Genomic DNA, 88314 nt, shown 5'->3' with positions numbered 1-88314 from the left:
ATAGTCCTCGTGTGGTTAAAATTGTATTAATGTTAAGGTAGTGTGCCGGGGAGGGCACACTAAATTTATACATTTTCTCCAGCGATCATGCCAAATACTATACAATCAGTGATCGCAACGGTACCTAAGCGGCTAGCTCCGTGCGTACCACCAGTGATCTCGCCAGCTGCGTAAAGACCTGGTATTGGCTTGCCAGTCTTGCTTGATATGACTTGGGCTTTTTCGTTGATCTTTAGACCGCCCATTGTGTGGTGAGGCTTTGGAGATAGGCGGATGACGTAAAATGGACCAGCTTCGTTGATCTCAAAAAGTGCGCTCTCTTGCTTGCCAAATTCGTCTTTTTTGGCTTTTACGCCTTCGTTATATTTTTTGACTGTCTCTTTTAGCGCATCAGCTGGCACACCGTATTTTTTAGCAATATCATCTAGGCTAGCACACTCTCCGACTACCTTACCGCTACTCATTCCTTTATTGATCACATCTTCGCTAAGCTCTTTAAATGCCATTTTCGTATCAGCAAATGTGATAGGGAATTTATCAGGTGCTGATCTTAAAATTTTAAACTCAGCGTCCGCTCTTGTTTTGCGGTCAGCTAGCTCATTCATGAAGCGCTTGCCAGTTCTTACGTCTACTGCGATGCCGTATTTAAATGTGCCTTGTTGAGTTAGGATCGGAGCTGTACCAAAGCCTTTCTCATCAGGGCTCGCCCATGGACCAAACTGGATCCAGTCTATTTGCACAGGATATGCGCCAAGCTCAAATGCCTTTAAAAGCACGCCAGCTGTCGCGCCTGCGTGGTTTGTACTATCGACGTTATCTGGGATACGTGGGTCTTGAAGCTTTCTAAACGCCTTATCCCTGCAAAAGCCGCCAGCTGCAAGGATGACGCCCTTGTTTGCTTTTATGGTCTTTTTGGTGCCGCTTGTGTTTTCTAGGTCATCGCTGTAAAGTTTGTCATCAAATTTATACTCTTCTCTTACGGCAACACCTACTACTTTACCACTCTCATCGACAACAAAGTCGTCAAATTTAGTTCTTCTTACTAGCTTGCAGCCATCTGTTTTTTCAAATTTCTCAAGCATAGGCTGGATGTAGCCTGAACCGCTATCATTTGTCGTAAGCATCGATCTAGCCACGCTGTGACCGCCAAAGTGAGCGCAGTGATCCATCTTAAACTGCACGCCGCAGTCTACTAAGAAGTTAAATGACTCCATCGCGCGGTTAGCTAGGGTTTCAAGTAGCTCTGGGTGATTTAGTCCAAGGCCTGCTTTTAGGCAGTCTTCTATAAATAGTTCCTTGCTATCTTTTATGCCGGTTTTTGCCTGCACCGGGTTTACTGGAACAGCCATACCGCCGCCATTTATGACAGAGTTACCACCGATCCTACCCATTTTTTCTACGATCAAGACTTTGTTTCCCTTTTTGGCTGCGCTAAGGCCGGCCGCAAGCCCAGCAAATCCAGAGCCAATGATGACAACGTCGTATTCTTCGTCAAATTTGACATCTTTTGCGTCTATGGCAGAAGCTTGTGTATTTACTGTACCCAAAGCTAAAGCACCAGCGCCCATCATACTCATTTTGAGCATTTCACGTCTTTTCATTATTCACTCCTTATTGAGATATATCTTAAATCATAAAATTAATATTGGTATTTTATATTAATGGCACTATTAAGTCAAATATTATTTTGTATATGATTTAATAGCTAAAAGCTATAATAAATTAGATTTTGAGGTGAAAAATGAGCCTTAGACAAATGGAATTTGCAGTGAAAATAGCCGAGCTAAAAAGCTTCACAAAAGCAGCTCAGGAGCTAGATATTGCACAACCATCTTTATCAAAAAGCATAATGACTTTGGAAAAAGAGATAGGAGTTGAAATTTTTGATAGAAAAAACGGACTAAAACTTACATATGCTGGTGAAATTTATATAAATAAAGTAAAAAATTTACTTAGGCTAAATAGCGAACTAAATAACCAAATGCACGATCTTTCCACGATGAAGCGAGGCAAACTCACTATAGGCGCAACCTCTATAAGCTTTAAATTTATAGAAGATACCATAACTGCTTTTTGTAATAGATTTTCAAAGGCTGAGATCAAAATAGTTCATGTGCATTCTGAGTCAGAGCTTATGGAACTACTAAGAAATGGTAATCTTGATCTCATTTATACAGCACATTTTGGCGAGTTAAATGTAGATGATTTTACGCACGAGTTTATAAAAAAGCGAAGGCTTTTTCTGAGTGTTCCATCGTCTCATCCTATTTTGCCTAAAGTGATGGTAAATTCTACTGATAAATATCCAAAAGTATCGCTTAGTGAGTTTTGTGAAGATAAATTCGCCCTAAGTTACAAGGCATTAAAGAGCAATATAAATTTCCAAAAAATTTTCAAAAAGCAGGTTTTGAGCCAAAGTTATTTTGTGATACATCTTATATGTATGTTTCAAATGCTATGGTGGCTGCAGGACTTTGCGTGGGTTTTAGCTATGTGCAGTATGTGTTTGAGAAGCAAAAGGATTATATAAATTTGCTTGATATAGCAGATGAGCCGATGCTTGATGTATCTTTTTCAGTGGTCTATAAGCAGCAAAGCAAGCTTGCAAAAGAGTTTATCAAGATGTTAAAGGCAAGTAAAAACATAGAGTAGTGAAAATTTAGAGGCAGTAAAGCTCTAAATTTCTTCTTTTATTTTTTTATAAAGCTCTAAAATCTCATCTTTTTTAATGATAAAACTATTTTTATTTGCTATTAGATAAGCTGAGCTTTGCATGATATCACCAGCGATTTTTAGTCCGTTTTGTTTCATGGTTGAGCCAGTCTCTACTACATCAACTATTGCATCGCTTAACCCAACTAATGGTGCAAGTTCGATCGAGCCATAAAGCTTGATAATCTTTACAGCTACAGCTTGATTTGTAAAATAATTCCTTGTTATATTTGGCATTTTTGTAGCTATTTTTAGCTCTGGTTGGTTTAGGTCTAGATCAGAGTCGTTTTTTATGCCGATGCAAACTTTGCATTGTCCGATTTTTAAATCTAGTAGTCTCACAACATTTGGCTTATGCTCTTCAAGTACGTCAAGTCCCACTACGCCAATATCTGCTGCGCCTTCAGTGACGTAAGTTGGGATATCTTGGTTACGAACCATTAAAAACCTAAAATTTCCCTCTTCAAGGATTAGTTTTCTATCTTCAAATAAAAAACTTGAACCAAAAATTTTTCTAAAAATTTCTAGCGTTGCTTCGGCTATTCTTCCTTTTGGTAGTGCTACTGTTATCATATTATTATGTCTTTCTTTTCATTTATTAGCTTTTGCATGGCACGAAAAACTAGCATCTTGTCACAAATAGCATTTTTAAAAAATTTGGACAAAAAGTCGCCATCTCCACCAGTAAAATAGACTTTTTTATCACCGGCTAGTTTATCTAGTAGAGTTATTATCGGTTTAATAATGCCATAACTTACAGCATCGGCTGTTTTTTGTGGTAGGGCATCTATGTCAATTTGTGAATTTATAGTGATATCAAGTCGTGGCGAGATACTTTTATAGGCATTTAGCATACTTGAAATGCCTGGCACGATATATCCTCCAAGATGGATAGAGTTTGCCATAATGTCAACCGTTATCGCACTTCCAGCATCAACGATTACGCCATTATTTATAGAATAGCATGCAGCCACTCTATCTACGCCCAATCCCTGATATATCGTATCTATAGTAAAAAATGGTTCTAAATTTACAAACATCTTGTTATCTTTTAAAAGATTTAAAATTTCATCATTTACAGATATAAAGTATACTTTTTTCTCTGGTTTAAAATTTTTAAACTCAGAAATTTTCATACGTGAAATTTTTCCATCTTCTAAAAAAGTAGCGTTCGTGTTGCCTATATTACACAAAATCATAACATCGCCAATTATTATCTTGTAGCTCTTTTAGTGCTTTAGAGCAAATTTCAGAGCTGTAAAATATAGTTTTTTTTCTTAAATTTATTTGGAATTTTGCCTCTATCTTTTTAGAAATTTCTTCAAGTTCTAAAGCCTCTTTACGTAGCAATCTACTTTTTGCTTTTCTTAAAAAGACGAGATTGTAAAATTTCTTATTATCAACACCCCAAAAGATATCAAGCGTCTTTTTTGTGCTAAAGTCACTTGTATTAAGAGCTTTGATATCTTTTAAAAGGATATTTTTGGCTTCAAAAAGCTCCCAAATTTTTTGGTTCATTGTCCTAGATTAACAAGCTCGTTGTCATAGTAAAAGACATTATTTCCCATAAAGCTCTTGTCGTTTATTTCGTCACTAAACTCGTAAATTTCAGCTCCACCTAGGTCTAAATTTGTCTTTATAACATAGCCTGTTTTTTCGATTACATAAAGCTTATTATTGATAATAGTAGCCGCTGAGAAGATGGCAAATTTGAAATTCACTTTATTTTGCTCTTTTAGCATAAGATTTGTTCTTACGATCGTACCGTCTTTTTTAAATATATAAATTTCATCGTTATGAACTAATACGTCTTTGATCTCTCCGTCATAATAAACAGTTTGACTTGGGTTAATGACGATAAGCTTTTTAGCTGTTGCTGCGATTAGGTTATCACCCTCTACGCCTAAAAATATGATGTTATTAAAGAAATTTTCAGAGCTTACGACCACGTCACGTAAAATTCTACCAGTTTCTTTTTGGACTATATAAATTTTACCATCGAGCGCCGGATATACTATAAGCGAACTCATAAAATAAGGCGCTACAACTCTTGAATCAACTGCTGCAATGTCAGATGAGCTATATTCCATTATTGTTGTAGCTGTGTTGATATCTATTAGATAGATGTGGTTTGATGCGCTAATAGCTGCTAACTGATTTTGATCAAGAGAGGCTGCTACGATTGCAGTTGGAAATTTTCCGTTATAAATGCTATTGCCACTAGGATCCATTACTTTTAGATCTCCGCTTATGCTAGCTGAGATGATAAACCCATTGTTTTCATTTAAGAAGTTAAAATTTTCAGGCAATTTAATGCTCGTGTTTAAGCCATTTTTGGTGATGATGTTGCCGTTATTTAACGTCGCACCATTTGCATTTGCTGATTTTATATAAGAAGGAAGATCTTTTGACAAAGATACCTCACCTGAAGTTTGAGTAGGCTCGAAATATTGTCTTTTTGTGCCACATCCACTTAAAACTAAGGCCAAGGCAAAAGCCAAGAAAAGAGTAAGTTTTTTCATTATTTTATTCCCTGATAATGTTTTAAATTTTTAACTAAAGTTTGAAGTTGAGAGTCAAGTGAAATTTTATTAAATTCCTCATTTGCCTCTTTAATTTTATTTTGTTTCAATAACTCAAAGCCTTTCAATAAGGCATTATATTCGCCTAAAATTTCATTGTTTGTATCGATACTTTGAGAAAGGATAATCTCCTTTACAATAGGATTTATTTTTAAATTTGCAAGCTCGCTAATACCTTTTGTTTCGTTTTTATCAAGCATTTGCTGAAGCGAGAAAAGTGCGTATAAGCTTGGCTCTTTTTCTTTTAAAACGTTTAAGGCATTTGCATCATTTGGATCCAAGATAAGCTTTGAATAAGCCAAATTTGCCTCTTCAATCCTGTTTTCGTTTAAAATTTTATTTGAATAAAATCCAACGATCGCAATGACAGCAGCAAGGCAGATTATGATCAGTAGGTTTTTGTATTTTTTTAAAAAACGCTCGCCTTTTATCATATTTTCTAAAAATTGCTCTTGAGCATCAATCTCTTTTTTTATCTGGGTTAGATCTTCTTTTATAGCCAACTTTTTTCCTTGTTTTTAAAAAATTTTAATTCGCAGATTTTAGCATAATTAAATTAAAACTAGCCCAAAATTAAAGCTTTAATGTGATATAATGTCTCAAAATTGATCAAAAGGTTGTTGAATAATGCAAATAGACGACGCTCTTTTAAATAAATTAGAAAAACTCTCTGCATTGCAAATCAGCGATGAGAAAAGAGAGGAAATAAAAAAACAACTAAGCGAGATTGTATCTTTCGTAGATGTTTTAAGTGAGCTTGATTTGAGCGGTGAAGAAGCTGTAGTTAGCTCGATAAAAGGCGGTACTCCTTTAAGAGAAGATGAGCCAAGATTGAGCGATGTAGTTGATACGATCTTAAAACATGCTCCTTTGCGAGAGGGACATTTTTTTGCCGTACCAAAAATAATAGAATAATGGTAAAAGCATGGATCTAATCGAGCAGCTTCAAGCAAAGAATTTGCATATTCAAGCCCCAGAAAACAATCCTTCTTTTGACATAAAAACACTTCTAAGGACCGTTGTTTCTAGTAAAGCAAGTGATCTTCATTTGGTTTCAAGATCTGAGCCACAGATAAGAGTAGATGGTGCTTTAAAGCCGCTTGATTTTGGTGTGCTAAATGGTAAAGATATAGAAAATTTATGCTACACCTTAATCTCAGATGCCCAAAAACATGAGCTTGAAAATAGTAAAGAGCTTGACTTTGCAATTGAGCTTGAAGATATCGGTCGTTTTCGTGGAAACTACTACTATACAATGAATGGTGATTTAGCAGCTGCTTTTCGTATAATTCCAATAGAAATTCCCTCACTTGATGAGTTAAATGCTCCACAAATTTTTAAATATATCATTAGACGTGAAAAGGGGCTTATTTTAGTTACTGGTCCGACAGGAAGCGGTAAATCAACAACTCTTGCAGCGATGCTTAATGAGATAAATTTAAATTATAGAAAGCATATTATTACAATCGAAGATCCAGTCGAGTTTGTACACAACAACAAAAAAGCTCTATTTTCGCATAGAAATATTGGTACTGATGCGAGTTCTTATTCAAGAGCCTTGAAATCTGCGGTTCGTGAAGATCCAGATATCATACTTGTTGGCGAGATGAGAGATAGAGAGACGATATCTACAGCTATAACTGCTGCTGAGACTGGTCACTTAGTCTTTGGTACGCTACACACAAACTCAGCCATACAAACGATAAATAGGATTGTCGATAGCTTTGATGGAAGTGAGCAGCTTCAAGTAAGAAATATGCTCAGCGTGTCATTAACTGCTGTTGTTTCACAAAGCCTTATCCCAAAAATAGGTGGCGGAAGATGTGCCGTACATGAAATTTTAATAAATAATATGGCTATCTCAAACCTGATACGCGAGAATAAAATACATCAAATTTATTCACAAATGCAGCTTAATCAGCAACAAACAGGTATGTGCACGCAAACACAGTCTTTGATGAAAGTACTAAAAGAAGGCAAGATCACAAAAGAACACGCACTAGCTTATTCAACTAGTCAGCAAGAACTTCAGAATTTAATAGGAACTGTATAATGGATTTAGTAACATGGTTTGACATTATCATTGTTGTCCTTGTTTTAATGCTTGGTATAAAAGGCATATTAAATGGACTTATAAAAGAGACTTTTGGGCTTATTGGACTTATTGGTGGTTTGATCGTGGCTACTAGATTTTCAGATGTAGCTGAGGAATTTATAACTAAAAATATATATAAATTTGAAAATCCTTCATTTTTACAATTTGTCGCATTTATCTCTCTTTGGCTGGTTTTTTGGATAGTTTGTCTGCTAGTTGGTAAATTTTTATCAAAGATAGTTTCAGTAAGTGGACTTAGCTTTTTGGATAGACTTGGTGGATTTGTTATGGGAAGTGGTAAAATTTTCTTAACATTTTCGGCCGTAGTAGCTGTAATATCCGGTACATCGCTAAATAATGTAATCGCACCTTACTTTACAAACAGCAAGGTCTATCCGGTTTTAATAGAAACTGGCAAATGGATAACAAATCTTGACGTGAAAAATATTAAAAACGAGCTAGATGAGATGATGGTAAGACCAAAAGATGTAAACAAGACTGATGTGTTTATCTCAATGGATACAAATACCAGTGTAAATACCGACTATAATGCCACAAAAAAAGGGGAATAAGATGATAGAAAATTTAGAATATGATGCTCTGCTTGAGAAATTTAAAAGAGTACTCCGTGATAATGGGCTAAAGTACACAAAACAACGCGAGATTTTGCTAAAAACGCTTTACAACAACGACGAGCACTTTACGCCAGAGAGGCTATATCTTTTCATAAAAGAGACATATCCTGAGCTAAATATCGGTATCGCAACTGTTTATAGAACGCTAAATTTACTTGAAGAGTCAGAGATGGTAACATCTATCAGTTTTGGCTCACAAGGTAAAAAATTTGAGCTTGCAACAAAGCCGCATCATGATCATATGATATGCAGGAAATGCGGTCTTATAGTAGAATTTGAAGATCAAATAATAGAAAAAAGACAAATCAGCATAGCAAAAGAGCATGGTTTTAAACTAACTGGTCATATGATGCAGCTTTACGGAATTTGCGAGAAATGCTCAAAAAATAATATAAAGGGAAAGTAAGGTGATATTTGACAATCAACATGAAATTCAACGACTAGAAAGTATAGACGAGCTAAGAAATTTAGGAATAAATCCATATCCGCATTTTCTTAGAAGGGATATGAACATCTCTAAATTTAGACTAAAATTTAACTATATTAAAGATACAGAAGAGAAAAAGGCTGAAGGTCAGTTAGTAGGTCTTGCAGGTAGGATAAAGCTGATCCGTGATGCCGGAAAAGCTGTTTTTGCAAATATTGAAGACGAAAATGGAAATTTACAAATTTACTTTAGCAACAAAACGCTTGATCCAGAGTGGTTTAAAGTAGTTAAAAAATACGTAGAGATCGGCGACATAGTCTATGTTAGAGGCTATGCATTTATAACAAAAACTGGCGAATTTTCAATGCATGTAAATGAGCTTAGCCTTGCTTCAAAGTCGATAAGTCCGCTACCTGAAAAGTATCACGGTTTAGTTGATGTTGAAACAAGATATCGCCAAAGATACCTTGATATGATAATGAACCCAGAAGTTAGAGCCGATTTTAAAAGACGCTCAGTGATTATTAGCACGATTAGAAGATTTTTTGAAGAAAAAGGCTTTTTAGAAGTTGAAACACCGATGCTACACCCAATAGCAGGTGGCGCAAATGCTAAGCCATTCATTACTTTCCACAATGCCCTTGGAGTCGAGAGATATCTAAGGATCGCACCTGAGTTATACCTCAAACGCCTTATAGTAGGCGGCTTTGAGGCTGTTTATGAGATGAATAGAAATTTTAGAAACGAAGGTATGGATCTTACTCACAACCCTGAGTTTACAAGTATAGAGTTTTATTGGGCATATCATAACTATCATGATCTGATGGGTATCACAGAGGATCTCTTTAATGTCATTTTAGATAAGCTAGATATGGAAAAGGTTGTAAATTTTGACGGCATGGAGATCGATTTTAGTAAGCCGTTTAAGCGAATAAGCTACAAAAAAGCTCTCGTTGAGATCGGCGGACTAGATGAGGACATCATAAATGACAAAGATAAAATTTTAGTAAAACTAATGGCTGATGGTTTTGAAGCAAATGAGAAACTTGATCTTGGTCACTTACAAGCCGAACTATTTGATAACTATGTAGAGAGCAAGCTTATACACCCAACTTTTGTTATCGATTATCCGATTTCGATCAGTCCACTCTCAAGAAGAAGTGACGCAAACCCTGATGTGGCAGAGAGATTTGAGCTATTTATCGCTGGTCGTGAGCTAGCAAATGGTTTTAATGAGCTAAACGATCCAATCGATCAATACAACCGCTTCAAAGCTCAAATAGACGTTAAAAATGCAGGCGATGATGAGGCACATGAGATGGATGAAGATTATGTAAAAGCCCTAGGCTATGGCATGCCGCCAGTTGCAGGTGAGGGTATAGGTATCGACAGACTTGTCATGCTTTTGACAGATAAAAAATCAATACGCGACGTTGTGCTCTTCCCAGCGATGAGGCCACTAAAAACTGAGACAAAGGAGAACGAAAAATGAGTTTGCAAAGCTATGATAAAGACATTTACGATCTAGTAAATTTAGAGCTAAAACGCCAATGTGATCACCTTGAAATGATCGCCAGCGAGAATTTTACATATCCAGAAGTTATGGAAGTAATGGGCTCAATTCTAACAAACAAATACGCTGAAGGCTATCCTGGCAAGAGATATTATGGTGGCTGCGAATTTGTAGATGAGATTGAGCAAATAGCGATCGATAGATGTAAAGAACTTTTTGGATGTGAATTTGCAAACGTTCAACCAAACTCAGGCTCACAGGCAAATCAAGGCGTTTACGGGGCTTTGCTTAACCCAGGTGATAAAATTTTAGGCATGGATCTAAGCCACGGCGGACACCTAACTCACGGCGCAAAGGTAAGCAGCTCTGGCAAAATGTATGAGAGCTTCTTTTATGGCGTTGAGCTTGATGGTCGCATAAACTATGATAGAGTTATGGATATCGCAAAGATAGTAAAACCAAAAATGATCGTTTGTGGTGCAAGCGCTTATACAAGAGAGATCGAGTTTAAGAAATTTAGAGAGATAGCTGACGCTGTCGGCGCGATACTCTTTGCAGATGTTGCTCACATTGCTGGCCTTGTTGTGGCTGGCGAGCATCAAAATCCTTTCCCACACTGCGATGTCGTAAGCTCAACTACACATAAAACTCTAAGAGGCCCAAGAGGCGGCATCATCATGACTAACAACGAAGAGTACGCTAAAAAGATAAACTCTTCTATCTTCCCAGGCATCCAGGGCGGTCCACTAGTTCATGTCATCGCTGCAAAGGCAGTTGGTTTTAAGCACAACCTTAGTTCTGAGTGGAAAATTTATGCTAAACAAGTGAAAGCAAATGCTAAAAAACTTGGCGAGGTGCTAATAAGTAGAGGCTTTGAACTAGTAAGTGGCGGCACTGATAATCACCTGATATTAATGAGCTTTTTAAACCGCGAATTTAGCGGTAAAGATGCTGATATTGCTCTTGGCAATGCTGGTATAACAGTAAATAAAAACACAGTTCCAGGTGAGACAAGAAGTCCATTTATTACAAGTGGCATACGCGTTGGAAGTCCTGCTCTTACAGCCCGTGGCATGAAAGAGGCAGAATTTGAGCTAATAGCAAATAAAATAGCTGATGTGCTAAGTGATATAAATAACGCATCTTTACAAGAGAAGATCAAAGGCGAACTAAAAGAGTTAGCTCATAAATTTATAATCTATGATAAAGCGACATTTTGATGCAAAGTATTGATACGGCACTTATAAAAATTATTACAACTCATTATTACATCAAGCGTGATACGATAGTGAACAAGATAGAATATAGGGGTAAAATTTTCTTTGATAAATTTGAAAAGATAAATGAGCCACTAACATATAATGTGATCAAAAGTCACGAAGAGGGCAAGGCTATCATTGCCCACTCTTTGATAAACGCATATGATAAAGTTGAAAATATAGTTTTTGACTATAATGGTAGAACCCCAGATAGATTTTGGCATAAAGCCCAGCTTCTTTTAAGAGAAGAAGGGTTTATAAATTTTACGGCTTACGAGAGTAAGACGCCAGGACATCTGCATCTTTATGTACATAAAGGTCATACCACACTAAATGAGGCTTGTCAGCTAGCAAATGTGCTCAATGTAAAGCTTTCACAGAAGTTGCCTAAAGAGTGGAGAATGTTTCCAAATATCGATATGCCAAAAGAGTTTAACATACTAACTCTGCCTTATAAACTCTATCAAAAAGAGCGTGGGGCTAGTTGGTCAAAATATATGTAATAAAGATAAGGATAAAAAGTGGAAAACGATGAGTTAAAAGATATTCTTTTAGAAAGAGATGATGAAGCAAAGGGCTTAAAACTAAAAAAACTTTTGATGTTTATAGCGGCCCTTGTTATACTTTTTTTGATTATTGTGGTGGCCATGAAGCTAGTAAATTCGGGCGATTCTACACAAGCTCAAAATGAAGCTGACTCAAGACTAGTACTTCCTCCAGTACCTGTAGAACAGCCAGTAGATACACAAGCTCCATTAGCTAATACAAATACGGATAATAAAAAAAGTGATACTCAGCTTTTTGAGCAAGTGCCTATAGTGCCTGAAAATAAACAGCAAGATGAATTTGAAGATATGATCAAGAAGCTAAAAGATAAAGAAAACAATAAGGCTGTTTCTAAAACTGAAGAGCCAAAAGAAACAGCAAATTCTACTGAAAAGCCAGTTGAAGCACCAGTAAAAAAGACCGAGGTAAAAGCAGAAACCCCAGCTAAAAAGGCTGAAAAGATAGCAGCTCCTGAGAAAAAGACTGAGGTAAAGCCAGCTAAGACTGAAACCAAGGTTGAGAAGAAAGCTGAAAAGAAGAGCGAAGCCAAAGAAAAGGTAGAAAAAAAGACTGAATCAGCTAAGGCCGAGAGTATTGCAAAAGGCTCTTATGTTCAAGTATTTGCAACTAGCAAATTTAATCCAAATGCTGAATACATGAAGAAGATCGCAGCCAAGGGATATAATTATAAGACTATAAAAGTTGGCGAGCTAACTAAAATTTTAGTTGGTCCGTTTGATGAAAAAGCACTTCAAAAAGCAGTCAATGAAATAAGAAAAGACGTTAATAAAGACGCTTTTATCTTTAGAGCAAAATGAAAACATTCGCAGTTTTTGGAGATCCGATAGCTCATTCGGTATCTCCAAGACTACACAACAAAGCCATTGCTGATCTGGGACTGAACGCTCTTTACACAAGAGTCTTACTAGAAGATGGCAGTAGGCTAATCAATAAATTTAAATCCTTAAAATTAAACGGTGCAAACATTACACTTCCGCATAAGGAATGGGCTTTAAAGCTGGCTGACAAAGCCTCGGATAGTGCTTGTAAAATAGGCTCTGCAAACACACTTGTGTTTAAGGATGGCAAAATTTATGCTCACAATACAGATTCGCCTGGATTTTTAAAGGCAATAAAAAATTTTAAAGATGCAAAGAGTGCCATTGTGCTTGGAGCAGGTGGGACTGCAAATGCCATAACTTATGCATTAAAAGAGCAAGGTATTGATGTTTGCATACTAAATAGAAGCAAGGATAGGCTTGAAAAATTTAAAGATGAGTACAAATGCTTTAGCTGGGATAACTACGAAGATCAAAAATTTGATCTAGTCGTTAACTCGACCTCGGCTGGATTAAAAAATGATCTTTTGCCAGCACCCAAAGAAATTCTAAGAAGTATTTTTAAAGATGCCAAATTTGCATTTGATGTGATTTATGGTAAGCAGACACCATTTTTAGAAATGGCAAAACAAAATAATCTTAGTGCAAAAGATGGAACCGATATGCTTTTATATCAAGCGGTTTTGGCACTAAATTTATTTTTTGATAATACGCTTGATGAGGCAAAAATCGAGCATTCAATGAGAGAAATTTTCTATCTATAATAGCTACCAGTATTTATTTTTATAAAAATTTATGCAAGTATAATTTTGCGCTAAATTAAAAAATTATGGCTTTTGTAAAACATTTTGATTAAAAATTTTTGTTGAAAGTAATTGGTAGAAAATATAAAAGCAGGGAAAGCCCCTGCTAAATTTTACTCTTCGTTTGTTTTGATATAAGCGTAGTCTGAAATTTTAGTCCACTCTCTTGCTTTTTTTAGGAAAGCTCTTTGAGACTCAACGATCTCTTTAAATAGTGGATCTTTCGCGCTCTCTTCATCAAGTAGCTCATTTGTAGCCTTTTTAAGAGCTGCGATTACTTCTGATGGGAATGATTTTACTTGGATGTCAGGATACTCGCTCTTCATTTTGTCCCAATACTCTACGTTTGAGTAAAATACCTTTGTATTCGCATCTCTTGCCACCTCTGCAGCAGCTGCCTCAAAGATCGCTTTTAGGTCATCTGGAAGTTTTTCATATGATTTTTTATTAAAGAAAAACTGAGTTTCGCCGTTTGGCTCTTGCCAGCCTGTGTAGTAGTATTTTGCTACTTTGTGGAAGCCAAGTGCCATGTCATAAGCTGGACTTACCCACTCAACTGAGTCGATCGTTCCCATCTCAAGAGCCATGTAAAGCTCACCAGTTGGAATAGTGTTGATATTTGCTCCGAGTTTAGAGTAAATTTCGCCACCAAAGCCAGGAATTCTTATCTTTAAGCCTTTGATGTCATCGACTGATTTGATCTCTTTTTTAAACCAACCACCCATTTGCATGCCGGTATTTCCAGCTCTAAAAATTTTAATGTTATATGGATCGAAAACTTTTGCTTCAAGCTCTTTACCGCCACCAAATTCATACCATGCTGTTTGTTCGTCAGCATTCATCATAAATGGAGTTGCTGTAAAGAATATAGTCTTAGCATCTTTGCCTTTGTAATAGTAGCTTGCGGTGTAAGTTATGTCGTATTGACCACTTTTTGCAAAGTCAAGCATTGCAAAAGGCGACTTGTGTTTTGATGGATAGTCGATTCTTAGCTCAATTCTGCCGTTGCTCATCTTTTCGACTTTATCTTTTAGCTCTTTTGGTACTTCACCAAGAACTGGCATGGTGCTTTCCCATGAGCTAGCAAGCTTTAGCTTGTATACTTTATCATCTCCCATTGCAGCACAAGCAAGAGCCGCTAAACCAAGAGATGCTAGTAAAAATTTATTCATACCTTCTCCTTTAAAATTTTGCATATTATACAAAAAATTACGTTATTAAAATGTGTTATAATCGCAAAAATTAAATTTGCGGGACATAAAAATGATAAAAAAGACAAAAATTGTAGCGACTTTGGGACCAGCAAGTGACAATGAAGAGACTATGGAGGCGATGGTTAGGGCAGGTGTTAATGTCTTTCGTTTAAATTTTAGTCATGGAACACACGAATACCATAAATCAAATATTGATAAAATAAGAAATATAGAAAAAAAGCTAAATAAAAGAATAGGCATCCTACAAGACATTTGTGGACCAAAGATAAGAGTAGGCAAGCTTAGTGAACCATTTTATCTGCAAGCTGGCGACGAGTTAAGCATACATGCGGAGGATATTATTGGTGAAAAAGTTGCAAAAGGCGTTTACAAAGTAAGTCTTAATCAGCCTCAAATTTTACCTATGCTAAAAGTTGGCGAGTATGTCTACCTTTATGATGGCTCGATCAGAGCGAGGGTAACAGGCGAGGGAAAAGAAATTGTAAAAACTATCATCGAGAATGATGGAGTTCTTAACTCAAACAAGGGCGTAAATTTCCCAAATACTGCTCTTGGTATCGAGATCATCACACAAAAAGATAAAGAAGATATGGAGTTTGGCGCAAATCACGGTGTAAATTTCGTTGCTATTAGCTTTGTTCAAGACGCAAATGACGTGATAAAAGCAAGAAATATTTTAAAAGAATTTGGCTCACGTGCTGCCATTTTATCTAAGATTGAGAAATTTGATGCAGTTGAAAATATAGACGACATTATCGCGAAAAGCGATGGTATCATGGTAGCAAGAGGCGATCTTGGCATAGAAGTGCCATTTTATAAGGTCCCAACTATCCAAAAGCTCATCATTAAAAAAGCAAATGCAGCTAGCAAACCAGTCATCACCGCTACTCAGATGATGCTAAGCATGGCAGAGCACGAGACTGCCACAAGAGCGGAGATCAGCGACGTAGCAAACGCTGTATTAGACGGTACTGATGCGGTTATGTTAAGTGAAGAGAGCGCGATCGGTAAAAACCCAGTCGCAGTCGTAGAGGCGATGAGCCAGACGATCATCCAGACTCAAAGCATCTATCCTTATAATAAATTTGATGAGTTTGACTTTTTTGATGAGACTGATATGGTAGCGAGCAGTGCAGCCTCTCTAGCCGTTCGTATAAAAGCAGACGCGATCCTTTCTATCACAGGTTCAGGCAAATCGGCCATAAAATTAGCTAGAAACCGTACGAATATAGATATTATTGCAGTTGCTCACGATGAACAGACGGCTCACATGCTTACTCTTGCTTGGGGTGTAACACCAGCGCTAGTGCTTGAAAAGACAAAGCTAAATGTACTTCTTGCAAATGTCGTGAAAAAGGCATATGATGCTGGATATGTAGAGCATGAAAAGACCTATCTTGTCACGGCCGGTCACCCAACAGGTGTGGAGGGTAGCACAAACCTCATACGCATCATTAGACGTGATCAGCTTGATTATTATCTAGAACTTGCAACTGAGTAAGTTTAGAAGAATTTGGTGTTTGGATATATCTGGGCATCAAAGTTTGTTTTAATTTTTTTAGATTTCTCTTGTAAATTTTAAAAATTTGCATTTGTTTTAATTGATTATAAAAGATTTAAAAGTTTATTTTTTGGTAGAAATTTGTGACGCTAACTTTCGCGTCACAAATCAATTTTATTTTTTCTTTTTCTTCTTTGGCTCTTCGCCTTTAAACCAGCCTTTTATCTTGTCAAAAACGCTTTCATCGCTATTTGACTTGCCTGATTCTATACCAAAGCTCGCCTGAAGTTTATTTAAAAGCTCTTCTTGCTCATCGTTTAGTTTATCAGGTGTTTGGATAGAAATTTGAGCTACAAGCCTACCTTTTTTACGCGAATTTACGCCTTTAATGCCCTCGTTTTCAAATATAAATTGCTGCTTATCCTTTGCACCAACTGGAAGTTTTAGCTCAGCTTCTCCTCGAAGTGTTGGTATTTTTATGCTCTCGCCAAGTACTGCTTGAGTGAAAAAGACAGGAATTTCTATGTAAACGTCGTCGTTGTGACGTATAAAATGTTTATCCTCTTTGACGTTGATACTTACATATAAATCGCCTTGAACGCCGTTTGTGCCGATATTTCCTTTGCCGGCAACTCTCATTCTCGTGCCGTTATCGACACCTTCTGGAATGGTGATCTTTACGGTTTGCTTCTCTATTTTGTAGGCTTTTGCATTACAATCAGGACAAGGATCACTTATAACTTCACCGCTTCCTTGGCAGTATGGGCACTCTTGGACGATATTCATAAAGCCATTTCCGCGTGTTATCCTACCGCTTCCACCACAGTGATGACAAGTTTTATTTTTGCCATCTTTGCTGCCAGTTGCATTGCAGGTTTTGCAAGGCACTTTTTGATCAAATTTTATCTCTTTTTCGCAGCCAAAAACAGCTTCATTAAACTCTAAATTTATAGGAATTTCAAGATCAGCTGAGTATTTTTCGGAGTATCTTTTCTTTTGAGACCGGCCAGAAAATCCACCGCCAAAAAATGAATCAAAAATGTCTGAAAGGTCAAAATCAGCACTAAAACCGCCACCGCTACCAAATCTTCCGTCAAGCCCATCTTTGCCGTATTTATCATAAATCGCACGCTTTTGCTCATCGCTTAAAACTTGATAAGCTTCATTTATTTGCTTAAATTTAAGCTCTGCTTCCTTGTCGCCAGCATTTCTATCTGGATGGTATTTTAAGGCAAGTTTTCTAAAGGCTTTTTTTATCTCATCGCCATTTGCATTTCTTGAAATTTCAAGGATTTCGTAATAATCAAACTCCACATCTTTCCTTGTTTATTAAGCTTATTTTAAATATGGGATTTTACCCAAAAAAGTTTAAATTTAAAAAAGAATTTACATTTTTGCCGTATAATCTCTACTACTTTTAATGAAAAGGAATATGTATGATAAATGTTTTAATGATAGAAGACGATCCAGAATTTGCTCAAATTTTATCTGAATATCTTGATAGTTTTAATATAAAAGTTACGAATTTTGAAGACCCATATTTGGGACTTAGTGCAGGGATTAAAAACTACGACCTACTTATACTTGACCTTACTTTGCCAGGCATAGACGGTCTTGAGGTTTGTAAAGAAATTCGCCAAAAATACGACATTCCTATTATTATAAGCTCAGCTCGCAGTGACATTAGCGACAAGGTCGTTGGCCTTCAGCTTGGTGCGGACGACTATCTGCCAAAACCATATGATCCAAAAGAGATGTATGCTCGTATCACAAGTCTTATAAGAAGATATAAAAAGACAAATGAAGTACAAGAAGAGGTTGTTGATAGCGCATTTAGGATCGATGATAAACGTCACGAAATTTATTTTAACAATGAGCCATTAGCTCTTACGCCAGCTGAGTATGAAATTTTGACATATCTTATCAAACAACACAGTTTTTCAGTCTCTCGTGAACAGTTAGTTTATAACTGCAAAAGCCTAAAAGATAAAGACTCAAAGAGTTTAGATGTCATTATCGGACGCCTTAGAACAAAGATCGGAGATAGTTCAAAAGCACCAAAGCATATATTTTCAGTAAGAGGTATAGGATATAAGCTTATCGGATGAAATACTCCATAACGACTAAAACAACCATTATCTTTGCCATCGCTTTCTCGCTGATGTGTTTGCTCTTTGTAACTTTTGCAAACATTCAGCAAGAAAGTGCTTTAGAAAAGCTAAAGGATAGGCAAATAAGCGCAATGAACTACCTTGTTGCACTCTATGAACGTGGAAATCCACCAAGGGATTTAGAGCACTATTTTAAAAATTTTTACCTAGAATATGTCGGAAATAAAAATTTGGCTACATCTGTTGCTACAAATGGAACCGTTATTTTTACGCAACACACACCTCTTGGTATAGTCCAGTCGGTTAATTATAAAGGCGATTTGTATCTGCTTATTAAAAATCCATCTTTTCAGCTACTTCTTGAAAGTAACGACGCAAGACACGTAAATGATCCACTTTGGGTCGCATTTTTGATAGTTTCGGCCCTTCTCATCTCACTTTATGTTTCTGTTCTTAGAAGTCTTTCGCCGCTTAGAAGGCTTAGTAAAGACATTAGGAAATTTGCCAGTGGAAATATGGAAATGGCGATGACGGCTAAACTAAATGAAAACGAGCAAGATGAGATCGGTCAGGTCGCAGTGGAGTTTGATAATGCCGTTTGTAAGATAAGAGAACTCATCCGCTCAAGGCAGCTATTTTTGCGTGCGATTATGCATGAGCTAAAGACGCCTATTGGCAAGGGCAGGATCGTTTCTGAGATGGTCGTAAACGAGACTCAAAAGATGAGACTTATCAATGTATTTGAGCGACTTGAGATGCTGATAAATGAATTTAGTAAAGTTGAGCAGCTCCTTTCTAAAAGCTACGCACTAAACTACCAAGAGTGCCATTTTTCACTTATATTAGAGCAAGTACAAGATATGCTTATGCTTGATAAATTTGAAGAGCGAGTGAGCTGCGACATCAGGGACGATGTCATATTAAGAGTGGATTTTCAGCTTTTTAGCTTGGCGATTAAAAATTTGATAGATAATGCCCTAAAATACGCAGAGGATAAAAAGGCTATTTTAATCTGCGATAGCGAATTTATAGCGGTTAAAAATTTAGGCAAAAAGCTAAATCATCCGATTGATTACTACAAACAAGCTTTTGTGCGTGGCGATAAAGTAAGCGCAGGAAGTGGCATGGGGCTTGGACTTTATATCATTGAGCAAATTTGTCAGATGCAAAAATTTGAACTTGTGTATGACTATGAAGAAGGCTATCACGTATTTAAAATTTTACTTAGATCAAAGGCAAAACGAGCATGAAAAGAGGCTTAGAAAAATTTAACGAGCTAACTGAATCTTTTGCGAAGTTGCCAGGTGTTGGTAAAAAATCAGCCGCAAGGTTTGCCTATTTTGTCTGCATGCAAGATAGCTTTGCAGGGCTAAGACTTGCTCAAAATATCGAAGATGCGGTGAGATTTATTAAGCGTTGTGAGCGTTGTGGTGGGCTAAGTGAAAATGAAATTTGTGATATTTGCAGCGATGAGAGCAGGGATAGTGAGGTTATATTACTGGTTGAGAGCCCAAAAGATATCCTAGTCTTTGAGCAAAATGGTATCTACAACGGCCTTTATTTCGTGCTTGACGAGATAGATGAGGATGCCATAGAGAGGCTGCGAAGTGCGATCAAACAAAATGGCTCAAAAGAGGTCGTTTTTGCCTTTACGCCGGGATTAAATTCTGACGCGCTTATGCTTTACGTCGAGGACAAGCTTGGCATGAGTGAAATTTCATTTAGCAAGATTGCTCAAGGCGTACCAACTGGTGTAAATTTAGAAAACGTCGACATGCTTTCACTTTTAAAAGCCTACGAAAGCCGCACAAAAGCCTAATTAAACTTTCTTTTAGTTATAATTTTACCTAAATTTATAGAAATTTAGGCAAGGCTCAACCGCTGCTAAATTTAAAGGATATAGGTTGATTTTACTCATAGATAATTACGATAGTTTTGTTTTTAATGTTGAGCAATATGTAAAAGAGCTTACAGATGAAGAGGTTAGATGTGTTAGAAATGACAAGATCACGCTTGATGAGATCAAAAAACTAAACCCAAGTAAGATAATCTTAAGTCCAGGGCCAAAGCATCCACAAGACAGCGGAGTTTGTTTAGAAATTCTAAAAGCCGACCTTGGTGTGCCGGTGCTTGGAATTTGCCTTGGACACCAAGCTATCGGTCTAAGCTATGGTGCAAAGATAAAAAGACTAGGTGACCCACTTCATGGCAAAACATCTTTTATTGATGTAAAAAATAAAGAGCCACTTTTTTCAGGTCTGCCTGAGCGCTTTGAGGTTATGCGCTACCACTCACTTTATGTTGATGAGCTCCCAGAGTGTCTAAGTGCTGACGCTATAAGTGATGATGGCGTGGTGATGGCACTTAGCGTAAAAGATAAGCCGATCTTTGGCATCCAGTTTCACCCTGAGAGTTACTTCACGCAATACGGTAAAAAGATCGTTGAAAATTTTGTAAATTATCAAGCAAAAGATGAGGTTAAAGAGCCTAAAATCCGCTCACTTAAGCCATATCTTATCAAGCTTCAAGAGAGCATACCACTTGATGATAGCGACTTTGAGCAAATTTGCGAGATAATAGCCAGTAAAGAGTACGAGATCGTGCAGCTTTCAGCCCTTTTGGTGCTGATTAGCGAAAAGAGCCTCTATCCAAAAAGCCTCGCTGCGCTTGCGAAAAATATCCTAAAATACTCACAAACTTACCGCGACGATACGCCTATGATCGATCTTTGCGGCACAGGCGGAGATGGCTTTAAGACGATAAATATCTCAACCACGGTCGCCTTTATCCTAGCAAGCCTTGGTATAAAGGTCGCAAAGCACGGCAACAAGGCCGTCTCAAGCAAATCAGGCAGCTCTGATGTGCTTGAAATTTTAGGCGTAAAAAGTGAAAAATCACTGGCAAAACAGCGTAAAAATTTAGCAAATAAAAATTTAGCCTTTTTTCACGCGCCATTTTTCCATCCACTAGTTGGCGAGGTAAGAGAGGTGCGCCAAAGACTTGGCATAAGAACCGTGTTTAACGTGCTTGGACCGCTTTTAAATCCAAATTTAAACCTTACAAATCAGCTAGTTGGCGTCTATCACAAGCCAGTTTTAAAACTCTACGCCCAGACGCTTAAGATCCTTGGCAGAAAGCACGCTCTAGTCGTTCGCGGTGATGACGGACTAGACGAGATCACTCTTTGCAGTGAAACAAGCGTTGTTGAGCTAAAAAATGGCGAAATTTTTGAATACAGCATCACACCAGAGCAGTTTGGCTTTAAAAGAGCGCTTCACAGCGACATAGAGGGCGGCACACCAGAAGAAAATGCCAAAACTTTGATCCGCACGCTAAAGGGCGAGGAGCAGGGGGCGAAATTTGACATCGTGGTCTTTAACGCGATGTTTGCGCTTTATGCAGCTGATGGCGCAAAGAGCCTAGATGAAGCCAAAAATATGGTGCTTGAAGTGATAAAAAGCGGCAGAGCGTATAAATTTTATGAAGAGTTTATAAAGGCGCAAGCGTAATGGCGCTAGTTAAAATTTGTGGTATCAAAACACTAGATGAAGCAAGCGCGGTTTGCGCTTTAGATGTTGATTTTATCGGGCTAATATTTGCCAAAAGCAAAAGAAGGGTCGAGCTAAATTTAGCTAGGCAGATAGCGAAATTTGCTCACAGCAAGAGCAAAAAAGTAGTTGGTGTTTTTGCTGAGCAAAGCGACTGTGAGATAATGGAAATTTGCCAGTTTGCAGAGCTTGACTTAGCTCAGGTGCATGGAGCAATCAGTGAAAATTTGTATGCAAATTTAAAAGATATGGGCCAAGAAATTTGGCAGGTTTTTAGCGTGAAAGATAGCTTGCCAGAGGTTGATTTTAAACATTTTGACATGGCGCTTTTTGACTGCAAGGGCGAAAATGCAGGCGGAAACGGCACTAGCTTTGAGTGGGAAATTTTAAAAGAGGTTAAATTTAAATTTGGCATGGCTGGGGGCATAGGCGAGCACAACATAAAAGAGGCGCTCAAATTTAAGCCATATCTAGTCGATATCAACTCAAAAGTCGAGGACGAAAACGGCATAAAAGACGCACAAAAGATAGAGAGAATTTTAAAGATCATAGGTGAGGTAGAAGATGAATAGTAAAGCATATTTTGGAAAATTTGGCGGGCAGTTCGTGCCTGAGACGGTGATGTTTGCCCTTGATGAGCTAGAAAGCGCCTATGCTAGCATTGCAAAGACAAAAGAGTTTAAAGACGAGCTTGATGATCTGCTTAAAAACTACGTTGGCAGGCCTAGTCCGCTCTTTTTTGCAAAGCGCCTGAGCGAGCACTACGGACATGAAATTTACCTAAAAAGAGAGGATCTAAACCACACCGGCGCGCATAAGATAAATAACGCCCTAGCTCAAGCGCTACTTGCTAAAAAAATGGGCAAAAAGAAAATTTTAGCTGAGACTGGAGCTGGTCAGCACGGCGTGGCAACAGCGACTGCGGCGGCACTTTTGGGCTTAGAGTGTGACGTGTATATGGGTGCTACAGATGTTGCTAGACAGCAGCTAAATGCCTTTCGCATGCAGCTTCTTGGAGCAAAAGTAGTGAGCGTAGAAGACGGTCTAAAAACGCTAAAAGAGGCGACTACGGCGGCTATTCAGGCGTGGGTAAATGAGATAGAGAGTGCATTTTACGTCATCGGTTCAGCCGTTGGTCCGCACCCATATCCAAAGATCGTGCGTGACTTTCAAAGTATCATCGGCACCGAGGCCAAGGCTCAGCTTGCAGAGTATGGCAAAAAGGCCGACTACGTCATCGCCTGCGTTGGCGGCGGCAGTAATGCTATTGGAATTTTTAGTGCATTTTTGGACGATGAGAGCGTAAATTTAGTAGGTATCGAAGCTGGCGGACTTGGCATAGAGACGCCTTATCACGCAGCTACGCTTAGCAAAGGCAAAACTGGCATCATCCACGGCATGAAAACTACGGTCTTGCAAGACGAGTATGGTATGATCTCGCCAGTGCATAGCATCTCAGCAGGCTTAGACTACCCAGGCATCGGACCAGAGCATGCTCACCTAAACGACATTAAAAGGGTAAGATACGAAGCAGTAATGGACGATGAGTGCATAAACGCTCTTTATTTCTTAAGTAAGATGGAGGGTATCATCCCAGCCATCGAAAGCGCGCACGCACTGGCATATCTAGAAAAGCTTTGCCCAAAACTAGATAAAAAAAGCGTCATAGTCGTAAACGTCTCAGGCAGGGGCGATAAGGACATAAACACAGTTATCGGCTACGAAAAAGGAAAAATTTATGGATAAGATAAAAAGCGCATTTAGCGGCAAAAAGGCAAACATCGGCTACATCGTGGCTGGATATCCAAGCCTAGAAAAAACGAAGGATTTTTTAGAAAATTTAGATGAGAGCACGCTTGATCTAGTAGAGATCGGCATCCCTTACTCTGATCCGCTGGCTGACGGTAAACTCATTGCACAAGCTAGCTTTGAGACGGTGCAAAACGGCGTAAATACTGACGTTGTCTTTGACATGCTTGAGAGTTGCAAGGCAAAAGTGACAAAGCCACTTGTTTTTCTGGTCTATTTTAATATCATCTTTGCTTACGGCGTTGATAAATTTCTCAAAAGATCGGTTGAAGCTGGAGTAAGCGGCTTTATCGTGCCCGATCTGCCTTGTGAGGAGTGTGAAGAGTTTGCTCTAAAATGCAAGGAGCTAAATCTAAGCCTGATACCACTTATTAGCGTCACCTCTGGGGGCAGAGCGGATGGAATTTTAAAATTTGGCTCAGGATTTATTTACGCTCTTGGCGCGATTGGCGTTAGCGGCTCAAAGAGGGCTGATGAAGATAGGATAAAAAAATTAGTTCTAGATCTTCAGCTAAAGAGCGATCTACCAGTGGCTGTAGGCTTTGGTATCAAAAACAAAGATGACGTTAATGAAGTAAAAAAGTATGCTGATGGAGCGATAATCGGCACGCAAATAGTCAGGCTTTTTGCGGAATATAGTGGTAAAGATCTGATAAAAGAGATAGATAAACTCTTTTAAAATGCTTAATAAATTTATAGCTAATTTAGTAAAGCCAAAGTATAATTGAGAACCAATTTCGAGTCTTAAGGAAGAGATATGAAAAAATTTATAGACGAAGCTACAAGTTATCTTTGTAAAGATACTTTGGGGCTAGATTTAGAAGCTGGCAAAAGCCTTGGCAAGGGATTTTATGGGGCTAGCATACCTGTTTATAAAGACAAAAGCGAGTATCATTTTTATCTATTTTTTAAAAAAGATACTTTAAAAATTTTCATGAATGCCTTTTTTGGTCACGAAGATTTTGATGGTGGCGATTTAGACGATCTTTGCAAAGAGATAGCCAATCAGATCATTGGTAAAGCTAAAAATTTATTAAACGAAAAAGAGCCAAATGCGTACAAACTAGGAACGCCTGAATTTTTGGGTGAAGTTGAAAATTTTGGCATAAAGCTAAAAGAGAAATTTATATATAAAATAAAAAATAGAACATTTCAAATAGGCTACGATATATAATGAGCGAAGAAAGTGCGATAGAGACACTAGAGCAGTTAGGGCTTTTTAAGAGCTATGACGAGCTTTTAGATATCAGTGTTGACTTTATAGCTGAGCTAGGAACCACTACGGTTAGTATAAACGATCTTTTAAAGTTCGAAGCCGGATCGGTTATAGACCTTGAAAAACCAGCTGGCGAGAGCGTAGAGTTGTATATAAATAATAGAATTTTTGGAAAAGGCGAAGTAATGGTTTATGAGAAAAATTTAGCCATCAGGATAAATGAAATTTTGGACTCAAAGTCAGTTATTCAATACTTCAAAAAAGAGCTTTTATGAAATTTATATTAGCTTTGCTTCTTTTTGCAACACAAATTTTAGCTTCAAACTTACTAGCTTATAATATCTATGAACGTAACGATAGGGTTGATATTATGCTTAGTTTTGATGCGCCTTATGAGGGAAATATCTTTCAAAAACGTGAAAAAAATACGACATCTTTGATATTAAATTCGCTAAGTTATGATCAAAGTACTAGCAAGGATATAAACTCAAAAATCATTCAAGAGCTAGAGATAGAGCCAAAGCAAAACTCGCTAGTTTTAAATTTGCGCTCAAACGATGCTATTATTGTAAACGCCTCAAAGACAACTGATAGCTTTGGACTGCGTATTCGTGTAACGCTAAAAAATACAAAACCTCAAATACAAAATATGCCTCAAGCTAGTGCAAAAATAGAGGCAGCTACTATGCCAAAAACTGAAGAAGAACCTATGTTAAGCATAGATTCAAGGTATTTTATAGTCTTAAGCATACTTATAGCGCTTCTTGTGTTTTTATATATATTTAAAAAATATATTACTTCAAAAAGCAATGACTTTAGCGGATTTAAAACGCTACAAAGACAACCTCAAAATGAGACCAAGTCGATGAATTGGCTGCTTAAAAATCAAAATAGTGGCGTAAATATCATCTATGAAAAATATCTTGATCGCACAAATAAACTAATGCTTTTAAGCTATGAAAATAGGCGCTATTTAGTGATAGTTGGTAGCTCAAATGTGATGCTTGATAGCTTTGGTGAGGACAAGATCCAAAACGAGCAAGATTTTGCTGTATTTTTTGAAGAAAACAAGAAAAAGTTGAGCTCATTTCTGGAAGAGCGAAAAAATAGCTTAAATAACTACAAAGATAAGATGAGCGGAGAATTTTAGGGGTTAAAGATTAAAATAAATTTTTGATTACATTAAGACCTATAAAATTTCAAAATTTCATTTATTGTATATTGGCAACTAGTTTTGGGATACGCTAATACTTGTTGCTAGTTTTCGAATTTTATTTTATTTGAAATCTACACAAACGAGATGGCAAAAATTTCAGGTTTTGCGATCTTTTTTATCTCTTCTTTTGCCATGGCAAATTCTTTTGCGCCTTCTATTTTTAGGGTATGACCACTAAATTCAAAGCTTAAATTTAATCTCTCGCACGTTAGATCAAGTGCTTTTGCAAGTGAGAGTATGAAGCTCAGCCATCTCACACACTCAGCTTTTGGAAGCAAATTTTTATATCTCTCAAACTCATATATATTTTTTTTACCATTTGTGCCAATTATCGTTGCAATTAGCGTTTTTTGCTCATGAGAATAGCCATAGTTTAAGGCATTTAAGACGATAAATGCCGAATTTTTATGATCTCCATAAAAGCCAATTTCTTGACCGACATTGCATAGCTTTGTAGCTACTAAGAGTGGCTCGAGATAGTTATCATTTAGTCCATGAAGCTTTTTAAGTGCTACAAATATATCTTTTGCATATCTTGACACAGTCTTGTTGCAGGAAAGTATGAAGCGATCTTGCAAGCTTTTAATGCTTGGGTTAAAATTTTGTGGAAATTTAAGGCTTGGACGTAAAAAATCTTTTAAAAACACACCCTCTCTTACACCAACGCCGCTTGTGATGATATTTTTGGCATTTAGCGCCTTGGCAAGCGCCAAAAAGATATGCGCACCTTCTCTAATGGTGTCGTATCTATCTTTTTTTATAGGAAATTTATTTAGCTCAAGCACACTCACATTTGCGATGTTATCGATGTATGCCTCTTCATCGCTAAGTTTGTACGAAAATCCATGGAGCGATGAAAGTGGATATGAGTTTTTGCTCATTATGGCTGTTGAGATCGCTCTTAGTGAACCGCCGATAGCGATTAGATTTTGGCATTTAAAACGTTCATCTATCTTTGCTGTAATCTCTGATAAAAATTTTGGCAGTTTGTTTAAATTTTTCTTATCAAAAAAAAGCTCTTTTAGCCTAACGGTACCGATGTCAAGTGAAAGAACATCGACTATTTTGCCTTTGCTTATCCTAGCAAGTTCAGTTGAGCCACCGCCGATGTCGATAGTGACGCATTCGTCGATCCTATGGAGTAAATTTGTTGCCGCGATTGCTCCAAAAGTAGCCTCTTCTTTACCGTCTATTACTTTTAAATTTATACCCAGTTTTTTTCTTAAAAGCGAGATCAAAACACCAGAATTTGGAGCGTCCCTAAGCGCTGAGGTGCCTACACATAGTACTTTGTTGCACTTGTAGCTTTTGATAATGCTTGAAAATTCACTAAAAGCTTTGATTGCTTTTTGCATTGAAATTTCTGAGATTTCATTGTTTGAGCCATATCCGCCTTCTCCAAGACGTACCTTTGTTTTATATTCAGCTAGTATAAAAAATGCCAAACGTGATGTTCGCTCAAATATTGCCATACGCATAGAATTTGAGCCAAGATCAATTACTGCGGTTCTCTTTGCCATTTTTATCCTTTTATATTTAAAACTAGGCTTGCGACTGCACCGCTTCTATCATTTCTATTTTTAATATCTACTTCGCCACCAAGAGCTTGTGCCGCACCTTTAGCTAGAAATAATCCAAGTCCAGCACCACCTTTGTCGCCGTATCTTTTAAATGGAGCAAACAAATCTTTGCTCTCATCGATGCCTATACCCTCGTCTATCACCTCAATAGTGAATTTATTTTTTAAAAGCCTTGAGTTTATTATGATAGTGCTATTTTTTGGCGAAAATTTAATAGCATTTTGGACAAAATTTTGTACGATGTGAGTTAGTAGGCTAGTTTGGATTTTTATGTTTAAAATTTCTGGTTCTAGGTTTAATTCAATATTTTTTTCGTCACTTTTTGCAAGCACATCATAGTTTTTTGCAAGCTTTTTCAAAAATCCTATAATGTCAATACTTACAGGCTCTTCAAACTGTGCTCCCTCTTGTCTACCGATCTCAAGTATGGAGCTTATCATTGCATTCATGCCATTTATGGCTTCATTATTTGACTTTAAAGCCTCAATATATTTTTCACACTCACGCGGTTTTAAAAGCGTAACTTCATTTTTTGTTTTCATTACGGCAAGTGGTGTTTTTAGCTCGTGCGCCACACCTACAAAAAGCTCCTTTTGATATAGGACAAATGTTTGTATACGAGAGATTAGTCTGTTTATACTGTGTCCAAGTGGTAAAAATTCATCTGGCAGGCTTTTTATATCAATCTCATGTAGAAATTTTTCATCTAAATTTGTAAGCTTTGAGCTTAAAATTTTTATAGGTATTAAAAGCATTCTTGATAAAAATAGTGCATAAAAAAGCACAAAAAGTATCGCCGTGACATTTACGATTATAATATCTATAAAAATTTCTTCTACTATCTGGTTTTGGAGTGTAGTTTCTTTTTCTAGACTTAGGTAACTATCGTCATTAAGTCTTGTTGTTAAAATTGTAGTGCTTTGATTTTTTGATTTATGCATTACTACATACGTCTCTTTTTCTTTTGCCTCTCCTGTCTCTATCGTTGCTAGAGTTTTATTGGGTATTTCTATTGTGAATGTTTTTAAATTTGAAGGATTAAAATTTTGCGGATCTTTTTTGTAAGCTTCTGCTTGATAGGTTAGTTCATTAACAACACTTTGAAAAACAGTAACTCTTATATAGTGATAAAGCATCACCGAAATAACTACAATTAGCATCATCGCACCAGATGCTAATTGTAATATAAATCTATTTCTTAAGCTTTTTTGGGAAAACAAAATCTATATCCGCGTCTTCTAACTGTTTCAATAGTAGAAATATTTAGCGGCTTGTCCATTTTTTGGCGAATTTGGTTGATAGCAACCTCGATAACGTTTGGAGTTACAAGCTCTGGCTCTTCCCAGATAGCGTCAAGCAGTTGCTCTTTAGATACGATCTGATCTGAGTGTCTTGCAAGGTGAGTTAGTACCTCAAATGGTTTGCCTTTTAGCTCAATATCGCGGCCTAAATATGTGATTTTCTCTTCATCTGGATTGATGATGAGCTCGTCTATTTTGATGATATTTGTACCACCAAAGCGTAGTCTAGCTTCAAGTCTAGCTACTAAAATGTCAAAATCAAATGGCTTTTTGATGTAGTCATCAGCGCCAGCTCTAAGTGCTTTGATCTCGCTCTCTTTATCATCCTTTGCAGAAAGTACAACAACTGAAGTGCGTGGAGATTTGTGTTTGATGATATTTATAAGATCTACACCGTCGCCATCTTGAAGCATCCAATCAGTTAAAACCAAGTCATAGTTTCTGATGCCTATATAGTACTCAGCATCTTTAAAATTTTCAGAGCTATCTGTCTGATAGCCAAACTCTTGTAGGCCCTCAGCAATCGTCTTGTTTAGCGTTACTTCATCTTCTACTATTAAAATACGCATTTTATTTCCTTAAACTAAAATTTATTGGCGATTGTATCATAAATTAAGCAACATTTCAAGATACTTTAATAAATTTTTAAAAAACAGTGCTGATTTTTGCTCCGACGACCGCATTTGGTAAAATTTCGGTTTTTAAAATTTCCATTTTTAAGCTTGTAAGTGAGCTAAATTTCTCTTTTAATGCTTTGCAGGTTGCCTCAAGTGACTCTTCAACGCCTTGAAATTTTTTTTCATTATAAAAACTATTTATAAAATCCATAACTAAAATATAATCAACAAAACTAGTTGAGCAAATTTCCAGATTTACTTGTACTTCCTGCTTGCCTACTCGCTCAAAGTCAAGCATTCCAATAACTGTTTTGAACTTATAATCTTTTATAATAGTTGTTATTTCACTTTTCATACGACTTTTTGCTCCTTGCCAGATATTAGGCGAACGATATTTGGTATATGTTTATAAACTACTAAAAATGCAATGATTAGAAGCGGTGCATGCGTGTAAATTTCATCTAACTCCGGATGGATCACAAAGCTTGAGACAATGAGTGCTATCAAAGCACAAAGTGAGGCAAGCGAGCTAATCTTTAAAAATTTACCAACAAAAAACCAAACTACTAAAGCGATAATAATCTCAACTGGCAAGAAAAATGCTATCACGCCAGCTCCAGTAGCAACACCTTTGCCACCCTGAAATCCTAAAAATACTGAGAAACAGTGTCCTACTACGCTTAAAACCGCCATCGTCCAAAGTACGCTTTGACTAGCTCCCAAAGACGAAGCAACTATAAGTGGCAAAATACCCTTTAGCACATCACAAACCACAGTCAAAATAGCAAGTTTTTTGGCTAGTTTTGGATTGGTCTGTTTTAAAACTCTTAGAACATTTGTTGCACCGATGCTCTTACTACCTTCGTTTTTTATATCAACGTGACCAAAAATTTTTGCGAGTATTAGACCTGATGGGATACTGCCAAGCAGATAGCTAATAGCATAAAGTATTAAATTTTGCATATATTACCTTTTATAATTAAAGAGCGAATGATAGTAAAAAAATACTAATTCTTTTATAAATCATCTCCACAAAAGCACGACTTTTTCGTCATAGATATCACTTTTCTTAGGTGAAATTTGCGTCTCATTTATCGTAATATTTTTGACATCATTTGCTTCTTTTAATTCTTCGCTTTCTTTTAAAAATTTCTCTTCAAGCTCACTTAGGGCTAAATTTATATCATTTACATTTTGTTCGCTAAGTTTGACATCACTTCTCTCTTTTAAAACCTTGTTTGCACTTCTGGCACTTGATGCGATCTTGCCGGCATTTTGTCGAGATAAGAGTTTGTTGCCAAATAGTGCCCCAAGTATGCTTGCGCCGATATTTATAGCGGCATCAAGGCCACTTGTGGTCATATCTTTTTGCTCTTTATCAAGCTTTGCCAAGGCTTTGTTTAGTTTATCTTGCAAGTTTTTTTGCTCTTTTTCAAATTTAGCTGTAAGCTTTGCGGTTTGCTCTTCTAAAATTTCATTACACTTGTCCTGAAGTCTTATAAAAAACTGCTCCTTTGACTCATTGTCTTTTGAATAAATCCCCATCGCCTCAAAGGTATTAAATTTAAAATTTCTATACAAATACTCTTTGAAATCTTTTTCAATACTGTTAAAATTTTTAGCGCTCGTTATGAAATTTGGAACAGTAGCAAAACTTGCACCGCTTGGCTCATCTTCACTTGCATCAATATGCAGGTCTTCACTGGCATCGCTCCAGTTTGGCTCTTTGTCATTTTCGTTTAGTTCATAAAGATAGCTTACTTCGCAAATGCTATCTATACCTTTTTTTGCATCATAAATTCTGACTTTTGCACTTGCAAATAAATTTGGTGTAAGATTTTTTGAACTGGTGTAGAGTTGTGTGATCTCATTTGAAATGATAGGTTTTATGCTAAATTTCAACTCGCTTTTATCTACACTTTCACCGCTTAAATTTTCTTTTTTATCTTTCATTAAATTTGAAATTTGTTCGCGGCTAAGTGGGCCTTTTAAATAGCTTAGCGCCCATCTCGTAGAGATCACGTTTAGTCCGTCTTCGTTTATGTTTTTAAGTAAAAAATTTCTTTTTGCTAAATTTGATATGAGATTTTCAAGCGAGGATTTATCTAGATTTGATCCAGCGATACCGCTTAGTCCGTCTATAACGCGTGCTTTGTCTTGTGCTGTTTGTAGGCGACCGATAAACCAAGTGCCAATGTTACTAAGGCCTTTATAGTCAAGATCGACCGGATTTTGTGTGCTCAATATACAACCAAGGCCAAATGCACGAGCTTGCTTTAATAGTGTAAGCATCGGTGTTTTTGAAGGTGGGTTTGCGTTTGGTGGGAAAAAGCCAAAAATTTCATCCATATAAAGGATCGCTCTAAGTGAGCTTGTGCCCTCTGTGCTTCTCATCCAGGCGATTATTTCATTTAGCAAAAGAGTGACAAAAAACATTCTCTCGGCATCATTTAGATGTGAGATTGTAAAGATATTGCACTTTGCTTTTCCGTTTTTGTCAAATAGCATTTTAGAGATCTCAAGCCTAACGCCTTGCGTCCAACCCTTAAAACTAGGACTTGCGATCAATGCATTTAGCTTCATGGCAAGCTTTAATCTATCGCTACTTGGATAGAAAGTATCGATGTCAAAAACACCTATCTTTTTAAGCGGAGGGTTTGCAATGAAATTTATAAGCTCTTCAATACCTACATCTTTTTTATCTCTAAATTTGGTCTCAAAGATACTTGAAATAAGAAGCTGTTCTTTTGAATTCATATCTTCAGAATTTATCCCTATTAGTGATAATACTGAAGCTGCAAGAGAACTTATATAGTTGCTAAAAATTTCTTCATCGGCTATATCTGGACAAATAAAATCGCTCAGTAGCGCCACTCCGATACCAGCTGAACTTTTTGGAGTGTAGATATTAAAATCAGCACTTTCTTTTAAAATTTTAACTCTCTCAAGATCTTGAAAGCTTGACTCAATGCCATTTCTCCACATCTGCGCTTGACTGGTGGCAAATTCTTCGATACTTTGACCTTTATTGGCTGCTTCGTTTTCATCAACATATGGTAAAAAATCCTCTGTTTTCATCTGTGGAAAAGTGAGAGCTAAGTTTGTGATGTCGCCTTTTGGATCGATTATTATAGAGGGGATATTATCTATACAAGCCTCTTCTAAAAGTGTGATACCAAGGCCTGTCTTGCCACTTCCGGTCATACCTATGATAGCAGCATGAGTAGTTAGGTCTTTATTTTTATATAAAAATGGCTCTTTGTCTTTTAATCCGATATAAAAAAGCTTTAAATTTTCTTGTATTGTTTTCACTGATTGCCTTACTCGTATAAATTTATGCGTGAGCGGAGCTCATCAAGTGTCTCTTTGATACGTCTTTGTGTGAAATCTTTTATTGTTTCATCATCTTTGGTAAGCTCCAAGCAGTATCTGATATAGCCTTTATATGCTAATTCTGTAACAAGCTTTAGTTTCAAAGATACACTTTTTGATTTATCTGGTTCCATCAAAATATCGAAATTCGCTTCTACCTCTTCTCCGTGTTGAAAATTTGTAGTTTGTGAGCTTAGTACGCTTATGCCGCCTTCAGAAATATCATAAAGGCTACCTTCAAGATTGCCTTGTTTGCCCTTAATAAAAATTTTCGTAAAACGATTTGGCAAGATTCGTTGAAATTTCCTTTTGTACGCATACATCGATGTATTTCGTAAGAAATTTGAAAGAGTGACGCCTTTATTAACTATATTATAATTAACAATATCAGCACATAATGGTTTCGAAAAAAAGCTGTTTGGTAAAATGAAGCCTTTACCATCTTGCTTCATAGCTAAAATTTGCATCATATCTACACGAAAGACGACGCTATCTTCTTTAACTTCTAAAATTTCAGCTTCGTACTTTATATTAAGCCCGTCGTATAAATTTAAAAATTCTGGCTTTACCTTGGCGTTTTTCATGCGAGTAAATGTGTTGATCGGATCTTCGTAGAAAAACATTCCAGTATCAATCATGGTTTTTACTGCAGTTTCTTGACTACCTTTGCTGCTACATAAGATCTCTTTCATTCTTGAAACAGCGTTTACAAAATAGCCCACAAAGGTGCTATTGTCGCAAGAGCGACTAAAGCTTAGTATCAAATTTAAAAGTAAAAAATTTACCAACTCATCTTTTGTATTTGATTTTGGGATTAGATTATTTAAGTCGTCTTGCAGTTGTTGGAAATTTGGTATTTGGATAAGCAGCGTATCAAAGATATTTTCAAGACAAATTTTTACTTGATCGTGTGGCACAATAAAGGTTAGTTGTCTACAAAATTTAATACCATCGTCGATAAATTTAGCTCTTAATTTGAGAATGCTATCTTCGCAATTCATTACAAGCTCTTGCCTGCCCTTAAAATCCATTGGGTCTCCGGAAAGTTATTAGTTAAAGTTTTTACTATAATATAGAAAGTTATATTAAAAAAATATTTAAATATGCAGAAATATGTAGAGAGAGAAAATTTCTAGGCAAAGCTGCCTAGAAATTTTTGAATTATAATTTGCTTTCGTTGTGTGAAAGGTAATCAGCAACACCATCTGTGCTTGGCTTCATACCAGCATCACCTTTATGCCAACCAGCTGGGCAAACTTCGCCGTGCTCATTTGTAAATAGCATAGTGTCAACCATTCTTATCATCTCGTCAATATTTCTGCCAAGTGGAAGATCGTTTACTACTGCGTGGCGAACTGTGCCGTCTTTGTCTAGTAGGAATGAACCACGAAGAGCTACGCCAGCGTCTTCTAGAAGTACGTCAAATCCGCGAGCTATTGATTTTGTCATGTCAGCTACGATAGGGAAACGAACTTTACCAATACCACCTTTGTTTACTGGAGTCTCTTTCCATGCAAAGTGAGAAAATTGGTTGTCGCATGAAACCGCAATAACTTCGATACCACGTGACTTAAACTCGTCATATCTTTTGTCAAATGCGATAATTTCACTTGGGCAAACAAAAGTAAAGTCCATTGGATAGAAGAATACAACTGCACCCTTTTCGCCAATATTTTTATAAAGATTAAAATCATTTACGATTTGATTGTTTCCTAAAACTGCTGCAGCTGTAAAATCAGGTGCTTTTTTTGTTACTAACATTTGTTCTCCTTAATAATAAATTTTATTGATTGCGAAATTATATCTATACTAAATTAAATTTAGTTTAAATATATTTTAAAAATTTAAAGAAAGTAAAGAATGTCTATTTTTCAAAGTATAGATAAAAATTTATTTAGACACATATGTATTATAGTGAGTTAAATTAAAAAGCATTATAAATAAAAATCGTTGCATGACTTTCAAACAAGAAATGGGTTTTAAGATTTTGTGAAAGATATGGTTAAATTCTAGATGTGATTATAGGTCACTAAAATTTTTTCCGCCAAATTTTAGAATCGCTGATCCCCAAGTAAAACCACCACCAAATGCATCTAAAAGTAAGATCGATCCATTTTTTATACGACCCTCTTCATAGGCATCATTTATTGCCATTGGAATTGACGCAGAGCTTGTATTGCCATACTTGGCGACAGTTAAAACGCACTGTTCATCTTTAAAATTTAGCCTATCTTTTACTGCATCTATTATTCTTATATTTGCTTGATGCGGTATAAAAAAGTCAACATCGCTACTTTGCATTTTGTTTGCGTGTAGAATTTCTATAACACTTTTGCTAAGTGTTTGAACTGCTATTTTAAAAACCTCATTTCCACTCATGTGGATAAAATTTAGTCTATTTTTTAGCATTTCTTCGTTAGCTGGGAAGGCACTTCCGCACCCTGGTGTTATTAAAAGCTCGGCTTGTTTGCCATCGCTTGCTGTGTGAATATCAATAATCTCATTTTCTTCACTTGCACTAATTATAGCCGCACCGGCACCATCGCCAAAAAGTATGCAAGTGCTTCTATCAGTATAATCAATAATTGAGCTTAATTTCTCAGCCCCTATTATTAAAATATTTTTCTTGGCACCACTCATGATAAGAGAATTTGCAAGTTCTAAAAGATAGATAAAACCTGTGCAAGCTGCACTTATATCAAATGCTGTGATACCGTAATTTAGACCTAAATTTGCAGCTATTTTGCAAGCAGTTGATGGCATGCAAAGATGATCAGGCGATATTGTGGCACATATTATCGCATCAATATCTGATTTATCAAGGCCAGCACGCTTTATAGCTATCTCGGCAGCCTTAGTGCCAAGATCACTCGTTATTTCATTTGTCGCAATATGCCTTTGCCTGATTCCAGTTCGCTTAACTATCCATTCATCACTTGTTTCAACTATTTTTTCAAAGTCAAAATTTGTCATAACTTTTTCTGGAACATAAGATGCGATAGATATTAACGAAGCTTTTGGCATATTTTACCTTGCAAAGTGTGAAAGTTCTTCTTCAATGACTTTATTTATATTTGAATTGGCAAATTTGATTGCTTGAAAGGTGGCATTTTTTATGGCTTTTGAATTACTCTTGCCGTGGCTTATAATGACGCAACCATTTACACCAAGAAGAGGCGCGCCACCGTACTCATCATAGCTTACTTGTTTTTTAAGAGTCTTAAATACTTTTTTCATAAGTACTGAACCAGCCATAGCAAGAGGCGATTTTTTGACTTGTTTTTTGATTATCTTGCCTATCGCATCAGCAACACCTTCGCTAGTTTTTAAAAGAATATTTCCCATAAAACCATCGCAAACCATGACATCTATGCTGCCATCAAAAATTTGGTTACCCTCTGCATTGCCAACAAAGCTATCAAGTCTAGAAATTAGTTTAAAGGCTTCTTTGCTAACCTCATTGCCTTTGCTTTCTTCCTCGCCATTTGATAAAAGTCCAACTTTTGGCTCTTTTCTACACAAAATTTCTTTTGCATAAGCTTCCCCCATTATGGCAAATTGAAATAAGTGCTCGCTTTTACAATCAACATTTGCACCGACATCCAAAACTAAGGTTGCAGAGTCCTTTGAATTGGGCATAAGTGTTGCGATAGCTGGGCGAGAAACATTTTTTAATCTACCAACTCTTAGTGTAGCTAAGCTCATTGTAGCACCACTATGACCAGCAGAAACGACAGCATCAACTTCTTTGTTTCTTAAAAGCTCTATTGCTTTGTAAATTGTACTATCTTTTCTTTTTAATGCATCAGTTGCACTATCTGACATAGAAATAACTTCTGAAGCCTCTAAAAATTCGATATTTTTTAAGTAAGGTTGTGGAATGAGTGGTTTTATGGCATTGCTATCGCCAACTAATATAGCTTTAAATTCTGTCTCTTTTAGCGCTTCAATAACACCAGATATTATTGGGTCTGCGCCAAAATCACCACCCATAGCATCAATAGCAATGCGAATCATATTTTAGTATTCACCTGTTGTTTTGTTTATGCGGTGAGGCATTTTCCAAGAACCGTCTTTGTCTTTTACAGGTACTGGAAGTGTAACTTTGTAATGTGTTCTGCGTTTTGCTGCACGAGAATGACTTACTCTACGCTTTGGTACTGCCATTTTACTCTCCTTTATAAATTTTTACATTTTTCACAATAAAAATAATCGCTCTTAAAAGCTTCTAGTTCGCTTTCAAAAACTTCTATTAAATCAATATTGCCGTCATAAAATTCCATCGTATCGCTAAGCTCATTTTCGTTGTCTTTATAGACTCCGTCGCTTAAATTTAGCTCTACGTTTTGATCAACTGGCAACATAAATTCATCACCACATCGATCACAAATATATTTTATTTCACCCTTTATAGTACCTTGGCATTTTACTAAAAAAGGGTCTTTTTTCTTTAAAATTCCACTAAATTCTAAACTATTATTTCTTCCAAGCTCAAAGTTAATCCCTTGGGCTGTTACTTTAGAGAAAGAAATTTTCAAAATTTAGCCTAAGATTAGCAAATTTCTCTTGAAGCAAAGAAGAAATTTATCTCATTTGCAGCATTTTCTAGGCTGTCACTTCCGTGAACTGCGTTTGCGTCAATGCTATCAGCAAAATCAGCTCTGATAGTGCCAGGAGCTGCTTCTTTCGGGTTAGTTGCACCCATTAGATCGCGGTTTTTAGCAACTGCATTTTCACCCTCTAAAACCATAACTACAACTGGTCCGCTTACCATAAATTCAACTAGATCGTTGAAAAAAGGTCTATCTTTGTGAACTGCGTAAAATGCTTTTGCATCGCATTTGCTAAGTTTGATTTTCTTTGCAGCAGCGACTCTTAAGCCATTGCTTTCAAATCTATCTATGATTTTTCCAACAACATTTTTTTTAACAGCGTCAGGCTTAATAATAGAAAGTGTTCTTTGCATAAAATTTCCTTAAAATTTAGGTTACTTATAATGAAGTTGGCAATTATATCAAATAAATCTTAAAAATAAAATAGGCTCAAATTTGAGCCTAAAATTTGTAAATTTATTGGATTACTGGAGTGCTACCAGTGCGAGAATCAGCACCGATCTGATCGCGTGAAGGTTGCCCTGCTACCACTGCATCCCAGACGATACAGCCATCAGTTGGACAGGCAGATGCACAGGCTGGCTCGTCATTGTAGCCTACACATTCAACACATTTGTTTGAATAAACATAGTAAGTGTCTTCTCCAGTTGGGTTATCGCTATCATCAACAATAGCTGAAACTGGGCACTCATCGATACATGAGCCACAGCTTATACATATATCAGTTATTTTTACAGACATTTTTTCTCCTTAAATAAAATTCTGGCGTAGAATATCAAAAAAAGCTGAAAATGATATAAATATACTCTTAAATTTACTTTTGGGCATGATCATAAAAAGTTCTTTTATAAAGTTTTTATCACTTTTAGACTAAATTTATAGGTTAAAATTTCAAAAAAGGTCATATAAATTTATGAATGATACTATACAAATAACTGGTGCACGCGAGCACAATCTTAAAAATTTAAATCTTGAAATTCCAAAAAACAAACTAGTAGTCTTTACCGGCCTTAGCGGAAGTGGCAAGAGTACACTAGCCTTTGATACGCTCTATGCTGAGGGGCAAAGAAGGTACATGGAGAGCCTTAGCAGCTATGCTAGACAGTTTCTAGACCGAGTGGGCAAGCCTGATGTAGATAAGATCGAGGGTTTAACGCCCGCTATTGCGATCGATCAAAAGACGACTTCTAAAAACCCTCGTTCGACGGTTGGTACGATTACAGAAATTTACGACTATCTAAGGCTTTTGTACGCAAGAGTTGGCGTGCAGCACTGCCATAAATGCGGCAAACCTATCTCAAAAATGAGTGCAAGCGATATCATAAACGAAATCTCAAAGCTCCCGCTTGGCGCAAAAGTAATCATATATGCACCGCTAGTGCGTGAGAAAAAGGGTACATGGGCGGACTTGATCGAAAATTTACGCCAAAAAGGCTTTGTAAGAGCGCAGATAGATGGCGTGGTGGTGAGGCTTGACGAGGAGATCGAGCTTGCTAAAACTAAAAAACATACAATAAAGGTCATCGTTGATAGGATCGCCATCGATGAACAAAATTACGAACGCCTTGCAAGTGACGTGGAAAAAGCGCTAAATGAGAGCTTTGGCGAGGTCGAGATAGAGATCGCAAATGCCGACGAGCTGGGGGTTAAAGAGAGTTTTATACATTACAGCGAGCATATGGCTTGCTTTGATTGTAAAATTTCATTTACGCCGCTTGAGCCGCTAAGCTTTAGCTTCAACTCTCCAAAGGGCGCTTGCGAGCATTGCGACGGACTTGGTATAAGATACAGCCTAGATATGAGCAAGATCATTGACGAGGAAAAGTCGATAGAAAATGGCGCTATCAAGCTGCTTTATGGCTACAACATGAGCTACTACTATAAATTTTTACTTGCTTTTTGTGAGCAAAATGAGATTGACATTAAAAAGCCATATTATGAGCTGAGCGAAGATGAAAAAAGACTCGTTTTATACGGTAACGTAAAGGAAATCTCGTTTTTTTGGAAGCGAAATAAACTGCTTAGAAAATTTGATGGAGTAGTTAAAATTTCACACGGACTTTTAAAGGATTATAAGGACTTTGACGAGTATATGAGCGAGAAAATTTGTGATGCTTGTAATGGCCACAGGCTAAAGCCCCAAAGTCTAGCGGTTAGGGTCGCTGGCCTTGGGCTTGGTGAAATTTTGGATATGAGCATAGAAAACTGCACCGCATTTTTTTCAAATGAGAAAAATTTTGCCTATCTTAGTGACTACGACAAGGCGATTGCAAAGCCTATTTTAAAAGAAATTAACGAGCGTCTTTTCTTTTTATATGACGTGGGACTTGGCTACTTGTCGCTTGGGCGTGATGCTAGGACGATTAGTGGTGGTGAGGCGCAGCGCATCAGGATCGCGAGTCAGATAGGAAGTGGGCTAAGTGGTGTCATGTACGTGCTTGATGAGCCAAGTATCGGCCTGCATGAGCGAGATACGATAAAGCTTATAAAGACGCTTAGAAATTTACAAGCTAAAGGCAACTCTGTAATCGTCGTCGAACATGATAAAAAGACGATAGAAGAGGCTGATTATATCGTTGATATCGGCCCTGGAGCTGGTAAATTTGGTGGTAACGTGATCTTTTCTGGTAGCCCAAAAGAGCTTTTAAGCTCAAACACGCAGACTGCCCTATATATAAATGGTAAGAAAAAGATCGACTACCAAAAAAATAGAAAGGCTGAGAAGTGGCTTGAAATTTCAAATGTAAATATCAATAATATCTCAAATTTAACCGCGAAATTTCCGCTTAGAAACCTTGTGGGTATCACCGGCGTTTCAGGATCTGGCAAGAGTTCGCTCGTGCTTCAGACCTTGCTTCCAGAGGCACAGGAGCAGCTAAATAGAGCTAAAAAAGTTAAAAAGATAGCTGGGGTAAATTTAAGCGGACTTGAGAATTTAGACAAGGTTATATACCTCGATCAAAGCCCGATCGGACGCACTCCACGATCAAATCCAGCGACATACACTGGCGTAATGGACGAGATCAGAAATTTATTTGCCCAGACTAAAGAAGCTAAACTTAGAGGCTATAAAATAGGGCGCTTTAGCTTTAATGTCAAGGGTGGACGTTGCGAGAAGTGTCAAGGCGAGGGTGAGATCACTATCGAGATGCACTTTTTACCTGATATCAACGTGGTTTGCGACGTTTGCAATGGCGCTAGATACAACGCTCAAACCTTGGAAATTTTATACAAGGGTAAAAACATCGCTGAGGTGCTAAATATGAGCATCGATGAGGCGGTTGAGTTTTTCAAAGCGGTGCCAAAGATCGCTTCAAAGCTCACCACACTGCAAGACGTGGGACTTGGCTACATCACGCTTGGACAAAATGCTGTAACACTAAGTGGCGGAGAGGCGCAACGTGTGAAGCTGGCAAAAGAGCTTAGCAGAAGCGATACTGGAAATACGCTTTATATCCTTGATGAACCAACGACAGGGCTTCATTTTGCTGATGTCGATAGACTAGTAAAGGTGCTAAATCACCTAGTTGATCTTGGAAATTCTGTTTTTGTTATCGAGCATAACATGGATGTTATCAAAAACTGCGACTATATCGTAGATATGGGCCCAGAAGGTGGTGCAAAGGGTGGCAAAGTAATAGCGTGCGGTAATGTAAAAGATGTAGCCAAAAACTACAAAAAAACTGGCAGCTATACAGGAGAATTTCTAGCACAAGAGCTTGAGGAAATGAAGAAAAAGTAGAAATTTAACTCAACCGTTTCTTTATAAAAATTTAAAACGGTTGAGACGCGTCGGAGCGTTAGCTAATTTTTAAGGTTAATTTTTCATCTATAGCACTTGTAGCTAGTGCCCAAAATAGTAGCATTAAAAGTGCATTTTCATGGTGAAATGTGGTGTTTACAAGTGAGATGATGTTTTGAAAAGCAAGCATTAAAAGTGCAAGAAAAACTATGCTATTTTGTCTAAAATTTTTAATAAATTTTATAAATAGTGATAGCTGAAATACCAAATATGCAATCAAAGCAATAAGACCTTTTTCTGTTAAGAATGTCAAAAATGTGTTATGTGCGTGAGATACGTGTGCTTTGACGCTTTGCGGGAAAAAGTATGTTAAATCTATACTCTTAAAATTCCCACTGCCTATGCCAAAAAAGATATTGTCTTGCCATGTTTTAAATGCACTTTCAAAGATGAGAAATCTAAATTCACCGCCTTGTACTCCCTTTGACATTTGATCGTATATTCTTTCATCTGCAGTAAATGCTATGGTTATATATAAGTATGTGAAAAAGACTACACAAAATAAAATAGATAATGTTAAAGAGAGCTTAATACTGGCCTCTTTTTTATATATTAAATATGAAAAAATTAAAACACTAGCCAATGGGACCATGTAGGCGGTTGATCTTGAGCCAGCGATGGCAAGAGCTAAAATACAAATTGTGGCTATGGAAATATTTATCGACTTATTTATGTTTTTGTGTGACATAAGCGATAGGGCTGTTAGGAAAACTAAGAATATGTAAATAGCACTATGGTTTACATGGCCAATTGATTTTAATATTAAAAATGCCTCTGGATCCGGATCACTAAATTTTTCTATGCAAGCTGGAATAAATGCAGCGATAAAACCAGCAAATAAGGCAAAAAATAAAAATTTAAAATTTATTTTTTCTACACCAACACTTCTAGCTACTAAGAAAAATAACATACACCTTAGCGGATCAAGCGCTCTTGAGACGGGAACTCCATTTACCAAGCAGCTTATAAAAGTAGCCAAAACAAAGATAGAAATCGAGATATTTATGGCGTCAAATTTAAATTGCTTCTTTTCTTTGACGCAAATGTAAATTCCAGCCAAGACAAAAAGTGTAAGTGAAATTTGCTTTAAGCCCTCAGTTACTGGCAGTGTAAATAAGACAATAACCAAAAAGAGATTGTAGAGTCTAGATACAATGTCATTTTTCATGCAGATCCTTTAAAATTTAAGTGGACATTTTATCATTGCTGAACTAAAAATAATATACAATTAAAAAAAATTAAAAGGAAATATCGTGTCTGATGTGAAAATCAGCTTCGTGGTGCCTGTTTTTAACAAAGAAGAGCATGTTAGAGATTGCTTAAATTCACTTGTATCTCAAGATATGGACGATATTGAGATCATAGTTGTAGATGATGGAAGCAGTGATACCACGCCTCAAATTTTGAAAGAGTACGAAGATAAAATAATATTAAAAACAAAGAGTAATGCAGGCGTTAGTGCTGCTAGAAATGATGGTATATTGCTAGCTAAAGGAAAATATACTATTTGTGTAGATGCTGATGACTATGTGGAAAAGGATTATGCCTCGTGCGTTTATGATATTACGAAAAAATTTGATGCAGATATAGTGATAACGGATGCATTTAAAATTTGCGGTAATAAAAAAGTATGTTTAAAGGACTTTGAGACAAAAGATAGTTGTATTATAGATAAAGACGAGTATTTAAAGAAATTGCTCGCTTCAAGACATAATAAAGTCTTACATAACACATGGAATAAGGCTATTAAAACAGAAATTTTAAAAGAAAATTTGTTTCCAGTCGGGATCACACAAGCTGAAGATTTTCATGTTGTGGTAAGAAACGTCATCGCTTCAAAAACTCTTGTAAAGTTAAACAAGGCGTTTTATTATTACAAGATTGGAGAGAATAACACTAGCGGTTTTGAAAAACTAAAAGCTGTGATGGACCATAAATTTGTTTATGACGATATAATCTCAATTTTAAAAAACAAAAATTTAGCTCCTGAGATGGTGCCTGATCTTGAGCTTAGAAAGATAAAAAGCGTCTATATACCGGCTATTTCGGCGAGACCAAATCTAAAAAATAGTAGCTATGTAAAGGCACTTGATCTTTTTTACGAAGATATTGATAGCATCATAAATTCAGCTGGTTTTTCAAAACTTAGATTAAAACATAGAATTTTGCTTAAAGTGCTAAAAAATGTAAAATCATATGAAAATATATCAAAAATTTTAAAAATCTTTAATACAATAAATGGCTTTTTGTCAAATAAAAAAATGAAAGAATTTAAAGAGTAGAAGATGATAAATATACTTGAGCTTGAAAGCTCTCTTGGATTTGGCGGACAGGAACACCGTACTCAGCGTGTGATAAATGGACTAGATAAGAGCAAATTTAAGGTTTTTTATGGGCTAAATCCTGGCTCAAAAAGCTTTGAAAAGCAAATAGATTGCGAATTCGTTGAGTTTAACCTCAAAAAGTCTTTTAATATCTTTGAAATTTTAAAAATTTGCAAATTTGTAAAGCAAAATAATATAAAAATCATCTCAACTCACTCAGGAAAAGACGGCACAATAGGCGCTATAGTGGGCAAAATTTGTGGCGTTAGCGTGGTTCGTACTAGGCATTTGCAGCTACCTATAACATCGCCTTTGCCTTATAACCTAAGCACAAAAGTAGTCGGTGTTTGCGACTCGGTTTGCGCTGATCTTATAAAAAGAGGCGTAAAAAAAGAGAAGGTACTAAAAATTTACACTGGGATTGATACGCAAAAATACACACCAGAATTTAAGATAAACATGAAAAAAGAATTTGGCCTAAGTGACTATGTAGTGGGTGTTTGTATCGTGGCAGTGCTAAGGGCTGCTAAAAACCACAAGCTCTTAATCGATGCATTTAGTGAACTAAATTTAGAAAATTCAGCTCTTTTTATCATAGGTGACGGTCCTCAAAATGAGAACCTAAAAGAGTGTATAAAAGATAAAAAAAATATATTCATGCTTGGCAACAGAACCGATGTGAGCGATTTTTTGGGCTCACTTGATATCTGTGTGTTACCTTCAGATATGGAGGCTATCGGTGGAGCGTTGCTTGAAGCGTCTTCGTGCAAGCTAGCCACTATCGGAAGCGACGTGGGTGGTCTTAGCGAGGCAGTAAGCGACGGAAAGAGTGGATTTTTATTTCAAAATGGCGATAAAGAGGGGCTAAAAAAGGTGCTTAAAAGGCTTATTTTGGATGAAAATTTAAGAAAGCAGATGGGCGAGTTTGGTAGAGAGTACGTAAAAGAGGTATTTAGTATCGAAAAAATGATAGAAAACACACAAAATTTATATATGGAACTTTTAAAATGAGTGTAACAGTTTTGATGTATCACCACGTGCTTGAAAAGAGCGGTTTTATCGCTAGCAGCGTGGATGAGTTTAGATCGCATATGAAATTTCTGGCTGAAAATGGCTATAAAACGCTAAGTATAAATGAGTTTATCGCTTATAAAAAAGGCGAGCTTGAGGTACCAAAAAAGAGCGTTTGTATAACATTTGATGATGGCTGGATGGACAACTACATTTACGCCTATCCTATCGTGAAGGAATTTGGGCTAAAGGCAAATCTTTTCATAGTTACTGGCTGGGTAGAGGCGGCGCAAAAGGCACACGAGATGAGGCCTGCTAACTTTTTAAATGTCGATCACAACGAGTGCAAGAGGTTTGCTCCAAGTAGGCCACAAGATGTGATTTTAAATTTAGAGCAGATCGAGAAAATGAGTGATTGTTTTTACTTTCACTCACATACGCATGGTCATTTTGATAGATATTTTGGACAGCTTAGTTTGGACGAGGAATTTTGCCTTTGCCGTGAATTTATGAAGAAAAATTTTGGCTTTGAGGACGATTCACTATGCTGGCCGCGTGGCAAATATAACGAAGAGTATCTAAGCACTGCCAAAAAGCACGGTTACAACGCGTTTTTCACTACAAAACGTGGCATTAATAAAGCTGATGGAAACCTTGAAGAGATAAAGCGCATAGTGACAAAACGTGATGAAAAATGGCTAAAAAAGACTATGTTTATATACCAAAATGACATTTTAGGCTCGATCTATGCAGCCATAAGGTCTTAGTGGGCTAAATTATTTAGTAAAAATTTTCTCATTTTTGGCTATATGTTTTTGCAAGATCTGAAGAATCGCTTTTGATTATATATTTCGCTTTATTGGCGATTTAAATTCTAATTTAAATTTATACTCAAGACCTGATAGATCAAGCTCTTTTTTGCCTATATGCTTTTGAGTATTGTCTGGATCTTCACCGGAGTTTCTCTTATAAATTCCGGCTATTCGATCTTCTTCATCTATGCTTAAAATACAGAGTATATCGCATTTGCTGATGCGTGCAAGAGGGTTGGTACTTGCGTAGATCACAACTTTTACAAATGGCATGATAAATTTAAAAAACGGCCTTAGCTCATCTTTGTGGTCGGCTTTAATTTTTACCCTTGGTCGTATAAAAAAGAGATTTACGCTCATTACTCCATCGTCTATAACAGCGATCTGATGCGGCTTAAAGTCTCCAAAACCTTTGCGTCTTAGTTCTTTGCCAAGTGTGCTTTTGCCGCTACCATGAAGTCCAGTAAGAGCGATTAAAGCTCGTTTTTTATCTTTTAAAATTTCTTTACAAACCTCATTTAATGCTTCAAACATTATTTGTAGCCTCTGTTCCTAAAATCTGAGTAAATTTTGCCAATAAATGGTATTGAGTATATAAAAAGCTTCTTTTTGATCCTAAAAATGTAGTCGTTCTCGGTCTTTCCATTGTTTGATATATCTATGCGTCTTATCTTAAATTTATCATCTTCTGCGCAAAATCCACCGTCTATTACACTAAAAGCAAAATTGTAATACTCTTTCACAACCTTTAGAGAAAGCTCATTAAAATGCCCCTTTGGAAAGCAAAAACCAAATTCCTTTTTTTTAGGAAATAGCTCTTTTATCTTGGTGAGTGAGCTAGAAAATTCCTCTCTTAGCTTTACCTCATCGTTGCTTTTGCATGAAAAATGGCTCGCCGTGTGACTATCAAACTCAAAAAGCCCACTCTCGCGCATCTCTTTAATTTCGTCTAAATTTAAAAAATACTCACCATCTTTTTCGTAGTCAATCTCTTTATGTCTTTTGAATGTAAAATCGTAATTTTGCCTTTCAAAATCTTTAATCTTATCTGTTATCAAAAAGCAAACGGCAGGAATTTTTAGCTCTTTTAAGATAGGAAACGCAAATTTATAATTATCAAAATATCCATCATCAAAAGTTAGCAAAATATTCTTTTTTGAGGCTTTGGCTCGTCCTGCCACAATATCTTTAAACTGGCCGTAGTCTATAAATTTATAACCCTCATCTAATGCCATAAGAAGTGCTTTTTTAAATAACTCTGGACTAATGGCAAAGTCATTTTCATTATAGTTACAATGATGCATTGTTAATATACAAACAGGGTAGTTCATTTTTTCTCCAGTAAATTTTTAATAGCCTGTTTTAGCGCCTTGTGGCTAAAGTTTTCATCCACAAATTTAAAGGCATTTTGTGAGTAAATTTTAGCTTTTTCAGGCTCGTCTATCAGCTCTAAAATATACTCTTTTAGCGAAACCTCATCTAAATTTTTAGCACAAAGCCCACGCTCTTTGTCTTTAACTAGCACGTTCATCGGGGCGTTATCATAGACTACGACTGGCACTTTTGAGCTCATCGCTTCAAGCAATACAGTACCAAGCCCCTCAGAGTGCGAAGCAAATACGTAGATGTCAAAGCTTTTTATAACATTTGCCGCGTCATTTCTAAATCCAGTAAAGATGATCTTATCTTTTTTGCTAAAAATAGAGGCAATCTCATTTTTTGTGCTTTCGCTGATATTTCCTGCAAATACTATAGTAGCGTCCTTTTCTTTTAAAATCTCTTTTGCTGCACTTGCAAAGTCATAGACGCCTTTTTTGCGATAAAGAGAGGTAAAAGTACCGATGACTAGCTCGTCTTGAGAGATATTAAACTCATCTCTAAATGTACTTTTTGTGCTATCAATCTTTTCAACATCAACCGTACTTGGCATAAAAAAGAGCCTATCTTTGCTAACGCCGATGCTTAGCAGATACTCCTTGACACTAGTTGAGATGTACAAAATTTTATCAAATAGTTTTTTGTGCATGAGCTTTGAAAGAAAGCCTTTTATAGGAAAAAGATTGTGTCTTTCCTTATAAAATTTAACGCCCTTACTTCGGTAAAATAGTCCAGCAATGGCCCCAACCCAGCTATCAGTTGATCCATGAGTTATGACCACATCTATATTGTTATCTTTGATTGCTTTGCAAATGGCCGGTATGCTTTTATGAAAATTTTTCTTGCTCATCTCTTGTGCTATAACACTAAAGCCTTCTTCTTTTGCAATACTTTCTATCTGAGAGTTTGGGTTGCAAAAAAGTATGACATTATGACCCATTTCACGCATAAAACGCATCTCGTTTAGTGTCTTATTTTGCTCACCACCCCAATTAAAAAGTGTCTGCGTGTGAATAATGTTCATCTGCCTATCCTAAAATTTCTTTTATTTTGGCTTTTATTTTTGGCATTTCGTCACTAAAATCCATCAATGTTTTTTCTACACCATGCCTTGCTATGCCTTCTTTGTCGCAAGGCACAAAATCCCAATCTTTTTGATAAACAGTGTGTTTGCCCATGCTTTGTATACCATTTCGTTTGGCGTAGCCATTTTGCATGAGTGAGCTGTCCCATGGACCCCACTCATAAGCGTTACTTGGGCCAAAAAAGGCTATTACCGGCACGTCATTTGCCGCAGCTATGTGCATGACGGCGGTATCGACACCGATAAAAAGACTTGAATGCTTTGATAGAGCGATCGTTTGTTTTAGGCTTAGCTTGCCGCCTAAATTTATAGGCTCACTTTTGCAAATTTTTAGCACACTTGCAAGCTTTTCAAGCTCATTTTCTTTGTTGTCACTTGTTAGCACGACCTTTATGTTTAGCTCATTTTCGCAGTAGTCGATGAGCTCTGCCATGCTCTCATCGTTTGCACATTTAAACATCCAGCGACTCGTTAGATGCATGTGTACAAAGCGTTTTGGCAAATTTAGATGCTCTACGCTCTCATCTGAAAAAACACTTACTTTTTTGCTCACCGGTTCAAATCCTAAAGCCCTTAGCGCGTTTAAATTTAGATCAATCGTGTGAGAGAAATTTTCGTAGTATTTTGCCTTTACGCTTAAGAGCTTGTTTATTGCCTCGTGCTTGCCCAAAAAGCCAACTATTTTTTTGATCTTTGCATATTTTGAGATGATCACGCCACGATCGCCAGTGGTTGTTTGCACCGCAATGTCATACTTCTCTTTTTTGATCGCTTTTATAAATTTTATTTCCGTGATAAGCTTTTTAAAAAAGCCAGAATTTGCACTTTGTCTATCGTAAATGTGGATCTTGTTTACATGAGGATTGCCCTCAATCATCTCTTCAGTCCCTTTATTTAGAGCGAAGTCGATGGTCGCGTCAGGGTAGTAGTGGTGTAAATTTTCAATGAGCGGCGTGGTCAGAAGCACATCGCCGATGTTTCTAAATTTAATTACTAATATTTTCATTTTATGTATTTCCAAAATGTGTATTGAGCGTAAAGTCTAGCGATGATGTAGCCAGTAAAGCCCTCTTTAAATCCACCTTTTAGCAAATAAAGCTTAAAAAATGTCCAGGTCGGGCTTGTGAGTGCCTTTAGTAAATTTTTCTTTGCGCCAATGCTTGAGTAGTGATTTTGCTTAGTGATAAACTGCTCTATACTCTCGTATGCGTAGTGCAAAAAGTGATTTTTAAGCGTCCCAAGCTTTTGTGTGCTGTCATTTAAAATAACCTTTTCATGCACAGCTCTGCCATCAAATTTGGCAAAATTTTTATTAAAAAGTCTTACTGTATAGTCTGGATAAAGCCCCATATTTTTTATCGCTTTGCCAAAGAAAAAATTTAGTCTAGCTACATTGTAGGCAATAAATTTTGGCTTTTTAAGAGTATCTAAAATTTCATTTCTTAGCTCACTCGTGATCACTTCGTCGCTATCAAGCACAAAGACCCACTCATTTTTGGCTAGATCCACACCCTTTTGCTTTTGCGCGCCAAATCCCAGCCAATCTTGCTCATGAAATTTCACATTGCTAAAGCCATCACAAATTTGCCTTGTGCTATCTTTTGAACCACTATCTACAACGATAACCTCATCAGCAAATTTAGCGCTTTCTAGCACCTCTTTTAGATATTTTTCGCTATTGCAAGTTAGGATGATAACGCTTAGCATTTATACTCTTTTTCGTAAAATCTCTTAAATCGCTGGTGAAACCAAAAGTACTCCTCAGGCTTTGCTCTTACCATCTCTTCACATGCGCTACACTGCATTTGTGTCGCTTTTTGCACGGCCTCTTCTTTGTCAAACGTGCTTATGTCTATTGGCTGCTCAAAGCAAATTTCATTTAAATTTTCACCTTTTTGGTAGATAAATGCATTTATGATAAGGGCATTTGTCTTTTGCGCTAGCACGCTTGCTGCTGGCGTGTGAAGCACATCTTTGCCAAAAAACTGCACCTTTATGCCATCTTTTGGTGCTGTGTTTTGATCAACTAAAATTCCTACTATTCGCCTAGCTTTTAACGCTTTTAAGATATCTTTTGCACCGCCATCTTTGTCTATTAGCTCCACATCAAACTGCGATCTGTTGGCTCTTAAAATTTTATCCATGACGCTGCTATCAAGCCTTCTGCCAAGCGCCGAAGAGGCCCCAAAGCGAGCCGCGACAGCTAGGCCAAATATCTCCCACTGCCCAAAATGCGCAGTTGTAACTATGATGGGCCTGCCAGACTTCATCGCGTCAAGTAAAAAGTGCTCATTTTTAAAGACAACCTTTTCAAGGATCTTTTGCTTTGTTGTATTTTGGTTTAGAATGAAATTTATACCAAGAAATTTTGCAAAGTTGTAGTAGCATTTTTTGGCGATTTCGAGCTTCTCTTCTTTTGTTTTTGACTCACCAAACGCAAGATCTAAATTTGTCATAACGATATGAAATCTCTTTTTTTTAAGTTTCATAAACGCAAACGCTAAAAATTTTGCAAGTAGATTTTGAAATGAGCGAGGCATTAAAAATATAAAAAATTTTAAAGTGTAAAAGCCAGCCAGATATAGCTTATCCATGAAGTAGCCTTTTTGCAAAATTTGCAACCGTTTCTGGGTAAATTTCTTTTATACAAAAGTCGTTTTTATCGATACTTCTAGCATCTATAATTTTGCCCATATCAACGACAAGATTTTTGTCTGTGGCGTAGGCATTTCTGTGGCTTGGGCGGTTACCAAAAAGCGTGATAGAAGGCCTATTTATTGCCCATGCAAGGTGTGTTAGGCCGCTATCGTTGCCAATTACCAGATCACAACTAGCGATGTAATCTATCATATCTTTTATGCTTAGTTTTTCAAGTAGCTTTGCCTTGGTATCTGAGATGATCGCCTCAGCTCTTGTTTTTTCGCTGTTGTTGCCGTAGCAAAGATAAATTTCACATCCATCAAGCAGCCTGATCACATCTTTAAATTTGTCATAAATTTTACTCTCTTCGCTCGCAAATGCAGCGATCAATACACGCTTTTTACCACTTTCATTTTTAAAATTTCCAACTATTTCAAAGCATGGCGATTTTTCCAAAATTTCACTTCTATCAAAGCTAAAATTTAGAGCGTATCCTGCAAGGCTTAGATTTCTAACTATTATGTTTTCGTTGTAGTCAATTTTAAATTTATGCTTGTAAAGTCTAGCAGCTATTTTCTCTTTGACGCTCTCTTTGCTAAAACCGTAAATTTCTTTACCAAGTAGTTTTGCGACGACGGCTGATTTAAAAAGTCCCTGCATATCAATTACTTTGTCAAATTTACCAAGCGTTTTTATGATCTTGTAGCTTTTTTTAAAGCTCTCTTTAAGTGGTAAAACGACTAGCTCGTCGATTAGTGGATGATCTTTTAAAAGGCTTGCAAAACGAGCATCAACGAGCCATGTGATATGGGCATTTGGATGGTGCTTTTTGATAAACTGAAGCACTATAGCCGCATGGACAATGTCACCAAGTGCTGATAGCTTTACAATGGCTATTTTTAGTTGATTTTTGTTTTGCATTGATCACTTTAGATATAAATTTTTGGTATGATTTTAAGAAAAAATGCTTAAAAAAGGGCTAAAATGGCAAAAAGCTACATCTGTGTCTTTGACTGCGAGACTATACCTGATACAAATTTGATAAGAAAAATTTACGGCATTGACGGAAGCGATGAAGATGTGAGTATCCAGGCGATGGCTTTACAAAAAGAGGCTAGTGGAAGTGAGTTTTTACCTGTGATGTTTCATAGGGTCGTGGCGATCTCTGCGGTAATGGCTGATGAGTATGGCAAATTTTTAAAAGTTAGCACGATGGAGGGCAGGGACGAGCGCGAGATCATCGCTAAATTTTTAAAATTTATAAATGACTATAATCCAAGGCTTGTTAGCTTTAATGGCCGTGGCTTTGACCTGCCTATGCTAATGGTGCGTGCGATGCGTTATAACCTAAATGCAGTGGCGTATTACGAGAGCGAAAACAAAGAGCTAAACAAAAACAAATGGGAAAATTATAGAGCCAGATACTCGCCTAAATTTCACCTTGATCTGCTTGATTTTATAAGCGATTTTGGAAGTGTAAGAGGGCTAAAGCTCGATACTCTTTGTGCTAGTTTAAATTTACCTGGCAAGTACGACGTGCACGGCGATCAAGTGCTTGAGCTCTACTATGCAGGCGAGCTTGATAAGATCAACGAATACTGTGAAAGCGACGTTCTTAACACCTACTGGTTATTTTTGAAATTTGAGCTTTTGCAAGCAAATATCTTACAAGATGACTACATAAATCATCTAAGCGTGATGAGTGAATTTCTAGCGAAAAACTGCTCTCATAGGGGGTATACCAAAGTCTTTTGCGAAGCCATAAAAGATGAGCTAGCTAGACTTGGTGGAAAGCTTGATTACGAGATCAAGGTCCAAAAGGAGAGCGAGGATTACGAGGAATTTGACGATTTTAGCGATCTTGACGGCACAAAAGATACCCCTGAACAGCTAAATGAACGTTTGGCAAGACAAGGGCTTGACGGACTTTTAAAAAAAGCGAGCGAAGTTACACCAGCTACCAAAAAAGATAAGAGTTTTATAGAAGAAAAACTACCTGAAATAAATTTAGATGACGAATAGGGTAAAAATTTATAAGCGAGACTAAAATAATTATTTCTCGCCTAGCTTGATAAATTTGTATTTGTCGCAACCTTTGGTTGGTTTAGCTAGATTATAGTTTTATGGCTAAATCCACTCTTATAGAAAAGTCTAAAATTTTTATCTCAAAGAGCTTTTATAAACTCTTTAAATTTATCACCTCGCTCAGCGTAGCTTTTAAACTGATCAAGGCTTGCAGCTGCTGGGCTTAACAGTGCTATCTCGCCAGCTTTTAGCTCTTTGGCTATCTCATTTACAGCGTTTTGTAAAATCTCGCACTTTAGGGCAGGGATATTAAATTTAGCAGCTAAATTCATAAGCTTGTCGCTATTTGAGCCGATGGTGTAAATTTTGACCTTTAGATCTTTTAAACTCTCAAAGAGTTCTTCCATACTAACGCCCTTGTCATCGCCGCCTAGTATTAGGTGCATGAAGTGATCTTTGTAGCGTTTGACGGCTTGTATGCTAGCGTCAATGTTGGTAGCTTTTGTGTCATTTACCCAGGTTCGCCCCATCTTGTCGGTGAGCTCTTCAAGCTTGTTTGCCTCGATGACAAAGGTGTTTAAAAGCGCCACGTTGCAGCAGTCAAATAAAATTTTCTCCACCGCAAGTGCCAGCAGTGCGTCTAGCAAAAACGGCGTTTTAAAGGCTATATCATTTAAATTTACGCCGTAAAAACGAGCCAGATTGCTCTCATCTTTATAGGCGATCACTTTCGCTTTTGTAGGCGTTTTAGCGTAAATTTCAGGCACGATCGCTACGCTAGTTTCGCTCATGCTAGCAAGCGGCTTTAGCTTGGCCTTTTCGTACTCGCTCATGTCGCCATGCCAGCTTAGATGATCAGGAGTGATCGGCAAAAGCACGTAGATGCCAGGTACTGCGCGCTTTGTGTAATGTAGGGTAAATGAGCTAGTCTCAAGTATCCAAATTTTGGCGTTTGGGTCTAAATTTGCCAGCGCAATGCCGACGTTGCCGCCCATTACTGAGCCCTTGCTCTCTAACAGGTGCTGCATCATCTTTGTCGTAGTTGTCTTGCCGTTTGTGCCGCTGATCCAGACGTTAAATGGCAGATGAGCCTTATAAATTTCATAAAAATAGTCATATTCGCTAACTAAATTCCTAGCTTTTTTTATAAGCTTGTGATGAGGTGGGATGCCTGGACTTGGTATCTCTAGACTGCTTTTTGCTGGGTCAAATTCGCTAACTGGCAAAAGAGTGTTGCCAAACTCGTCCTTAGAAATTTCGCTAAATTTATCATCATAGATATCCCAAAAGCCGTCGCTTACGAAGTTTTTAGCGATAGCTTTTGTCGTGCCACCATAGCCAAATAGTGATTTTCTCATGACTTTCCTTATCTGATCTTTAGCGCGGTTAGTGCGATCAAATTTGCTAAAAGCGCAATGATCCAAAAGCGCACGATGATCTTATTTTCTGCCCAGCCCTTTATCTCAAAATGGTGATGTATAGGCGCCATGAGGAAAATTCTGCGTTTAAAAATTTTAAAGCTGCCCACCTGCAAGATAACGCTTAGCGTCTCTACGACGAATATTAAACCTATTATGATAAGTAAAATTTCATTTTTGGTCGCAACGCCCATAAAACCGATATATGCGCCAACGCTTAAGCTGCCACTATCACCCATAAAAACCTCTGCTGGGTGGCAGTTAAACCACAAAAATCCCATGAGTGAGCCAATCAGTGCAGAGGCTACGACGACGCTCTCTCCAACGCCAGCGATTTTTGGCAAAAGCAGGTATGGGCTAAAGACGGCGTGACCGCAGATGTAGGCAAAAACGCCAAGACTTAGAAGTGAAAATATCGATGGCACAGCGGCTAGTCCATCAAGTCCGTCTGTTAAATTTACAGCATTTGATGCTGCGACAACGACTAGCATCCAAAAGAAAATGGCAAAAATTTTCATGTCAAAGATCGGTTGCTTATAAAATGGTAGGTAAAATTCAGTGTTTAACTCTTTGCTAAAGTACAAAAACGCTGCGATCAAAAAGGCGATTAGAAATTGAAAGAATAGCTTTGCTTTTGGGCTTAGGCCAGCATGATTTTTAGCGCCTAAAATTTTACTGTAATCATCTTTGAAGCCAAGCAAAGTAAAGCCAATTAGGCAAAGAAGTGAGGCTAAAATAAAGGTATTGTCAAGCCTTGCGCAAATAATCACAGCAATCACAGCTGTAGAAACAAATACAAGTCCACCCATGGTAGGCGTTTTGGCCTTTTTCTGATGAGTTTGCGGAGCCAGCTCGTAGATAGGCTGAGAAGCATTTTTTTTCTTTGCCCAGGTAATAAATTTTGGCATTAGATATGCCGTGAGTATAAATGCGATGAAAAATGCAAAACCTGCGCGAACTGTGATATATTGAAAGATATTAAAATTGAAAATTTCATAGATATAGTAAAACATAGGAGCCTTTATTTTAAAAAAAAGCAATTTTAGTATAATGGCCTTAAAAATTATCTAAATTTAAGGATAAAATTTTCAAAATGAGTCAAAAAACTATACTGATAATAACTGATGGCATCGGATATAACAAAAATAGCGAATTTAACGCATTTAATGCTGCCAAAAAACCAAACTACGATAAATTTTTTAAAGAAATTCCAAACTCACTTATAAAAACTTCTGGAAACGCTGTGGGACTACCTGAAGGACAGATGGGAAATAGCGAAGTAGGGCATATGTGCATAGGAAGCGGACGAGTTTTATATCAAAATTTGGTCAAAATTTCACGCAGCTTTGCTGACAGCTCGATAGCAGAAAATGAAGCCCTAAAAAGCCTCTTTAAAAAGTGCAAAAGAGTCCACGTTATAGGGCTTTATAGCGACGGTGGCGTGCACTCTCACTTGGAGCATTTTGACGGCATGTGTGAGCTTGCTAGTAAAAATGGCTGCGAAGTTTTTGCTCATTCTATCACCGACGGACGCGACGTCAGCCCAAATAGTGGTATAAATTTTATAAAAAGCTTGGAGGCCAAATTTAAAGTTGCTACCGTTTGTGGAAGATTTTATGCGATGGATAGAGATAAGCGCTGGGAGCGTGTAAAAGAAGCCTATGAGATCTTGGTAAATGGAGCAAATTTAAGTAGCTTATCGCCAAGTGAATATCTACAAAAAAGCTACGATGAGGGTGTGACAGACGAGTTTATAAAGCCAGCAAGCTTTAATGGCTTTAAAGGTATAGGCGAAGATGATGGCGTGATCTTTATAAATTTTAGAAATGATAGAGCAAGAGAAATTTGCGAGGCTCTTGGCGAAGAGAAATTTAGCGAGTTTGAGCGACCCTTTGCTATCAAAAATCTAATCACCATGACCGAATACGACGCAAATTTTAAATTTGAAGTGCTCTTTAAGAATGAAAAGATAAAAAATACGCTAAGCGAGGTCATATCAGCCGCTGGACTAAGGCAGCTTCACACGGCTGAGACTGAAAAATACGCCCACGTAACATTTTTCTTTAATGGTGGCGTCGAGGAGCTAGCCAGCAATGAAACGAGGGTACTAATCCCTAGTCCAAAGGTCAAAACCTACGATGAAAAGCCAGAGATGAGTGCTGCAGAGGTCTGCAAAGCTGTGCTAAAAGGCATGGATGACGAACAAGACTTCATTGTAGTAAATTTCGCAAATGGCGATATGGTTGGGCACACTGGCAACTATGATGCTGCTATAAAGGCTGTAGAAGCCGTGGATACGGCTCTTGGAGAAATTTATGCCAAGGCAAAAGAGAAAAACTACGCTATGATCATCACGAGCGATCACGGAAACTGCGAAGAAATGCGAGATAGTAGCGGTGAGTTACTAACAAATCACACGACATACGACGTCTTTTGCTTTGTGATGGCTGATGGCATAAAAGAGCTAAAAAATGGTGGGCTAAACAACATAGCTCCTACTGTTTTAAAGATCATGGGGCTTGAAATTCCTGCTGAGATGGACGAGGCTTTAATATAAAAGGATGGAACTAGTCGAGTTTTTTGGAGCTGATAAAGTCATAACCTTTATGCTCCTTTTTGCACGTCTTAGTGGGCTCATTGTATTTTTCCCATTTTATTCTCACAATCAAATCCCAATGGTCGTAAAAACTTTATTAGTTTTTGCTCTTTGTATTGTGCTTTTTCCATTATCTCACGCTCATGGGCACGCTATAAATTTTTTATTTATGGAAATTTTGAGTGAGGTCATACTTGGTCTTTGTGCTGGTCTTTTGCTAAATATTGTTTTTGCCATACTTCAAATGGCTGGCGAGCAAATTTCTATGGTTATGGGTTTTTCGATGGCTTCGGTGCTTGATCCGCAGACTGGTACAAACTCGCCAGTGATTGCAAATATTCTAAATTTTATCGCTCTTCTTGCATTTTTAATGCTTGATGGTCATCATTTGATATTGCAGTTTTATTCTACTTCACTTTCAGCTATACCGCTTGGGGATTTTTATCCAAGAAGTGGTGTGATGAGCTATGCTCTAAAGCTTTTTGGTAATCTTTTTATGTTTGGTTTTGTTCTATCTTTCCCTATTATCGCACTATCTATGCTTTCAGATGCTATTTTTGGCATGCTTATGAAAACTATGCCACAATTTAACCTGTTGGTTATTGGCTACCCTATTAAAGTAACTATTGGATTTTCGGTTTTGATAGCTATCTTGGCTGGTATTGTAAAAATAATAACTGATATGATGGTTCAAATTTTAAACGATATGCCAGCACTATTTTTTTAAGTAAATAGCAATGAAATTTATCATAAAATACAGCCTCAAGTGCTTCAAGGAGGGATTATGAAAGTTGCGCTAGTAAATAAAAACCCAGCGGTTTCTCGCCTTATAACGCTAAGTCTAAATAAGCTAGGTATAGAGTATAGTGAATTTGATGATATTAGTAATGTTGGTGATACATTTGATTATATTATCATCGATAGCGATATAGATAGCAGTGATGTAAATTTAAATCAAAAGATAATGTATCTAGCACCTAGAGGCGGAGAAAAGCCTGACTTTGCTGACGTTATGCTTGAAAAACCATTTTTGCCAACGGAATTTATTAGTTTATTTGAACAAAATAGAGATACTGGCAATGATGTGGATCCTGAGCTTGGGCTAGATGAGCCTGCAAATTTTGATGATTTTATTGAAAATAATAGAACTTTTGGAGATTTAGAGGATTTTGAGCTCCCAGAGATTGATGCAGAACTTGAAAATTTGGCAAAAGAAGATGACAAGACAGAGCAATTGGATGATGAGATATTAGACGATGATTTTTTAAAAGAGCAGCTAAAGGACTTGGAAGACGAAGATCTAAAAGATCAAGATGTTAGCTTTGATGAAAAAGATACCGAGTTTGCAGATGATGAGATAAATAATGTAGATGATACGATAGAAAGTCTAGATGATCTAGATGAAAATTTAAATAAATCTTTGCAACAAGACGATGAATTGGTAGTTACTAAAGAAGAAGAGCATGGCGATGATCTTGGTGGGCTAAGCTCGCTTGTAGATGAGATAGATGACATGAATGAGAGTAATTTGATAGATGAAGAGGCTATAAATGAGCTTGACAAAATAGTTGAGCAAAATACTCAAAATTTAGAAACTACTGACCTTGACGAAGAATTTATAGATGACATAAGTCAAAGTAAAAAAGAACTTAGCGAGATTGAGTCTTTGGATAAAGAGTTAAATGAAGAAGCCAGTGAAAATTTAGAAGACTTGGAGATCGAATCTGGTAGTGAAAATTTAGAGTCCGAACTACAAGAAGAGTTTGATGCCAGTACATTGACTAAGCTTGAAGAAGAGCAAAATTTAGATAATGGGTCAAATCTAGTAGACGAAATCAAAGATGAAATAAGTGAGGATTTGGAAGAAATTTCTGAATTAGAGCCTGAAGAAGAAAATTTTGTCATTGAGGATGAAGGGCTTGAAGAAGTAGAAAATTTAGCCGATAGATTAAATGATCTAAATTTTGATGTTTCATCAATAGATGAAATAGATGAATACACGATGTTAGCAGCATTTGGCATGGAAGCCAATGATGGCTCACAAAATGATAAAAAAATCGATGCTGACTATAAAGAAGAGCTAACCAAAAAGATCACAAAACACGTCCATGAGTCACTAAATGAGAGCTCGCTAAGGGATGTGCTAAAAGATATGAACATTAAGATAAATATAAGTTTTGAGGAAAAGTAGTTGCAAGGACAAATTTTAGTAGTTTCAGGACCTAGTGGAAGCGGCAAAAGCACGCTACTAAGCCGTCTTTTAAAGGAAGAGAAAGACCTGTATTTTTCTATCTCAAGCACGACTAGAGCAAAAAGGGATGGCGAAGTTGATGGGGTGGATTACTATTTTATAAAAGAAGATGAATTTAAAAGCGGCATAGAAAAGGGCGAGTTTTTAGAGTGGGCGCAGGTGCATAAAAACTACTATGGCACGAGCCTAAGGCCAGTTTTAGAGGCACTTGAGGCTGGAAAGATAGTTATATTTGACATTGACGTGCAAGGCTTTCACATCGCGCTTGAGAGATTTAAAAGCTATATCACATCAGTTTTTATCACCACAGTAAATAAAAAAGAGCTTAAAAAGCGCTTGAAAAACCGCGGAACAGATAGCGAAGAGACGATAGAAAATCGCCTAATGAACGCAGTTGGCGAGATGGAGCATATCTTGGAGTATGATTATTTTCTAGTAAATGATGATATCGAAAAGAGCTACCGCGGACTAAAGTCAATACTTAGAGCGATGAGACTAAAAAGTGCCAAAATAAACTTGAGGCAGGTCATCGACGAGTGGATAGATTGCTAGAAATTCAGGAATTTATGATAACATTTTGAAAAATTTAAACGAGGAGAAAAGATGGGTTCTTTTAGTATTGGCCACTGGCTAGTTGTTTTGGCGATTATTGTTTTACTTTTTGGAGCGAAGAAGATCCCAGAACTTGCAAAAGGACTAGGTAAGGGCATAAAGACTTTTAAAGCCGAGATGGAAGATACAACACCTGAAAAGAGCGAGAAAGTCGAGCATAAAGAAGAGAGCGCTGCTAGTCATAAGATAGAAGAAACAACTAAAAACGCATAGGTTTTAGAGTTGAAAAATAAAATAAAAGCTGAAATTTCAAAGGTTTTAGAGCATGAATTTGTGCTTGAAAAGCCAAAGGATAAAAATTTAGCCCACTATGCAACGCCTCTTTTTAGCCTTGCAAAGGAGCTAAGAAAGTCGCCGGCTATGATAGCTAGCGAATTTGCTGATAAATTTAGTGATAGCAAGATAGTTGAAGCTAGTGCAGTAAATGGCTACTTAAATTTTAAGCTCAAAAGCGAGTTCTTGGATGAAATTTCAAAGCAAATTTTGCTAGATAGTGAAAATTTTGCAAAAGAAGATGCGAAAAAAGATAGCTATCTAATAGAATATATTAGCGCAAATCCAACTGGACCGCTTCACATTGGACATGTTAGAGGTGCAGTTTATGGCGATACATTAGCAAGGCTTGGTAAAAGACTTGGCTACGCCATCTCAACAGAGTACTACATAAACGATGCTGGCAATCAAATCGATCTGCTTGGCACTTCGATATCTCTCGCGGCTAAAGAGCAGCTTTTTAACGAAAGCATCGTCTATCCAGAGAAATACTACCGTGGGGATTATATTTTAGATATCGCTAAGCTTGCAAATGAGAAATTTGGCAAGGAAATTTTTTATGATGAGAGTAGAAACCTCGAGCTTGCCGAGTTTGGCAAGGATATCGTGCTTGAGATCATCAAAAAAGACTTAGCTGACGTTGGGATATTTATAGAGAGCTGGGCTAGTGAAAAGGCCCTTTATGAGGGCCTAGAGCCAACTATAAATAAGCTAAAACGCTCAAATCAAATGTATGAAAAAGATGGCGCTATCTATATCGCTTCGACCACGCTTGGCGACGACAACGATAGGGTTGTCGTTAGAAATGACGGCAGACCGACATATTTAGCTGGCGACATCATCTACCATAACGCTAAATTTGAGAAAAATTTTGACCGCTATATAAACATTTGGGGCGCAGACCACCACGGATATATCGCAAGGCTTAAGGCTGCGATAAATTTCCTTGGGTACGACGAAAACAAGCTTGAAGTGATACTTATGCAGATGGTTAGCCTGCTAAAAGAGGGTAAGCCATATAAGATGAGCAAGCGAGCTGGCAATGCTGTGCTGATGAGCGATATCGCAAGCGAGATCGGTGCTGAGGCGCTTAGGTTTATTTTTATAAGTAAGGCAAACACGAGCAGCTTGGAATTTGACGTAGATGAGCTTAAAAAAGAGGATAGTTCAAACCCTATCTTTTATATAAACTATGCTCATGCAAGGATAAATCAGATTTTTTCAAAGGCTGGAAAAAGCGTTTGTGACGTGATAAATGCTGACTTTGAATATCTAGACGAAAATGCTAAAAATTTACTTTTTGAGGCGTTGGTTTTACCTGAAATTTTAGAGGATGCTTTTATAACAAGGCAGCTTCAAAAGATACCAGACTATCTAAAGTCGCTAGCTGCTAGTTTTCATAAATTTTATAACGAAAACCGCGTGGTCGGTAATGAAAACGAAGATAGCCTGTTAAAGGTATTTGCAGTCGTTGCTGTTTCTATAAAAACGGCATTTGATATAATGGGTATCACAGCTAAAGATAGGATGTAAATTAACATGAACAATTCAAAAAATGTTTTAAGGTATATGTTTGGCAAGGGATCGATTTCTAATCTAAAATCAATTTTGGATACCAAAATCGAAGGCGATAGTTATGTTGTATATTTTATTGATGAATATTTTAAAGATAATAAAATTTTAGAAAATTTACCTATATCAAACGAAGACGAAGTTTTTTTTATTCAGACAAAAGAAGAGCCAAAGACTAAGGATATTAATCATTTAAGGGATTGTTTGCTCTCAAAAAATAAAACAAATCCAAAAGCAATTGTGTCATTAGGCGGTGGCTGTACTCTGGATACGGGAAAAGCAATTGCAAATTTATTAAAAAATCCAGGAAATGCTGAAGACTACCAAGGATGGGATTTGGTAAAAAATCAAGCTATCTATAAGATAGGTATACCAACTATTTCAGGTACTGGAGCTGAAGCTAGCAGAACTTGTGTCATGACAAACCCTAAAAATGGTTTAAAGCTTGGAATGAATAGTGATTTTACTATATATGATCAACTTATTCTAGATCCTGATTTGACAAAAAGTGTTCCAAGAGATCAGTATTTTTATACTGGAATGGATACTTATTTGCATTGTATAGAGTCATTGAATGGCAGTTACCATAATGCAATTGGTGATGCTTTTTCTCGCCAGGCTATAAACTTATGTAGAGAAGTATTTTTAAGTAAAGATATGATGAGTGATGAAAATAGGGAAAAATTGATGGTTGCTTCATATCTTGGTGGATGCGCGATAGCGAATAGTTATGTTGGATTAGTACACCCATTTTCTGCTGGTCTTAGTGTTGTTTTTGGTACACATCATTGTATTGGAAATTGCATTGCAATGACCGCAATGGATAAATTTTATCCAAATGAATTGGATGAATTTTGGCTGATGGCAAAAAAGCAGAGTGTTAGTATTCCTAGAGGAATTGCAAGTAATGTTACTGAGGATGTATATAAACAGCTTTATGCATCAACTATAATTCATGAAAAGCCATTAAGAAATGCTCTTGGGCATGAATTTAAGCAAATACTTACTTATGAAAAAGTTAAAGAAATCTTTAAATTAATGTAGAAAGTTTTTATATATGCAAGAAAAATATATTCCAATAAATTTTAAAGATTGTTTTACTATGGATGCTCATGAATTAAATAGAATTCCAAAAACTTGGTTTGGTAAAATCTATTATCTAATGATGTACAGTAGATATTCTATGCCTGTGTATATGAGATTGGCTCAATTTTTTTACTTAAAAAGAACAAGTAGTAAAAATTTATTTACTAGAAACATATTTGCTTTATTGCACTCATATTTCACTAGAAAAAATCAAATAAATAATTCTTTTGAAGTAAGCCCTTCTTGTAAAATAGAAAGAGGTGTTGTTTTTCATCATAGTGGAGTAACTATAACTTCTGATACTGTAATAGAAAGTGGTGTGCATATATTTAAAAATGTATTGTTTGGGCTTAAGAACAATAAAGCTCCATATATCAAAACTGGTGCAACAATTGGCAGCCATAGTGTTATATTGGGAGGGGTAATTATTGGTAAAAATTCAATAGTTGCCCCAGGCTCTGTAGTTGTTAAAGATGTACCTGATAGTGTTATAGTTGCTGGTGTTCCTGCTAAAATTTTAAAGAAAGTAGATGAGTTGTCTTAATTTTAGAAAGATGTATTGTGTTCAAATATTGGAATAATTTTATATTTGCAAGTTTTTATTTTAATACATTTGTTCTTTTATCTATTTTGAGATTGTATTATAAAATGCTAGCTGTGAATTTTAATTTTCATTATAGAGGTTTATTTTTAGCAAGCAAGGATACATATTTTTGGAGATAATAGTAGTGTAGGTAGTTAAGATGGGAGTAGTCTTAAATTGTTAACTAATTTGTGTTGTCATAAAGATTTTTCTACCAAAGTGGTGCAACGACGGTCTATCATAATCCTATTATTTAAGACGATGTTTGATTCGGTGATTGTATTAATGTGATTTCTAGTAGTAAGCTTGCAAAAAAACATCAAAAGGTATTATGGTTTGGTGTTAGATCGGTTTTTACCAAAGAATATGTATATTAGAGTATGGTATTTATACCAGAAATCCAACTAGATGTTTAAAGAAAAGGTTTGATTGATGATTTTTAAAATAAATTTTAGTGGTACAGGACACAAGTATACTAAAGAAGAGCTAGATGTTGTTTTGCAAACTATGCAAGATGCAGACCCTCTTACCCAGGGAATATATAGGGATGAATTTGAAAAAGCATTTTGTGACTATAATGGAAATGATTTTGCATTTAGCGTTTGTAATGCCACCGCAGCTCTTGAGCTGGCAGCTCAACTTTGTTTATTTAAAGAAAATGATGAAATTATTGCTCCATCTCATACCTTCACTTCTAGTGTGTACCCTTTTATTAAAAAAGGAGCACGAGTTGTTTGGTGTGATATAGATCTAGATACTAGAGTTATAAATTTAGAAAATATAAAAAAATGTGTTACAAAGAACACAAAAGCAATTGTTGTAGTTCACCTTTATGGTTTTATGATTCCAGATATTGTAGAAATTGCTGAGTTTGCAAAAGAAAATAATATTTTATTAATTGAAGATGTTGCTCAAGCGATGGGAACTGAAACAAATGGTAAAAAAGCTGGAACTTTTGGTGATTTTAGTATTTTTTCATTCCATTCTCATAAAAACATTACGACACTTGGAGAAGGCGGAATTATAGCGGTTAAAGATAAAAAATATGCAGACATAATTCCAATGTTAAGACATAATGGCCATTGTGCCTTTTTGGGCGAAAGAACAGAATATTGGAAGCCAGCAATGGGTAATGTTGATATTCCAAATTTAAATGGTGCAAATTTGATGCCAAATAATTACTGTTTGGGTGAAGTAGAATGCGCATTGGGAACAAAGTTACTCGATAGGCTTGATCAAATGAATGAGTTTAAGCGAAAAAGAGCTATGGAATTTATAGATAGTCTAAATGAGTTTAAAAATATTATTTTTCATAGAGTAGATAGTAAAAGCCATAACTATCATTTGCTGGTTGCCTATATTAAAGAAAATAAGAGAGATCAAATGATAGAGCGGCTGGCATACAAAAAAGGGATAAAATGCGTTGTTCAATATTGCCCATTAAATCGTTATCCTCTGTATGATAAGCTGGGATTTGGTAATGCGAATTGTCCAAATTCTGATACATTCTTTGACAATATGATTTCTTTTCCATTTCATCATTGGATGAGTGACGATGATTTTTCTTATATGATAAAATCAACAAAAGAAGTAGCGGCAGAATTAGGGCTTTAATGGATAATTTACTTTTAGTAATTCCTGCAATTAAAAAAAATGCTGTTATCCCAGATCAATTGGTTAGGAAATTGAATGGGATTACTCTTATACAAAGAGCTATAAATACAGCATTGGATATAACAAATAATATCTTGGTAGTGACTGACTCTGAAGAAATTTCTTTGATATGTGATAGAAATGGTATTAAATTTTATAAAGACAAAGATCTGAGTTTAAATTCTGAGAATATTTTAGAAATAATATATTCTATCGTAAAGCTCTATAAAGAAGAAAATATTTTTCTTTATAGAGCAAATACCCCACTTGTCGATAGTCAAATTTTAAAAGATGCGTATGATACTTTTAAAAGAGATAGCTTAAAAATTTTAATGTCAGTTAAGTCTAACAATAAAAATATTTTTTTTCTAGAGGAAGATACACTAAAACCTATTGAAAGAGATGTATCATATAGGGAGTTAAAGGCGTTTTATATATTTTCGAAAAAATACTTTACCCTCAGCAATTTTAAACCATTTATTTTGGACAGTGAAAAATGTATTGAGATTGAAAGTTATCAAGATTGGTGGGTATGTGAGAAAATTCTAAAAAGAAAAAGAATAGTGTTTAATGTTATAGGCGATTCTTGTATTGGAATGGGCCATATTTATAGGTCGTTAACTGTAGCAAAAGAAATAAATGACCACGAGATTATTTTTGTTTGTGATGAAAAATATAACTTTGCTGTCAAAAATATTGCTTCTAAATATCATAAGGTTTTTTCGTCAAACAATGTACAAAAGACTATTCTTGATCTAAGGCCAGATCTAGTCATAAATGATTGCTTGAATAACGATGAAATGTATATTGATAGCCTTAAAAATGCCAATATAAGAGTTGTAAGTTTTGAAGATATAGGCGAAGCTTCAAAACACACTGATTTGGTATTTAATGAACTATTTGAAATTCCACAAAGAGATGGCAAAAACTATTTTTGGGGGCATAAATATACGTTATTAAGAGATGAATTTGATGATGCAAGACGGAATGATAACTTTATAAATGTAAATAGCATTTTATTGTCTTGTGGTGGCAGTGATCCAAATAATTTAACTCTAGTGGCATTAAAGTCTATATTAAAAACATGTGTAGAATTTGGAATAAAAATAAATATAGTTTGTGGGAGTGCATATGCTTATGAAAAAGAGTTGAGAGATTTTATTGCAAGCTGCAAGTATAAAAATATTTTTTTATTTATTAATAGCGTTGCTATGTCAAAAATAATGGAGGAGTGTCAGCTTGCTATTTCGTCAAATGGCAGAACCGTATATGAATTGGCAGATATGCATATTCCGACTATTGTAATATCTCATCATGAAAGAGAAGCCACTCATACATTCACATCACTTCAAAATGGTTTTATTAATCTTGGTGTTTTTGACAAAAAAACTGATTTAAAATTAGAAGAAAAATTTAGGAAATTGGTTGAAGATATAGATTATAGAGAGCTTCTATTTAATAATATAAAAAAATATAATTTCAGATCCAATAAGAACAAAGTTATTTCTAAAATCTTGGAGCTTCTATGAAAACAATTGGTGTCATTCAGGCTAGGATAGGGTCTACAAGATTGCCATGTAAAATGATGTTAAATTTAAATGGACATCCAATAATAGAGTGGGTTGTAAAAAGAGTTCAAAAATCATCTTTAAACGAGATTGTTGTCGCCATACCAGATAGCAAAGAAAATGATGTTTTAGAAAAGTATTTAAAAAATCTAGATGTTAAAATTTTTAGAGGCGATGAAAATAATGTTTTAAAACGATTTTGTGGTGCTCTTGAAGGTACTCTGTCTACACATTTTGTTAGAATCTGTGCAGATAACCCTCTTATAGATCCAGCAGAGATAGATAATTTGATAAAATTTTTTAAAACAAATAATTGTGATTACGCTTATAACCATATACCAAAAGGCAATTTATACCCAGATGGCCTTGGTGCCGAAATAATATCCATAGAGCTTTTTTTTGATATTTTTCAAAAAGTTACACTGTCAGAACATAAAGAACATGCCTTGTCATATATTTGGGATAATCAAGAAAAATATAATATAAAAACGTTTGATCCGAATAATGAAATTTTAAAAAGACCGGACTTGAAATTTGATATAGATACATTTAGTGATTACTATAAGCTAGCAATGAAAGACTTTGATATAGATGTTAGTTCTTTAGACTTAGTTAAAATTTTTGGAGAATAAAATGAAACTTGTAGATTTTATGAATAGTGTAAACCCTTATGAAACAAAACTTTATAAACCTTTTATAATAGCTGAAGCTGGTGTAAATCATGAAGGAAGTATGCAGATTGCAAAAAGGCTGATCGAGGAGGCACATGAAGGTGGTGCTGATGCGATTAAATTTCAAACATATAAAGCAAACACAATAGCCTCGAAAAATTCTCCTGCGTATTGGGATACTACAAAGGAGCCAATTACAAGCCAATATGAACTTTTTTGCAAACATGATAAATTTTGGAAAAAAGAGATGGAAGAGCTTAAAGTATATTGCGATAAAGTTGGCATAGAATTTCTTAGTACTCCATTTGATATAGAAAGTGCTAAATTCTTAAATGATTTGATGGAAGTTTTTAAAATTTCATCTAGCGATATAACAAATAAGCCTTTTATAGAGTTTATATGTGATTTTAAAAAACCGATAATACTGTCTACGGGTGCTAGCTTTTTATATGAAATACAAGAGTCAGTTGGCTGGATAGAAAGATTCGGGAACGCTTTAGCATTACTTCATTGCGTGCTTAATTACCCAACTCCTGATGAAAATGCAAATTTAGGTATGATACTCGGGTTAAAAAAAGCATTTCCTAATAAAATTATAGGCTATAGTGATCATACATTGCCAAAAGATATGCAAGTTTGCAAAGACGCAATTTTACTAGGAGCTACTATTATTGAAAAACATTTTACTCACGATAAGACTTTAACTGGAAATGACCATTATCATGCAATGGATAAAAATGATTTGATCAAATTTAAAAAAGATATAGATGAAACTTTTAAAATTCTGGGTAAATTTGAAGTAAATGCTCTTGATGACGAAAAACTAGCTAGAGAGAATGCTAGAAGAAGTTTGGTAGCATCGAAAGATATTAAAAAAGGTGATTTTATAAAAAAAGAAGATATCACTTTTAAAAGGCCAGCAAGTGGGATAAGTCCTAAATTTATAGATGATATTATTGGCAAAAGAGCATGCCGCGATATAAGTGAAGATGAAGTTTTGAAATGGAATATGGTGGAATAGAATGCAAGATAACATATCAAGATATACACAAAAAGATATAAATGATATTTTAAGTAATGAGCTTGGTGAAAAATATGTGAATTATAGAAAAGAATGGGAGAGTGTAAATTATAGTAATTTTCCAGATTTTCCACTACATATAGATTTTGAAATGCAAGATAGATGTAACCAATCTTGCACAATGTGTCCAAGAAATACCAATAAACATCCAAACATCAATTATAAGGTAAATACAAATTCTAAATTAAGCTTTGATTTATTTAAAAAAGTTATTGATGAAGGAAAAAGTAATGGTTTAAAATCTATAAATCTTGGTGCTTTTGCTGAGCCATTACTAAATAAAGATGTTTTTAAGATGATTAAGTACGCAACCGATAATGGTATTGTAGACACAAGAATTATTACAAATGGATTGTTATTAGAAAAATATATAGATGATATTTTTGATAGTGGGCTAGTTAATCTTTTTGTGTCTCTAGATGCGTTTTATGAAAGTACGTATAATGATATTAGAGGCAAGGGAATGACTATAGTTAAGGAATCTTTAGAAAAATTTTTGAATGAAAGATCTCTTAGGAAAAGCATACTTCCAATAACCAGAGTATCTTTTGTGGATATGAAGAAAAATAGAGAAGAAAAGATGAGATTTATAGAATTTTGGAGGGGAAAAGTAGATTTTATAGATATACAAGTTTTTGATAATTACAATATAGATATTCATGATGATTTTAATTTTACAATACCAAAAAAATGGAATTGTTTTTCTCCGTTTGCTAGAGTAGCTATTTTGTCAAATGGAGATATCTTGCCATGTTGTAATTTTTTTGGTAGAAATATACCAATAGGCAATATAAATATTATTTCTATAAAAGATGCATTTAACAGTAAAAAAATGAATAGTGTGAGGCAAGGTATATTAAATGATAGTTTAAGAAATTGTTCTATTTGTCAAAGAGTCGGAGAATGATAAAAATTTTAAAAAAGATATTGATATTTTTGTATTGTAATTTTATATTGGAGATAATCGCATTATCTCCAACTGTTATTGGAGATAAAATAAGATGGTTGTATATTAAAGTTTTTGCCAAAAGACTGGGCAAAAACTTTGTAGCACACACTGGAACATTTGTTTATTATCCTAAAAATTTAAGCATAGGGGACAATGTCAGTATAAATGGAAATTGTATAATTCAAGCTTTATCAAGTTTAAGGATGGGAAATGATGTAATGATAGCTTCAAATTGTAATATAATGACATCAAACCATGGCTTTAAAAATAAGCATGTGCCTATGAATCTACAAAAAAATGAAACAAATGAACTCATTATTAACGATGATGTTTGGATAGGTTTTGGAAGTGTCATAAATTCTGGAGCTAGAAAGGTTGAGATAGCAAAAGGAGTCATAATAGCGTCAAATTCTGTGGTTACAAAAAGTATAGATATTGAGTATAGCATATGGGGGGGGGTTCCTGCCCGTTTTCTTAAAATGAGATTTGATGATGAGTAATAACGGTACTTTTTTATGTACAACTGCCTTGATGGATACTTGGGATACGCGTGCAGATAAGTTATTATTTTTGGGAGAACATTGTAAGCTTTTTGATAAAAAAGAATACTATGAAAAATTAAATTATCAGGTTTTTAAATATATTTGGAGTGATAAAGCGGAGGTGAATAATGCGTTAATGTATTGCACCAGTGTCTTTGATGATATTATTGAAAAACTTACTGAACTGCTTAATAGATATCATGGCGTAAATTATTCAAAAAAGTATTGGCAGGATCTATTAATACCATGGTTGCAATATTATATACTAACTATTTATGATAGGTATATGCATATTAAGATGGCATACGCGGATTGTAAAAACCTATACACAAATATTTTAATAGAAGATAACTTCAGTTTCATTGCAACCACAAAAGATTTTTTGGAGTATGCACATAGCGATGATTGTTTTAATCTCCAACTTTATTCACAGGTCGTTAAATTTTTAAATTTAAAGCATAATATAATAAATATAGATAGTCCAAAGATACAAACTAAAATAGAGATTAATAACAAAAAAAGCATAATAAAAAAGACGCTAAGTGTTATATCTGGTATTATAAATATATTAAATTTTAATAAAAAAGTAGTAATGGTAAGCCCATATTTTAAATTTAATGCTATTAGGCATTGTTTAAAATTATTTGTATACTCAAAATTTAGAATAGTTTTTGATAATATGAATTATCACATTTTGGTAGATGTTAAACCAAATTTAAATATTAGAAAAAACCTCTTTAAGAATATTGGTTTTATGGATGAATTTAAGAATTTTTTATTTTATTCTTTTGTACAAAATTTTCCTATTATATATCTAGAGGCTTATAAAGATTTTGATAAAAAAATAGATGAACTAAAGTTAAAACCTCCTAAAGTAGTGTATAGTGCAAATGCATTGTATCATAATGAAATTTTTAGATTTTTTTATGCTAAATATAGAAAAGATGTTGTCGTAACATATGGACAACATGGCGGTGATTTTGGCATAGATAAAATAGATGTTCAAGAAGAAATAGAAAGTAAATTTTGCGATATTTACTATACTTATGGCTGGAAAAAACAAGAAGTGCTGTGCAGTGTTTTACCGCAGCAGCCACTGCCAATATGTAGTGCTAATAATAAAATAAATTTAATAATGACTTGTATGCCAAGATATTTGTGCTGCATTGGATATATAGAAGATGGTGCTAAAATGTTACGATACATTGAAAATACAAAGGTTTTTCTGAATAAGTTAAAATATGATAATTTATTAAATATTAGAACCTACAATGGAGACTATGGCTGGAGTGTAAAAAATAGGCTTTTAGAATGCGGTAAAAAATTGTTTTTTAATTCAAAAATAAATTATTACAAACAAATATCTTCATCAAGACTCAATGTATTTGACCATATGCATACAGGATACTTGGAGTCGCTATCTTTAAATAAACCAACAATTATTTTTATAGCAAAGGGAGTGTATTCGTTTAGAGAAGAAGTAAAACCACATATAAAAGATCTTATAGATGCCAAAATTTTATTCATAGGCGCCGAAGAATGCGCCGAATTTATAAATAAAAATTATGATGAAATAGAATTATGGTGGAATACCAACAAAGTTCAAAATGCTAAAAATTTGTTTTTGCATAAATATTTTAGAACATCAACAAATTGGGTTCAAGAGTGGGTTAAAGAGTTTGATATGCTTTTGGAGAACAGGTGGACGAACAAAGTTTAAAAAAAAGATATTTAGCCAAGCTTTTATCAAATATAATTAGTGCTTTTGTTAATATGGCAATAGTTGTCATTGTTCCAAAGGCTTTGGGACCAATGTCATATGGTCTTTTTATGTACTTGCAAAATTTCTTTAACCAGATGATGGGATTTTTGGATATTGGTACCTCAAGTGCTTTTTTTGTAAAACTTAGTGCAAATAATTCTAGAAAATCGCTATTTGTTTTTTACTTTATTTATATATTGGGTATATTTATTTTTTCTATTTTATTTATTTATTTATTAAATTCATCAAATTTAAACGAATATTTAATGCCAAACGTACCTAAAAATTTTATATTGATAGGTTTTTTGTTTTCGTTTCTTGTTTGGCTAAGCCAGGTCTTTATTAAAATTTCGGATGCGTATGCTATTACTATTAGCGTTGAATTTATTAAGATAGTTCATAAAATTTTAATACTTTTATTGCTTGTTTTTTTTGTATATAAGTTTGCTTTTGATTTGAAATTATATTATTTATATAATTTTATTTTTTACATCTCATTTATTTTTATTCTTGCCCTATTTTTTTATAAAATAAAAATTTTTAAAGATATACACGGCTTAAATTTACAAGAGTTTAGAAAGATATTTAAAGAATTTTATTTGTTTTGTAATCCGCTATTTTTTTATACTATTGTCGTCATCTTTGCAACTATTTTTGATATTTGGCTTTTACAAAAAGTATCAGGGAGTATTCAAAGTGGTTTTTATGGTCTAGTATACGGTCTTGTTTCCATTGCGCTTGTATTTACTAGCTCAATGACTCAGATTATTATAAGAGAGTTTTCTAAGGAATATGCTATAAAAAATTATGAAAGATTAAGATATTTGATCGTAATGTATGTGCCTATGCTTTACTCTATAGCTGCTTTTTTTAGCATTTTTGTATCTTTTCATTCTGGTGCAATAATTGATATTTTTGTAAATGATGACTTTAAAGATGCTTGGTTTGCATTGTCTTTGATGGCTTTTTATCCTCTTCATCAAACTTATGGCCAAATAATAGGAGGCTATTGCCATGCTTCTTTGCAAACAAAATTAAATAGAAATATAGCTTTGTTTTTTATGCCTATAGGATCTATAATTAGTGTAATCACGATATATTTTTTAAATTTAGGTGCTACAGGATTAGCAATTAAAGTGGTATTAATACAAGTAATAAGTACAAATGTGATGCTCTTTTTTGCTACTAAAGACTTAAATATAAAAATATTATTTTTTATCAGACACCAGGTCTATTCACTTTTATTTTTTGCTTTGTTTGGTATCTTGTCAAAGTATGTAGCAATTTTTGATAACATCGTTATAAACTTTATTATTTGTGGCATCTTTTATGTTGGTTTATGCATAATAGGATCTCTTATGTTTCCACAGGTTTTTGCTTTAAAATCGGAAGATATGGAAGTATATTTAAAGAAAGCATTAGGATTTATTTATAAAAAATAAAATATTAAAATTATAAATAAGATTTATTGGAGTAAATTTTTACAACTTTTTGTTAAGAAAAATTTTCAAAGATAAAAACTAAGTTTTATTTAATTGGGCTTTAGAGGTTATGAAGATTTTGTTTTGCCACTGAAAATACAATGTCATAGTAATAAATCAAAGTAATATTTTTATATCTTTATCTTATATTGGCTATTGTTTTTGGTATTGATGTTGATGCCGATGTTATGATATTTTATAGTAAAATAAGATTCTTTTTTATACTACATTGCTTGGCAGTGTAAGTGGAAAAATGAATGGATTGTTAAGCCAGAACCTGGTAGAGTAGTAAATATTTAAATTTCATATAAGTTTGGTTTGGGGTTACTAGGTTATAAGTGTTTTTAGCGAATTTGGTGCAAAACTGATTAAACAACAGAAGATGCTTGACATAGAAGATGATGCTTTTGTGATCAAAGTTTGTATTGAATTGAGATAATATATCTATTGATATATTTGATGTGTTAAAGGTCGGTATTAGAATTATTGATAATAAATTTATTGATGAAATATATGACCTTGATGATTTATCTTGTATGGAAAAGATTAATTTATTAAAATAAATTGGCAATTGTTTTTATTGGTTGGGGTATGTTTATGAGTAGTTTATTGAAAATTAGTGATTCTTCTGCCTTGTTTAAAAAAGCAAATCAAATTATGCAGAAATCAGGATATCATTATTGGGTTTGTGATGGAACTTTACTGGGCATTATAAGAGACAACAAACTTTTAGAATGGGATCATGACATAGACTTTGCTGTTTGGAAGAGTAAGGTTGATGTGGATGTTTTGAGAAATTTGTTTATTAGTAGCGGTTTTATAGAAGAGTCTTTGGTTGGACAAGATTGTTTGCATTTTATTGGCGGCAATAAAAAAGTAGACATTAGTCTTTTTTCGCAAGATAGCAAAAGCTTTTTTTGTAATTTTTTATATCCTCCTAAATTTACTTTTTTATCTAAAATTTTATATCATATTTGTGATATTTTATGTTCTAAAACAACTTTTGGCGATCTATTTTTAAATTTTAAAAATAGCAAAATGAGAGTAGTTGTCTTTTTGTTTAAACTGTTTATGCTTATTATAAGGCCTTTAATTTCAGATAAAAGTAAAAATAAATTACTAGATTATAGTTTGAAAAAGTTTGTTTATGTATCGGCTGGGTATCCATTGCATCTAAAAAAATTTAGAAATATAAGTTTTTTGGACGAAACTTTTTTAGTTCCTTTTAACTGTGAAGAATATTTGCGCATTGCGTATGGAGAAGATTGGAAGACCCCAAAAAAAGATTACAATTGGTATACTGATGAAGCTAATTTAAATATAGTTTCTTAAAGGATTTTTTATGAAAGTATTATTACTTGCTGGAGGGTTTGGAACTAGGTTAAGTGAAGAAACAGACATTAGACCAAAACCTATGGTTGAAATCGGAGGCAAGCCTATCCTGTGGCATATTATGAAAATTTATAGTCATTATGGTTTTAATGACTTTGTCGTTTTATTAGGCTATAAAGGCTACTATATAAAAGAGTTTTTTGCAAATTATTTTTTACATAGAAGCGATATAACAATAGATATAGCTAGTGGTAAAATAGAAGTATTAAATAACTCTAGTGAACCTTGGAGAGTTACTCTGCTGGATACAGGCTTAAATAGCATGACTGGTGCCAGAATCAAAAAAGCTAGAAAAATTGTAGGAGATAATACTTTTATGCTGACATATGGAGATGGCGTAGCTAATATAAAAATAGATGAGCTTTTAAAATTTCATGCATCTCATAAAAAAATAGTAACAATGACTTCGGCGCAGCCAGATGGAAGATTTGGCGCTTTAGAAATTTCTGATCAGGATCAGGTACTACAATTTAAAGAAAAACCTAAAGGCGATGGCAGCTGGATAAATGCAGGTTTTTTTGTTTGCGAGCCAGAAGTGTTTGATTATATAAATGATGATGAGGGTACTATTTTTGAGCAAGAACCGCTTATGAAACTTGCTCAAGATGGTGAGATATTTACTTACAAACATCATGGTTTTTGGATGCCAATGGATACATTAAGGGATAAAAATAAATTAAATGAAATGTGGCGTGACAATAAAGCAGAATGGAAAATTTGGAAATAAGAATGTTCAAAAATATTTTTAAAGATAAAAAAGTTTTAATTACCGGACACACTGGTTTTAAAGGTAGTTGGCTTAGTACATGGCTCTTAAAATTAGGTGCAGAAGTTGTTGGAATTTCAAAAGATATTCCAACAAATCCATCCATGTTTCATTTACTAAATTTAAAAGATAAAATTAAAAAAGATTATAGAGCTGATATTCGTAATTTAGAAATTCTAGAAGAAATTTTTATTAATGAAAAACCAGATTTTGTCTTTCATTTAGCAGCTCAACCAATAGTTTCTGTTTCATATAAAGATCCAATAGAAACCATAACCTCAAATGTTATCGGTACCACAAATATTTTAGAAATATTAAGAAAAGCAAAGCATGAGTGCACAGCCATAATTATAACAAGTGATAAAGCTTATGATAATATCGAACAAGTTTGGGGATATAAAGAAAATGACGCGCTTGGCGGAAAAGATATTTATAGTGGATCTAAAGGTGCGGCAGAACTCATTATTAAGTCTTACTGTAATTCCTTTTTCAAAGATATTAAAAATGTAAAGATAGGCGTAGCAAGAGCCGGAAATGTAATAGGCGGTGGTGATTGGGCTAAAGATCGAATTGTAGTGGATAGCGTAATAGCCTGGAGTGAAAATAAAGCCGTTGATATTAGATCTCCAAGATCAACAAGGCCATGGCAACATGTTCTTGAGCCACTTAGTGGTTATTTAAATTTAGCTATGGCTTTATATTTAGATGATAGTTTAAATCATGAGTGTTTTAACTTTGGCCCAAGGGCTGAGCAAAATCATAGTGTGGCGGAATTATTAGTAGACCTCGGTAAGATTTGGTGTTTAAAAGATATATACAATGTTGTAGACGAAGTAGTTTTTGACGAAGCTAAGTTGCTTAAGTTAAATTGTGATAAGGCATTACACTATCTTAAATGGCATGCAAGCCTAGAATATAAAGAAACGATTAAATTTACTTCAGAGTGGTATTACGACTTTTATGAAAAAGGTTCAGACATGTTTGAAAAGACAGCAGATCAAATAACAGAGTATGAAAATATTGCAAAAAACAGAGCACTATCATGGACGGAGTGATATTAACGCCATTAAAACAAATTTATAACCCAAAAGGCGATATCTTTCATGCTATGAAAAAAAGTGATAGCGGATATGATGGCTTTGGTGAAGCGTATTTTTCTACTATCCATAAAGGCGATATAAAGGGCTGGAAAAAACATACGAAGATGACACTAAATCTTATTGTTTGTTTGGGTGAGATAAGGTTTGTGGTTTATGATGATCTGAAAGATGAGTTTTTTAGTGTAAAATTATCTCATCAAAATTATCAAAGACTAACAATCAAAAATGGGCTATGGATGGCTTTTGAGGGCTTGGGAGAAGATAATATGCTTTTAAATTTAGCAAATTTAGAGCATAATCCTAGCGAGTCTATTAGTGTGAATATTGATGAGATCAAATATAATTTTTAAAGGCTTTAAATGAAAAAATTGTATCAAAAGGGGTGGTTTGGTATAAAATTTAGTGAATTTGCTAAGCTTGATTCTGAAAATATTGCAGATGATAAGTTTTATGAAAAATTTTACGAGCTATTTTATAAGAAATTTGATTCATATAATGACCTTCCAAAAGATTATATTGAGTGTAAAACAAATATTGCAAAAGATATTATAAATTTTTCAAAAGACTATAAAGATATTCTATCTATTGGCTGCGGTAATGGTTTTATTGAAAATTTTATAATTAAAAATAGTGATAAAAATATATTGGCAATAGAGCCTTCTAATAATTTTAAATGGTTGACAAATGCGGAGACGTGCAAGACTATAATTGGCTTTTTCCCTGAATGTATTAAAGATGAGAGAAAGTATGAATTTGGTTATTGTAGTACCATAGATTATGTTTTTAACAATGAAGAGTATATTAATTTTTTCAAAAGCGTTTATGATTATGGGTTTAAAGACTTTTATTTAGCCGAGGTTATTGTGCCATCAGAAGGATTTGTTGCAAGTACAAAGGAGATTATAAAAGATGTCTTATCTCTCTTTGGATTATATAATAAGGGTCAGTTTTGGGGATATTTAAGAAATATTGATGAGCATATCGCACTTTTGAAAAAGGTTGGTTTTAAAAAAATAACTTACGGTACTCACAAACATGGATCATATTGGATTAGGCTTGAAAATGAAAAAAATTAGACTTTCAAAATCATCAATTAGCGACATAGAAAAACAAGCTGTTCTAAAGGTATTGGATGAAGAGTACCTTGGTATGGGCAAAGATGTCATGCAATTTGAAATTGCTATTAAGGACTATTTAGGCACTGATATGCAAGTAGTGTGTGTCAATACTGGAACATCCGCTCTTCATTTAGCTCTTGCTGCACTTGATTTTAATGAAAATGATGAAGTTTTGGTTCCCACCATTACTTATGTGGCGTCATTTCAGGCTATTTCCGCTTTAAAATTAAAACCTATTCCTTGCGATGTAGATCCGGACACACTTTTTATTGATAAGGATGATGTTAAAAAAAGAATAACTAAAAGAACTAAAGCTATTATGCCAGTACACTATGCTAGTTCTTCCAGTGACATGGAAAGTATTTATAAAATTGCAGATGAGTTTGGGTTAAGGGTTATTGAGGACGCTGCTCAAGGATTTGGTTGTCTTAGGGATGGTAAAAAAGTTGGTAGCAATGGTGATATAATTTGTTTTAGTTTTGACGGAGTAAAAAATATTACTTGCGGTGAAGGTGGGGCTATTTTATCTAGTGATTTAAGTTTTATACAAAAGATTAAAGATATGAGACTTCTTGGGGTGGAAAAAGACAGCGAAAAAAGATATTCTGGTCAAAGAAGCTGGGATTTTGACGTAAAGCTTCAAGGCTTTAGATATCACATGAGTAATATTATGGCCGCAATTGGATTAGCTCAGCTTTCCAGAATAGATGAATTTATCACCAAGAGGAAAGAGCTAGCTAAACTATATATAGATCTTTTAGGTGATATAAATGAGATTGGTTGCTTAAAATTTGATTTTGATGAGGTTGCGCCATACATATTTGTTATAAAGGCAAAAGATAGAGATGAACTGCGAAAATTTTTACTAGAAAATGACATAGAAACAGGGATTCATTATAAGCCAAATCATCTTTTAACAAAATTTAATACTGGCTATTCATTGCCAAAAAGTGAAAAAATATATGATGAAATTTTAACACTTCCTTGTCATTTTGATTTGGGGCTAGATGATGTAAGGTTTATTGTAAATAAGATAAGGACGTTTTATGCAAGATAAGCCACTTGTATCAGTAATTATGAATTGCTTTAATAGTGATAAATTTTTAAAAGAGAGTATTGAAAGCGTAATAAGCCAAACTTATAAAAACTGGGAATTGATTTTTTGGGATAATCAATCAACAGACAATAGTGCAAATATTGCAAAATCATATAATGATAGTAGAATAAAGTATTTTTATGCTCCAAAATTTGCTCCACTTTATGGTGCTAGGAATTATGCAGTTAAAGAAGCTAAAGGTGACTTTATTGCATTTTTGGATTGTGATGACTTGTGGAAAAATGATAAGTTAGAAAAACAAATTGCTGCAATGCACAACAATAATTTTGGACTCTGCTATACCAACTTTTATATTATGGGCCCAAATAAAAATAAAAAATTATTTGTTAAAACACAGCCGTCAGGATATATTTTTAAACATCAAATAGCCAATTATTCTATTGGAATTTTAACTGTTATGATTTCCAGGAAAGCATATGATGATATTGAAGATAAATTTGATTCAAGCTTAAATTTTCCAGGAGACTATGACCTTTTTATTAGGCTTTTAAAAAATGAAAAGGCCTGTTATATAGATGAGCCACTTGCCTATTACAGGGCGTCTAATGCAAATAGCATATCCAATACAAAACGCCTTGATAATATCAAAGAGGTAAAAGTTGTATTGAAAAAATTAAAGAATATGTATAGCGAAAAAGATATATTAAAAAGGCTGGACGAAGCAAAGGCTATAATGGATATAAAAGAAATTTTATTTTCTCTAAAAGATTTTAATACAAGAGAAATTCTAAAAATTTTAAGAGATATGTCTTTTAAAGATGCTTTCTCGCTAACTGTTTTAAATAAAATTATCTCAAAAATTTTAAGAACTTTGAGATGGTACTCTTAAGCTAATTTGTAATATAGACGATACATACGCAAAGTTTATAAATAAGCCATTTTTTATCTTTATGGCTTATTTGCTCATCGCTTGTATTTGTTAAGACTCTTTGCTAGTTTTTAGCTTTTGCAAAAACTCTTCGATGTTGTATTTTGCCCTGTAAGCTGGACTTAAAAGATGTACTAAGATGTCGCCAAGGTCCATCACGATCCAATCAGGCGAACTCTCCGTACCTAGAAATTTCTCTCCAAGAGGTTTAAGCTCCTCTTTTAGATCCTCGCTCAGCGAGTAAGCGTGTCTCTCACCAAGAGTCGTAGCGATAACTACGGCCTTTACGAAATAATCATCTCCGCTCATATCAAACACTTGTATCTCTTCAGCCTTTTTTGTGTCTAAAACCTTAACTATACTTTCGGTGCGCTCTTGCATCGATCTCTCTTGCATTTTGTATCCTTGGTAAAAATTTATAATCTCATCTTTTATCTCGCTAGGCAGCTCATCAAGCCCTTTTTGATGCCTGATCTGCGACGAGCTAACATCCACATGCACGTCCATTTTTTGTAAATTTTGTGGAATTTCTATGTGATTGCGCTTGGCGATCACAAACTGCACTAAATTTTTAAGCTCCTCGTATCCGTGCCACTTATCAAGCGTGGCTAGGTGGTCCGCGCCTATTATGAGATAAAATTTTTCTATCTTGAATTTCTCATACAAATACTTAACCGTCTCTATGGTAGGCACAGGGCGAGCTAAATTTATCTCATAGTCTGAGATCTCGACCTTCTCTAGTCCGCCCCAAATTTCTCTTATCCACTTTAGGCGAAGCTCTGGCGGAGCTGAAAATTCGCTTTTAAAGGGACTTATAAAAGTTGGCATGATGATGAGCTTGTCGATATCAAGGCCGCTTAGTGCCATTTTCACAATGCTATCGTGACCTAAATGAACTGGATCAAAGCTCCCGCCAAAAAGTGCTAACTTCATCTATTAAAGTGCCTTATTTATATTTGTTTTAAAATTCTTTTTTGTAGAATTAGGCGTAATTATATCAAAAGGAGCTAAGATGTCAGTTAAAGTAGCAATCAACGGTTTTGGACGTATCGGCAGGTGCGCTGCTCGTATTATTTTAGAGCGAGACGACGTTGAGCTTGTCGCTATCAACGACACGGCGACGCGCGACATGACGCGCTATCTGCTCAAATACGACAGCGTGCACGGCGAATTTAAGCAAGACGTTAAGGCGATAAGCGACGATTTTATAGAAGTAAACGGCAAAAAGATAAGAGTTTTTTCAACAAGAGATCTAAACGAGCTTAGCTACGCAGACTACGGAGCAGACGTGGTTTTGGAGTGCACGGGTAAGTTTTTGACCACCGAAAAATGCGAACCGTATCTAGCTCGCGGTATCAAAAAAGTCGTCATGAGCGCCCCTGCTAAAGATGACACGGCGACCTTTGTAGTCGGCGTAAACGACGATAAATACGCAGGCGAAGCGATCGTCTCAAACGCAAGCTGCACCACAAACGGCCTAGCTCCCGTTGCAAAAGTACTAAACGATAAATTCGGCATCGTAAAAGGGCTCATGACCACGATCCACGCCTACACAAACGGCCAAAGCTTGGTTGACGTAAAGGCCAAAGACTTCCGCCGTTCGCGTGCCGCAGCCCTAAATATCGGGCCTACGACCACCGGAGCTGCAAAAGCTATCGCGAAAGTACTTCCCGAGCTAAACGGCAAGATGCACGGCCAAGCAGTACGCGTGCCAGTCGCTAACGTCTCGATGGTTGATCTAACGGCGGTCTTGAAAAGACCGGCTAGCAAAGAGGAGATAAACGAGGCGTTTAGAGCGGCTGCGGAGTCAAATTTAAAGGGAATTTTATTCGTCGATGACGATTACAGGGTTAGCAGCGACTTTTGCACGAGCGCATACAGTAGCATCGTAGCCAGCGACACTACGCAGGTTATTGCGGGTGATATGGTAAAGGTCTTTGCGTGGTACGACAACGAGTGGGGCTACTCGACAAGACTCGTCGATCTAGCTAAGATCGTGGCTACGAAGTAAATTTAAAGGGTGAAAAATGAGTGAAATTTTATCGATCAACGATCTTGAGCTTAGCGGCGCGAAGGTATTTGTGAGGTGCGATTTTAACGTGCCTATGGACGAGTTTTTAAACATCACCGACGACCGCCGCATACGCTCGGCGATACCAACTATCCGCTACTGCCTAGATAACGGCTGCAGCGTGGTTTTGGCCAGTCACCTAGGGCGACCTAAAAACGGCTTTGAGGAAAAATTTTCGCTGCGAGGCGTGGCAAAGAGGCTTTCTAGGCTACTTGATAGAGACGTGATATTTGCCGAGGACGTCATCGGCGTGGACGCCAAAGCTAAAGCCGCCGCTCTGAAGCCTGGCGAAATTTTACTTCTTGAAAATTTGCGCTTTGAAAAGGGCGAGACCAAAAACGACGAGGCGCTAGCCGGTGAGCTCGCTAAATACGGCGAATTTTACATAAACGACGCGTTTGGCGTCTGCCACAGGGCGCACAGCTCGGTCGAGGCGATCACTAAATTTTACGACGAGAAGCACAAGGCGGCGGGATTTTTGCTACAAAAAGAGATAAATTTCGCCCAAAATCTCATCAAGCACCCTGCGCGCCCGTTCGTCGCGGTCGTTGGCGGTAGCAAGGTAAGCGGCAAACTACAAGCCCTACACAACCTGCTTCCGCGCGTGGATAAGCTGATAATCGGCGGCGGCATGGCGTTTACGTTTCTAAAATCTCTCGGCGAAAATATCGGAAACTCGCTGCTTGAAGAGGATCTCATCGACGATGCGCGCGAAATTTTACGCAAGGGTAGGGAGCTGGGCGTTAAAATTTACCTACCGGTGGACGTCGTCGCGGCTCAGACCTTTTCGGCCGAAAGCGCCGTAAAATTCGTTCCCGCTCAAGAGATACCGAGCGGCTGGATGGGGCTAGATATCGGGCCGGCGTCGATTAGGCTTTTTAAAGAGGTTATCGCCGACGCGCAAACCATCTGGTGGAACGGGCCGATGGGGGTTTTTGAGATGGATAAATTTAGCAAAGGCAGCATCAAAATGAGCCACGCCATCATCGACACTCACGCGACCACGGTCGTGGGCGGCGGCGATACGGCTGACGTCGTAGAGCGCGCGGGAGACGCCGACGAGATGACCTTTATCTCGACTGGCGGCGGCGCGAGCCTGGAGCTCATCGAGGGCAAGGAGCTGCCGGGCATAAAACCCCTTAGAAAGGCTGCGGAGTGAGGTTTTTAGCAAATTTAAAGTGCAATCACACGAGAGCGAGCTTTAAAGAGTACGCTGAAATTTTAGACGCAAATTTAAGCTCAAACGACGACGTTACGGTTTTTCCTCCGTTTAGCGCGCTTGATCTTGCGGCTCATAAATTTAAACTTGGCGCGCAAAATTTCTACCCGTGCGAAAGCGGCGCTTACACCGGCGAGATCGGCAAGGCAATGCTGGACGAGTTTGGCATAAAAAGCGTGCTGATCGGGCACTCCGAACGGCGCGAGCTCGGCGAGAGTAAGGAGCTTTTGCGAGCTAAATTCGACTTCGCCGCAAAGGCGGGCTGGCAGATCGTCTACTGCATCGGCGAAAATTTGAGCGTAAACGAAGCTGGCGGCACGAAGGAGTTTTTGGCGGGGCAGCTAAAAAATATCGACCTTAGCTACGAGCGGCTGCTTATCGCCTATGAGCCAATCTGGGCGATAGGCACGGGCAGGAGCGCGAGCGCGGAGCAAATCGAGGAGATTTTAAATTTCATCCGTGAGCAAACGAGCGCACCGCTACTTTACGGAGGTAGCGTAAATGCCGCAAATATCGGCGTAATAGCGGGGATCAAAAACTGCGATGGAGTACTAGTAGGTACGGCGAGCTGGGACGCTTTGAAGTTTTTAGAGCTTATACGCGTTGTCTCGCATCGCTATACTTCGTTGTCTTAAAATTCTGCTTAGTTATTACCTACGTGGTAACTCCCGTCGCAAAATTTTAAGCCGCCTAGTCTAGCTTCGCGATACTGCCGCTATCAAATTTGGTGTTTTGTAGAGTTTTGTAAATTTCAAATTGCGAAGGATTTTAAGATGGATTTGAATGTTGTTGCAGATTTTGCGACCGAGATTAGACATATAGCCTGTCGCAGGGAGCAAAATCAAAACTCATTCAAAGACGCTCAAAAGCCAAGCAAAATTTAAAAGGAGAAGTAATGATTTTAAAAGGCAAAAAAGGCCTTATCGTCGGCGTCGCTAACGCCAAATCCATCGCTTACGGCATCGCCGAAGCTTGTTACGCTCAGGGTGCGCAGATGGCGTTTACCTATCTAAACGACGCTCTGAAAAAACGCGTAGAGCCGATCGCGGAGGAGTTTGGTAGTAAATTCGTCTACGAGCTCGACGTAAATAACCAAGCCCACTTAGACGGACTTGCGGATCGCATTAAAGCGGATCTTGGCGAGATAGATTTCGTCGTGCATGCGGTAGCCTATGCGCCAAAAGAAGCGCTAGAGGGCGAGTTTGTAAACACGACCAAGGAGGCCTTTGATATCGCGATGGGTACGAGCGTGTATTCGCTGCTAAGTCTCACGCGCGCGGTACTTCCGGTGCTAAAAGAGGGCGGCTCGATGCTTACGCTAACCTACCTCGGAGGGCCAAAATTCGTGCCTCACTACAACGTAATGGGCGTCGCAAAAGCAGCGCTTGAAAGCTCGGTGCGCTATCTGGCTCACGATCTTGGCGCTAGAAATATCCGCGTAAACGCTATCAGTGCGGGCCCGATCAAGACGCTTGCGGCAAGCGGTATCGGCGATTTTAGGATGATTTTACGCTACAACGAGGTAAATAGCCCGCTAAAACGCAACGTCACGACGCATGACGTCGGCAATAGCGCGATGTACCTACTTAGCGATCTAGCTAGCGGTGTGACGGGCGAGGTGCACTACGTCGACTGCGGCTACAACATCATGGGCATGGGCGACGTAGCGACCGATGCCGAGGGCAACACGATCTTAGCCTGGGACGCGAAGTAATCCTCTAATACAAAATTGGCGGGGTGACTCGCCAAAATCTTCTTTTAAATTTCATCAAATTTAAGCAAAAGGACACACAATGAGAACTTTAGACGAGCTTATAGACACAAATGAGCCGGGCTGGGCGCTGATAGAAGAGTGGCTAAAAGAGGCTAAAAATAGCTATGATATTTTACCGCGTGACGAGGGTAGGGCGCAAAGTGAGCTTTTGGGACTTCAAGTTACCACTCGCTCGCCAATGGGAGCGCTTGTATATGGCTGCGGCGGTATCGTGGTAGACGGCGGTTGGCTGCGCGTACTAGGCTCTGGATGTGAGTGTATGAAGCGTGGAATTTACAGCTTCAACCTTGGCAAAAGCTTTGGCGAAGCAGGGCAGATGCCTAGCTATTTGCTCGTGGCAGATGATGTTTTGGGTGGACTTTTCGCGATAAACGGCGGTGCTTTTGACGGCAAAGCTGGTAACGTCTTTTACTATGCGCCAGATAGCGGCGAGTGGGAAGATACGCAGCTTGGTTACTCGCAGTTTTTGTACTGGGTGCTTTGTGGTGATATATCTAAATTTTACGAGCTTTACCGCTGGGATGGCTGGCGCGATGATGTAAAAAATTTTAGCCTTGATAAGGTGATGTTTGCGCTGCCACCGCTATTTTGGCAAGATGCCGACGTAAGGTTAAGACTAAAAGATATGAAAAAAGATGGTGTTAATGTCGATGAGTATTTTACTTCTGTGTTTAAAGGTGAGAAATAGAATTTTGTAAATTTTTACTATTTTTACAAATTTTAAAACTTTCACTCACTCATAAGAATTGACTACTAAAATTTGACTACGCTTACAGCTTAGCTCAAATTTTAGAGCCGAAATGCATCCGCTCATAAATTTTAAAATTACAATACATAAATTCCTACAATTCCAAAAATTTAAACAAATATCCTAAAATAACCAAAAATAATTTTAAAGGAAATTTATGCAAAGTAAGCTTTTTACGCCATTTAAGATAGGTAATATCGAGATCAAAAACCGCATTATAATGGCCCCTATGTGCATGTATGAAGTTAAAAAAGAGGACGGCCGTCCAAGATGCTTTCATAGACTCCACTATTCAACAAGGGCGATTGGTGGCGTTGGTATGATCATTGTTGAAGCGACAGCGGTCGAGCCTAGAGGTAGGATCAGTAAAAAAGACCTCGGTCTTTGGAGTGATGAGCAGATAGAAGCTCACGCAGAGCTGGTAAAAGGCTGCAGTAAATATGGTGCTAAAATGGCCGTCCAGCTAGCTCATGCCGGTAGAAAAGGTACTTGTGATGGCATTATTGCCCCAAGTGAAATCAAATTTAGTGATGACTATGCGACACCAAAAAAAATGAGTACGAAGGAGATCGCAAATGTCAAACAAAGCTTCATAGATGCTGCAGTGCGTGCAAAGAATGCAGGATATGAGGCGGTAGAGATTCATGCAGCACATGGATATTTGATAAATCAATTTTTATGCGCTGGTACAAATAAACGAGATGATAACTATGGCGGAAGTTTTGAAAATCGCATAAGATTTTTACTTGAAATTTTAAAAGAGATCAAGGCTGGTGTTAATATCGCAGTTGGCGTTAGAATCAGTGCTGGTAGCTGGCTTAAGGGCGACTGGGATATTGAAGATAGTATAAAACTAGCACGTGAGCTTGAAAAAAATGGAGCGGACTTTATGCATGTCTCGGCTGGCGGTATCTATGCAAATGTCGATGTGGCTCCAAAATTTACTCCGCTTTATCAAGCAGGTTACGCAAAAGCGGTGAAAAATGCAGTAAATATTCCGGTGATCGCAGTAGGACTTATCACAAAGGCAAGCGAGTGTGAGGCGTTGTTACTGGGCGGAGTTTGCGATGGCGTGGCACTTGGCAGAGAGCTACTTAGAAATCCTTACTTTGCCTTTGGTGCTATGAAAGAATTTGGTGAAGATGAAAATATAGAAAACGCTTATAAAAGGGCATATTAAAATTTTAGCAAGGGGAAACTCTTGCCAAATTCCGCTTTTACACAGCCAAAATTTCACTTTCTGCTTTTTGCTGTTTGATTTAAATTTAATATAGTATCATTTGAGCGACAAAACTTTGTAGGGGAAAAAATGAGGCAAAAGCACTTTGAAGTGGCAATTGTTGGAGCAGGTATTAGTGGGACGGCACTCTTTTATGAGTTAGCCGCATTTAGCGATATAAAAAAAGTCGCACTTTTAGAAAAATATGACGGAGTAGCGACGCTAAATTCGAGTGGCAAGGGCAACTCACAGACTATCCACTGCGGCGATATCGAGACAAACTACACGCTAGAAAAGGCCAAAAAAGTCTCACTCATGGCAAACATGCCAGTAAAATACGCTCTAAAATACAATCTAGAGGGCAAATATATGTTTGCTCATCAAAAGATGACGCTAGCCATCGGATATGCCGAAGTAGAACGTATAAAAGAGCGATACGAAAGCTTTAAAGAGCTATTTCCTTATCTTGAAATTTATGATAGAGAAAAGTTAAAGCAGATCGAGCCAAATGTCGTTTTTGACGCAAATGGAAAGGAACGCCCAGAAAATATCATTGCTATTGGTGCACAAAATGGGCAGTTTACGACTATGGACTTTGGTGGAGTGGCAAATTCTCTCGTACAAAATGCTCTAAATCTAGGCGGAGATGGCTATGAGATCAGCCTAAACTCAGAAGTTACTGATATGAAAAAGGTGGGCGATACTTTTCATATCAAGATAAATGACGGCGAAGTAATCACTGCAAACTACGTCGTAGTAGATGCTGGAGCACACTCGCTATTTCTAGCTCATAAGATGGGCTATGGACTTCATCTTAGTACTCTGCCAGTTGCTGGAAGTTTCTACTTCGCAAACAAACGCCTACTAAATGGCAAAGTATACATGGTGCAAAACGACAAGCTCCCATTTGCCGCACTTCATGGTGATCCAGACATCTTAGCTGATGGCAACACGCGCTTTGGTCCAACAGCCCTTGTCATACCAAAGCTTGAGAGATTTCACGGAAATTCAAGCTTTTTTGACTTTTTAAAGTGTATGAAATTTGACAAAAACGTCCTTAATGTCTTTATGAACCTACTAAAAGATGATGATATCAGGTCATATATACTAAGAAATTTCTTGTTTGAAGTGCCATTTATCAATAAAAAAGAATTTGTAAAAGATGCTAGAAAGATCGTGCCAAGCCTAAGCGAAAATGACTTAAGCTATGCTGTAAATTTTGGTGGCGTAAGGCCGCAGGTGATCGACCGTAATAAAAAAAGGTTAGAGCTTGGCGAGGGTAAGATCAGCACAGGTGAGGGCATAAGCTTTAACATGACGCCAAGCCCAGGTGCGACTAGCTGTTTTGAGACGGCAAGGGCTGATATGGAAGAAATTTGTAAATTTTTGGGTAAAAATTTTTACGAAGAGAAATTTAACGCCGAGTTTTTTGGGTAGAAAATGGAAGTATTTGATATTTTTAAAAAGGTGTAGATATGTCAAAAACAGCACAACAAAGAAAAGATGAAAGTATAAAAATTTTAAAAAAAGAGGGCGTGGCGGTGCTTGAGAGCCTGCCGCTTCGTTATGAAAATAATGAGGTTGCGCCAAGAGACGTGGACGAGATAGTAAGGCGCGCAGTTTGCTCATTTACAGCGATCATGTGTGCTTGCACGATCCGCGATGAAGGCTCTTTGGGCGAAGAAAATATGGCGTGGGCAAAGAGTTTTTTAGGTGATGCCTACGATGGGCTAAGCGTAAAAGAAAAAGAGGTCGTTGAGGATAGAGCCGATATGAAAACAGCGGTAAATATGGGCTGGAAATACGAGTCGCTTTGGGTACTTCTTTGGGCTCTTGGCATCGCAGAAGATATCGGTGAGATGGATAAAATTTGCGACTGCGAGTTTGTGATGAATGTCTTTAGAGAAGGCGGACTAAAAAACCGCTCAAAACTTCGCAGTTTGGATGAAATTTTAAGCAAACTTGACCTAGTTTATCGCTACCACTGGGCGTGTGTAGATGCAAGGATAAATGGTAAAAAGGTTGTTGGGCTTGACGAAGAGGTCGTTATGGAGAGGCGCGCTGGGCTTGAGTGGCTATGTTGCAAAGGGCAAGAAAATGATGACATAAAGGCCGAATTTAACACCTGGGACCACCCTGATCTAAATACGTAAATTTACATTTTTGCACTAAAATAAGCCAAAAATGAAAGGAAAAATATGAAAATTTTAGTAACTGGAACAGCTGGATTTATAGGATTT

90 protein-coding genes are annotated in these 88314 nt (G+C 36.4%); 57 read left to right on the top strand and 33 right to left on the bottom strand.

Annotation, left to right across the window (positions count from 1 at the left end):
- Positions 1 to 65: 65 nt before the first annotated feature.
- Positions 66 to 1601 (bottom strand): flavocytochrome c, encoded by a 1536-nt coding sequence (locus tag ACTTKV_RS04215; protein ID WP_442549399.1) that lies wholly within the window; start codon positions 1599 to 1601, stop codon positions 66 to 68.
- A gap of 140 nt (positions 1602 to 1741) precedes the next feature.
- Between ACTTKV_RS04215 and ACTTKV_RS04210 the strand changes: the two genes are divergently transcribed.
- Entirely contained in the window at positions 1742 to 2530 is a 789-nt protein-coding gene (locus ACTTKV_RS04210) for a LysR family transcriptional regulator (RefSeq protein ID WP_442549398.1), read from the top strand.
- Positions 2531 to 2676: 146 nt separating this feature from the next.
- Here ACTTKV_RS04210 and hisG read toward each other — a convergent pair whose 3' ends face one another.
- Genes hisG through ACTTKV_RS04185 form a run of 5 tightly spaced genes read right to left on the bottom strand, consistent with a single transcriptional unit; the run spans position 2677 to position 5797 of the window.
- Positions 2677 to 3285 carry an ATP phosphoribosyltransferase gene (gene hisG, locus ACTTKV_RS04205; protein ID WP_442549397.1) on the bottom strand — a complete coding sequence of 203 codons (609 nt, stop codon included), beginning with the start codon at positions 3283 to 3285 and terminating at the stop codon, positions 2677 to 2679.
- Entirely contained in the window at positions 3282 to 3911 is a 630-nt protein-coding gene (locus ACTTKV_RS04200; RefSeq protein WP_442549396.1) for a type III pantothenate kinase, read from the bottom strand. The genes hisG and ACTTKV_RS04200 overlap by 4 nt, the downstream gene beginning before the upstream one ends.
- Positions 3898 to 4230 carry a hypothetical protein gene (locus tag ACTTKV_RS04195; protein ID WP_442549395.1) on the bottom strand — a complete coding sequence of 111 codons (333 nt, stop codon included), beginning with the start codon at positions 4228 to 4230 and terminating at the stop codon, positions 3898 to 3900. Before ACTTKV_RS04195 ends, ACTTKV_RS04200 begins: the two co-directional genes overlap by 14 nt.
- The gene (locus ACTTKV_RS04190; RefSeq protein ID WP_442549394.1) at positions 4227 to 5234 is read right to left on the bottom strand and encodes an L-seryl-tRNA selenium transferase; all 1008 of its coding nucleotides are present in this window, start codon (positions 5232 to 5234) and stop codon (positions 4227 to 4229) included. Before ACTTKV_RS04190 ends, ACTTKV_RS04195 begins: the two co-directional genes overlap by 4 nt.
- The gene (locus tag ACTTKV_RS04185; protein WP_442549393.1) at positions 5234 to 5797 is read right to left on the bottom strand and encodes a hypothetical protein; all 564 of its coding nucleotides are present in this window, start codon (positions 5795 to 5797) and stop codon (positions 5234 to 5236) included. Before ACTTKV_RS04185 ends, ACTTKV_RS04190 begins: the two co-directional genes overlap by 1 nt.
- Positions 5798 to 5921: 124 nt before the next feature.
- Between ACTTKV_RS04185 and gatC the strand changes: the two genes are divergently transcribed.
- The 9 genes from gatC to ACTTKV_RS04140 are packed head-to-tail and all read left to right on the top strand — an operon-like array spanning position 5922 to position 13372.
- On the top strand, positions 5922 to 6209 hold the full coding sequence (gene gatC, locus ACTTKV_RS04180; protein WP_442549392.1) for an Asp-tRNA(Asn)/Glu-tRNA(Gln) amidotransferase subunit GatC: 288 nt from the start codon (positions 5922 to 5924) through the stop codon (positions 6207 to 6209).
- Positions 6210 to 6219: 10 nt separating this feature from the next.
- Positions 6220 to 7347, top strand: a complete 1128-nt coding sequence (locus ACTTKV_RS04175) for a type IV pilus twitching motility protein PilT (protein ID WP_442549391.1) — start codon at positions 6220 to 6222, stop codon at positions 7345 to 7347.
- Positions 7347 to 7961, top strand: coding sequence for a CvpA family protein (locus tag ACTTKV_RS04170; RefSeq protein ID WP_442549390.1), 615 nt, complete (start codon positions 7347 to 7349; stop codon positions 7959 to 7961). The genes ACTTKV_RS04175 and ACTTKV_RS04170 overlap by 1 nt, the downstream gene beginning before the upstream one ends.
- A 1-nt stretch (position 7962) precedes the next feature.
- Positions 7963 to 8430 carry a Fur family transcriptional regulator gene (locus tag ACTTKV_RS04165; protein WP_442549389.1) on the top strand — a complete coding sequence of 156 codons (468 nt, stop codon included), beginning with the start codon at positions 7963 to 7965 and terminating at the stop codon, positions 8428 to 8430.
- 4 nt (positions 8431 to 8434) lie between these two features.
- Positions 8435 to 9943, top strand: a complete 1509-nt coding sequence (gene lysS, locus ACTTKV_RS04160) for a lysine--tRNA ligase (protein WP_442549400.1) — start codon at positions 8435 to 8437, stop codon at positions 9941 to 9943.
- Positions 9940 to 11184, top strand: a complete 1245-nt coding sequence (locus tag ACTTKV_RS04155; RefSeq protein WP_442549388.1) for a serine hydroxymethyltransferase — start codon at positions 9940 to 9942, stop codon at positions 11182 to 11184. The genes lysS and ACTTKV_RS04155 overlap by 4 nt, the downstream gene beginning before the upstream one ends.
- Positions 11184 to 11726 (top strand): DUF1882 domain-containing protein, encoded by a 543-nt coding sequence (locus ACTTKV_RS04150; RefSeq protein ID WP_442549387.1) that lies wholly within the window; start codon positions 11184 to 11186, stop codon positions 11724 to 11726. The genes ACTTKV_RS04155 and ACTTKV_RS04150 overlap by 1 nt, the downstream gene beginning before the upstream one ends.
- 18 nt (positions 11727 to 11744) lie before the next feature.
- Positions 11745 to 12587, top strand: coding sequence for an SPOR domain-containing protein (locus ACTTKV_RS04145; RefSeq protein ID WP_442549386.1), 843 nt, complete (start codon positions 11745 to 11747; stop codon positions 12585 to 12587).
- Positions 12584 to 13372, top strand: a complete 789-nt coding sequence (locus tag ACTTKV_RS04140; RefSeq protein WP_442549385.1) for a shikimate dehydrogenase — start codon at positions 12584 to 12586, stop codon at positions 13370 to 13372. The genes ACTTKV_RS04145 and ACTTKV_RS04140 overlap by 4 nt, the downstream gene beginning before the upstream one ends.
- Before the next feature lie 152 nt (positions 13373 to 13524).
- Here the strand turns inward: ACTTKV_RS04140 and ACTTKV_RS04135 are convergent, their stop codons facing one another.
- The gene (locus tag ACTTKV_RS04135) at positions 13525 to 14583 is read right to left on the bottom strand and encodes a TRAP transporter substrate-binding protein (protein WP_442549384.1); all 1059 of its coding nucleotides are present in this window, start codon (positions 14581 to 14583) and stop codon (positions 13525 to 13527) included.
- A 91-nt stretch (positions 14584 to 14674) separates the two neighbouring features.
- On the opposite strand from ACTTKV_RS04135, the gene pyk reads away from it, so the two are divergent.
- On the top strand, positions 14675 to 16126 hold the full coding sequence (pyk, locus tag ACTTKV_RS04130; protein ID WP_442549383.1) for a pyruvate kinase: 1452 nt from the start codon (positions 14675 to 14677) through the stop codon (positions 16124 to 16126).
- Positions 16127 to 16300: 174 nt separating this feature from the next.
- On the opposite strand, the gene dnaJ is transcribed toward pyk, so the two are convergent.
- Entirely contained in the window at positions 16301 to 17440 is a 1140-nt protein-coding gene (gene dnaJ, locus ACTTKV_RS04125) for a molecular chaperone DnaJ (RefSeq protein ID WP_442549382.1), read from the bottom strand.
- Positions 17441 to 17562: 122 nt separating this feature from the next.
- On the opposite strand from dnaJ, the gene ACTTKV_RS04120 reads away from it, so the two are divergent.
- From ACTTKV_RS04120 to ACTTKV_RS04075, 10 genes are all read left to right on the top strand, one after another.
- Positions 17563 to 18234 carry a response regulator transcription factor gene (locus ACTTKV_RS04120; RefSeq protein WP_442549381.1) on the top strand — a complete coding sequence of 224 codons (672 nt, stop codon included), beginning with the start codon at positions 17563 to 17565 and terminating at the stop codon, positions 18232 to 18234.
- Positions 18231 to 19487, top strand: coding sequence for an ArsS family sensor histidine kinase (locus ACTTKV_RS04115; RefSeq protein WP_442549380.1), 1257 nt, complete (start codon positions 18231 to 18233; stop codon positions 19485 to 19487). Before ACTTKV_RS04120 ends, ACTTKV_RS04115 begins: the two co-directional genes overlap by 4 nt.
- Entirely contained in the window at positions 19484 to 20056 is a 573-nt protein-coding gene (gene recR / locus ACTTKV_RS04110) for a recombination mediator RecR (protein WP_009294391.1), read from the top strand. The genes ACTTKV_RS04115 and recR overlap by 4 nt, the downstream gene beginning before the upstream one ends.
- Positions 20057 to 20141: 85 nt before the next feature.
- The gene (gene trpD / locus ACTTKV_RS04105; protein ID WP_442549379.1) at positions 20142 to 21746 is read left to right on the top strand and encodes an anthranilate phosphoribosyltransferase; all 1605 of its coding nucleotides are present in this window, start codon (positions 20142 to 20144) and stop codon (positions 21744 to 21746) included.
- The gene (locus ACTTKV_RS04100; RefSeq protein WP_442549378.1) at positions 21746 to 22357 is read left to right on the top strand and encodes a phosphoribosylanthranilate isomerase; all 612 of its coding nucleotides are present in this window, start codon (positions 21746 to 21748) and stop codon (positions 22355 to 22357) included. Before trpD ends, ACTTKV_RS04100 begins: the two co-directional genes overlap by 1 nt.
- Positions 22350 to 23531 (top strand): tryptophan synthase subunit beta, encoded by a 1182-nt coding sequence (trpB, locus tag ACTTKV_RS04095; protein WP_442549377.1) that lies wholly within the window; start codon positions 22350 to 22352, stop codon positions 23529 to 23531. The genes ACTTKV_RS04100 and trpB overlap by 8 nt, the downstream gene beginning before the upstream one ends.
- Entirely contained in the window at positions 23524 to 24273 is a 750-nt protein-coding gene (gene trpA, locus ACTTKV_RS04090; RefSeq protein ID WP_442549376.1) for a tryptophan synthase subunit alpha, read from the top strand. The genes trpB and trpA overlap by 8 nt, the downstream gene beginning before the upstream one ends.
- A gap of 78 nt (positions 24274 to 24351) precedes the next feature.
- Positions 24352 to 24768 carry a restriction endonuclease gene (locus ACTTKV_RS04085; protein ID WP_442549375.1) on the top strand — a complete coding sequence of 139 codons (417 nt, stop codon included), beginning with the start codon at positions 24352 to 24354 and terminating at the stop codon, positions 24766 to 24768.
- Complete coding sequence (gene fliN / locus ACTTKV_RS04080) at positions 24768 to 25085, top strand: flagellar motor switch protein FliN (RefSeq protein ID WP_442549374.1); 318 nt, start codon at positions 24768 to 24770, stop codon at positions 25083 to 25085. Before ACTTKV_RS04085 ends, fliN begins: the two co-directional genes overlap by 1 nt.
- Complete coding sequence (locus tag ACTTKV_RS04075) at positions 25082 to 25960, top strand: excinuclease ABC subunit A (protein WP_442549373.1); 879 nt, start codon at positions 25082 to 25084, stop codon at positions 25958 to 25960. The genes fliN and ACTTKV_RS04075 overlap by 4 nt, the downstream gene beginning before the upstream one ends.
- Positions 25961 to 26097: 137 nt before the next feature.
- On the opposite strand, the gene ACTTKV_RS04070 is transcribed toward ACTTKV_RS04075, so the two are convergent.
- From ACTTKV_RS04070 to ACTTKV_RS04005, 14 genes are all read right to left on the bottom strand, one after another.
- Positions 26098 to 27546 carry a Ppx/GppA phosphatase family protein gene (locus ACTTKV_RS04070; protein ID WP_442549372.1) on the bottom strand — a complete coding sequence of 483 codons (1449 nt, stop codon included), beginning with the start codon at positions 27544 to 27546 and terminating at the stop codon, positions 26098 to 26100.
- A gap of 2 nt (positions 27547 to 27548) precedes the next feature.
- On the bottom strand, positions 27549 to 28769 hold the full coding sequence (locus ACTTKV_RS04065) for a sensor histidine kinase (RefSeq protein ID WP_442549371.1): 1221 nt from the start codon (positions 28767 to 28769) through the stop codon (positions 27549 to 27551).
- Between the two features lie 35 nt (positions 28770 to 28804).
- Complete coding sequence (gene hsrA, locus ACTTKV_RS04060; protein WP_002942555.1) at positions 28805 to 29476, bottom strand: homeostatic response regulator transcription factor HsrA; 672 nt, start codon at positions 29474 to 29476, stop codon at positions 28805 to 28807.
- 76 nt (positions 29477 to 29552) lie between these two features.
- Positions 29553 to 29879, bottom strand: coding sequence for a dihydroneopterin aldolase (locus tag ACTTKV_RS04055; RefSeq protein WP_442549370.1), 327 nt, complete (start codon positions 29877 to 29879; stop codon positions 29553 to 29555).
- Entirely contained in the window at positions 29876 to 30487 is a 612-nt protein-coding gene (gene plsY / locus ACTTKV_RS04050) for a glycerol-3-phosphate 1-O-acyltransferase PlsY (RefSeq protein WP_442549369.1), read from the bottom strand. Before plsY ends, ACTTKV_RS04055 begins: the two co-directional genes overlap by 4 nt.
- A 60-nt stretch (positions 30488 to 30547) precedes the next feature.
- The gene (locus tag ACTTKV_RS04045; RefSeq protein WP_442549368.1) at positions 30548 to 32836 is read right to left on the bottom strand and encodes a helicase HerA domain-containing protein; all 2289 of its coding nucleotides are present in this window, start codon (positions 32834 to 32836) and stop codon (positions 30548 to 30550) included.
- 8 nt (positions 32837 to 32844) lie between these two features.
- The gene (locus ACTTKV_RS04040) at positions 32845 to 33927 is read right to left on the bottom strand and encodes a PilZ domain-containing protein (RefSeq protein ID WP_442549367.1); all 1083 of its coding nucleotides are present in this window, start codon (positions 33925 to 33927) and stop codon (positions 32845 to 32847) included.
- 130 nt (positions 33928 to 34057) lie between these two features.
- A complete protein-coding gene (locus ACTTKV_RS04035) occupies positions 34058 to 34657 on the bottom strand; it encodes a peroxiredoxin (RefSeq protein WP_442549366.1) in 600 nt (199 codons plus the stop codon).
- A gap of 258 nt (positions 34658 to 34915) precedes the next feature.
- Positions 34916 to 35920, bottom strand: coding sequence for a beta-ketoacyl-ACP synthase III (locus tag ACTTKV_RS04030; RefSeq protein WP_442549365.1), 1005 nt, complete (start codon positions 35918 to 35920; stop codon positions 34916 to 34918).
- Positions 35921 to 35923: 3 nt separating this feature from the next.
- The gene (gene plsX / locus ACTTKV_RS04025) at positions 35924 to 36913 is read right to left on the bottom strand and encodes a phosphate acyltransferase PlsX (RefSeq protein WP_442549364.1); all 990 of its coding nucleotides are present in this window, start codon (positions 36911 to 36913) and stop codon (positions 35924 to 35926) included.
- Positions 36914 to 36916: 3 nt separating this feature from the next.
- Positions 36917 to 37063 carry a 50S ribosomal protein L32 gene (gene rpmF / locus ACTTKV_RS04020; RefSeq protein ID WP_002942540.1) on the bottom strand — a complete coding sequence of 49 codons (147 nt, stop codon included), beginning with the start codon at positions 37061 to 37063 and terminating at the stop codon, positions 36917 to 36919.
- Positions 37064 to 37074: 11 nt separating this feature from the next.
- Positions 37075 to 37434: a hypothetical protein gene (locus tag ACTTKV_RS04015; protein WP_442549363.1), complete on the bottom strand. Its 360-nt coding sequence runs from the start codon at positions 37432 to 37434 to the stop codon at positions 37075 to 37077.
- 14 nt (positions 37435 to 37448) lie between these two features.
- Positions 37449 to 37862 (bottom strand): nucleoside-diphosphate kinase, encoded by a 414-nt coding sequence (gene ndk, locus ACTTKV_RS04010; RefSeq protein ID WP_442549362.1) that lies wholly within the window; start codon positions 37860 to 37862, stop codon positions 37449 to 37451.
- 103 nt (positions 37863 to 37965) lie between these two features.
- A complete protein-coding gene (locus ACTTKV_RS04005; RefSeq protein WP_103579661.1) occupies positions 37966 to 38250 on the bottom strand; it encodes a 4Fe-4S dicluster domain-containing protein in 285 nt (94 codons plus the stop codon).
- Positions 38251 to 38422: 172 nt separating this feature from the next.
- Between ACTTKV_RS04005 and uvrA the strand changes: the two genes are divergently transcribed.
- A complete protein-coding gene (uvrA, locus tag ACTTKV_RS04000; protein ID WP_442549361.1) occupies positions 38423 to 41251 on the top strand; it encodes an excinuclease ABC subunit UvrA in 2829 nt (942 codons plus the stop codon).
- A gap of 58 nt (positions 41252 to 41309) precedes the next feature.
- Here the strand turns inward: uvrA and ACTTKV_RS03995 are convergent, their stop codons facing one another.
- A complete protein-coding gene (locus tag ACTTKV_RS03995; protein WP_442549360.1) occupies positions 41310 to 42479 on the bottom strand; it encodes an O-antigen ligase family protein in 1170 nt (389 codons plus the stop codon).
- A gap of 85 nt (positions 42480 to 42564) precedes the next feature.
- Between ACTTKV_RS03995 and ACTTKV_RS03990 the strand changes: the two genes are divergently transcribed.
- The 3 genes from ACTTKV_RS03990 to ACTTKV_RS03980 are packed head-to-tail and all read left to right on the top strand — an operon-like array spanning position 42565 to position 45413.
- A complete protein-coding gene (locus tag ACTTKV_RS03990; protein WP_442549359.1) occupies positions 42565 to 43593 on the top strand; it encodes a glycosyltransferase family 2 protein in 1029 nt (342 codons plus the stop codon).
- A gap of 3 nt (positions 43594 to 43596) precedes the next feature.
- Complete coding sequence (locus ACTTKV_RS03985) at positions 43597 to 44646, top strand: glycosyltransferase family 4 protein (protein ID WP_442549358.1); 1050 nt, start codon at positions 43597 to 43599, stop codon at positions 44644 to 44646.
- Positions 44643 to 45413, top strand: coding sequence for a polysaccharide deacetylase family protein (locus ACTTKV_RS03980; protein ID WP_442549357.1), 771 nt, complete (start codon positions 44643 to 44645; stop codon positions 45411 to 45413). The genes ACTTKV_RS03985 and ACTTKV_RS03980 overlap by 4 nt, the downstream gene beginning before the upstream one ends.
- A 75-nt stretch (positions 45414 to 45488) precedes the next feature.
- On the opposite strand, the gene ACTTKV_RS03975 is transcribed toward ACTTKV_RS03980, so the two are convergent.
- The 7 genes from ACTTKV_RS03975 to waaC are packed head-to-tail and all read right to left on the bottom strand — an operon-like array spanning position 45489 to position 51480.
- Positions 45489 to 45992, bottom strand: a complete 504-nt coding sequence (locus ACTTKV_RS03975; protein ID WP_442549356.1) for a hypothetical protein — start codon at positions 45990 to 45992, stop codon at positions 45489 to 45491.
- Positions 45992 to 46789 carry a polysaccharide deacetylase family protein gene (locus ACTTKV_RS03970; RefSeq protein WP_442549355.1) on the bottom strand — a complete coding sequence of 266 codons (798 nt, stop codon included), beginning with the start codon at positions 46787 to 46789 and terminating at the stop codon, positions 45992 to 45994. The genes ACTTKV_RS03975 and ACTTKV_RS03970 overlap by 1 nt, the downstream gene beginning before the upstream one ends.
- Positions 46786 to 47859, bottom strand: coding sequence for a glycosyltransferase family 4 protein (locus ACTTKV_RS03965; RefSeq protein WP_442549354.1), 1074 nt, complete (start codon positions 47857 to 47859; stop codon positions 46786 to 46788). The genes ACTTKV_RS03970 and ACTTKV_RS03965 overlap by 4 nt, the downstream gene beginning before the upstream one ends.
- 4 nt (positions 47860 to 47863) lie before the next feature.
- Positions 47864 to 48925 carry a putative lipopolysaccharide heptosyltransferase III gene (rfaQ, locus tag ACTTKV_RS03960; protein WP_442549353.1) on the bottom strand — a complete coding sequence of 354 codons (1062 nt, stop codon included), beginning with the start codon at positions 48923 to 48925 and terminating at the stop codon, positions 47864 to 47866.
- Positions 48922 to 49626: a glycosyltransferase family 2 protein gene (locus ACTTKV_RS03955; RefSeq protein ID WP_442549352.1), complete on the bottom strand. Its 705-nt coding sequence runs from the start codon at positions 49624 to 49626 to the stop codon at positions 48922 to 48924. Before ACTTKV_RS03955 ends, rfaQ begins: the two co-directional genes overlap by 4 nt.
- Positions 49620 to 50513 (bottom strand): lipid A biosynthesis lauroyl acyltransferase, encoded by an 894-nt coding sequence (locus tag ACTTKV_RS03950; RefSeq protein WP_442549351.1) that lies wholly within the window; start codon positions 50511 to 50513, stop codon positions 49620 to 49622. Before ACTTKV_RS03950 ends, ACTTKV_RS03955 begins: the two co-directional genes overlap by 7 nt.
- A complete protein-coding gene (waaC, locus tag ACTTKV_RS03945) occupies positions 50506 to 51480 on the bottom strand; it encodes a lipopolysaccharide heptosyltransferase I (RefSeq protein WP_442549350.1) in 975 nt (324 codons plus the stop codon). Before waaC ends, ACTTKV_RS03950 begins: the two co-directional genes overlap by 8 nt.
- 63 nt (positions 51481 to 51543) lie before the next feature.
- Between waaC and ACTTKV_RS03940 the strand changes: the two genes are divergently transcribed.
- Positions 51544 to 52581 (top strand): 3'-5' exonuclease, encoded by a 1038-nt coding sequence (locus ACTTKV_RS03940; protein WP_442549349.1) that lies wholly within the window; start codon positions 51544 to 51546, stop codon positions 52579 to 52581.
- Positions 52582 to 52724: 143 nt separating this feature from the next.
- On the opposite strand, the gene murD is transcribed toward ACTTKV_RS03940, so the two are convergent.
- Together murD and mraY are read right to left on the bottom strand one after the other, a co-directional pair.
- Complete coding sequence (gene murD / locus ACTTKV_RS03935) at positions 52725 to 53942, bottom strand: UDP-N-acetylmuramoyl-L-alanine--D-glutamate ligase (RefSeq protein ID WP_442549348.1); 1218 nt, start codon at positions 53940 to 53942, stop codon at positions 52725 to 52727.
- Positions 53943 to 53950: 8 nt separating this feature from the next.
- The gene (gene mraY / locus ACTTKV_RS03930) at positions 53951 to 55015 is read right to left on the bottom strand and encodes a phospho-N-acetylmuramoyl-pentapeptide-transferase (RefSeq protein ID WP_442549347.1); all 1065 of its coding nucleotides are present in this window, start codon (positions 55013 to 55015) and stop codon (positions 53951 to 53953) included.
- Between the two features lie 80 nt (positions 55016 to 55095).
- On the opposite strand from mraY, the gene gpmI reads away from it, so the two are divergent.
- From gpmI to ACTTKV_RS03815, 23 genes are all read left to right on the top strand, one after another.
- Positions 55096 to 56559 (top strand): 2,3-bisphosphoglycerate-independent phosphoglycerate mutase, encoded by a 1464-nt coding sequence (gpmI, locus tag ACTTKV_RS03925; protein WP_442549346.1) that lies wholly within the window; start codon positions 55096 to 55098, stop codon positions 56557 to 56559.
- 4 nt (positions 56560 to 56563) lie between these two features.
- A complete protein-coding gene (gene fliR, locus ACTTKV_RS03920) occupies positions 56564 to 57325 on the top strand; it encodes a flagellar biosynthetic protein FliR (RefSeq protein ID WP_442549345.1) in 762 nt (253 codons plus the stop codon).
- Positions 57326 to 57382: 57 nt separating this feature from the next.
- Entirely contained in the window at positions 57383 to 58789 is a 1407-nt protein-coding gene (locus ACTTKV_RS03915; RefSeq protein WP_442549344.1) for a Highly acidic protein, read from the top strand.
- On the top strand, positions 58790 to 59401 hold the full coding sequence (gmk, locus tag ACTTKV_RS03910) for a guanylate kinase (RefSeq protein ID WP_442549343.1): 612 nt from the start codon (positions 58790 to 58792) through the stop codon (positions 59399 to 59401). It abuts the gene before it with no gap.
- A 51-nt stretch (positions 59402 to 59452) separates the two neighbouring features.
- Positions 59453 to 59674: a twin-arginine translocase TatA/TatE family subunit gene (gene tatA / locus ACTTKV_RS03905; RefSeq protein WP_442549342.1), complete on the top strand. Its 222-nt coding sequence runs from the start codon at positions 59453 to 59455 to the stop codon at positions 59672 to 59674.
- A 9-nt stretch (positions 59675 to 59683) separates the two neighbouring features.
- A complete protein-coding gene (gene argS / locus ACTTKV_RS03900) occupies positions 59684 to 61267 on the top strand; it encodes an arginine--tRNA ligase (RefSeq protein WP_442549341.1) in 1584 nt (527 codons plus the stop codon).
- 6 nt (positions 61268 to 61273) lie between these two features.
- Entirely contained in the window at positions 61274 to 62350 is a 1077-nt protein-coding gene (locus ACTTKV_RS03895) for an iron-containing alcohol dehydrogenase family protein (protein ID WP_442549340.1), read from the top strand.
- A gap of 13 nt (positions 62351 to 62363) precedes the next feature.
- On the top strand, positions 62364 to 62936 hold the full coding sequence (locus ACTTKV_RS03890) for a serine O-acetyltransferase (RefSeq protein WP_442549339.1): 573 nt from the start codon (positions 62364 to 62366) through the stop codon (positions 62934 to 62936).
- 471 nt (positions 62937 to 63407) lie between these two features.
- On the top strand, positions 63408 to 64589 hold the full coding sequence (locus ACTTKV_RS03885; RefSeq protein ID WP_442549338.1) for a DegT/DnrJ/EryC1/StrS family aminotransferase: 1182 nt from the start codon (positions 63408 to 63410) through the stop codon (positions 64587 to 64589).
- Positions 64589 to 66157 (top strand): cytidylyltransferase domain-containing protein, encoded by a 1569-nt coding sequence (locus ACTTKV_RS03880; protein WP_442549337.1) that lies wholly within the window; start codon positions 64589 to 64591, stop codon positions 66155 to 66157. Before ACTTKV_RS03885 ends, ACTTKV_RS03880 begins: the two co-directional genes overlap by 1 nt.
- Positions 66154 to 66828 carry a cytidylyltransferase domain-containing protein gene (locus ACTTKV_RS03875; protein WP_442549336.1) on the top strand — a complete coding sequence of 225 codons (675 nt, stop codon included), beginning with the start codon at positions 66154 to 66156 and terminating at the stop codon, positions 66826 to 66828. The genes ACTTKV_RS03880 and ACTTKV_RS03875 overlap by 4 nt, the downstream gene beginning before the upstream one ends.
- Position 66829: 1 nt before the next feature.
- Positions 66830 to 67888: an N-acetylneuraminate synthase family protein gene (locus tag ACTTKV_RS03870; RefSeq protein ID WP_442549335.1), complete on the top strand. Its 1059-nt coding sequence runs from the start codon at positions 66830 to 66832 to the stop codon at positions 67886 to 67888.
- A 1-nt stretch (position 67889) separates the two neighbouring features.
- Positions 67890 to 68855, top strand: coding sequence for a radical SAM/SPASM domain-containing protein (locus ACTTKV_RS03865; protein ID WP_442549334.1), 966 nt, complete (start codon positions 67890 to 67892; stop codon positions 68853 to 68855).
- A complete protein-coding gene (locus ACTTKV_RS03860; protein WP_442549333.1) occupies positions 68852 to 69397 on the top strand; it encodes an acyltransferase in 546 nt (181 codons plus the stop codon). Before ACTTKV_RS03865 ends, ACTTKV_RS03860 begins: the two co-directional genes overlap by 4 nt.
- Positions 69387 to 71159, top strand: a complete 1773-nt coding sequence (locus tag ACTTKV_RS03855; RefSeq protein WP_442549332.1) for an LIC12162 family transferase — start codon at positions 69387 to 69389, stop codon at positions 71157 to 71159. Before ACTTKV_RS03860 ends, ACTTKV_RS03855 begins: the two co-directional genes overlap by 11 nt.
- Complete coding sequence (locus ACTTKV_RS03850; RefSeq protein WP_442549331.1) at positions 71141 to 72643, top strand: lipopolysaccharide biosynthesis protein; 1503 nt, start codon at positions 71141 to 71143, stop codon at positions 72641 to 72643. Before ACTTKV_RS03855 ends, ACTTKV_RS03850 begins: the two co-directional genes overlap by 19 nt.
- Before the next feature lie 636 nt (positions 72644 to 73279).
- Positions 73280 to 74014 (top strand): LicD family protein, encoded by a 735-nt coding sequence (locus ACTTKV_RS03845; RefSeq protein ID WP_442549330.1) that lies wholly within the window; start codon positions 73280 to 73282, stop codon positions 74012 to 74014.
- A 10-nt stretch (positions 74015 to 74024) separates the two neighbouring features.
- The gene (rfbF, locus tag ACTTKV_RS03840) at positions 74025 to 74801 is read left to right on the top strand and encodes a glucose-1-phosphate cytidylyltransferase (protein ID WP_442549329.1); all 777 of its coding nucleotides are present in this window, start codon (positions 74025 to 74027) and stop codon (positions 74799 to 74801) included.
- On the top strand, positions 74783 to 75895 hold the full coding sequence (rfbG, locus tag ACTTKV_RS03835) for a CDP-glucose 4,6-dehydratase (RefSeq protein WP_442549328.1): 1113 nt from the start codon (positions 74783 to 74785) through the stop codon (positions 75893 to 75895). The genes rfbF and rfbG overlap by 19 nt, the downstream gene beginning before the upstream one ends.
- Entirely contained in the window at positions 75883 to 76290 is a 408-nt protein-coding gene (locus ACTTKV_RS03830; protein ID WP_442549327.1) for a dTDP-4-dehydrorhamnose 3,5-epimerase, read from the top strand. The genes rfbG and ACTTKV_RS03830 overlap by 13 nt, the downstream gene beginning before the upstream one ends.
- A gap of 9 nt (positions 76291 to 76299) precedes the next feature.
- The gene (locus ACTTKV_RS03825) at positions 76300 to 77016 is read left to right on the top strand and encodes a hypothetical protein (protein WP_442549326.1); all 717 of its coding nucleotides are present in this window, start codon (positions 76300 to 76302) and stop codon (positions 77014 to 77016) included.
- The gene (locus ACTTKV_RS03820; protein ID WP_442549325.1) at positions 77003 to 78115 is read left to right on the top strand and encodes a DegT/DnrJ/EryC1/StrS family aminotransferase; all 1113 of its coding nucleotides are present in this window, start codon (positions 77003 to 77005) and stop codon (positions 78113 to 78115) included. Before ACTTKV_RS03825 ends, ACTTKV_RS03820 begins: the two co-directional genes overlap by 14 nt.
- Positions 78105 to 79004, top strand: a complete 900-nt coding sequence (locus tag ACTTKV_RS03815) for a glycosyltransferase family 2 protein (protein WP_442549324.1) — start codon at positions 78105 to 78107, stop codon at positions 79002 to 79004. Before ACTTKV_RS03820 ends, ACTTKV_RS03815 begins: the two co-directional genes overlap by 11 nt.
- A gap of 90 nt (positions 79005 to 79094) precedes the next feature.
- On the opposite strand, the gene nadD is transcribed toward ACTTKV_RS03815, so the two are convergent.
- Positions 79095 to 79976 carry a nicotinate (nicotinamide) nucleotide adenylyltransferase gene (gene nadD / locus ACTTKV_RS03810; protein ID WP_442549323.1) on the bottom strand — a complete coding sequence of 294 codons (882 nt, stop codon included), beginning with the start codon at positions 79974 to 79976 and terminating at the stop codon, positions 79095 to 79097.
- A 79-nt stretch (positions 79977 to 80055) separates the two neighbouring features.
- On the opposite strand from nadD, the gene gap reads away from it, so the two are divergent.
- The 8 genes from gap to ACTTKV_RS03770 all read left to right on the top strand — a co-directional run bounded on the left by gap (position 80056) and on the right by ACTTKV_RS03770 (position 88227).
- On the top strand, positions 80056 to 81054 hold the full coding sequence (gene gap / locus ACTTKV_RS03805) for a type I glyceraldehyde-3-phosphate dehydrogenase (RefSeq protein ID WP_442549322.1): 999 nt from the start codon (positions 80056 to 80058) through the stop codon (positions 81052 to 81054).
- Between the two features lie 16 nt (positions 81055 to 81070).
- Positions 81071 to 82273 carry a phosphoglycerate kinase gene (locus tag ACTTKV_RS03800; RefSeq protein WP_442549321.1) on the top strand — a complete coding sequence of 401 codons (1203 nt, stop codon included), beginning with the start codon at positions 81071 to 81073 and terminating at the stop codon, positions 82271 to 82273.
- Complete coding sequence (locus tag ACTTKV_RS03795; RefSeq protein ID WP_442549320.1) at positions 82270 to 82968, top strand: triose-phosphate isomerase; 699 nt, start codon at positions 82270 to 82272, stop codon at positions 82966 to 82968. Before ACTTKV_RS03800 ends, ACTTKV_RS03795 begins: the two co-directional genes overlap by 4 nt.
- 260 nt (positions 82969 to 83228) lie before the next feature.
- The gene (gene fabI / locus ACTTKV_RS03790) at positions 83229 to 84047 is read left to right on the top strand and encodes an enoyl-ACP reductase FabI (RefSeq protein ID WP_442549319.1); all 819 of its coding nucleotides are present in this window, start codon (positions 83229 to 83231) and stop codon (positions 84045 to 84047) included.
- Between the two features lie 79 nt (positions 84048 to 84126).
- Entirely contained in the window at positions 84127 to 84795 is a 669-nt protein-coding gene (locus ACTTKV_RS03785) for a DUF2625 family protein (protein ID WP_442549318.1), read from the top strand.
- 217 nt (positions 84796 to 85012) lie between these two features.
- Positions 85013 to 86035, top strand: a complete 1023-nt coding sequence (locus ACTTKV_RS03780) for an NADH:flavin oxidoreductase/NADH oxidase (RefSeq protein ID WP_442549317.1) — start codon at positions 85013 to 85015, stop codon at positions 86033 to 86035.
- A gap of 129 nt (positions 86036 to 86164) precedes the next feature.
- On the top strand, positions 86165 to 87511 hold the full coding sequence (locus ACTTKV_RS03775; RefSeq protein WP_442549316.1) for an FAD-dependent oxidoreductase: 1347 nt from the start codon (positions 86165 to 86167) through the stop codon (positions 87509 to 87511).
- A 38-nt stretch (positions 87512 to 87549) separates the two neighbouring features.
- Complete coding sequence (locus ACTTKV_RS03770; protein ID WP_442549315.1) at positions 87550 to 88227, top strand: DUF4272 domain-containing protein; 678 nt, start codon at positions 87550 to 87552, stop codon at positions 88225 to 88227.
- Positions 88228 to 88314 lie beyond the last annotated feature (87 nt).

It is taken from the genome of Campylobacter sp. (assembly GCF_052169515.1).
Taxonomy (GTDB): domain Bacteria; phylum Campylobacterota; class Campylobacteria; order Campylobacterales; family Campylobacteraceae; genus Campylobacter_A.
This window is presented reverse-complemented; position numbering and strand designations above follow the sequence as displayed.

Bases quoted from the DNA above. Each gene is read 5' to 3' on its own strand.
- ACTTKV_RS04005 (WP_103579661.1), bottom strand. From the start codon at position 38,250: ATGTCTGTAAAAATAACTGATATATGTATAAGCTGTGGCTCATGTATC.
- mraY (WP_442549347.1), bottom strand. From the start codon at position 55,015: ATGTTTTACTATATCTATGAAATTTTCAATTTTAATATCTTTCAATAT.
- ACTTKV_RS03875 (WP_442549336.1), top strand. From the start codon at position 66,154: ATGAAAACAATTGGTGTCATTCAGGCTAGGATAGGGTCTACAAGATTG.
- ACTTKV_RS04065 (WP_442549371.1), bottom strand. From the start codon at position 28,769: ATGATGCTAATTGTAGTTATTTCGGTGATGCTTTATCACTATATAAGA.
- fabI (WP_442549319.1), top strand. From the start codon at position 83,229: ATGATTTTAAAAGGCAAAAAAGGCCTTATCGTCGGCGTCGCTAACGCC.
- ACTTKV_RS04035 (WP_442549366.1), bottom strand. From the start codon at position 34,657: ATGTTAGTAACAAAAAAAGCACCTGATTTTACAGCTGCAGCAGTTTTA.
- ACTTKV_RS04075 (WP_442549373.1), top strand. From the start codon at position 25,082: ATGAAATTTATATTAGCTTTGCTTCTTTTTGCAACACAAATTTTAGCT.
- ACTTKV_RS03965 (WP_442549354.1), bottom strand. From the start codon at position 47,859: ATGAACATTATTCACACGCAGACACTTTTTAATTGGGGTGGTGAGCAA.
- ACTTKV_RS04135 (WP_442549384.1), bottom strand. From the start codon at position 14,583: ATGAATAAATTTTTACTAGCATCTCTTGGTTTAGCGGCTCTTGCTTGT.
- nadD (WP_442549323.1), bottom strand. From the start codon at position 79,976: ATGAAGTTAGCACTTTTTGGCGGGAGCTTTGATCCAGTTCATTTAGGT.
- plsY (WP_442549369.1), bottom strand. From the start codon at position 30,487: ATGCAAAATTTAATACTTTATGCTATTAGCTATCTGCTTGGCAGTATC.
- ACTTKV_RS03825 (WP_442549326.1), top strand. From the start codon at position 76,300: ATGAAAAAATTGTATCAAAAGGGGTGGTTTGGTATAAAATTTAGTGAA.
- ACTTKV_RS04120 (WP_442549381.1), top strand. From the start codon at position 17,563: ATGATAAATGTTTTAATGATAGAAGACGATCCAGAATTTGCTCAAATT.
- ACTTKV_RS03870 (WP_442549335.1), top strand. From the start codon at position 66,830: ATGAAACTTGTAGATTTTATGAATAGTGTAAACCCTTATGAAACAAAA.
- ACTTKV_RS03860 (WP_442549333.1), top strand. From the start codon at position 68,852: ATGATAAAAATTTTAAAAAAGATATTGATATTTTTGTATTGTAATTTT.
- ACTTKV_RS03880 (WP_442549337.1), top strand. From the start codon at position 64,589: ATGGATAATTTACTTTTAGTAATTCCTGCAATTAAAAAAAATGCTGTT.
- fliN (WP_442549374.1), top strand. From the start codon at position 24,768: ATGAGCGAAGAAAGTGCGATAGAGACACTAGAGCAGTTAGGGCTTTTT.
- ACTTKV_RS03830 (WP_442549327.1), top strand. From the start codon at position 75,883: ATGGACGGAGTGATATTAACGCCATTAAAACAAATTTATAACCCAAAA.
- ACTTKV_RS03955 (WP_442549352.1), bottom strand. From the start codon at position 49,626: ATGCTAAGCGTTATCATCCTAACTTGCAATAGCGAAAAATATCTAAAA.
- ACTTKV_RS03995 (WP_442549360.1), bottom strand. From the start codon at position 42,479: ATGAAAAATGACATTGTATCTAGACTCTACAATCTCTTTTTGGTTATT.
- ACTTKV_RS03800 (WP_442549321.1), top strand. From the start codon at position 81,071: ATGAGTGAAATTTTATCGATCAACGATCTTGAGCTTAGCGGCGCGAAG.
- ACTTKV_RS03885 (WP_442549338.1), top strand. From the start codon at position 63,408: ATGATTTTTAAAATAAATTTTAGTGGTACAGGACACAAGTATACTAAA.
- ACTTKV_RS03915 (WP_442549344.1), top strand. From the start codon at position 57,383: ATGAAAGTTGCGCTAGTAAATAAAAACCCAGCGGTTTCTCGCCTTATA.
- ACTTKV_RS03845 (WP_442549330.1), top strand. From the start codon at position 73,280: ATGAGTAGTTTATTGAAAATTAGTGATTCTTCTGCCTTGTTTAAAAAA.
- ACTTKV_RS03785 (WP_442549318.1), top strand. From the start codon at position 84,127: ATGAGAACTTTAGACGAGCTTATAGACACAAATGAGCCGGGCTGGGCG.
- ACTTKV_RS04175 (WP_442549391.1), top strand. From the start codon at position 6,220: ATGGATCTAATCGAGCAGCTTCAAGCAAAGAATTTGCATATTCAAGCC.
- hsrA (WP_002942555.1), bottom strand. From the start codon at position 29,476: ATGCGTATTTTAATAGTAGAAGATGAAGTAACGCTAAACAAGACGATT.
- waaC (WP_442549350.1), bottom strand. From the start codon at position 51,480: ATGCAAAACAAAAATCAACTAAAAATAGCCATTGTAAAGCTATCAGCA.
- rfaQ (WP_442549353.1), bottom strand. From the start codon at position 48,925: ATGAAAATATTAGTAATTAAATTTAGAAACATCGGCGATGTGCTTCTG.
- ACTTKV_RS04085 (WP_442549375.1), top strand. From the start codon at position 24,352: ATGAAAAAATTTATAGACGAAGCTACAAGTTATCTTTGTAAAGATACT.
- ACTTKV_RS04040 (WP_442549367.1), bottom strand. From the start codon at position 33,927: ATGGATTTTAAGGGCAGGCAAGAGCTTGTAATGAATTGCGAAGATAGC.
- ACTTKV_RS04210 (WP_442549398.1), top strand. From the start codon at position 1,742: ATGAGCCTTAGACAAATGGAATTTGCAGTGAAAATAGCCGAGCTAAAA.
- ACTTKV_RS04200 (WP_442549396.1), bottom strand. From the start codon at position 3,911: ATGATTTTGTGTAATATAGGCAACACGAACGCTACTTTTTTAGAAGAT.
- ACTTKV_RS04170 (WP_442549390.1), top strand. From the start codon at position 7,347: ATGGATTTAGTAACATGGTTTGACATTATCATTGTTGTCCTTGTTTTA.
- pyk (WP_442549383.1), top strand. From the start codon at position 14,675: ATGATAAAAAAGACAAAAATTGTAGCGACTTTGGGACCAGCAAGTGAC.
- ACTTKV_RS04115 (WP_442549380.1), top strand. From the start codon at position 18,231: ATGAAATACTCCATAACGACTAAAACAACCATTATCTTTGCCATCGCT.
- gap (WP_442549322.1), top strand. From the start codon at position 80,056: ATGTCAGTTAAAGTAGCAATCAACGGTTTTGGACGTATCGGCAGGTGC.
- ACTTKV_RS03950 (WP_442549351.1), bottom strand. From the start codon at position 50,513: ATGGATAAGCTATATCTGGCTGGCTTTTACACTTTAAAATTTTTTATA.
- ACTTKV_RS03855 (WP_442549332.1), top strand. From the start codon at position 69,387: ATGATGAGTAATAACGGTACTTTTTTATGTACAACTGCCTTGATGGAT.
- ACTTKV_RS04140 (WP_442549385.1), top strand. From the start codon at position 12,584: ATGAAAACATTCGCAGTTTTTGGAGATCCGATAGCTCATTCGGTATCT.
- ACTTKV_RS03780 (WP_442549317.1), top strand. From the start codon at position 85,013: ATGCAAAGTAAGCTTTTTACGCCATTTAAGATAGGTAATATCGAGATC.
- fliR (WP_442549345.1), top strand. From the start codon at position 56,564: ATGGAACTAGTCGAGTTTTTTGGAGCTGATAAAGTCATAACCTTTATG.
- trpB (WP_442549377.1), top strand. From the start codon at position 22,350: ATGAATAGTAAAGCATATTTTGGAAAATTTGGCGGGCAGTTCGTGCCT.
- ndk (WP_442549362.1), bottom strand. From the start codon at position 37,862: ATGCAAAGAACACTTTCTATTATTAAGCCTGACGCTGTTAAAAAAAAT.
- ACTTKV_RS04190 (WP_442549394.1), bottom strand. From the start codon at position 5,234: ATGAAAAAACTTACTCTTTTCTTGGCTTTTGCCTTGGCCTTAGTTTTA.
- plsX (WP_442549364.1), bottom strand. From the start codon at position 36,913: ATGATTCGCATTGCTATTGATGCTATGGGTGGTGATTTTGGCGCAGAC.
- ACTTKV_RS04030 (WP_442549365.1), bottom strand. From the start codon at position 35,920: ATGCCAAAAGCTTCGTTAATATCTATCGCATCTTATGTTCCAGAAAAA.
- rpmF (WP_002942540.1), bottom strand. From the start codon at position 37,063: ATGGCAGTACCAAAGCGTAGAGTAAGTCATTCTCGTGCAGCAAAACGC.
- ACTTKV_RS03815 (WP_442549324.1), top strand. From the start codon at position 78,105: ATGCAAGATAAGCCACTTGTATCAGTAATTATGAATTGCTTTAATAGT.
- ACTTKV_RS04165 (WP_442549389.1), top strand. From the start codon at position 7,963: ATGATAGAAAATTTAGAATATGATGCTCTGCTTGAGAAATTTAAAAGA.
- ACTTKV_RS03820 (WP_442549325.1), top strand. From the start codon at position 77,003: ATGAAAAAAATTAGACTTTCAAAATCATCAATTAGCGACATAGAAAAA.
- hisG (WP_442549397.1), bottom strand. From the start codon at position 3,285: ATGATAACAGTAGCACTACCAAAAGGAAGAATAGCCGAAGCAACGCTA.
- murD (WP_442549348.1), bottom strand. From the start codon at position 53,942: ATGAGAAAATCACTATTTGGCTATGGTGGCACGACAAAAGCTATCGCT.
- uvrA (WP_442549361.1), top strand. From the start codon at position 38,423: ATGAATGATACTATACAAATAACTGGTGCACGCGAGCACAATCTTAAA.
- ACTTKV_RS04055 (WP_442549370.1), bottom strand. From the start codon at position 29,879: ATGAAAAGTGAAATAACAACTATTATAAAAGATTATAAGTTCAAAACA.
- ACTTKV_RS03985 (WP_442549358.1), top strand. From the start codon at position 43,597: ATGATAAATATACTTGAGCTTGAAAGCTCTCTTGGATTTGGCGGACAG.
- ACTTKV_RS03975 (WP_442549356.1), bottom strand. From the start codon at position 45,992: ATGTTTGAAGCATTAAATGAGGTTTGTAAAGAAATTTTAAAAGATAAA.
- trpA (WP_442549376.1), top strand. From the start codon at position 23,524: ATGGATAAGATAAAAAGCGCATTTAGCGGCAAAAAGGCAAACATCGGC.
- ACTTKV_RS03980 (WP_442549357.1), top strand. From the start codon at position 44,643: ATGAGTGTAACAGTTTTGATGTATCACCACGTGCTTGAAAAGAGCGGT.
- ACTTKV_RS04155 (WP_442549388.1), top strand. From the start codon at position 9,940: ATGAGTTTGCAAAGCTATGATAAAGACATTTACGATCTAGTAAATTTA.
- ACTTKV_RS04100 (WP_442549378.1), top strand. From the start codon at position 21,746: ATGGCGCTAGTTAAAATTTGTGGTATCAAAACACTAGATGAAGCAAGC.
- ACTTKV_RS04150 (WP_442549387.1), top strand. From the start codon at position 11,184: ATGCAAAGTATTGATACGGCACTTATAAAAATTATTACAACTCATTAT.
- ACTTKV_RS03770 (WP_442549315.1), top strand. From the start codon at position 87,550: ATGTCAAAAACAGCACAACAAAGAAAAGATGAAAGTATAAAAATTTTA.
- ACTTKV_RS03775 (WP_442549316.1), top strand. From the start codon at position 86,165: ATGAGGCAAAAGCACTTTGAAGTGGCAATTGTTGGAGCAGGTATTAGT.
- ACTTKV_RS04070 (WP_442549372.1), bottom strand. From the start codon at position 27,546: ATGGCAAAGAGAACCGCAGTAATTGATCTTGGCTCAAATTCTATGCGT.
- gatC (WP_442549392.1), top strand. From the start codon at position 5,922: ATGCAAATAGACGACGCTCTTTTAAATAAATTAGAAAAACTCTCTGCA.
- ACTTKV_RS03895 (WP_442549340.1), top strand. From the start codon at position 61,274: ATGAACAATTCAAAAAATGTTTTAAGGTATATGTTTGGCAAGGGATCG.
- gpmI (WP_442549346.1), top strand. From the start codon at position 55,096: ATGAGTCAAAAAACTATACTGATAATAACTGATGGCATCGGATATAAC.
- rfbG (WP_442549328.1), top strand. From the start codon at position 74,783: ATGGAAAATTTGGAAATAAGAATGTTCAAAAATATTTTTAAAGATAAA.
- rfbF (WP_442549329.1), top strand. From the start codon at position 74,025: ATGAAAGTATTATTACTTGCTGGAGGGTTTGGAACTAGGTTAAGTGAA.
- ACTTKV_RS04195 (WP_442549395.1), bottom strand. From the start codon at position 4,230: ATGAACCAAAAAATTTGGGAGCTTTTTGAAGCCAAAAATATCCTTTTA.
- tatA (WP_442549342.1), top strand. From the start codon at position 59,453: ATGGGTTCTTTTAGTATTGGCCACTGGCTAGTTGTTTTGGCGATTATT.
- ACTTKV_RS03970 (WP_442549355.1), bottom strand. From the start codon at position 46,789: ATGAACTACCCTGTTTGTATATTAACAATGCATCATTGTAACTATAAT.
- ACTTKV_RS03940 (WP_442549349.1), top strand. From the start codon at position 51,544: ATGGCAAAAAGCTACATCTGTGTCTTTGACTGCGAGACTATACCTGAT.
- recR (WP_009294391.1), top strand. From the start codon at position 19,484: ATGAAAAGAGGCTTAGAAAAATTTAACGAGCTAACTGAATCTTTTGCG.
- ACTTKV_RS04215 (WP_442549399.1), bottom strand. From the start codon at position 1,601: ATGAAAAGACGTGAAATGCTCAAAATGAGTATGATGGGCGCTGGTGCT.
- ACTTKV_RS03865 (WP_442549334.1), top strand. From the start codon at position 67,890: ATGCAAGATAACATATCAAGATATACACAAAAAGATATAAATGATATT.
- ACTTKV_RS03890 (WP_442549339.1), top strand. From the start codon at position 62,364: ATGCAAGAAAAATATATTCCAATAAATTTTAAAGATTGTTTTACTATG.